Here is a 115,343-nt window from a genome sequence, read left to right on the forward strand (position 1 = left end):
TATTTTTCAATGAGCGTTTGACCTATTTTTATGTTAACATAAACAGTATGATTATAATAACGGTTTAGCAGAAGGAAGTGTAAATAAACTAAAGGTAATAAAGCGAATTATGTATGGCCGGTGCAACTTTGAAACCTTGCGGATCAAAACTCTCCGACTTGAGAAAATGCGCAGTATCAACTAACTCAGGAAAGAACCAAAAAGTTATTGACATATACATAAAATTAAAGCTTGGAAAAGCTGTAGATTATGCTGTAAATAATAAAGGATGATTTATGAATTATCTTCTGAATGGCAACTGTGCCATTTCAAATAACCTGGCTAAAAACAGTATAAGACCTTTCACTTTAGGGAGAAAAAACTGGCTCTTTAGTGTGAATCCCAGAGGTGCTGAAGCCAGTACAGCAGTCTATAGTATGATTGAAACGGCTAAAGCCAATGGATTGGAGCCATACAGCTATCTCAAGTTCCTGTTTAAAAATCTGCCCGGTGTCCAATTTGAAGCACATCCTGAATTCTTTGAAAAATACCTACACTGGAATCCATGGGTTCATTCTTCCTGTAAAAAAGACAGATAGCAAAAATAAGACCACTCTAAATGAATGATCGTTTATTTTTTATACCTACACTGCGTAATTTAACGCCTACTCTGAAAAGGCTGATTGGAGATATATAATAGTTCATATTTTATATTTTATAAATAATTACATTTTATGTTTTTAAAAAAAGCATATAAAATTGCGTTTATCAACATATCCAGGATTTATTTAAATTTTCTACCTCTTCTTCGCCTTCGTGACATTAGTTTTTTCCAGATTTCTCTAAACTGTTTACATATCTGTGCATCAATTTTTAGAAAATCGACTAAAATATTTTTATCAATAATATTTAATACATCCTCAATGTCTCCATTATTTCTTATGTTACTATCTATAAGTTCTAGATATCTATGGGTTAAATTATCGTTATAATTCTCCAAATTTGGTATTATAACTTTCCCTACCTCTCCCGGTAAAATCTCTAATACTCCCCCTCCATAACTCCTTCCACTTATTTCAGTAAAAGCAAATGTAATGCTATTATAATATGCCAATAATACCTTATCTTGATTTATTCCCTCATTAAATTTTATGCGATGCATAGTATCTGTACTAACAGCATTTATATTATTTAAAACAAATTTAGGAAAAGTATCATTACGTCTTAATATAAATGCATCTGGTATCCATACAGAAGGAACGATATACCATCTATCTCTTATTGAACATTTGTATCCTTTATTAATTTTTTCTTCTTCTCCCTTTTTAATATATTTTTTATGTAATTCTGGATAATCATCATATCGTATATCTGATGGAAAGTTAATCAAGAATGCTTTTTTATCTTCATTAACATTATACTGCCAATCTTCTTTCGTAAAATAAATTCCATGTGCATGAGAACTTCTTCCAATAAGCGGTAAAGTTACATTACTTAGATTATACTTATTTACAATATCCTTATTTACCGAAAAATAATTATTATTTCCAGTTGTAATTCCCACATTAACAATTGATATATCATTAAAAGTCGTAAATCTATTATCTCTTCTAATTTGTTCTATTAACTCTACTTCTATATCATTAGTAAAATATTTAGTCCATTTATCTTTTGAATGAACTATTGACTGATATCTTATACTATTTATATCAAAGCTTGATAAACACTTTAAATTTTTTAACTGTTTAATACCAATAACAGACTTATTATTTTTTTCTCCTTTTTCTCCTATAAAAATAATTACCTCTTGTTCTGCTTCTTTAAATATTAAATCTTCAAATGTAATTAATGTAATTTTAGATAAATTATTTGACAAAAACAACCTTAAATCTTCCGCATAAGCTACTTGTAAAATTTCAGCTGGTAAAACAAACGCAATTTTCCCATTTGCATTTAATAATTGAATACATGCAACTAAAAAGCATACCCAACTATTAATTAATTTATTAGATTTCATACCATGAGAAACCAATATTTTTGATTGAAGTTCTCTTTGTGACTCCGTAAGATATTGATATCTAATATAAGGTGGATTACCAACAATCAAATTAAATGGTTTTTCTTTTAATAAATTGTAATATTCAAACATAAAATCACTAGTCATAATATTAAATTTTTTATTATGACCTACTTTATTTTTTGCTTTTAGTACTTCTTCTTCAAAAAATTCTACAGCCTTTACTTTATCAATTATATTGAAATTTAAATTTTCAGAAATGCTTTCAAGGAAAACACCATCACCACAGCTTGGTTCTAGAATATTTTTAATATCAGTATCATTTTTAAAAATATTTATAATAAAATCTGCTAATATTTTAGGTGTATAATATCCCCCTCTTAATTTTTTAATAGAAGCATCTTGTTTCAATAACATTTAAATCCCTCAGTTTCTACATTTTTTACTACTTCTTATATACTATACACTATTGTTATTAAATCTTCAATCTGTTTAATGAGCTGTTTCTTTTCATTGAAAAGTGATGTTATTTGTGTCTTAGTTATTTTCATTCTTAATATTTTATTTATTTCATGTATTCTTTTCGTCTTCACAATAACATTATTATATATATCAATATGTTCTGATTTTTTAAAGTTTAGCTTTTTAATCGGCAACCCTTCTAATACAGAAGTTCCTCTAGAATAATAATCACCTTCAAAATCACTTCCTATAATTGATAACAACCATTCCGTTCTTGGATGTGTAAGATATGCTTGAATATATTCTAAACAATACGGACTATCATCTTTTGTAGAAATGGCACAATATCCTGCAGTGCCTCCAGATGCTATTACAAAATCATCTTTATCATATAAATACATTGGTTTTTTACTTAAAACTCCAACAATCAATTTTGGATTATTATTAAATGCTTTGAATGCCTGATCTCTCCCATATTGATACCAAGTATCACAAGTTGCATTAGGAACATCTCTTTTTCCACTAGAATCTATTTGTTTAGGTTTAAGAATGTCATATCTATCTTCTAAATAATGTAAAGTATGAGGAAATTTATTTTTCATAATATCTAATGGATATAATTTTCCATCTTTATCATAAGGAAATATAATCCACTTATTTGTATCAAAAATATCATAGGTTGATAAATTTCGCTCATTCCTATTTATAGGTTTAAAAAATTTTTTAAGAATTCCTTTTTCGATTTTATATACTTGTCCAAACTTTTCAATTTTAAAATAATCTTCACACTCTTCAATTATTTCTTTCTTAGAAAACCAATAAACTGGCGGCCTCTCTGCACTTGTTTGGATACCATTAAATAAATTAGCTACTGTTGCTAATTTATCAGAATTTGTATATAATTTATTAATTAATTTCATTTCATCTTCGTTAGGAACTAAAACCCAAGGCATATCAGTTAATATGCTACTGTCTAGTAACATTTTATCTTTAAATGATGGATTACCCCACCACTTTGAAATATTTTTAACTTCTTCATATGCAAATTGTGTTTGCTTTTTTTTCTGAATTAACAGTATTGAACTATATATAATTTTATTTTTAAACAGTTGTGCTGAACCAAAATCTATATATTCAACAACATATTTATTATCTGTTAGAAGTTTTCTTAACTTATATCCTGATTTAACTTTTGAAAACTTATTAGGAATAATATAGCATATGTATCCCCCATCCTGTATTTTCTGTAATGCTCTTTCTAAAAAAATAAAATACTTATCAAATTGTCTATATGAAGTTGTATATTTGTACTTGTATACTGCTATTTCTTTTTGTGGTAATAAATTATTCATATCTTCTACATTAACATATGGTGGATTACTAATAATCAAGCTAAATTTATTACCATAATTTATATTATCCCAGTCAAAAGGCAAAATTTCATCTTTTTCATATTGTGATAGCTTACTGATATCAATATTATGAAAATCAATTAAAGAATTTCCATGAAAGATGTTTAAACTTAGATCAGGTAGAACTGGTACTGAATCATATATTGATGGAGTTGTCTCATGCTCAAGTAGTTTTATAAGTAAATTAAATTTAGCAACTTCAACAGCATGTACATCAATATCAATACCATATAAACATGATAACAAAATTTGCTTTTTTTCTTCTAAAGGTAGCTTATATTCTCCATTCTCAACAGTAATTAAATATGCTATATCATTTGTCTTATACCATTCAACACAATATTTAATAATATAATCAAATATTTCTATAAGAAAAATACCAGAACCACATGCAACATCTACAATCTTTAAATTTAATATTTTATCAGGACTTTTACCTTTAATAAGCGGTTCTAAGCTTTTTTTAACCATATATCTAACAATCTCAATAGGTGTAGTTACTATAGCTCTATTAACATTCCGATTTTTAGTTCTTGCCTTATTTTCAAGTTTCATAAATCCTGATGAATCTACTACTAATCGATCTGCGAGAAATATTTCATAAACTTGGCCAAGTAAATTAGAACCAATTAACTTAAATTCATATGGGCTTTGTGGATAATATAATTCCTCGATAATCTCTTTAATTATCTTACTATTCAAATCAAAAATTATATATTTACTACGAAATAATCCTGAATTATATTTTTTATCTGCTTCTATAAATAATTTTTGCATTTCCTTTTGTAATACTATTTCATTATTTGTAACTTCTTTTAAAGTATGATATAAAGGTAAATTTTTATCTTCACATATTCTAAGAAATAAAATTTGATTAATAAATTCTTGAACTACATCGTTAATAATCTCTATTGGGAAATTTTTAATCCTCAAAAGATAGTTACCAAGTTCAATTCTCCATTTATTTATTTGTACAAGGAAAAATTTATCAACAGGCATTTTCAATCCTTTAGTTGCGTTACTCTCAAATCTTTTTTCTAATACTTTATCAAATTTTCCGCTATAAACAGTGTCCTTTGATAATATTTCAAATATTTCATCGAATTCATTTACATAATTTTTAAAATAATATTTTTTCAACATTGCTACATTACAATTATCACTTGCTTTAGGAGGTATAGTCGTATCATAAATAATTAAATATTCAAAGTTCGTTAAGATTGATATTTTAAGATTAGCTGACCACCCATATCTCCTTACCTGAAATGCCGGCTCAGGTAGCTTGCTAATATCTACACTTGGTTTTTTAGTTTCAACAAAAAAAACAGGTACTCCACTTAAAGTCATAGTATAGTCACTTCTACCAGCTTTCCCAATATTTTGTTCAAACATAACCTCTCTATATTGAGGTTTTAATCCAAAATTATTCTCTATATCCCATCCTAATAATTTAAAAAATGGATTAATTAATTCAGTTCTACATGTTTCTTCTTTAAATTCAATTTCTTTATTTTTATAATAATCTACTAGATTAGTGAATCTAATAATTAAATTATTTAATTTTTCCTTTGAATTCATATTTTCGCCTCTTATTTAATCTATAGTAACTTACTTTTTTAAATCTAAAAAATATAGCTTATAATTTATAGTATATAATAAAAATTGCAAACATTAATATTAAATATTCAAATGATAAAAAATATTTTTACACGAATTTGAATAACATCAGAATCATAGTTTTCAAAGGCTTTTATAACATCAAAACTTTCAGCTTTGAGATTCCTGTTTTTGCATGTAACTTCTCCATGATCTATTTTCATCTTTAACAATTGTGTATATACTGCATTGCTATAATGATATGGTAAATTAAAATAAAAATCATCATATGTTTTCCATTCTCTATAAATCTTATCTCCCCAAAATCAACTCGGACTTCTCCATAAGAGTGCCAATCCTTCATTCGCAATTTTCAATTTCTACCTTAACTTTGTTACAAATTTTGTAACAAAATTTGTACTGGCATTAAACTCATGGGGATATATTTCTTTTACCCGTCATATACTCTTTTGGCTGTGTGACTTTGTTTATATAGTAATTCCAGTAGTGATCTTTAAATCATTTTGTAATAATATATTTATATAGTAACAATTTACTTTTTCATGAATCTTTTTGACAATTTAATATTAAAATTGTATTTTTCAATATACCTTTTTTGCAAGTGTGCTTGCAATGGTCTTTCCTTTTCATGTAAAACTTTTTAAATTCTGCTTTGCTTGATTCCTAATTTACCAAAAATATAGTTGTTATAATTTATTGTTTAGTAGTGTTTTTCACATTTATAAATAAAATTTTTGCAATAATATTATTTCGCTTCCACTTCTTAAGCCTACTAATATCAAACTATCTCAAAAAAACGCTGCTATTTATAGTACGATTCATTATAAGTTATTTTAAAATTGTAAAAAAGTGAAAACTTGTGACTCTCTTATTGTAGATATTGATAAGAGAGATAAAATATAGTGGTTGAAATGCACTTTTAAATTAATTAGCTTCATTATCTAAATCAACCACATTTTCTTTCCCAAAGTATTTTATTGCATTTGCTAATATCTCATCCTTAGGATTTGGATAATACACAACTAGATTCTCCTTTGCTCTTGTACAGCAAACATAAAAAAGTTTTTTTGTTCTTTCTAAGATACCCGGAAATTTTTTTCGCTTTTCTTTTGTAAGTTTATTTACTATTTCTGGATTAAACAAATACTCAAAGTTATAATTTGACCATCCACCATTATCAAGAATAACTAATACATTATCAAATTCAGTTCCCTTAATTTTGTGTTGCGTTGATAAAGGTATGTATCCCTCTAAATAGTAGTATAATTTTTTAAATGTCTCATACTTAACCATCTTAACTCTCTCATACAAATAATCATTACGTTCTATAAAATATTCAACTTTATCATCCAACTTACACAAGTTTTGTTCATCAGCAAATTTAATAACTGATTCAATGGTATCACCTTCCATATCATTAAGGTTATTAATAATATTTTTAATTTTCATCTTATCAGCAATCGAACTTATTTTATATGATGTTGCTCTCAGAAAATCATTATATTGATTATTATTATATAAATGCAATAAATTTTGTATTTTAAACAAGTGTTGAATTAGCCTATCTCTTTTAGGTTCTCTTGCTCTTTCTTCCATGTAATTTTCTTTTTTATTATCTATTAAATTATCTTTATCAAAATATATTCTTTTTACCTTATTAAATGGCCAGTCCTTTACAATATCATATAAGCTCTTAAATATAGTATTCTCTAACTTTACATCTTTTTTAGAACGTCCCTTATTTTCTCCTATTTTATAAGTGAGATTAACTTGATTTACAATATTGTCAAAAGTATCTTGTTCATTAACATCTATATTTTTTTTCTTAATCTCTTTAATGATCTCACCCTTAAACTTAATAATTGGATCAGAATCATATATTTCCATTAATTCAGGGAATCCAGCTTTACCAGCAATTAAATTATATGTTAATCTTAACTCTTTTGTTTGTTTGGAATCGCTAAAGTTCCAACATTTACAATACTTTGAATTATACAACTTATCTAAATCAATATTTTCTGAATAAATAAATTTGATATCACCATTTTTAATTAACCCATCTTTCATATTGGGAGCATTAATGTCATTTGATGGTTCTTGAATGAGTTTATCAAAACGGATTTTATTTGATAGGTCAATAATGCTTTTAGGATTTCGCCTATTTTGTACTTTTCTTACTTCCTTAATTATTCCGCTGTTAATATATTTATTAACATCTCCAACACCACTATCATATATAGCTTGCATTAAATCTCCAAATAAACCAATTACATTCTTATTCCTACCTTTTTGTAAAAATTCCAACAATATCTCTATTACTAATGGAGAGGTATCCTGATATTCATCAACAAATATGTACTGATACTTGTCTTTTACTATATTACAAAGTCTAGAATATTTTTTGTACATATGATTTGCTAGTATCAACACCTCATCATGCGAAATCTCACCATTATTTATCCTCACATACTCCTTATATTGAATACCGTTTATAAAATCATTAGTATATTCCGTATCTCCATTTGGATTCCTAATTTTGGAAAATGGATCATTAATAAGTTCTAGTAGTGACTCTTTCATTTCTTTTTGAAACGAACTAATTGTATCCCATAGAAAATCATGAATTGTAGATACTGATAAATTATTGCTAGAGACTCTTTGTTCAATTTCTTTTACAGCTCCATTTGTGTATGTAATACATGCTACTTTTGAAGTTGGATTAAAGTTAATTACTTCTTTTATAATCTGTACAAGAGAATAAGTTTTTCCACTTCCTGCTCCCCCACTAAGCAAAAAATTTTTCTTTTCTTTTATGTAATCCAACACCTCTATTACTTCAGGTTCTAATTTCCTTTCAACCATATCAATCCATCCTTAATATACTTAGGTATCTGCCAATTTGAATAATTTGATTTATCATTGCTTGTACTATTGAGTAAAACATCCATAGCGAAAGACGGCTTACTTTGTATACACTTTTCTGCAAGCGTATAGCTATCATACATATATTTACCACTAGGACTTTCTTTTTTATTAAAATAATCAACTTCTTTGAGACTTATAAACTTATCCTTATTATCAATTATTAGTTTACGATTAATATGAAAAAAGGCATCTTCAAAACTTCTCGCATTATAAATAACTCCATCTTCATTAGCTTCAGGAACTTGATAAACAATCATTAGATATCCATCTGCTGAACTCTTCCACTCATCATTTTCTTTTAATAATACTTTATTTTTAGTCTCTAAATTTATAAAATAATCTATTTCTTTTGTACCAGACTTCAATAAATAATTTTCTATTTCTTTTCCATAATAATGCCTTAATGAACCATTACTTGTACGTGTGCTATCCTTTACTGGAACAGCTTGTCTAACCATTTTGTCACTGCCATCCTTATTTTTTTTAACTACACCCGAATCATCTTTATCTAGAATTAACTTACATGAATCAATATCAGTAATAATCAGCGACTTAATACCTATAAACGCTATAAATTTATCAAATATTTGTGAATAGTTTCCCACCTCTATTATTGATATATTTTGTGACAATAATGGTAAGCTAGCGTCAATATTATCTTCATCAATTTTTTTCATCATAGCTGGCACTAATATTCTTTCAGTATCCCCTTCAATAAAAATGACCTTATCAGCAAAAAATATCTCTGATCTATTTAATGTTAAATATTGCTTTAAAAACTTAAAATGAGCTTTACCTATTTCTTTCTCTTTACTATATTCTATTTCAAGTAATTTTAAATTTTTTGATTCTACACTGTTTAAGTTATTCTTCTTAAAATATTTAATATCATCAAACTCACATTCCGAAACAATATGCGAAGAATGTGTAGTTATTATTGTTTGTAATTTAAAGCTCTTATTACCATTACTCCCATCACTTCCCTCTCTTAATATATCCTTTATATTTTTAATAAAAATATATTGCATCTGAGGGTGTGCGTGCGCTTCAGGTTCTTCTATAAATAGCAAATTAACATCTGAAGGTTGTATCTCTTTATGATTATCTTTTCTAAACTCACTTAATAATGTTTCTATTTCAAAAATCATACTTATCAAATTTAAATATCCTAATCCATTATAACTTTCAGGAAGATAGTGTTTGTTATCATCATATACAACAGTAGTATTTCCTTTTAACAACTCACGGCTTTGCAAAGATGAAATGATTTTAATAATTGTTTCATCTTCCTTCATTCCACCAAACTTCTTAACTTTTTCAATTACATCTCTAAATAAGTCATTATATACAACAGATAGCTTTGAATCTGTTTCTATTATCGCATTTTGAAATTTATCTATTGCCTTACTCTGAGAATCATTGACCTCAGTTTTTTCATAATATTTCGAAGATAGCTCTGATAATGTATCATCATTATCAATATTAGTTATTGCTCTATGTGCTCCAATATATTTAAAATTTATTATCTTACTAATATCTACTTTCTTTTTATCTAAATCAATAAATTCATCTAATTTTACATCTTGAATAATAGTGTCGAACTTAACTGCCTTTCTATAAATTCTAAAGTATTCCTTATGATGTGACCTAATAAAATTTTCAAAACATCCTAATCTATCTGCCGATAATGCCTCATGTTTATCGATATATTCCCCAAACTTTTTCTTCATTTTATTAAAATTATCATCATCCAATAAATATTCGAAACTTAATACCACTTTTGTATTATCGGGATCTAAATCAAGCATCAGGTTACTGATATTGGAAAGATTATCTGTATCACCATATTCAATGAAGATTAATAATGAAATACCTTCTTGCTTACCCCATCCTCTACTCGCATCTTCTACACAACTGTATAATTCTTGTTTTAGCTCTACATTAAAATCATCATATGTAAAATTATTATTAGATGACTTATTTCCTATAAATTTATTTAATATAGCTAATAACGAAGTCTTACCACAATTATTCTTACCTATAACAATAGATAGATTATCTTCTAAATCTAATTTTAAGTTTTTTAATAATCTAAAATTTTTCACTTTTATTTTAGAAATCTTCATATTCTTCACCCTTTGTATATCATATTGCCTGTTGGAAAATATTTTTTATTTAATTTCTTAATTTAAATATTATTATATACTTATTTTACATATTAATCTATATTTTCCTATTAACAATCAATATTAACAACAAAGACAATTTTATTTTAATCAAACTATATTTATTAATTTAATAAACATACTCCAAAATAACAAGTAAGAAGTTATTACATAAAATTATCATTAGTGGTAAAGCTATTTTTAGCATACTATCTATTTTAATATTAAACACATAAATGAGAAGTTAGATCAAATTAAGCAATATGCCATATAAAGGACGTGAAAATGTGAGTAGAAAAATTAAATTTAGAGCCTGGCATAAAAACAATAAACATATGTGTGAAAATGTAAAAACGGACTTATTAGATAGAAACTATCTAGAATTTATGCAATACACTGAGTTAAATGATGTTAATGGAAATAATATATATGAAGGAGATATAGTATCTCAAAAATCGGTAATAAACAGTTGTCAAAATATAGACTTCACTGGTGAAGTTAAGTTTTACAATGGAAGTTGGCAAATAGATAGTGGGAATACTACCATTTACCTATTCAATGAAAATTGTGAAAATAAAGTTATTGGAAATAAATTTGAAGGCTTTAGAAAATAGTGTATAAATTAATTTGTACACTATCTTGTTGTTAATTTATAAATCCTATTGGATTTGACAAGAGGCTGTGAAAAAAAGTCTGTAAATTAAGAAAGATATGTAGCTTTCTATGATAAAATAAAAATCATAGGAGGCTTTTATTTATGGCGAGGAAAAAAGATATTTATAAGGTAAAACCCATGACTGAAGGTAAGAAAAATATTATTTCGGATTTTCTCAACGAGTACGATATCAAATCAGCAGAAGATGTTCAGGAAGCATTGAAAGACCTGCTTGGAGGTACTCTTCAGGAAATGCTAGAGGCAGAAATGGATAATCACCTGGGATACAAAAAATATGATCGTTGTGATGAAACAAACTGTAGAAACGGCATAAAGCCAAAGAAGATACGAAGTAAATACGGTGAAATGGACATAAATGTTCCCCAGGACCGACGGAGTACCTTTCAGCCACAGACAGTAAAAAAACGTCAAAAAGATATTTCAACTATTGAAGACAAAATAATTTCCATGTATGCCAAGGGTATGACAACAAGGCAGATATCTGAAATTATTGAGGATATTTATGGCTTTGAGGCAAGTGAAGGAATGATATCAAACATCACCAATCGTTTACTACCTGAAATTGAACAGTGGCAGCAGCGCCCGCTATCAACCATATATCCAATTGTTTTTATAGATGCCGTGCATTTTTCGGTTAGAGATAATGGTATAATACGAAAACTTGCCGCATATATCATTCTCGGTATCAATGATGAAGGAAAGAAGGAAGTTCTGTCTATCCAGATTGGCGAAAATGAAATCAGTAAATACTGGCTCAGTGTCCTAAACGAACTCAAGAACAGGGGTGTAAAAGACATACTTATTCTCCGTGCTGACGGGCTTTCTGGTATAAAGGAATCAATATCTACGGCATTTCCAAAAACAGAATACCAGAGGTGTATTGTACATCAGATACGTAATACATTGAAGTATGTGTCATATAAAGACAAAAAAGCCTTTGCCCCAGACTTAAAGACCATATATCAGGCTCCGTCAGAAGAAATAGGCCATAGGAATATGGAAGTAGTAGCTGAAAAATGGCAGGATAAATATCCGGGAACAATGAACAGCTGGTCAAAAAACTGGGATGCCATAAGCCCTATATTCAAGTTTTCAATGGATGTCAGGAAAGTTATCTATACTACAAATGCCATAGAAAGTCTTAATAGTACATATCGCAGGCTTAACAGCCAGCGAAGTGTATTTCCAAGTGATACAGCACTTCTTAAGTCCTTGTATCTTGCAACTTTTGAGGCCACTAAAAAATGGACATCAGTCCTTAGAAACTGGGGGAAGGTACATGGTAAGCTGTCCATAATGTATGAGGGAAGACTTCCTGAATAAAAATAGAACCATCGAAAAAAACGCCTGCAAATAGGTGTTCTTGACATACATGTTTTTACACTGCATATTAAAAAATAAGGCAGTATTTTATTTTACTGATATCTGCCTTTAATAATTATCATAGAAAGCTAATTTACAGAAAAAGCTTCACACTCTCGATGACCAATTATTGATTTACTTCTTAAGATACAAGTAAATATAATATACTCATATTTTACTTATATCTTAAAAAGTCGATTACTTATTTTTCAAATTTAAATTATTACTAAATGCTAAATATAATAATTTTTCATAATAATATAGTACTTGTTGGTATTTATTCAAATACAACAGACACACAAAAACCATGATGTTAATAATGTATCTGCTATTTTTATTTAACAATCATCCAATTTCTATCCTCTTCCAGAATCAAATCAAACTGTGAAATCTGCATAGTTTTCGTATGCTTGTCCAGATACTTTACTGATACCAGTACCTGCACTCTATCATCAGCTTTTCGATATACCGGATTGATAAGCTCTGAAAATACATAGTTCCTACTAATTGGCTTTAGCACGTCATTTTTTACATAGTAAGATATTTCTTTTTTACTTGCATTAGGGTAAAGTTTAAAGAATGTCTTTAAAAATTCATTGATTTCCTCTGTAGTAGCTTCATCTACTGTGCCATTACTTTCTAGTATCTTTGGTTCATAATCCGACTTTGCAGGGATCCCACAAATGGTAGGATTCTTTATGATTACCATGTTACCAGATTTATCCACGTAGACTGTCACTTCATAAGAGGAATTTACTATCTTTTTTGTAGTACCTTCTGTTATCAACTGATCAATAGAAAAAGTGACTTCATATTTATTGTTATCTATCTTTTTTACTTTCCAGATTTCCACGTCATCAACTGCTGAAGATGTTGGTATGTCCCTTCGAATGGTATCGGTATTTAAATCCTGCAATTCCTTAGTCAGGTAACCTTTGAGATTCTCTGTCCTCTTGTCTATAGAATCCTGATTGTTTTGCCATGAGTAATAGACCTTGGCGAAGTTTTTTACGAAATTTTCTATCTGATTGGTATCTACAACCTGTTTTTCAATAACCTTTGTTTCATGAACAGTTTTTATATCTATGGCAGTAAAGTTCTTATAAATCCCAAAAGCTACACTACCAACAAGTAGCACCCACAAAAAAATAACAAATTTCTTATGAGTGCCAACTTTCATAACACGTATCTTTTTGAGCTTAGGCTGTTTTTCTTTTTTCAATATTTTCATATCTCAAATTTTCCCTTCTATTTATTTTTGATTCTGCCTACACTTACTAGATGCTCACACCAGTATGAAGTAGTGAGGTCGGCATATCCTATAGGATTTCCTGCATTATACATACGATTGTTTCCAACATATATTCCTACATGTGTAATGTAAGTACCTGCATTATAGGTACCATGGAAAAACACCAGATCACCTGGTTTTGCTTGTGCTAAAGAAATGTGCTGGGTCATATCATACTGTTCCTGGGCTGTCCTGAGAAGTTTAATTCCGGCCTTCCCAAAACACCACTGAACAAGTCCACTGCAATCAAAGGAAGTATTAGGGTTGTCTCCACCAAATGTATACTTCCAGCCTTGATATTTAAGGGCTTCTGTCATAATTGTTTGAACTGTAGCATTATCAAAACGACCAACAGTTAGATATTGTGATACCAGAGGCACATAAAACATATTGCCATAGCCATACATCCAACCGCCGTTTTTCTTTACAGCAACAGGATTTGTATAAGTAATCTTTTTACCTCCTGATTTTTCTCTTGCAAAACTTTCTGCAAGTTCAAAGGTATATTTTTTGCCATGCCCGGCGACATAATCTATAAAACCTTCTCCATAGTTGTAGGATTGGAGGACAGTATTTATGTCACATCCTTTTTTCTTGGAATACTCAAGCAAGTTGGCAAAATATTTGCAGCCTTGCTTTATAGATTTTTCTACTGAAAAGGAATCTGCTGGCACTCCTGCGGATTCAATTGACTGCATTACATCTGTGCCTCGTCCGCCACTTTCCACCTGCATGATTGCAAGCAGATAACCTACATATTCTTCAATTCCATATTCTCTGGCATATTTCTCAACCATAGGCTTGTGTGCCAGCACTTCCTGTGATAGATTGGAACCTGCAAGATCAATATAACTATCATTTCCACTGTCTTCATCTGAAATAAATACGGCAACAAAAATAAGCAGAGAAAGTAGTACGGCAAAGACCGTACCAAGAACAATTAAATGCTTAAGCTTCATTTTCTCCGTCCTTTCTGCCCTTTGTCTGCTTGCTCTTTTACTTCTTGACGCAACTGTGTGGTATTTCTTAAAGTAGCAGGCGTTACAATTGGCTTTTGAGAAACAGACTCCGATTCTTTCTCTTTTTCATGGAAATAATCTTTACTAGAAACACGATTTTCTGTAAATTTTGGTGTACTGGCTAAAGGACGGTTAGGATTTTCAGTACTGTTTGTTGTCGTCCCATCAGTAAATGAATTTGTTCGATTCAAATTGGCCCTGTTTGTTTTGGGAATATCACTAGATGTTACAGGCCTAGTACGTACCTGACTCGGAGATGATGTTTTGCGTATATTTGGCTGCTCCGTCACAGGCTGCTTCATTGTACTTTGCTGACGTGCTTTGTCCATCTCCATCCGGCGTTTAGCAGTTGTCTCCCGGTGCCGATTTCTGTTTTCTGCGCGTTCCTGCCTTTTATCCTCTAGTGTTTTTGCTATACTATTTTTGAAGCCATCCACATTTTTTACTACCTTGTCTGATACTTGCTTTTTTCCATGATAGAGGGCATAACGGGCATTGATCGGCAAATCCTTTGCCTTATCTTTTATTTGAGCTGCTTTATCTGCAATGTGATCTTTCGTATCCATAACTGCCCCAATTTTCTCACCGACACTCTCTCCAAAACTTGGTTTATTTTCGAATGATACATCAGAACTGCTAGCTGGACGTTTATGACTAGGCTGTGCCCTTCGGGATTTTCCAGATTTCTTGGAAGCTGCTGCACCTGCCATGGCTCCAGCTGCCGCGCCAGTTGTTCCGGCAACAAGGATGCGTCCGATTTTGCTTTTGAGTCTTCGTGTTCCACGGTTTAACAGCTTGTAAGGTTTTTGAAAAATTCTATGTCCCATCTGCTTGGAATCATTTGCCTGCAAGTTGAACATACCCATCAGATCTCCAAGTTTCATATAGATTCCGGCAAATGTGACTATCTGCAAAAATGCAATCAGGAAAAACGGAAATCCTTCCGATAGGGTATAGAGCATTGTGGAGATGGAAAAGGCAGTAGTTACAATAAGTATAATACCTGCCCGTGTCATGATTACATTAAAGAGCTTCATTATGGCACGCTTTGCCATGTTATCAAAACCAGGTATCATGGACAGTAGAAAACTCATAGGCAAAAACATGGCATAGATTATGAAAAGTATCTGCGAAAATATCATAATACCCGTCAGCAAAAACACGAAAATAGAAATTCCTATATTGAAGATAAACAGGAAAAACACCATGCCAAGTCGCGTAATGGTCTTTGTAATGGTAAGATTCATGTTGTCCTTGTCCTCAATTTCCTCCTTTACAACTGTTTCCCTATCTTTGCCATTGTTCTTATCAGGATCAGCAGACAGCAGCTTTTCAACTCGCTTTTGTCCAATTTTATCCATGTCAGAATTGCCATACTGTAGTAAAAGCCATGGCTGTTGTACCTGTATGGAAAACAAGTTGTCTCGTATCATATCTACACTGTCTTTGCCCTTGCCTTCTGAATTTGGCATGACAATTTTTCCTCCAATTGACAGACTGGTATTGCTTACATCAGATGAAAAATCATTTATTTTGCTGATGTAGTCTGGAGCATAGGCGATAAAGGAAGCAGACAGTATAAAGACCACAACTAAATTAATAACTGCATGAACAGCTTTTGTAGTTTCTCTTTTGATAAGTCCTGTGTAGGCAACGTACATCCCAACTATCAGGATGAAGATAAGCAGAAATCCCACATAAAAGCCAGAACTTTGAAAGCCATTTGGCGAAATGCCTGCCAAAGTCTGCATGTTTTTTCCAATGGCATCTGAAGTCTTGGAGATAAAATCCAAAGAATAGGCTTCCTGTACCAGATATCCTGTGGCATTGGACAGGTAAAGTGAAATTGTCCATATAAAATTGGTGATGGCATATAGCCCATACATGACCTGTTTGCCTATTCCATCTGTCCAGTTCCACGGTAGCCAGTCCCAGGAATTATCCACATAGAAATCGAGCTGATAATTGCCAAGAGGATATTTGGAGTAAGTATTCTTGGAACTTACTGTATCATCTACAAGACCTGATGCATGTACTACAGTTCCAACAATGACTAAAAAAAGAAAGGATATTACAATGACCATCAAGATAGTTATAAAGATTTTTCGTATCTTTTTCATCTGTACTTTCTTCAAGCTCATTTAGGTCACCTCTTTCTTAACCGGTGGTCGGGTGTCAAAGGCATGGAGAAGTTCTTCAAATACCGGATGAATCTGAATGACACCTACACGGCCATAAAGATCTGAAATTAAACATTGACCATTTTCAAGGTCTCGCAATCGTTTCTGGTTATTCTCATCCTCCTTGTCTACTCCAAAAAACTCCAGTGTCTTCTTTATTTCATTGATATCCGTAGAGCGAAATGCAAATTTAAGTCCTATATTGTTTTTCATCTTTTCATCAAGCAGGTCGTCCGCATTCTGCGTTACAAAATAAACGCCTGCATTCATGGCACGGCCGGCTCTTACAAGCTTGTTGGAAAGTGTCTTTCCCTGTGACACCTGTAAAAAGCTCCATGCTTCGTCCAAGTCCACAATTTTAAATACACTGCGGTCAGAGTGAATGAAATCAAGAGCAAAGGTACTTATGACAATTAGAATAGCCACACTTAAAAGTTCTACAGTGGTATATTCCTTAAAATTTGTTTCTGCATCTGGTAGTACCAAGTCTGCCACTTGTATGATATTCAGCTGTTTGTCAAGGCTAATAGACTGAATAATGGTACCGTCTGAAAATAGCAGTTGACCAAGATTACTGTCCTTAATGCTGTCTATATGGTCGGCAATACTGTTGGCAACTGTTGTGTTTTCCTTGTGTAACTCATCAATGACACGCAAAAGCCCTTTATTTTCACTTTGTGTTACTCTGCGAATGGCTTTACGAAGAACCGGGAATTTCTCTCCATCACGACTTGAAATTCCAGTTAAAAAGGTAAGAATGTCAATTGCCAGGCTTTCTGCATCCTTTGTTTTTTTCATAATCACATAGGGGTCAAGCAATCCCTTATCACTTTCATCTCTTGTAAGATTTATAATATTAATTTCATGGGCAATTTCCGGCAGTGTTTCTTTCCACCTGCCGCGCTCTGACTTTGGATCAACTATTACTGCCTGCCCTCCATAGAGAACGGCATAATAAACCAGCAGATTGTTTGAAAATGATTTGCCACCACCAAGGGAGCCAAGAAAAGCTGCCGCAAGAGCATTGGTGACAGAGCCTTTTACACCCTGGGCTGCAAGGCTGGGCTTTAAGTACACATTTCGCCCTGTGTCAAGATTGTATCCAATGTATATTCCTTCTGTTTCTCCAAGCATCTGCGTGGCACCAAAGCCCAAACCAGCCAGAAAATCACTGGTAACATACTGAATATAGTCATTCATGTAACGCTTGCTGGCAGGTAGAAATTCACCATGCAGTCCCAGCATATCTCCAAAAGGGCGTACAAGCTTAATGCTTAAATCGTCATAGAAGTCCATAACTTCATTACAACGGCGTTTAAGTTCATCCAGACTTGAAGCTGATACCCGTATAACATAACTCAATTTATACATGGCTTCCTTTGTCTTATCAAGATTGGTTTCCAGCTCATTTACATTATCAATAGCATCTAAAACATCATTGCCTGTATCATTGTTGGACTCCCAGGCATGATTGTCCAAATCTTTTAGCTCTTTTTTCTTATTCCTAACAGTTGTCAATGCTTTCTTGTTGGTGACAATTTCCACATTCATAGATGTGTCTATGGGAAAGGTAAACTGCTGCTGCTGATAGTAGAAAATTTCCGAGGATGGAAAATCAAGCTCTCTTACAATGGAATTTATAGTGAAATAGGAAACATAGGTCGTCTGGTCTTCATGCTCAATTCTCAAGTATCTCTGCTTTTCCTCTACCAGGCAGCGAGTGGGTTTTATAATGTCATATCTTTTCACCAGAGTTTCCTGCTTTAATTTTTGTATAGGCAAATGGTATTCATATTCCTCATAAGGTGTACCCGTCTTCCCATAGAGATGTTCAATCAAATACCCAAAATCATTCTTATTTAACCTTCTAAATTTGAATCTGCGGGAAATTTTGCTTTGGAGCAACCGTTCCATTTTCATAAACCTATCAATTTCTTTATTGCTCATGCTTACAAAATCACCCATTAGCTTATGATTTACCTCATGTAGAAAATCAGAAAAGGTCATAGCTATGGACTCACCTATAGTTTTAATGTTCACTTCCTGCTCGTTTAAAAGAAGCTTGAAGCCAATAAAAAAGCGATAGTCAATCTGGTTTTCACCAATCATACTAACTAAATCCTCTGTCTGCTGGTCTATTTTTTTATAGGCAACTTCCTTTAATTTTCCGGTAACCTCTCTCTTGCTGTTTTCCTGTGTTACCCTGATGCTTGATTCTGTTGCAATCTGCAGGGCATGTATTTTACCGTCACGGCTCTGGGCTATAAGCTGGCGAAAACTGTCATGTACCTGATATTTTTCTTCAGGACTGAGAAATGAGTAATTATAAGGTATCATCTCATAATAAGCAAAACACTCTCCATCATGATTAAACACAAGGTTATTTTCTATATATTTAATGGGATATGTCATAAATTTCACTCCCAACTGTAGTAATAGCTTCATCTACAATTTCTTTTTTAAGTCTCACAGGCTTTCCTGCATAAGTGACTTTTGCTCTGACGATGTATGAAAACACGGATTTTAAAAATCCAAAGGGCTTTTTACCGTCGAAAGTCTTTTGTGACATGAGCCATGTGAGTGCAGCAGGGATTCCCACATATTTTAAAAGTGCACCGTGAATCATCGAAAGAGGCGGAACATTGGCAAACATAACCACCAGAAGTAGGGAGCAGACAAGCCATGCCATCTGCGTGAATGTAACCGGAAAAGGCAGCTGAAAATCATTGATGGCATATATAACTTTCTCCACATTCCAAATGCTTGTATAACTTTTGATTTTCTTCACATGTAACAATCCTTTCTCTTTTTAATTTTCAATAGGAAAGATGGCCAGTGCATAAATTGACAGGAGACAATTAGAGCGCTGGCACCTTTTCTGGAAACTTTTTAACTAACCTGCATATTCAAAAATCCCATGGGGAGTGACAAGGAAATTTCCTTCAATCTCCAGATCTCGCCCATAGGCTTTATAGTCAATATAGTTTTGTAAATCGGAGGGAATTTCACCAAGCCTTCCGGATTCTTCAAGTAGATAGTAGGCGACATCCTCCATGTCGTCACAGTCTGGATAACAGATGATATCATCCTTATGCTCCACCATCTCTTCAAAGCTGCCAAAGAAAGTTCTCTGGATTTCTCTCATTTCATCTTCAATTGGAGTTCCCTCTAATTCTTCCGCCATAGAACAAAGACGATTGATTTCATCAATGGATGTGTACTCGTCAATATCAAATGGCAGCTCATAATCATGTATGGCATATTCCTCATACTCACCATTTAAGCCAATGCGCTCCTTGACATCTTCCATATCTATAGGTGGAGTAAACCACGCACCCACTGATTCGCCATCGTTGTATTTACCAAGATTGGCAATATAGGCTTGCATTTCCATAGCTTCACCTCCCTATGCACCAACAACTCTGTTAAACAGATTCAAGAGTACATCCTTGACGCCAGAAGCATTGAAAACCAGACCTACGGCAATAAGTGCAATTATAAGAAAACCAATGAGCTTGGAAAACTCTCTCTTGAAACCAAGATAAAGCCCGATTACTACAATCGCCATGAGCACAAGAGACTGGGCATTGCTTAAAAACCAGTTGTATAGATTCTGTCCGAAATTCATTACACATTTCTCCTTCCATAATCTTTCATTACATAATTAAATAAAATTCTATTTATCAGCTGCAGTTAGTTACCATCTGTTCTGCATTATCTACCTGCTGTTGTAGTATTTTTTCATGCCTTTTCGTGAATTTGGCATTTTGTATAATGTCATAAATGACATTTGTGTTACGTATCTGATCGATTAAAAGTGCCACTTTTAATGTCGGGGCAACCTGTCTTTGCAGCCAGTTTAAAGTACGTGCAAAGGAATATGGCTCCGGTTTGGTGGTAAGTTTCAGCTTTTCACGGTCCTTGCCTATAAACCAGACCCAGCTTTCATTTATTTTCCATTCACTGCGCCTCTTATCTTCTATTCTGTCAACAAAACGCAAGTAACGATTTATTATGGAAAAGGCTGTACGCTCTGCATCCTTATATGACAGTAGGTCAATAATTGCGTGATAGGCTCTATCATTTTTGAGTCTGATTTCAAAACGGTTTTTGACCTCTGATTCTTCTATGGGAACGCCATTTTTCACGTACTGTTCATAGTCCTTTTCGTCGGGTAAGCGGACAGCGCCTTGCTATATTTCTATAGTAGGTTTCCAACCACTCCCCACAAAACCGTACGTACACCTCTCGATGTATACGGCTTCCACTTATTAATCTAGTCTTCCATAATGTAAATTCACATGGCATTTATGGCATAATATCATGGTTTTTCTTTTTCTAGCTATCATGGCTTTTTCCCATTTAGCTTTTCCTTTTAAATCTTTTAATTTCCGTATATGGTGTACTTCAACTTCACTATTTTCTTTACCACACCAATCACACTTATCAGCCAGTAACCTTTGGGTTAATTCTGTTTGTGAACGATAAACTAGCGTATTAGCTATATTGTCAACGTTAGCACTTGTATCTGGTCTTTTCTCACGCACGATACGTTCGTTATATACGGTTCTTACTTTTGTACCTTTTTTTGTTTCATACTTAACTTGAAACAAATTATTTACTTGATACTTTCGTAAAATTTTACGAACTGATGATTGATATTTAGAAGCATAGGTTTTATACATGCTGTACTTCATAAAATAAGCAAAGTGTTGTAAAACAGTTGCATTGTTTGCCAATTTATAATAGTTGTGCAAACCTCTAATTTCCGAGTTGTAAGTGCTTAAAATTTCCAAATCATTCAAGTTCATCAGATAAGGTCTGGGAGTAGGTTTCCAAGTTCCATTTTTATCAATTCTAAAAGCTCCTAAATCTTTCAATTTATTTACCCATGCACTTTGTGGAATGTAGAGTTTTACTTTACTTCCATGTACACGCTTTTTAACACCCATGCAATCTGTACTAATATTTTGATTTCTTGAAATGGTAATTTCATATCCAAGAAATTTTGCAAATTTAGAATGATGGGTGATAAGTGTTTTTTCCTCTGAAAGTTGGATTTTTAGCTTTTCATTAAGGAATTGTTCAATGTCTTTCTTGATAGTTAGTGCGTCAGCCTTTGAACCAATAACGCTAATAATAAAATCATCAGCGTATCTTGTATAAGATATTCTCTTAAAAGTTTCATCAAACGCTAGTTTTGATGGTAACTCATGCATTTTACTTTTAAATTCTTTAATCTCTTGCAGTAGTACATTTCGTTCACCATCGCTCATATCAAGATTCTTCAACTTTTGTTTCCTTTTAGAAGCTTTGCTTGCATATCTATGATATTCAGGATTCATTTTCCGTTTTTTACCTTTATTAAACTTTGTTCGGTATTCTTCCATATATGTGTCCAATTCACGAAGATAAATATTGGAAAGAAGAGGTGAGATGATTCCGCCTTGAGGAGTACCACTATATGTTTTGTGGTATTTCCAATCTTCCAAATATCCTGCTCTTAAAAATTTCCAAACTAAACGTATAAATCGCTCATCTTGAATTCTTTTGCGTAAAAGATTAATCATTATTTGATGATTAATGTTGTCAAAGAAAGAGCAGATATCTCCCTCAATAAACCATTTGGTACCAATAAAGTTTGTTTGTATTTGTGATAGAGCTGTATGACAACTCTTGTTTGGTCTAAACCCATGTGAATATTTAGAAAACTGACTTTCATAAATTGCTTCTAAAATCATTCGGATAACTTCTTGAACTAATTTATCTTTGAAACTTGGTATTCCCAATGGTCTTTTCTTACCATTCTTTTTCGGAATATATACTCGTCTAACAGGTGTTGGTTGATATTGTTCAGTTTTCATTAAATCAATCAACTGATGGATTTTTTTCATACTAAAGCCGTCAATGGTTTCATTATCAACACCTTTTGTTAAATTACCTGTTTTATGAGCAATTCTTCCATATGCCATAATATAGAACTGTTCGTTGAATAAATTTCTATATAATCTTTGAAATTGATATTCAGCTTTTGTTGATTGCTTGACTAGATTGTCTAATATCACTTCTGGATTTCTCATTGAGCATCACGCTCCTTCCTAAAATTCATTAAACTTAATAAGTTGATTCCCTTCGCCCTGTACTAGGCTTTCCCTAGCTCCGACTACTACGAAATCTCCGTTACCATATTAGATATTCAGTGCCATCTTTCTTGAGTTTCCTCTTGAAATTTATCACCATATTGGCATTGCACATAGCTATTTCTAGCATTCTAACTTAGGCAATCCCCATTTAGTACTTGGTAGACTAACTACATAAGATAGCGGATGTGACATTCGTCTGTTTATCTATTCCTATGAAAAGACTTGAATCTGGAAATACCATTAATACACGTATCTACGATGTGTGTATTACCCAAATTCACTTAACGTAAATAGTTATCGTTCCGTTAAGAGGTTCTATATCCTAGTCAGACTGTCATTCAGGCAGTTTAGCTTTCATCCTTATTCTTATTTTTCAACTCGCCATTCAGTCGTAAACTGATAACTGTTTAACTTATGACTTTTTCGACATGCTTCACTCCCTGTCTGGTTTCCCTTTCAGATAAGTCGAATGTTGATAGGGCGTTAAAGGTATTTATACCCTAGTGTATCGTTACTACACATTCTTAAACCAAGCCCTTATGGGCGCACATATATACAAAAGTAAATTTCACTTTTCAGTGAACCAATATAAAGTGTATTTCCCATGGCTTCCTTTTCCTCACGGTGTATAAGCTCACCACTTCGATAGCTCTTGAAACTGCGAAACACTGAAATACATTCTTCATTTCGGCATTTTTCAGTGAGCTTTGGAATATCAAGTATACCTGCCTTGTCATTTATAGCTAAGTCAAGCCTCTTGAATACTGCACCTTCACTGATTGCACACATAAAAAAATCATACCAACTTCTGTGCTGTGCCAGAAGAAATCCCTCAAATTGCCTGCAACCCTGTCCTTTAAGTTCTAAAAGTACGCCTTTCTTTTCATCAGTAGATACCATTACAAAAATATCTCCCAAAGCATAATGCTCCGCATAGGAATAAAATCCATAGTCCTCATGAAGCATATATTTCATTTTAAGAAGCAGTATATCTTCAATAACATGTTTTACATTTACAGTAGGAAACCTTATCCTCACATAATCAAACAGCATTTCAAGAGGTGAATCCGGGTTGAAGCGTTCCAGTGATTTTAAAATAGTCTCTTTAATGTCTTCCGATGGTGAAGCTCTCCCGTTTTCAATGTCGCTTAGATACTGTCTTGTGATTCCTGCTGTAACTGCCAGACGATTTTGCGAGATACCATAGTAAGTTCTCTTTTCCTTTAGTTTCTGTACCCATAAGCTGTTTTCACTCAATTACATCCCTCCAATAAAAAAAGGATGTCAACTGAAAGGGTTGTAGTTGACATCCTTAAAAAATCCCGGAAACCTTTATATAATAAGGTATTTGCAGGATTTTAAAACTGTTTTTTATTGTATTTGTGCCCCCCTGTTAGATACGGGGGGCTAATATATGGCGTGGCTATCGCCACACCAAAAGCAGGTTAGCCCGTCCCTGCGGCTTTCGCTTCGCACGCCGCCTGGCCGTTCTGCCTGCTTTTTATTGTTTTAAACCTTCTTAGCTAAAACCAAGATAGGCAACTATTACTTGTCCATTTTCTACGTTAATATTAAACTCAAATCTTATAGGATATTCTGCTTTTGTTTGTTCATAATCTAAATAAACGCTACACTCCATATCAGCGGTAAATTCAGAAAAAACACTTTGTAATATTCTAGCACCAGAAGTTTTACAATATTCCGCTGCCTGCTCTTCAAAATCCTTAATATATTCATCATAGCCTATAATTTCTTCAACATTTTTAATAGAATACACTTCTTTCATAAAATTCAGACCCTCCAAATGTTAATCTGTTTTCTCTGCTTTTACAACCAATTTACCTATTTCATTTAAAAAATCATGCCCTTTAGGTACAAGAGGAGTATAAAATTCAGATATAACACTAGTACCTGTATCTACATACCCCCTTCCTTTAATTTGCTTTAGGAAGAAGTCTTTATCAGTTTCACCAAACATCATTCCGTATCCCATTTCTGACATACGACCTAAAGCTACACGAAAATTAAACTGATCGCGAATCCCATCTCCAAGATATTTAGCATCTGGTCTTTGGCAGGCTAGAATCAAAAAATATCCTGACTGTCTCCCAAGCATAACAAGCTGTTTTAACTTATTAAGAACTGCGGTACTTTCCTTGCTCCCCAGCATTTCCATAAAAGCAACATATTCATCAAAAATGAGGAAGTTAGCAGGCAATCCTAAATAAGCATAATTTTCACCTGTTTTATACCCTTCCATTTGTTTCATATTCTCATTACGCTTCATCATTCCCTCATAAAAATTGTTAATGCACGCAATCATATCATCCTTTTTATAATAAACATTCGGTATAACAGCTTCCAAGTCTGCAAGGTCCGAATTTTTAGGATCAAGAACATAAAGTGTAGAATTAGTACGTAGCAGAGCTTCAATCAATGTCAAGATAAAATAACTTTTTCCTCCACCTGTACCACCTGCAATAAGCATATGAGGAAGCTTATCATATTCCCAGTAGATATTTTTCATTAATATTAACTTTCCATGTTCAGCCTGCACATCTTCAATAGAAATACGGTTTGCTATTGTATCATAAAGCAATGTGTATTCTACATAAGAATCCTTCAATTCTTTGTCAGTAAGTTCACAATACAAACCACTTTCAAGCTTCTTTTCAAGATGTAATAGCTGATCTTGATATTTACCCATAGTAATTTCTACTTGAATATGAATAAAGCCATTTTTTAGCTTATAGTACATCCTTGGAAAATGAGTGATTTTTTCTTTTGTTTTTCCAGAAGGTAGATCTTTAAAAAAACTGTTTGACTGTACCTGTTCTGCTTCATACCATTTATTTTCTAGTATCATTCTTGCAATCTTCTGCCTATAAAATAACTGCTTAATATAATCTATATAGTGATTATAATAAATAATAGCAGCAGCTAAACATACAGCTACTGCTATTACTATACTTATAATCATATATGGAATATCAAGGTGAACCTCACCCTGATTTAACAATGATATATTCTTCCAATCAATCCGCATAATTGTTCTACTATAGAGCAACAGAATGACCAGAAGAAAAATAGATAATAAATACGTAGCGGCAAATCTGAATACAATGTCTTTGTCCTTAGCATGAATCCGCTTACCACGATATATATAGTACTTCACAGCTTATATGTCCTTTCCTAATCTACTTTATTACTATTATTTTTGTTCCCCTGTGATTGATGATTTTGGCTAACAGTAGAAACCTGTTTCTTTAAAACAATATCATCCGCCTTGATATACCAATCTACATCTGCACCTTGAAAGGTGGCGTTAGCAACAGTATCTGCCACAGGTTTTATTATTTCAACTTCTGCGTTATAGTCAAACTCCTTTAAAGGTACACTAGCAGGAATACTAACTTGAATCATTCTACCTTGTTCCCTGGATTTTAAATCATAAGTACGTTCCTTGATTTCCTCTAATACTGTACCATCTTCATTTTGTAAATGTACCTCACGTCTTAAAGCAGAAAATTTTAAATTTCCAAATGTAGCTTCCTTATCAATAACAATTCCATTTGCTAATCTCATATATATTTACCTTCCTTTCCTTATGCTTCTACCATGTCGTCTGCATGGAGAATATAGTTTGTAAATCCGCGGTTTCCAATCTTATAACCTTCTGCGGTAATTCGTGGATTAATGAGCTTTACTCTTTTTTCAACTTCAAAATGCTTTTCGCCTGCTTCAACTGGAAGAATAACAACAATATCATCTGCCCTTTGAATATCAGAATATAAATTATAGTTGCGTGATAAAATCGTATTACGCCCATTTATTCTTCTTTGTTCAATATTCCCTTCACCAGCATATTCTAAGTTTCCAAATGTCGTTTCCATGTTTGGGATTACATATTTTAATTCCATATTTGTTACCTCTTTTCTTTTTAATTTAAAATAAACAATTTATTTCTGATTTTTTTCTATTCTGTTCCATAAAAAGACACCTAACTAATTGCATTTTATAAAGGGTAAGCTCTGTGCTATACACCTTTAACAAAATCCATTCATTTAGGTAAATATCAATCAGAATAAGAAAAATTTCATTAGTTCTTAATGGAGGTGAACGCTCCTTATTTTTTCTTTGTATCTGAATCACATCCATTCTAATTTTTTTCATAAAAAATAGGCATTCATTTCTGAACGCCTAAACTAAAAACAATCTAATAAAATTAATTAATAGATTTCTTTTTTCATATAATGAGAAAAATACAAAAGAGCTTATGCTAAAATTATATCAACTCAGCTTCTACAAATTTGTCTATTGGTTTACTATTTCAATAATGCTTTATTGTTTTCAGCAATGCTATTTAATAATTTAATGAACCTCCCGCTCGATGAAAAGTAACATTTATTCATTAATAATTAGGTTTAATATCCGAAATAGTTGCCTTTTAAATTTCAATCTTTTTAAATTGTTTAAGTATTTCTACTTGATTTTTTATCGAATATAACTCCATTTGATAGCCATATTTAGTTTTTTCGGCTATCCCGTAACATATTATAAGTGAGTTCTTTATTTCATCTACTAAATTAGTGTTTTTTTCAACATATTCATAACTTATAAATAAGTTAAAACTCTTAGAATTTTTGTACTCTGGATTTTTTCCCTTTGTCATAGGAATTACATAATTTGAACCTCTTTTATATGGTCTACTGGTGTTACCTCTTAGGATGCATATAACTTCATTACCATTACTTTGATCTATTATATCAATTATCTCATCTTGTGTCTTAATTATATCTTTTATACTAACTTGCTTTCCATCTTCGACTAATAATTTTAAATCTTCATATTCTGGTTTGATGTTAAATTTATTCTTAGAATCTAAGAGATTCTTAATTTGATAAATAAATTTTTGAGTTGTTTTTCCTCCAAATCTTTTGGCTCTCTTACCTCTTGAAACAGAAGGCGGAGTATTAGGGGTATCCAGTCTCATTGATCTTGGTAGTATAGTTGAAACAAGTACTTCCAAGTCTACATCTCCGCTAAAAGTATTCCTTTGTTTTTCAGCATTAGGAACACAGCACCCATCTTTATGATTAGTATTAGGCCAATTTTTAAAATGTGGATCATCATGTGATTTACCTCTTGAAAATTGCACTTGTGAATTGCAAAATATACACTTAAACTGCCTTCGATCTTCTTCATTATATGAATTATAATTTTCATCAATTTCAATAGCGCTCACAGGATCTTCAAAATTTCTATACCTTGCATGGCTCATTCTAGACACAGTTAACCATCTCCTTTTTAATGCATTCTCTATGATTCGTTTATTACTAATTTTTTGCACTTTTATGTGTATCAAAATTGTATCAGTTATTACCAGACTCCTTTAGCTTAAAAATCAGATGACACTGTCGCATTTCTTCGATCAACTCAAGAACAGCTTCTGCATCAACTTCTGCAATTTTAAATGAAATACCGATTATATGTAAATCTGTCTTACGCGAATCCAATTCTTTTTTATTCCTTATCCATAAATGAAAATTCTCTTTGTACTTATAGGTGCCTACATTTCCTTTTACATATGTAAAAATATCTTCATTATCCGATATCACAGAAGAAATTGCTGCCTCATCATTTAAGCAATCATAAGTTTTATTGAGATAAAACTCCATACCCATCCACTTATTACAAATTCCTGCTTTTAAAACCACTTCTTTCAATAAATTGAATGACTTTGCAAAATTTTGCGTTGATAGCTTTATTATAAGCCTATGATTTTGATTCGGGTAACCATTCGTTGGTTCCTTTTCTTCTCCCTCGATTTCAATTTGTATACCCCCAACAAGAACTTTCTTGTGATAAGCCGCATATTGAATATTTTGGGAATCAAGATATTCTTTTATATCCGAAAAATACTTATCAATATCGTATCTTATAATATTTTTATTGTTAGTTGAATCATAATATTGAGAACACCTTTCATATTTAATATATGAAAAAATATCACTTAGTTGTAAAGACAAAGAGGATTCTGTAACAGAACTAAAGACTGCCTTATAATCTGCCTCTGTAAATGCCTCACTAAACTTTAGATTAAACTTTCTGTTTATCACAGTAATGAAATTATTAAGACTATCCGCCAAATTAATGTCAAATCCCTGCAATAAATTGAGTGGTGCTTTAAGCTGACCAATGTTTACACCTATACCAACAGGTATAACTTCAATATTTTTAGAGTAAGCAAATCCGGCCTCAAAATATATCCATGCGGAATCAATCGAGGTAGGAGTAACAAACACAAACATTATTTGGGCATTATTAAGTCCCTCCTCAATCTTATGTACCCAATTGTGCCCAAACGGTATGCTTTGTCCATCACTAGACATAAAAATATCTAGGACATTAGCAGTTATTGCAGTAATTCTATTTTTTATCGGTAGAATGGTTGAACTATCTAGGCTCGAATGACTAAAGAAAATTGTAGGTTTATACATATAATCATCTTCTTTCAATATAATCTATTTATTTAATTTAATTGTCCAAATATTTTCTAATTGATTTTATCTATAAATCGACCTTTTTTCACATGATAAACACTAATACTCATTGTGCTATTCCATAAACCTTGTTGAACTTCCGGTTATTAGCCTAACAGGAAGCTTATTAATCTAGCTGTTTTATGACACCCTAAATTTTACTAACTTTGATAATAGAAGCATATATTCTTTTATATCTCAAGATCTTGTTTTATATCTTTAATTTCTTCAATCTGTTTTATTGAATCTGCCATTTTTGATAATAAAAATTTATCTAACAAATCATAACAAAATTCATTCCAACTTCCTGGTTCATTAATCGTTTCTCCGTTAAATCCAAAGCCTCTTCTATATTCAATTACGTTGTTTCCTGTAAACCATAATATATGTGTTTTAAGAATCTCAGCAAGTCCTGTTTCAATATCTTCTTCAGAAAGATTTTTATAATAAAAATACGAAAAATATTCCAAGTTACTCTTGATTGAAGTAAGTCTTACATTGTTATCTTCCTCACTTTTGTAATCTTCAACAATTCTGCTTAATACTTTTAATATTTGTTTGTCATCTAAAAAAGTAAATACTGCTTCATATGCACGATCAGCGCCATCAAAATCCCATGAGTATTTATATTTTCTTTGAAGCAATGTATCTAACAATGGCAATATATGATTATCAATATTTAGTTTTCCATCATACTTTTTAACTATTTCACTTATATAATCCCATCTAAAATTATTATCCATTTCATCCTTATTTCTTTGTTCATTGTAATCGTTTATTACATACATAACAGCTTCTTCGCAAGACATACTTTCTATTTTCTCGTTAAGTTCCAACAAATCTCTTTTAAATTTATTTTTATCTTCAAACCATCTATCAGGCAATCTATAATCATAGGTTCCTTTATCTGCAAGATACTCCTCTTCTTCAATTTCTTTTAATGAATTATCCAAATCCTTATATCCAAATTTCTTTCCTACTAACAATATACATGTTCTTAAATCATGTATATAAACCTTTTTTATATTATTTGAACTATCATATTTATTGCTATACTTATTAATTTTAAAAATAGCTGCACTCACTCTCCAAATGTTTTTAAGTTCGTCATTACTAATCTCTGCAACTTCAAGTAAAGATATTAGACCATCATAAACAGTATATAACCAATCTTTATCCCATTCTTCTTGTAAAGAAGCAAATCTCCATAGGTTTCCATACCCCATTTTTCCTGCACTAGATGCTATTGAAGCATTAATAAATACACCTGCTCTATTATCTCCAAGCTTTGATGCATTTTCAGAAACATTAAGTAATTCAACTCCAATATCCTCCCAGTGATTGTTGCTATAATTTGTTAATGTTTCAAACCATCTTAAAGGCATATATAAAGAGTATTCCTTTCTTCCTGTATATCCAATAGATTTTCGATTTAGCTTCTCTCTAACTTTCTCTATTCTAGATAACCATTTAACCAGTCCACCAAGAAAAATAAATTTTTCTCCTATATCATACATGTCAGATATTTCTGATTTCCAAATTTCTCCATTATCTCCAACCCAGTGTTCAAACAAATCATCTAATAACTTGATTTCATTTTTATCTTTTAAGTAATTCCAATAAACATCAATATTCTTGCTATAGTCTAGCTTAACTACTTGTTCTTTTATTACTTTATATAGAACACTATCAAAATAATTGCTAACCTCATTATTAATAAACATAAATACTCTAACTAATAGTTTTTCAATTTCAAAGCCACCCACTTCATGACGTCCGATTGGATTATCATCATTTACTAATACTCTAAAAATTGATTCAAACTCATTATGTTCACTATTATTTAGTTGTAGTCCATCTTTAAATTTTCTAATTAAATCTCCAAGATAGCTGCTGACTGTAACTAAATCCATTATAGCAATTTTCTCTCTTTTTGAACTTTTGCCTTCTCTATACGAATTCAAAACCTTATTAATAATGTAATCAAAATTCTTATGTAAGTACGCCAATATAAAGGAAATGATAACATAACCTTCAAACGAATCTTTAGTTAAATCGAAATACTCATCTTTAATATAATCGAATTCCTGTTCTTTTATATCCTTAATCCATTTATTAAATCTAACTGAATCTCCAGATAATATAACCCACAATAAACATCTTAAAATAAACATTTTTGAACCATTGTTTCTTGAATAAAAATTATCTAATAGTATTTTTGCATGCTCAATTTTGTTTTTATCAATTAAACTTAAAACAAAATCCTCCATATCCCTACTATAATGTATCCCCAAGCTACTCAATGTTCTCGCAAGGCTCTCTTCATCACAAAATAGTTCTCCTTCCTTAAGCCAGCCCCTATAAAATAATGCTTTTGCCTTTTTATAATAATCAGGAATATTATCATCAATTTTTTCTTTTTTAAAGTTAATACCTGTGTGTTGACATACTTCACCCCATTTTTCTAATATTGGTCCAATCGAATGTTCAAATATATATCTACCATCTTTTATTTCGATTTCATTGTTGCTACGAAGCAAATCAAAAATATTTTCAGGACTATATGTACTAAACCATCTATCCATTATGCTTTTGGCTCTGGGGATTTCATTTTCATTTATAAGCCAAAGTACTTCGTTCAAAACATCATTTAAATCATACTTAGTTAATAAGTCCTTACTTTTTACCTTACTTTCAGATTGCAATACAGAAGGTAACTTAATAGTACCTTGGTAATCTTTATCAAGCCATTGCATAGATTGTTTGAACTGATAGAATGTCGAAATAGCACAACTAAATGAATTTATTTTTCGTAAATCAGATACTTTTGTAAGTGATTTTATTGTTAATTCTAATTGATCTTCAATTTCAATAATTGGTCTTGATAAAGCTATTGCCTCCATAACATACTGCGCAGTAAATACATCAATAAATTTATCTTCTTTTTCTGCCAATTTTAACATTCTAAACACAATTTCATGTTTAGATAAAAAATCATCACTCCTACTAGTATAGAAATTAGCTATTTTATAAGCTATTTCTTTCATTTCTTTTGGACTTTTTCTCAAATATTTTTCTAAATATATTCTGAAATCATTATGTAAAATTCTAAAGCCATCCTGTTCTTCTATTAAGACAGGATATAACTTTCTTAATACACTCTTCCAAACTCTTTCTTGTATATTTGCATCATCATAAATACTTGCTAATAACTCCGAACTAAGTTTTCTATTTATTAATCCAATTGCACCTGCTAATAAATAATCTACAAAAAGGACTGACGGTATTAGTTCAAGGGCAGATTTCCATGTATATTCATAATAAGCCATTAACCCCGAGGACAAATTCTTTTCTCTCAACCTCAATCCTAGTTCTTCTATACTTTTACATTGTTTGGCCTCATATACCGCATATATAACAGGTAATGTGTTCCCTTCAGAAATATCCATTATTAACCTAATCACTGATTCAGTATATTCTTTACTTATTGAGGTGATTTCTTTTTTATAGAGCTCTATAACGTCTGATTTACCCAACCTTGGAATTTCAAGCTTAAGTAATTTATCATTTTCATAACTTAGCCAATCAGGATAAGATGGATATTCAAGTATAGGTTGTCCTACAATAAGAAAACACACTTTATCAGGTACGCCTTCTGGAGGTATTAATGTTTCTAAGAAGGTATTATGGCTTTCAGCTCTTGCAGCATGATCAATTCCATCTATGGCAATAACAGTTGTTCTATTTTCTTCATTTGCCAAAATCTCAGCTAATCTTAGTACTTCTTTTCTCAATGTATCATCAGAATCTATAAGCTCATTTGATATTGGAACTCTATATTTTGATAAGTTTCCTTTCAGTCTACTTCTAAGCTGGATTAGTAAATCACCCCATAGAGCTCTTGGACTACTAACACCTTTATCTGCTGGTAAATATTTATCTTCTGGAGTTATTGGTTTATACGAATAAAATCTCAGCGAAATCACAGAATCAATTTTATTAGTTAGATAGCTTACAATACTGGTTTTTCCACTACCTGGGTCACCAGATAAAAATATCACTGGCTGTTCTCTATTTCTAAGCTTACTCTCTAAATCATTAATAAATTGAATCCTACTTGGAAAGAATGGGCTTGGAACTTTTAAGTCATGTATACCTTGAAATGAATCAGAATGTAATGATAATGCTTGATATACATCTTCTTTGTTTATCTCTTCACTCGTTCTAAATGTTGTAGTCCAGTCCATTAAAGAATAGCACAATTTCTGGTATTGTCCTATAGCAATATCTTCACCAACACGAAAAGTATCTCTGATTTTATTAATAATCTCTTTTCTAACAATATCTAAATCACCTTCATTTGCTTTAATATCAAGACACTTAAGAAATTCCATTTTTTCATCTTCTGAGTCGAGTAAAGACAGCTCATTTATCCACTCATTCCAAGCAATTTCCCAAGTTTCTTCAACTGCTATATCTTTTAATGATCTGGCAACATTAATTTTATTTCTTATATATGGCCAAAAATCTTCGAGTGCAGGACGCTCGTATTTATTGTTTTTATCTACTACCTTCGTATACTTATTTTTCCCAAACTTTCTATTAGTAAACAAGATAACTTTACAATAGATTCCTTCGTCTTTCTTGATTTTTTTCCAATCCCTTGCAAATTGAGACAAATAGGAATTACTCTTATCTCCTTTTAAAATAAGATCAGTGAAAGTTAAAGAATCATTTTCTCTCGTATGCTTAATTTGCATACAATCTTTTCTTCCATCATTATAATTGATAACAACATCATCAAGCCCTTGTAGTTGAGATGCTTGCAGTATTACAGATTTGATATTAGTATCTTCGTTTAACATATCAACTACATATAGTAATCCTATAGACCATTCATACCAGTATGGATCAGCAATTCCTGCTGATAAATTACTTGGAATTGTCATACTTTTTACCTCCAATACTTCGATCATTTTTCATACTTTTAATAATTATTACTTATTTATGAAAGAACAAGTATATTACTGATGCCACTTTTCTCCATTTACCACCTATCATTTTTTAGCCCCAATAGTTTTATTAGTCTTATGAACTTCACATTATAGACATAATGATAAGCTGGTCTGATTTGCATCATTTCGAATTTTACTCATAATAACTGTGTTATACATTACGCCCTCCTATACCATTATTCTACAAATTGTAATATTTCCCTTTAAATTATTATACCTTTTAGCTAAAAATAATGAATAAGTGCATTTTTAATATTCTTTTAAAATAAAAAAATTTATTAACTCTAGTAAAATCCATAAAAATCCCTTGCTTTTTCTCATGAAATAGCAAGGGATTTTAGATGATATTTTTAATTTTTGTACTTCTTATCATGTATTGATATTTTTCACAATATCTCTTTTTTCTAACTCTATTCTTTTGTGTTCCCACACTCCATATCAATAACCACAGAAACGTTAATATATTTTTTTAACTGTTTATTGCGGATTTTATCACCCTCACTTGTAAAAACGAAATAGTTGACGAAGTGCCTAAAATTAAGGATTTCTACATAATTTTTCTTTGTAGCAACACAACAGTCTCCACATGCCCCGTCTGAGCAAACATATCCACAGGCTGCACCTTTGCAGCCATATATCCCAGCTGTCTCAAAATGGCCAGATCTCTGGCAAGGGTGGCAGGATCACAGGATACATAGACTATTGTTTTGGGAGCCATGCTGGCAATAGACTGCAAAAGAGATTTGTCACAGCCTTTTCTTGGAGGATCCACAACTACCACATCCGCCTTTACACCTCTTTTTATAAGCTGGGGTATGACCACCTCGGATTTTCCCGTTATAAATTCTACATTATTGACGCCGTTTTCCACTGCATTTATCCTGGCATTTTTCACAGCTTCCTCTATAATTTCCACACCATAAACTTTTTTTGCCTTTTGAGATAAAAACAGGGAGATGGTGCCGGTACCACAGTAGGCGTCAAATACAATCTCATTTCCGGTGAGCCCTGCATATTCCAGAGCTTTACTGTAAAGTATCTCTGTCTGAACAGGATTCACCTGGAAAAAGGACAGTGGGGATATATTGAATTTGAACCTTCCTATGTAATCACTTATGGTATCTTGTCCCCATAATGTTATGCATTTTTGTCCCAGTATTACATTGGTTTTCATGCTGTTTATATTTTGGACTATACTCTTTATACCTGGCATATTTTCAGTCAAAAGCTCTATAAGTTCATGCTTGCCAGGCAGATTTAATGTGGAAGTCACAATTACCACCATGATTTCAGCAGTGGCAAAAGCCTTTCTCACCATTATGTGCCTTATAATTCCCTGTCCGGTTTTTTCATCATAAACAGGTATATTGTATTTTTCAATCCATTTTCTGATAAACCTGACTGCTTTGTCTGCAGACTCATCTTGTATAAGGCAACTGTCCATATCTATTATGTCATGGCTCCTCTTGGCATAAAATCCAATATTCAATTTGGAATTAGACCTGTCAACCGGGAGCTGGACCTTGTTCCTGTATCTATAAGGATTTTCCATGCCTAGGGTGTCATATAATTTTAAAACACCTTCTGGAGGAGCGGTAATGAATTTTTTTTCACTGCTGCAGAACTTTCCTTGGCTGTTACCTAATTTCCCTTCACCATTGCAGGATTTGCTATGAGTGTTACAAAAATCACCTGAAGCTTCAACTATATTAAATTTTCCTATCCTCTCAAGACAGTCTTTTACTCTGTTTTTCTTAAAATCAAGTTGCGCCTTATAGGATAGATGCTGAAGCTGGCAGCCGCCGCATCTTTTGTATATGCTACAGGGAGGATTTACTCTATAAGAAGATGGCTCAATTATCTCCAGCAATTTTCCAAAGGCAAAATTTTTGTTTACCTTGACGGCTTTTATCCTGACCTTTTCTCCCTGTATGGCTCCAGGTACAAAAATAGTGAATCCGTTTATTTTTCCAACTCCCTCTCCCTGGTATCCCATTCCATCTATTTGCAATATATATTCTTTATTTTTTTCTATTTTTTCATCCATCATCTTCACCTACTAAAAAAATTGATTGTTTAAATACAGTATACATTATTCTGTCAAAAGGAATCTACGGCATTTAATCAAGTAGTTCTCAGGTGCAGTAAATATTACATTTCACATAAAGAATACCTTTCTTCTCCATACCTGAAAAGAACTACTTGGCCAGCATAGCATAGGCCAGCGCAGCATACCATTGTTTGCCATGCCTATATTTTAAAAAAACCGGAAGCACAGCAGTGGAATAAATCAAATACTTTGTACACATTAAAAAAATTGCACCCGTGAAGGTGCAAAAAAATATAGAATCAGTTGTCTTACTTTCCTATCATATAATTCTAGCCACATGCTTATTTATTATACATCAAACTTATGATTATTTCCAATTTTTTAAAGAAAAAGTTTTGTTACAAATTCCAGCCAATAATTTTATTTTTAAAATTCCTCCAATCATATACATTTTTTCTATACAACTTCCTCCAAGAGCTGCAATTTTCCAGTAATTTTCAGGTACAGATGAAGTTTTACCCATAAAAAATACTTTTAAAAATCCTTAGATGTTAGACCTCTGAGGCTGACTTATCAATTTTTTTGTTAAGATCCTTGTTTGCTTTTTTAATCAAAATACACAATAGTGATGTAACTACAAGAAAGAATGCCAGCACCACAAATCCCATATATCCTGACGATACATTTTTAATATACCCAACTAGATAAGGTCCAAGAAAACCTCCTAAATTGCCTAATGCATTTATGATTCCAATTGCCGCACCTGCTACCTCAGGCCTTAAAACCATAGTTGGCATTGCCCAATAAGGGCCATATGGTGCATAAACTCCTATAGCTGTAATAATTAAAAATATCATTTTCATAACTGGTGTATGGGCTAAATACTGTCCGCCTATCAATCCAAACGCACCTACAATAAGCGGAATAGCAATATGTGCTTCCCTTTCCTGAGTTCTATCGGAATGAACTGAATTTATAACCATTGCAATCCCTGCAAACAAGAATGGTATAGCACTTAATAATCCAACCAAACTAGGACTAATACCGTTAAAACCTTTAATAACATCCGGCACCCACATGGTATATCCGTAGAAACCCGATATCCAGAAAAAATAGGCAAGTATAAGAAGTATGACAATTTTATTTGTACAAGCTTTAAAATATCCTATGTTTTCAGGCTTGCCAACGTTTTCTGCTGCAATACTTTCCTTAACATATTTTTTTTCAGCTTCAGAAGCCCATTTTGCATGGTCTGGATTATCAGCTACTGTGAAATACCAAACAAATGACCAGATTAAAGGAGGCATACCTTCTATAACAAAAACTATACGCCATGACAGAAATGATAGCAGCCATCCTGTTAAAGGTGACATTATAACTGCAGAAATCGGAAGACACAATATCCAAAGTGCATTGGCACGGGCTCTTTCCTTTTGCGGAAACCAGGATGCAAGCAAAACCAAAGTTGCCGGCCACACTCCTCCTTCAAAAATTCCAAGTAAAACTCTTGCTATAAAAAATTGAGTTTTTGTCTGAACAAATGCAATACTTATTGCAGAAAATCCCCATAAGAACATAAGAATCAGCACAGTTTTTTTGGCACTCCATCTGGTAGCTAAAACTCCTCCAGGTATTTGGAGAACCATATAACCTACAAAGAAAATCCCTGATGCAAATCCTATATCCGCACTTGTAAAATGAAAGGAGCTGCCCATATAGGGAAGTACCATTGCAGTATTAATTCTATCCATATATGCCAACATATACATTATAAAAGCCACCGGTATTATCCTGCTCCAGCGCAGTTGATCAACCTTACCCATTATTAAAACACCTTCTTTTTATAAATTTAATTTTTTTACTTTACTTTTGAACAATTCTACTGCCTCTTCTGCCTTGTAGGAACTTCTAACAAGAGGGGAACTGGCCACATATAAAAATCCTTTTTTCATCCCTGCTTGCCTGTATCTTTCAAACTTTTCAGGAGCAACATATTTAGCAACCTCAATATGCTGCTTTGTGGGACGTAAATACTGTCCTATTGTAAAAATATCGCATTTGACATTTAAAGCATCATCCATGACCTTATAAATTTCTTCCTCAGTTTCACTTAAACCCACCATAATACCTGTTTTACTTAAAATATTTGGATTCTTGTCTTTCACATATTTAAGTACAGATAATGACCTCTTATAATCTGCCTCAGGACGAACAGTATTATATAGACGTTCTGCTGTTTCAATATTATGGTTGATTACATCAGGATTTGCTTTAATTACAATGTCCAGATTCCTTTTTGATCCTTTTAAGTCAGGTATTAGAACCTCTACTGTTGTATTGGGACACAAATACCTGATTTCCTGTATTGTTTCTGCGAAATGTTCGGCACCACAATCACTTAAATCATCTCTTGTTACACTTGTAACCACAACATGTTTTAAGCTAAGCTGTTTTACGGCTTCTGCAACATGTCTTGGCTCCTTGGGATCAATTTTCAATGGTTTACCATGGGCAACATTGCAAAACCTGCAATGTCTTGTACATTGATTTCCCATAATCATGAACGTGGCCGTATGTTTTTTATAACATTCTCCCATATTGGGGCAATTAGCTTCTCTACAGACAGTATTCAAGGAAAGTTTCTCCATGAGAAGATTAATTTCTTCCATGGACTTTTTATTGTAACTGACCTTCAGCCATTTTGGCTTCCCGTTTATATTTTTTATCATACATATTCTGCCTCCTTCATTAGCTGCCATCTTAAATACTGTGTATTGATGAAATAAATCCTGTTTCAAATATCTAACCAGCTTATAGTATATGAACCACCATAAAATTTTATTGAATTTTTTTTATTTCCACTCCCATATTTTTTTCATATATTTTCGCAATGGCACAATGATCCTCGTTGACTTTACCATATGATTCCATTTCATTCATATAATTTAAAATAATTTTTGAAAGAGGTATTTCCACTTCCAATTGTTCAGCCAATTTTACTGCATTTTTTAGATCCTTTTGATGTATTGCAATTCTGGCACTTGCATCAAAATTTCGGCTGATAATTTTAGGAATTTTTGAATCCAGCACTGCACTGCCTGCAAATCCATTTTTTATAGCATTAAAAAGAACTTCCGGATCAATCCCTGCTTTTACAGCAAATGCAAAGCTCTCCGCTACTGCTCCTATGTTGCATCCCACAATCATGTTATTAGCAAGCTTAGCAACACTGCCGCATCCTGCTGGTCCCATATAAGTGGCGGAACTGCCCATATAAAGCAGCAATGTTTTAACTTGTTCAAATATTTCATTATCTCCACCACACATAAGCACAAGGGTTCCATCAATAGCTCCCTTTTCTCCACCGCTGACAGGAGAATCCAGAAGTCTGACGCCATGATTTTTGGTCTTTTCATACATCTCTTTTATAACATTAGGAGCTGTTGAACTTAAATCCACCACTATGATTCCATTTCTTTCTGTATCAATAATTCCCTGTATATTTGATTTAACAAGTTCATTGGTAGGCAGTGAAATGAAAATAATATCACAGCAATTATATATTTCTTCCACCTTTTCTACAGGTATTCCACCATTATCCCTAAATATTTTTTTCTTTTCATCAACTATATCAAAGCCCATTATGGACTTGCCGCTTTTTTTAATCATATTAATAGACATGGGAAGGCCCATTATACCCAGTCCTATAAATCCAATTTTTTTCATATATCAAATATCCCCCTCTCACTTTTAAAAAAACTTTTTATCAATTTGGCATGTGTATTGCACGCTTTTCCACTACCATTGCAGCTTCCCTAATAGCTTCTGATACAGTGGGGTGTGCATGAATTGTAGCAATAATGTCTTCAGCTGTGGCCTCCAATTGAATGGCAAGCGCACATTCAGAAATTAAATCGGTAGCTCTGGGTCCTACAATATGAGCTCCCAATATTTCTCTATACTCCTTTCCAACAACAAGTTTTATCATTCCCTCCTCTCCTCCCATAATAAGGGATTTGCCATTTGCCGCCAATGGAAATCTAGCTGCAGCGTACTCTATTCCCTGTTCTTCAGCTTCTTTTTCTGTTAACCCTACAGAAGCAAATTCCGGATCTGTATATACGCATGAGGGACTTGTCTTAATATCAAAGACATTCTCATGGCCCAACGCATTTTCTGCTGCAACTTCACCGCCGGCAGATGCAGCATGGGCTGACATATTATGTCCTGTGCAGTCACCTACAGCATATATCCCCTTAACATTTGTTTTCATTCTATTATCAACTATAATTCCTTTTTTATCACTTATAATACCTGCCTTGTCCAGTTCTAAAACACTTATATTTGACTTTCTGCCTGCAGATATCAAAACCTTTTCACAAGTAACCACTTTTTTTTCACCCTGGTCTGTTTCAATTGTTACATCAGCTTGACTTCCATTGTCTTTAATAGACATAACCCTAGAACTTGTATAAATCTCTACACCTTTTTTTATTAATTTTGAGCTTATAATTTTTACCAGTTCCCCATCCATCATAGGTAATATTTGACTCTGCATTTCAATAATTCTTACTTTGGAGCCAAGTGCATTATATAAAGCCGCAATTTCAACTCCTATTACATCACCCCCCAGAACAACCATTGTTTCAGGAACTTCTTTAAGTTCAAGAGCCTCTGTACTTGTGATACATGATTTTGAGTCAATCCCTTTTATGTGAGGTATAACTGGAACAGCTCCCGCTGCAATAACAGCCTTATGGAATTCTAACACTTCAGTTTCTCCCTTTGTCATCTTAATTTTTATTGAATTGCTGCTCTCAAAAGATGCCGAACCTGAAATCACTTTTACACCATTTGATGCAAGCAGGCCTTTTACTCCGCCAACCAGCCGTTTTATAATTCTTTTTTTCCTTTTTTGTGTTTTTGTGAAATCCAGTTTTACATCTGCAATCACACCATAACCCCCACCATTTTTTGCATTCTCATAAATTTCTGCCGTGTGGAGCAGTGCTTTTGTGGGAATACAACCAATGTTTAAGCAGGTGCCTCCTAGATGATCTTTTTCTACTAATGTAACTTCCCCGCCAAGCTGTGATGCCCTTATGGCTGCAACATACCCACCAGGACCTCCTCCAATGACAACAACTTTTACTTTTTTACTACTCACAGTGCGTACCTCCTTGATCAGCTTTTTTTAAGCCTCTATTACAAAATAACATCCATAGGATTTTCAAGTAAATCTTTTACTGCAACCTTAAACCTGGCAGCTGTTGCTCCATCCATTAACCTGTGATCATAAGTCATTGAAATTCTCATTTTTTTCCTTACCACTACCTTATCCTCTTCAAGAGCCAGTTCATCCTGTATTTCACAAACTCCAAGAATAGCTGCATCCGGCTGGTTTATAATAGGTGTGAAGGTTTCCACGTGCAACATGCCAAGATTGGATATTGTAAAAGTAGAACCACTGCATTCATCCATATTAAGTTTGTTTTCACGAGCTCTTTCAGCTAAATCCTTTGCAGTTAAAGAAAGTGCTTCTATTCCCATTTTATCAGCATCTTTAATAACAGGAACAATCAACCCGTTATCAACTGAAACTGCCATACCTAAGTTTATATGATGGTGATATACAATTTCATCTCCATCAAGGCTCACCAGAATATGTCTATTTGCTGTCAATGCCTTTGCAACAGCTTTAAGTACAAAATCATTGATAGAAATTTTCTGCTCTCTGTTTTCATTGATCTTTTTTCTGAATTCCATTAAATCCGTAACATCCACCTTGACATTTTGGGTTACAGCGGGAATTTCATTATGGGATTTGAACATTCTTTCTGCAATGACTTTTCTCATGCCGCTGAGTTTTTCTCTTCTTTCCACTTCCTTTGGAATTATCTTTTCTTCTGAATCTATTACCCTGCTTTTAACTTTTTCCATATTATTTAAAATATCTCTCTGTATAATCCGTCCACTAATTCCAGAACCAATAATTTCTGAATAATCCACATTCATTTTTCTAGCTGTCTTTTTTGCCAGAGGAGATATTTTTATTCTTTTAGCTGGAATTGTTTCACCTGCTTGTTGTGTAGTTTGTTCCTTCTCTTCTTCAATAGAATCCAAATTTTCTTTTTTATTTTCTTTTACTAAGATCTCATCAATATTAATTTTTTCCCCTTTTGTGCCTATTACACCAAGTAAACCTTTCACAGGAACATCATCACCTTCATTGGCACAGGCAGCCAATAAGACACCATCTGCTTCACTTTCAATTTCACTTGTCAGTTTATCCGTTTCAATTTCCAAAAGGGGTTCTCCCTTTTTCACAGTATCCCCCACTTGCTTTAACCAATTGATTATTGTACCTTCAGTCATAGTTAAGCCTAGCTGGGGCATTCTAATTTCAGCAGCCATTTTACTTACCTCCTCTATACAATACAGCTTATTGTTTTCTTTACCGCTTCTACAATATCATTTTTATTTGGAAAAACTGCATCTTCCAATGGAGGACTGAAAGGAGAAACCGTATTTAATCCCGCAACGCGTCCTACCGGAGAATCCAATTCATCAAATAGCTCTTCCATGATCTGAGATGCAATTTCACCACCATATCCGCCTCTCTTACAATCTTCTTCCACCACTACTACATTATGTGTTTTACATACAGATTCCCTGATAGATTCCCAGTCTAAAGGAACAAGAGTTCTAAGATCAAGTACTTCTACATCTATATCCTCTTTTTCCAGTTCCCTGGCTGCCTCTAGTGCAAAGATCACCTGACGGGACCAGGTAATAATGGTTGCATCCCTGCCTTTTCTTTTTATATCTGCCTGACCTAACGGAATCACGTATTCACCTTCAGGGATTTCATCCTTTACCGCATATAAAAGCTTATGCTCTAAAAATACAACAGGATCATCATCGCGAATAGCAGCCTTAATAAGTCCCTTCCCATCTTTAGGAGTAGAAGGGCAAACTACCTTTAGACCTGGTATGTGAGTAAACAATGCTTCTAAACATTGGGAATGCTGCCCTGCATTTCTTCTCCCCGCTCCCATGGGAGCACGAATTACCATAGGAATTTTTAATTGACCACCAGTCATATATCTAAGCTTTGCAGCTTGATTCATCACAGGATCCAGGCATACTGAAATGAAGTCATTATACATAAGCTCTACTACAGGACGAATGCCTCTTATTGCAGCACCTACGGACATGCCCGTAAACCCGGATTCAGAAATTGGAGTTTCAATGACTCTTTTAGAACCAAATTCCTTTAAAAAACCTTGGGTAATACCAAAAGTGCTGCCCATGGTTCCCAAATCTTCCCCTATCATGATTACGTTTTCATCTCTTGTCATTTCCTCATGCATACCTTCTCTGATTGCATGACTCAAGCTAATCCTGCTCATCTAATAACACTCCTTTCATTATCAAAAGAATAATTGTCTTTTAAAACATCATTTACATCCGGATATGGAGAAACTTGTGCAAATTCATATGCTTTCTGGATTTCATCATCCATTTCCTTTTCCATCCTAAGAAGTTGTTCTTCCTCCACACCTTTTTCAAGCAGGTAAGTCTTAAATGCATTAATAGGATCTTTCTTTTTCCATTCCTCCGTTATTTCCTTTGGGCGATAATTAGCCGAATCACCTTCATAGTGACCTCGCATACGGAAGGTCATACATTCCACAATACAAGGTCCATTACCTTCACGTGTATATTGGACTGCTTTCTTTACGGCTTCATAAACCTCCAGCACGTGGTTCCCGTTGACTATTGTTCCTGGAATGTTATAAGCTTTGGCACGAACTGAAATGTTGTCCGTATTTGTAACTGTATTAATGTTGACAGAAACAGCATATTGATTATTTTCACACAAATAGATTACCGGAAGCTTCCATGCGGCTGCCATATTGATAGATTCATGAAAAGTTCCCTGATTAGATGCACCATCACCGAAGAATGCCAATGTAACTTCCTTTGTATTTCTTATTTTTGAAGCTAATGCTGAACCTGTAGCAATTGGGATACCTGCACCAACAATGCCGTTTGAACCGAGAATACCTAAATTAGTATCTACTATATGCATGGATCCACCTTTTCCATGACAATATCCTGTCTCTTTTCCAAAAATTTCTGCCATCATTCTATCAGTTTTTGCACCCTTAGCTATACAGTGCCCATGACCTCTATGAGTTGATGTAATAAAATCTGTCTTTTCCAACGCTTGGCAAGTACCTACAATAGCTGCTTCTTGTCCAACACAAAGATGGAGGTTGCCTGCTACTATGCCCTTTTTAAAGCACTCACTTGCCTTTTCCTCAAATTTTCTAATTCTTAACATTTTTTGGTACATATCGAAAAGCATTTCACTTGAATATTTCCAATTTTCTTCCAAATAAACCCACACCTTTCTTAAAATTCACATTTTCATTATTTTAATAACACACTCTACTATACGAGCAAATACAATGCCAAATATATTTTTACATAAAAAAATATATTTCAATACATCATCTCAATAACTTAAGACCATAGTTATCTGTATTAAAATATATTTAATCTTGCATATTTAAAATTGTGTGAAATACTTTACAATATATTTTACTTGTTCTAAACCCGGACACTATTTAAGAAATCCTTTACCTTTAATAATTTTTACATTGTTCATAATCCAAACAGTATTCATAATCCAAACATATTTGTTACAATTTATTCATTGCTATATTCAATTAAACCAATCTTGTGAATTTTTTCGTATAAGGTAGTACGTCCTATCCCCAGCATTTTTGATGCTTTTGTCATATTCCCATTTACGTGATTCAATGCATGTTTAATGGCAATTATTTCTGCCTGCTTTATTGTAATAACTCCATTATTATACAATGGCATATTAAAACTTTTATTGTTTTGGCCTTTCGTCATGGCATTAAAAATCCTATTTGGTAAATGTTCAGGTAAAATTTCTTTATCTTCAGCCATACAATAAGCATATTCTACTGCATTTTCAAGCTCACGTACATTCCCCGGCCATTCCCATTTATCAAGTATTTCACGGGCCTTATCAGAAATTACTTTATGAGTACCATTAATTAAATTATGCCGCCTTAACATATAGTCTATCAGCAAATCTATATCTCCTTCCCTTTCTCTTAAAGGAGGTGATACAATATTTATAACATTAATTCTGTAATATAAGTCCTCTCTAAAGCTTTTCTCCTTTATCATTTCATCCAGATTCTTATTTGTTGCAGCTATTATTCTAACATCAATGGCCATTTCTTTAAATCCACCAATTCTCACTAAGCTTTTCTGTTGTAAAACTCTTAGAAGTTTACTTTGCATATCAAGAGGCATATCTCCTATTTCATCAAAAAATAACGTCCCTCCATGAGCCATTTCAAACTTTCCAGGTCTTCCACCTTTAAGAGCTCCAGTAAAAGAACCTTTTTCATATCCAAATAACTCGCTTTCAATTAGATCCCGTGGTATTGCCGAACAATTTATAGCAATAAAAGGTCCATTTTTCCTAATTCCATGATTATGAATTGCCTGTGCAATAATTTCCTTTCCGGTACCACTTTCTCCCTGAATTAATACTGTGCTGTCATTTCTCCCTGCTATTTTTATCATCTTTTTTGTATTTTGTATTGAATTACATTTACCAATAATATTGGAAATAGTATATTTAGCCTGAGCACCTGTTAATTTATTTACCATAGATTTAACCTGGGTTATGCTGCGAAATACATCCAGGCAGCCTATCATATTTCCCCGTTCATCTTTCATGGGAATAGCAGTTTTAACAAAATGTATCATCCCATTTTTTCCTTCCAACCTGAATTCCCTATCAATATATCCTTTTCTGTTTTTTATCACCTCAAGTATTGTTGGCTCAAAGTCCACACTTTCTGTTATATGTTTTCCTATACAGGATTTATCAATGCCCAGTATCTGCATACCTGCCGGATTAACGGAAGTGATGATACCCTCCATATTAACTGTAAGCATACCATCTGATATGGTATCAAAAATTATACCATATAAATTGCTCTTTGTGTCCAGCTCCCTTTCAACATTCTGCATTTTTATATTATTTGTTATCATCTTACTTGATATAGCCAGGATAGTATCCAAATTACTGACTTTATTTTTCAATATACCTGTTCCGCCTAATATAGAGCAAATATTATTATTCTCATCATAAATTGGTACAGCAACACAAAATACATCATGATATTCTCTGCAATAATGTTCATATCCTGATATCGTTTCAACTTTACCAGTTTTAGCACACATGGAAATTGCTGTGGTGCCAATTTTCTCTTCTGAATAGCAAAATCCAGGTCTGTTGCTTATTTTTAAGGTATTACACAATAACTCATCATGGCTTTTTTGCACAACTAAAACACACAAATCCGTATCCAGCAGTGTAACTGTTAATTTATACTCCTCAAATTGCTCACATAATTCTTTCATAACAGGTTTTACAATTTGTATGATTTTTTTATTTTTATGAAGAGAGTTTTTCAATTGCCCGTCTCGAACCATATTTTTCTCCAAACATATTTTATTAGGATTAACTCCTGCCTCCCTTGAATGAATCCACGACTTAGCAATATTTTCAGATAAGCTGCCATCAATACTACCAGTATTCTGAAACATTTCCCATATGAATTTTTTGTTTTTGTCCATACAAATTCCCCTTCCTATTTTCTGCCTTTCAAATAATACTACGTACGAAAATTTAAAAATATCACAACATATCCAATTATATTATGAAAAGGTTTACAATAAATCTTATAATTTTATGTCTCTATTATACACCTTAGATACTTCTTCCTCCAATTACATTAATGAACTATATAATTAAAATGAAATAATAAATTTATAAAATATACTAAAAAGTATTGAACATTTATTTTAATATGGTATAATAAAAATTAATCAATAGAAATTATTAATTAATTTAGAATATTACTTAATCTGATATACGGGCACATTAATGAATAGGAGGTATTTGTTATGAAAGATAAAAAGGAATTAAAGTTAGAGGAAAGATCAAATGAGGATGTAATAAATAACAAGATAATATTTGCAACTGAAGAAGATGAAATAGTATTGAATTGTGAAGGACAGCCTTGTAATTTTACTTACAACAAGGATTTAAAAAATCAATAGAGTTTTTTATTTACTTTAATTTTACAGCAGCTGGTCAGCTGCTTTTTTTCTGCAATTCGCAAGCTGAATCAGTTTAGAAAAAATTCTTCAACAAAACAATTGATTTTAGAATATTCTCATGTGCAGATATATATTGCGGATTGCAAATTAAATGCATATGTAAATTCCCACCTCTTTCACTTAACTTAGAGGCGGGATTGAAAACTTCCTGATAATTACATTAAAAATATTACATTGCTGAAACCAATCATATACCTACCACTAAATGTAAGCCTATATAATCTTACATTACATTGGCTCTGCCGTTGTATACAATACCTCTTGTAACATCCATAGTTATAAAGGTACCTGTCTTCAATACTTCAGTTGCGCCTCCTGCGCTGCATATAATAGGTATTTCCCTGGTTATACACTCAATGGCAAGATGTGATGTCAAGCCGCCTTTTTCCGCTATAACTCCTGAAACCCTGTCTAATACATTCATATATCCTCTATCCAAATTTTTAACTACTAAAATGTCATCTCTTTCAACAATTTCATCTGCTTCTTTAGGGCCGTTTACTATCTTCACATTACCATATCCAGGCCTGATTCCTGATCCCCTGCCCTGAACCAATATATCTCCTACTATGTGCACCTTCATCATATTGGTGGTTCCTGAATAACTTACAGGTATACCTGCCGCTATAATTACCAGATCGCCTTTTTGTACATAACCGCTTTTTAAAGATATTTCAACAGAATTCTCTATTAATTCATCTGTGGATTCCACCTTCTTTGTGAGTATAGGATACACTCCCCAATTCAGTGCCAGACTCCTTGCGACTTTATTACTTGGAGTCACAGCTATAATGTGGCATTGAGGTCTGTACTTTGAAACCATTCTGGCTGTATGGCCGCTTTGAGTAGCAGTTATTATAGCCGATGCCTTTAATTCCGAAGCAGTAGTGCAAGTAGCAAGGCTTATGGCATTTGGAACATTTTGTATGTGAGTTTCTCTCTTTTTGCCCAGTAAAGTATCATAATCAATTTTTTCTTCTGCAGTTTGAGCTATTTTTGCCATGGTCTGTGCAGCTTCTACAGGATATTTTCCATTGGCGGATTCCCCGCTTAGCATTATGGCATCTGTTCCATCAAATATGGCATTGGCTATATCCGATGCTTCTGCTCTTGTAGGTCTTGGATTTCTTATCATGGAATCAAGCATCTGAGTGGCAGTTATAACCGGCTTCCCCACCCTATTGCATTTTTCTATTATGATCTTTTGAATTAGTGGAACCTGTTCTATGGGAATTTCCACTCCCATGTCTCCTCTGGCCACCATTATGCCATCGGAAAATTTTATTATTTCATCTATATTGTCAACACCTTCCTGGCTTTCAATTTTAGAAAATATCTGTACGTCTTGTCCTCCATTTGCCTCAAGTACTTTCCTTATGGTCAGCACATCCGAAGCTTTTCTTATAAAAGAGGCAGCTACCATATCTATTCCCATTTTACACCCAAATTTCAGATCCTCTTCATCCTTTTCCGTAATAGCCGGAAGAGCTATGGAAACCCCTGGAACATTTACCCCCTTGTGATTACTGATGGTTCCGCTGTTTTCAACTATACAATGTATTTTATTTCCTTCAACATTTTCAACCTTCAAGTCAATTAATCCATCATCAATCAGTATATGGTTGCCCTCTTTAACGTCTTCACTCAGTCCATCGTAAGTCACATAACACCTGTGGTTATCACCTAGGACATCTTCTTTACAATAAATAGTGAATTTATCATTTTCCTTTAATTCCACACTATCTTCCTTAAAATTTCCCGTTCTTATTTCAGGTCCCTTGGTGTCCAGCATGATTGCTATCGGCTTGCCATACTTCTTTCTCAATTTCTTTACAGTATTTATCCTCTCTTCATGTTCAGCATAATCCCCATGGGAAAAATTGTGTCTCGACACATTCATGCCAGCTTCAATAAGCTTTGATAAAACTTCCTCTGAACCACTTGCAGGCCCAATAGTAAAAATCATTTTAGTTTTTTGCATAGTATATAACTCCTCCTCAATACAAGATTTATTCTGAAGCACTGCTCAGGCTAATGCATTTGCTATTTTATATAATTTATTATCAAAATGTCTTGGTATGCTTAAAGCCTCATCTATATCCAAATCAATAATTTCCTTACCCTCAATTCCAACAAGTCTTGAGGTCTTTCCCTTTTCCAGCAGCTCCACAGCCCTGTATCCAAATCTTGAAGCCAATATTCTATCTAAACAGCTGGGACTTCCTCCCCTTTGAATATGCCCAAGTTTTGTTGCCCTGGCTTCTATTCCCGTAACCTTTTGTATTTTTTGTGCAAGAGCTTCAGCTCCTCCAATACCTTCTGCCAGAACTATTAAATTATGCAATTTGCCCTTGATTTTTTCTTCCATTACATTTTTACACAATTCATCCTGATCATATCCCATTTCAGGCAGAATTATATTTTCAGCTCCTCCTGCAAGTCCGGAATAAAGTGCTATATCTCCACAATTTCTTCCCATAACTTCCACCACACTTACCCTTTCATGGGAAGTGGATGTATCCCTTAATTTATTTATGGCATCTAAAACCGTATTCACTGCTGTATCAAATCCTATAGTAAAATCCGTGTATGATAAATCATTATCTATAGTACCTGGAATCCCAATGGTTGCTATAGACATTTTGGACAATTTCTGAGCTCCTCTAAAAGAACCATCTCCTCCAATTACCACCAGTCCGTCTATACCAAACTTCTTTAGCATCTGCACCGCTTTTTTTCTTCCCTCTTCCGTCTTGAATTCTTCACTGCGGGAAGTTTTTAATATGGTTCCCCCCCTTTGTATAATATCTGCCACACTTCTTCTATCCATAGGCATTATTTCACCATTTATCAATCCACTGTATCCTCTTTCTATTCCCATCACAGTAAAATTTTTATCTAAAGCCGTTCTCACTACTGCTCTTATGGCAGCATTCATGCCTGGGGCGTCTCCACCGCTTGTTAATACAGCTATTGTTTTCATATTAGTACCTCCCATGACCGCTGGGACTTTTGATGTCCCATTCAGACTAGAACCAACCTTTTACATAATTACAGTTCCAATTATATCATACAATTATGTTTTTTTCACCATATTCTGGTGTTAATTTATCAAGTAATTCTCAGATTCAGGTAAAGTTTGCCCATAAACAATACTCTCCTTGCTTTGAAAACCAGGAAAGAAAATTTTCTCTCTAATATTTTGCTTATATTACAACAAAAATATACTGGTTTTCAAATAATTTTTAAATTTTCTTCACCAAATCTTTTTTTCAACATAGAAACAAGCTCCGAATCAGGTTCTACCCAAAGCTCCCTGTCAAGTCTGAACTTTTTTCTCTCTTTCTTTGTACATAAATACACGGGCATATTGCCTTTAAAATTTGAAAATATAGTTTTAACATCAATCAAGACATTTTTTAAATCCGATTGATTCTCAATTAAGATATAAAGTTTACCTATATCCACCCTTACCAGAGGTTCTATAATTTCGCAGAGAAGTTTTGGCTGTTCTTCCTCCCTGACACTTACCCTGCCCTTTGCTATAATCATGGAATCATCATAAATCAGATTCTTAAATTTCTGAAATACCTTTGGAAATATTATTATTTCCATAATACCATAAAGATCTTCTAATTTCGCAAAAGCCATCATATCATTGTTTTTTGTTATTTTTTTGGATACTTCAGAAAGTATTCCTCCAATTATAACCTTATCGCCATCTCTTACCTTGGTTTCCTCCACGAAACCTTCTTCCAGAGTTTTCACGCTTACTATGTCGGATATCTTCGTATCCGTTTGAAGTTTTAAAGTCTTGGCATATTCGTCAAGGGGGTGTCCTGAAAGGTACAAACCTGTCATTTCCTTTTCCAATGCAAGCATATCTGTCTTTCTAAACTCTCCTATTTTGGGATACTGTATTTTTACACCATTATCTTCAATTTGCGAGAATAAGCTGACCTGACCTTTTATATTTTTCTTTCTAGAATTTATCACACTGTCAATTACCTTCTCATGCACTGCCACAAGCTGGGATCTATATACTTTGAAGCAGTCGAAGGCACCTGCCTTAATAAGGCTTTCCACAACTCTTTTATTTATTGAACTCACATCTATATTATTACAAAAATCAGCTAAATCCTTAAATTTCCCATGATGCAACCTTGACTTCACTATACTGTCTATTATATTTTCACCTACATTTTTTATAGCAGACAGTCCAAATCTGATGCTTCCATTTTCCACTGTAAATTTAGCACAGCTTTCATTTATGCTTGGAGGCAGTATTTCTATTCCCGCGCTTTTTGCAAACCTTATATAGTAGGCAACTTTTTCACTGTCACCTTTTACACTATTTAACATGGCTGCTGTAAATTCAACTGGATAATAATACATTAAATATGCAGTTTGAAATGCCACAACCGCATAAGCTGCTGCATGGGATTTATTAAATGCATAGGATGCAAAATCAATCATGGAATCAAATATTTTATTGGCAATGCTCTCAGATATGCCATTTCTTATACAACCGGGGACTTGAATCTCTCCATTGTCATCAACTATTCCATATACAAAATTATGTCTTTCCTCTTCCATGACATGATGTTTCTTCTTGGACATGGCACGCCTTACCAGATCGCTTCTTCCCATAGAATATCCTGCCAAATCCCTTACAATCTGCATTACCTGTTCCTGATACACCATACATCCATAAGTAACAGAAAGAATATGCTCCAGCTGGGGGGTTATGTATTCCACTTCATGGGGATTATTTTTATTTTTAATATACTTTGGTATTTCAGACATAGGCCCTGGTCTGTAAAGGCTTATTCCTGCTATTATATCCTCCAGTGAATCCGGTTTTAATTCCTTCATAAATGAAGTCATTCCAGGAGACTCCAGCTGAAATACCCCTGTTGTCTTTCCCTGGCCTATCATATTGTATATGGACTTATCATCATAATCTATATTATCTAAATCAATTTCTTCACCCTTATCCTGTTTCACCATGTCAACTGCATCTCTAAGCACAGTTAAGGTACGAAGTCCCAAAAAATCCATTTTTAAAAGTCCAAGTTCCTCCAAAGTATTCATGGTAAATTGAGTTACTATATTATCCTCGTTTCTTTGAAGGGGCACGTAATTCACAAGGGGCCTTGAAGCTATTACAACTCCTGCTGCATGAGTGGAAGTATGTCTTGGAAGTCCTTCCAGGGCTTTTGCCACATCTATAAGCTCCCTTGTTCTGGACTCACTGTCATAAGCTTCCTTAAATTCAGGATTCATTTCAAGTGCCTTATCTATAGTTATATTCAAAACCGTGGGAATCATTTTAGCTATTCTATCCACTTCTCCATAGGAATAATTCATGGCTCTTCCCACATCTCTTATAGCTGCCCTGGCCGCCATAGTTCCAAAGGTCACAATCTGGGAAACATTATTTTTCCCATATTTTTCTACAACATAATCTATAACCTCTCCACGTCTTTCATAGCAGAAGTCACTGTCAATATCAGGCATGGAAACCCTTTCCGGATTTAAAAATCTTTCAAAAATAAGGTTGTATTTTATAGGATCTATCTTGGTAATTCCAAGAGTGTAGGCAACTATGGAACCTGCACCGCTGCCCCTTCCAGGCCCCGTCATAATTTTATTTTCTCTTGCAAATCTTATAAAATCCCAAACTATGAGAAAATAATCCACATACCCCATGGTCTTTATTACGCCCAGTTCATATTCCAGTCTGCTTTTTAATTCATCATTTATATTTTTATACCTTTTTTCAAGACCTTTATAACACAAATCTTTCATATAATCATAGGGATCTATTCCCTCCGGAAGAGTAAATTTAGGAAGCTTTGATTTATGAAATTCATAGTCAAAATTACACTGCTCTGCTATTTTAACTGTATTTTCCAGTGCCTCCGGTACATTTGAAAACATCTTATACATTTCTGCCGGCGATTTTAAATAGAATTCATCTGAGGGATATTTCATCCTGTCCTCTTCATCTACAGTTTTTCCAGTTTGTATGCAGAGCAAAATATCATGAGCTGTATAATCTTCTTTTCTTATGTAGTGAACATCGTTGGTAGCCACCAGGGGAATATGAAACTCTTTAGACATAGATATGAGCTGCTCATTTATTTTAAGCTGCTGCTCTATCCCATGATACTGAAGTTCAAGATAAAAGCCATCTTTAAAAGTATCTTTATAAAAAAGTGCCGTATCCTTTGCAGTCTTTAGGTCATCCTTCAATATATTGGACTGTACTTCGCCGCTCATACAGGCACTTAGTGCTATTAGTCCGCTGCTGTGGGATTTTAGATAGTCATGATCCACTCTGGGTTTATAGTAAAACCCTTCTATAGAAGCAGTGGAAACTATCTTCATTAGGTTTTCATATCCTTCTTCGTTTTTTACAAGAAGCACAAGATGATAGTTTTCATTTTTGCCATTATTTTGTTTTACATGCATGGAACCTTGAGATACATATATTTCGCACCCTATTATAGGTTTGATTCCCTGGGCCTTAGCCTCTTTATAAAAATCCACACATCCATACATAACTCCATGATCCGTTATTGCCATGCTGTCCATTCCCAGCTCCTTGGCCCTTGCTATAAGTTCCGGAATCTTGGCTGAAGAATCCAAAAGAGAATATTCCGTATGTTGGTGCAAACTCACCCATTTACATTTTTCCTCCATAATCAAATTACCCCCTTGTTTGGAGGAGCATCAGGATAATTAGATTTAATCCAGACCTAATTATCCTACTCCCTGACCATTAACTGTTAAAATCTACAGATGCCGAAGAGCTGACCAATGGTTTTAAATTAGCCTGTACTTCATTTACATGCACTGGATGAACTTGATAAGCATCCATATCCTGGCGGGAATTAAAAGTGGCAATTAAAGCTACATCATAGGACCTTTCGGATTCCACTACATCCGTACCCACCTTTATTGTATTTAAAGTAGGTACATTACCCTCCACACGCATCAATATGTTCTTGACCTTTTCCATATTCTCCTGATTTCTTTCTTTTAATTTAAAAAAGACCACATGAATAAACATAATTTATCACCTCCTTATCATTCTTGCAGATAAAATGCATTTTCCCACTATATCCTTACTGACATCAAACATGTCAACTTCCACTTTACAATAATTTATGCCTTCATCTATTGTATTTACATATATATCAATTTCACTATCAACTTGCACAGGCTTCATAAAATATGTATTTATACTGTCAACCAGTATATTCGCATTGTTTTTTTGTCTCAGAATCACAATTGCCATAGTTGACAATAACATGTTCAGTGTGCTCCATGAAGCAGTGCCTATAGGATCCAGCATTTCAGGAGTTATTTTTCCAATAAAATGTGCCACATTATCCTCAATTTTGAATTCAAATTCTTTTAGTATGGAATCTTCAAGAGTCTCTCCTGCCTGAGGCTGCCTTGCCATATATTGAAGTGCCTTTATCACATCTCTTCTTGTTATAACACCTGCTAGTTTTTTGCCTTTTACTACGGGAAAAAGCTCTATCCCCTCCCAGCCCATTATGTGGGCTGCATAGGCCACTGTAGTTTTAGGCGTCACCGTAATGGGGTCCTTATGCATTATCTTGCCTATCTGCTCAATATCTGTCTGATGATTTGACAAATCCTTTAAGGACACAATTCCCACCACTCTTTTATCACTGTCTACTACAGGATATCTCTCATGCTTAACTTCCTGCATTATTTTTTTCCACTTTTCAACTGTATCTGTAATTTCCAGGTAACAAGAATTATCTTCCATTATATCTTCTACAAGAACTATATCCTTTTTTATCAAGTTTTCCGAAATAGCCCTGTTTATCATACTAGCTACAGTAAAAGTATCATAACTGGTGGATATTATAGGAAGACATTTTTCATTTGCCAGGTTTTTTATTTCATTGCTGCATTCGAAACCTCCGGTTATAAGAACACCTGCATCATTTAAGAGCGCAAGTTTTTGTGCTTCTTCCCTGTTCCCTATTATAACCAGGCAGTCCTTCCTTATATATCCCTTCATGGCTTCTATAGTCATTGCCCCTATTATAAAGCTGTGAAGTATTTTATGTATTCCATTTTTACCTCCCAGCAAACTTCCATCCACCACGTTTATCACTTCGCCATAAGTTAGGGCCTCTATATTTTTCTTTTCAACTTTCTCCACTCTAATGGTCCCGACCCTTGGAATGGTAGTAACTATCCCCAGAGTATCAGAATCTTTTATAGCTCTATATGCTGTTCCATCGCTGACACCTAATTCACTTGCCACACTTCTAACTGAAATCTTAGTGCCGACTTCCAGTGAAAGTATATATTTTATTATATCTTCATGCTTCGACATATACTCTGTTCCTACCTTTCTTTTCTAAATTCTCCTGCTATTTTTTCAATTCTTCTTAATCTATGATTTACTCCCGATTTACCTACCTTGGGATCCAGCATTTCACCCAATTCTTTTAAAGATTCATCTGGATAATTTAATCTTAATTCTGCAACCTCCCTTAAATTTTTAGGGAGTCTATTTAAACCTATTTTCTTTTGTATAAGTTTTATGCTTTCCACCTGTCTTACTGATGCGTTAACAGTTTTACTTAAATTTGCAGTTTCACAATTTACAAGCCTGTTCACATTATTTCTCATTTCTTTTACTATTCTTATATTTTCCAAATTTAAAAGTGCAGAGTAAGCTCCTATTATACTTAAAAGATCTACAATCTGTTCTCCTTCTTTAATATATACTATAAAACTGTTTTTTCTCTGTATCACCTTGGAATTCAAGCCATATTCATTTATAAGGTGACTTAAATCCCCTGCATATACCTCATTGTGAGTTACAAATTCCAGGTGGTAAGTTTTTTCCGGATTACTGATACTTCCCCCTCCCAAAAAAGCCCCTCTTATATATGCTCTTTTAAGTGAATCAGTTTCTACCATATTTTTCGGTATACTGTAATCTAAAGAAAATATATTTTCTTCCTCTTTTAAAATTCCCACTTCTTTGAGCAGTGATTTAACATTCTCGTCTTCTGTTATAATTATCTCATATACATTATTTTTTTTTAAGGAATTACTTTTTTTAACTAATATCTTTGTATGTATGTTAAATTTATTTTTTAATACTTTAAAAAGGAATCTAGTAATTGCCGCATTTTCTGTAATTATCTTAAAACTAAATTCCTTGATGCGGCCTAAAAGTAAAGTTCCACTTACTTTCATTATTGCGGATAATTCTGCTGCGGCTTCTTCTCTGCTCATATCCGTATACCTGCAAATCTCATTTTTTACCTTTAATGAAAACGACATATCTATTCTCCCATTTATCTCTTCATTTCCTTTAATCTCTCTGATAGATAGAAATATTCTATTATCTTCTTTCTATCATACAAGAGTTTTTTATCCATGATAGTTTCTATCAATATAGAAGCTAATTTTTCAGAATTATGTCTTATCAATCCATTTTTAATACTTATAAAGTCCCCTTCTATTGCCTTTACTCCAAGTGAAGAAATTAACTCTTCATTTATTTTAACCAGATGGGATTCTTCTTCTTTATATTTTCCTTCCAGTTCCCTGTCTATTTTACCTACATTTACGATTACATAATCCATTATGCCGCTGCCTATATGATCAAAAATAGTTCTTATATGATCTTCTACGGAAAAGCCATCCGTTTCACCAGGCTGAGTCATTATATTTGATACATAAAGCCTTATGGCACTGGTATTTCGTACAGCACCAGCTATATCCCTAACTAAAAGATTGGGAATTACACTGGTATAAAGACTGCCCGGCCCCAATATTACAGCATCTGCTTCCAGTATGGCATCCACTGCTTCCTTTAAGGCCCTGGCATCTTCAGGTTCTATAAATATCTTGTCTATAACACTATTCTGTGCAATAGCCTGTTTAGGAATATTAGATTCTCCTTCCACAATGGATCCATTTTTAAGTTTTGCTTTTAAAACCAAATTATCCAGAGTAACAGGCATCACCTTTCCCGTTACTGCAAGAACGGAGCTCATCTTATGAACAGCTTCCTCAAAATTTGCCGATATTCCATCCATAGCCGCTAAAAATAAATTTCCAAAGCTCTGGTTCTTCAATCTCCCATCCTTGAACCTGTACTGAAGTAAATCCTCCATAAGCGGTTCGGTATCTGCAAGGGAAAGTATACAGTTCCTTATATCCCCAGGTGGAAGCATTCCCAGATCCTCTCTCAAGTCACCGGAACCTCCTCCATCGTCTGCTACAGTCACTATGGCAGTTATGTTTGAAGTGTAATACTTAAGTCCTCGCAGCATGGTGGAAAGCCCTGTACCTCCGCCTATGGCCACAATCTTGGGCCCCTTTACCAAAAGACGCTTTTCATATATGAGATTTTCCAACTTTTTGGAGTCCAAAGACACACTTAAATATCCTTTATTTATTAAAGCTATTATAGAACGCATTCCCTGAGTTATAGAAATATATACTACAAAAATTCCCGATATAATTAAAAATATATAAAAGGATATATAATAAAAACTGTAAAATCTCCTATTTACAAATTCTATCACCCCAAATATTATAAATAACACTCCCATGGCTCCAAGCATGACCCATCTTTTAACCTTTATGCCAGGTCTAAGCCAATCTACAATCCTCATAGTTTTTTACCACCTTTATTATTTACATCTTCTTCAATGTCTCTGTGGTCTATATTGACTTTATGTCCATTGGCTTTTAACCTACTGTAAATAGCATTTGCAATAGTGACAGAACGATGCCTTCCTCCAGTACATCCTATGGATACAATAAGCTGTCTCTTACCTTCTTTTAAATAATTGGGAATTAGAAATTCCAGCATATCCTCCAGCTTATCTATAAATACCAATGTTTCTTTGAAATTCATTATATAATCTATTACAGGTTTATCTTTTCCCGAATACCTTTTTAATTCAGAAATATAGAAAGGATTTGGCAGAAACCTTACATCAAACACCAAATCTGAATCCACAGGTATACCGTATTTAAATCCAAAAGAAAGCACAGTTATCATCAATTGGGTCTCAATCTGACCTTCTTCTGAGTATATTTTTGTTATTTCTTCTCTCAGCTCCCTGGTTGCAAGCTTTGAAGTATCTATTATATTATCCGCCCTGTCTTTTATATCTCTAAGCCTGTTTCTTTCCATAAGTATTCCCTTTAAAATTCTGCCATCAGGAGCCAGTGGATGTTTTCTTCTGGACTCTTTAAATCTTTTAACAAGAACCTCGTCTGAAGCATCTAAAAATAATATCTCATATTTATATCCTTCTCTTTTTATATAATTTAAACTTTCAAATATATCATCGAAAAACTGCCCTCCCCTTATATCTATTACTAGAGCTATTTTATCTATTTTGCCATCTGTTTGATAACAGGCCTCTGCAAATTTAGGTATAAGGGTAGGGGGGAGATTATCTACGCAAAAGAATCCTAAATCTTCCAAGTTTCTCACTGCCTGAGTTTTTCCAGCTCCGGATAATCCCGTCACTATAACAAATCTCATAGCTGCATCCCTCCACCAACAAATATTTAGCATCTTTACTTTTTTTAATTATAGCACAATGAATTATAAGAATAAATATGGCTTAAAAAGGAGAATCAAGTGCAGTACGGGCACCAAAATTCTCCACTTGCTTACAGAAATTTTGTATTTTAGTCTTCTCCTATAATTCTAACTTCGGTATAAAGATTCACATCAAATTTTTCTTTTACTCTGCGCTGTACAATCCCTATCAAATTTAAAATATCCCTGGCAGTAGCATTACCTCTATTTATTATAAATCCTGAATGTTTTTGAGAGACCTGGGCGTCTCCCACATTCTCACCTTTTAACCCGCTGTCTTCTATTAATTTAGCAGCAAAATGACCCACCGGTCTTTTAAAAGTACTTCCTGCAGATGCATATTCCAGTGGTTGTTTCTCACTTCTTCTTCTATTTAAATCATCCATACGATTTTTTATTTTTTCATATTCTCCCTTTTTTAAATTGAAGTTCACTTCTAAAACGGTGTATCCATACATTAATATAGAACTCATCCTATATCCCAATTTCAATTCCTCTTTATTCAATATCTTCACTTCTCCGCAATCATCTATGATCTTCGCACTTTCTATTGCATTAGAGATTTCCCCATTATAGGCACCTGCATTCATGGTAACTGCTCCACCTACACTTCCGGGAATTCCGCAGGCAAACTCAAGCCCTGTTAAACTGTTGTTCAAAGCTTCTGTTGAGATTTTTTTTAAAGATGTACCACTTCCTGAGGTGATTTTATTTCCCTGAACTTCAATGTTATTTAACTTTATAAGTTTAATTATTATGCCTCTTATTCCGCCATCCCTCACAAGCAAGTTGGAACCATTCCCCATTATAAAAAAGGGTATACTATCTTCCTTGCATAAATTTATAACATCTATCACCTGTTGAAAGCTTTTGGGGGTAATCAGTATATCTGCAGGCCCCCCTACCTTAAAAGAAGTATGATTCTTCATAGGTTCATCTATTTTTATATCCTCTTCATTCAATATTTTCTCTAACTTTATAGCAAAATTTTTAAACTTATTCATTGTAAATATTCTCCTCGAAAATTAAAATTAAGTATTATATTTAGTATAATGTATGTATACTCCTTAATCAAGAACTACATGTTCGTGTATATTACATTTTACCCATTAAATTGAAATATATTAATTTTTACCATTTTTAAAATAAAGAATTATATTCTCTGCTGTATGTCTATCTATAGAAGGTGTAGCCACCAGTTCCTCCAAATTTGCACTTTTTATATTTTCTATACTTCCAAATTTTTTTAAAAGTGACTTCCTTCTAGCTGTTCCCACATTGGGTATGTCTTCAAGTACGGAATGAAGCACTCTCTTGTTTCTAAGGCTTCTGTGGTATGCTATGGCAAACCTGTGAACCTCATCCTGTATTCTGGCAATAAGCTTGATTACATTGGAACTGTGACCTATGAGAAGTTCTTCATTGTTGTATATAAGGCCCCTGGTTCTATGTCTATCATCCTTTACCATTCCACACACCGGTATATCTATATTAAACTCTTTCAATACTTCAAGAGCTACATTTATCTGCCCTTTTCCTCCATCCATGAGGATTAAATCAGGAAACACACAGAACTTTCCAGCACTTAACTCCAGATTTCTCTTCTTTATCTTCTCTATTTCCTCCAGTCCATGTTGAAACCTTCTTTTAAGTATTTCCCTCATGCTGTCATAATCATTTGCTCCCGTCACAGTGTTTATTTTAAATCTCCTATAGTCACTGTTTTTAGGCCTTCCATTTTCAAACACCACCATTGTACCTACTGAATCCACCCCTTGAATATTGGATATATCGTAGGCTTCTATTCTATGTGGAATGTCCTCCAGCTTAAGTACTTCTGAAAGCTCCTCAAGTGAAGTATCATATAGTTTTTTATCCTGAATAAATTTTAATTTGAAGTTTTGCAGCATAGTCCTGGCATTTTTTTGCACTAAATCCAAAGTTGCCTTTTTGTCGCCCTTCAGCGGTATTTTAATGTATACATTGGAACCTTTCTTCATGCTGAGCCAATCTTCCAGCAAACCAATATCATCCACCTCTGGGACATATATAGTCTTGCCTATATATGCCGCACCTCCGTAAAACTCCTTTATAAAATTTGCCATTATTTCACTTTGAGACAAATCCACTGTATTTTCTACAATAAAATGCTCTCTTCCAATTATTTTGCCGGATCTTAAGAAGAACACTTGCAGACAGCTGTCTTTTCCATCAGAGTATATGTTTATGAAATCTTCATTTTCAAACCCAACCGTAGTTATTTTCTGCTTTTCAATAACTTTTTCCACAGCAAGTATCTTGTCTCTCAGTTCTGCCGCTTTTTCAAATTCAAGATTTTCTGAAGCAGAATTCATATCGGCTTTCAAATTCCTTATTATATCCCTGTTTTTTCCGGATAAAAAATCTATGACTCCATCCACTATTCTTCTATACTTTTCTTTAGTTATATGTCCTTCACAGGGAGCCTCGCAAAGACCTATATAATAATTCAAGCAAGGTCTTGTTTTTTTCTCCCCTTCTTTTATGGAAAACCTGCAGGTTCTTATGGGAAATATCTTTTTTATAATCTCCATAGTCTCATACACAGAAGAAGGACTTATATAAGGTCCAAAATACTTCGATCCATCCTTCGCCACAGTTCTGGCATATATTATTCTTGGGAAATCTTCATTTACAGTTATCTTTAAAAAAGGATATCTTTTATCATCCTTCAGAAGTATATTATACCGTGGTCTATACTTTTTAATCAGATTACATTCTAAAATAAGGGCTTCCATCTCTGAATCCGTTACGATATACTCAAATTCAGAAATATGTTTAACCATGGCTTTTACTTTTTCAGAATGATTTTTTGAACTCTGAAAATACTGCCTGACTCTGTTTTTTAAAATCTTTGCCTTACCTACATATATGATTTCTCCCAAAGAATTTTTCATCAAATATACTCCAGGTCTATCTGGCAATACTTTTAACTGATATTGAAAATCAAACACCGAATTCACTCCTAAAACTATTTATAAAATATAACCGGAAGTCTATATATTGTAAACAAAAGTCCAAATATCATCAAAAGCTCCTCTATAGCAGAACCAACCTTTGAGTTGCTTCTATAGGTGAGAGGCAACTTGATTTTCTTGCTTCTAAAAGGGTAAAATAATGGTACTCCCTTATTTGTAACCATATCACATAACAAATGCATTCCATAGCCTATCATAAAATAATACACCAGATAGTGTATATTATACATATTACCCAGGTATCCCACAATAAAAGAGAAAATTATCATACCCGTCAAACTGTGAGTGAGACCGCTTCTATGAGAAGATACCGCTATTATCAAAAAGGATATTCCAATAGCTTTTATTATGGGGGAATGGGTATATAAATAATCATACCAGATAAGTGTTACCCCCACACAGCCATATAGAATAACTTTTGTAAGCTTATTTTTAAAAGGAAGCACATACTTGTTTATCATGCTTTTAGGATGATCTACATCCGGCAGTATGGATGCAAAGGCCACCAATAATAATCCCATATAATTAAATTTGCCCGGAAGCATGTTATAAATGGATAAATAAGTGACTATCCCCATACCTGCATGAGTTTTACCCTTCATATTTTCTCCTTCTCATCTGTCATAATATTAGACAATTTTCATCCTTTTGATTTCAATAACCCTTTTATTGACTATATTATAACATTAAATTCAGAAGGGCTTCACCTTTTACAACAAAATTTCCCGGGTAATTTACATTTTAATTATTTTCTAAGGGCCGTTCTCATAACTTCCGAAGCTATGGAAGCAGCTAATTTGCCTCCCTGTCCTCCATTTTCTACAATTACTGCCACAGCTATCTGTGGATCATCATAAGGTGCAAAACCTATAAACCAGGAATGAGGCGGCGAATTTTTGCCCAAGGACTCATTATCCGCCGTTCCTGTCTTTCCAGCTACCTGTATTCCACCCACAGAAGCATTAATCCCTGTTCCCGATTCTACAACAGATCTCATAAGATCCTTCATGGTATCTGCTGTACCTGTAGAAATCAACTGTCCTACTTGCTCTTGCTGTATACTTTTTACTTCTTCTCCCGTACTTGTAAGTACATCACTTACCAAATGAGGTTTCATCAAGATTCCATCGTTTGCTATAGTACTTGTAATCACTGCCATTTGAAGTGGACTTGCCAAGTCGCTGCTCTGTCCTATGGCACTTTGAGCTATACTTCCCTTTTCATAGGATTTAAGTGCTGGAAATTTACTTGGCTCTACAGGTATACCGTCTGTTGGAATTTCCTTGTTAAAAAACAACTTCTCTGCAGTTTGTTTCAATTTGTCATTACCAAGTTCAATCCCAAGTGAACCAAAATATACATTGCTGGAATGAGTATAGGCATCTTTGAAATTAATATTTCCAAGAACTTCTCCATCAAAATTGTGCAGTGAATACCCTCCTCCAAGAGGCAACTCACCAGTATCCTGAAAATATCTGTTTTGAACACCAGGTATATTTTCCAGAGCGCTTATAGCAGTTACAGTCTTAAAAGTGGAACCAGGAGGATATAGCCCTGCTGTAGCTCTATTTAAAAGAGGTTTGGTGGTATCTTCATTTAACTGCTTCCAGGTATTTTGCAGGTCATTTGGATCAAAGGAAGGTTTTGATACCATAGCTATTACTTCTCCCGTTTTAGGATTTAAAGCTACAACTGCCCCTCTGTTATCACCCAATAAATCATAAGCCTTCTGCTGGGTATCTAAATCCAAGGTAGTCTTCAAGCTATATCCCACTTTCTTCTGAACCTTGCCTTTATTTTCAATAAAGCTTTTTATACTGTCCTGAATATTTGAAGACATCAATTCCTCATCGTATTTTCTTTCAAGTCCTGTAATCCCATATTTAATATCAACATATCCCAGTACATGGGCGAACATCGCCCCTCCTGTGTATTCCCTCTTTTGAGTTTCTGCATTTATTGGTTCACTTTTAGTAAGCGCATTTCCATTTCTATCATATATGGTTCCCCTAAGCACTTCATTCCTTTTTATCCACAATCTCCTGTTGTAAGGACTGTTTACTATTTGAGGACCTGTTAAGATCTCAAAATAAGTCATGTAAGAAATAAGTGCTACAAAGCATATTAAAAAAACCAGCATTACTTTTTTTATATTATTCAATATATTATTCATGCTGCTACCTACCCTCTTCTGATATCTTCTGAATTATACCCAATGAAAAAAACGTTATTAACATGGAGCTTCCGCCCCTGCTCACAAGAGGCAGCGTTATACCCGTAAGTGGAATTGCATTCATCACACCACCAACTATAACCAGCACCTGTGATGCAATCATGGCACTATATCCCACGGCTAAAAGTCTTGAAAATTCATCATTGCCATATACTGCAGCTCTCATGCATCTATAAAACAATAAAAAATACAATATTATTATAGCAAACCCAATCAACATGCCAAGTTCTTCACAAAGCACTGCAAATATAAAATCTGTAGTATTTATGGGCACATATTCCGGATGACCCAGTCCCAGCCCCGTTCCCGTAAGCCCTCCAGATGCTATGGAAAACATGGACTGAACAATTTGATAACTTTGATCATTTGCATAGGGCCAGGGGTTCTTCCATATCATGACCCTGGTTCTCACATGAGCAAACAATTTATAACTTAGCACAGCTCCTGCTGAAGATAACAAAAAGCAGATTATTACATACTTGAACTTGGAAGTAGCTATATAAAGCATGGTTATAGCTATTCCAAAAAATATAAGGGCGGATCCCAAATCCTTTTGAATTACCATAAACACAAGAGATGCCATTACCACCAGTGCAGGCATTATGAGGTTTTTAAAATTTTTATAATCCTTTAGATCAGAAGCTAAGTATGCCACCAAAAACAGTTTTCCAAATTCCGATGGCTGAAATTGAAATCCAGCTAAATCAACCCAGTTTCTAGAACCATTTACTTCAGTTCCTGCAAAACTACCCATTCCCATAAATATCAGCGTAAACACCAGATATATGTATTTATATTTGCTAAATCTACTGGTATCAGGCATTAAAACTACAATGAGTATAAATCCTGTGACCCCTACTGCAAACCAAATTATCTGTTTGATTGCAACTGTCATGTTTATTCTGTACAGCATGACCATGCCTATAACTGCCAGTATACTTGAAAAGATAAATATATATTTATCTCCATCGGAGAAAAATTTTCTTATTACAAAATAAGAATATCCTATAAGTAAACAAGTTACCAGTGCCATTACCATGGCACCCTTATCAAAAGGTTGTTTTATTATTGCCAAATTGAAAAAACATATAAAACATAAAAGGTATGTATACCTCAATAATTTTTTTTCATCCTTACTAGTGTCCAATACTTTCACCACCCACCTATTTACAGCAATTTTATAAAAATCCATAAAATCACCAAATACCATAAGTTATTTTAATAAAATTATTCTATGACCTTAAAAGACGTATTTCCTATTCTGATTTCATCTCCAGAAGCCAGATAATGTTTTCCCCTAAGTTTTTTGCCGTTTAAAAGAGTACCATTGGTACTTTCCAGATCCTCCAATATACAATCTTTCCCGTTTTTTACATATATTCTCGCATGATGTCCTGATGCATAGGGATCTTCCAATATGAGCTGATTATCATTTTTCCTACCCACGGTTATTTCCCTTCTCACTGGAATTACAGCACCTTTTCTAAGATTTGAATTTTTGCCCGGATTGACCACTTCAAGTCCAAAAGATTTTCTGCTTACACCCCTAGGTCTTCTGCTTCCAACTTTTATATCCTTATACATTATTCTTAATGCCCAAAATATTATAATATAAACTATACCTATGATCACAATTTTAAAAATCATACTCAATTTACTCAGATCCATTTAAAAGTATCCTCCTTAACACATAGAAAGACTAGCATTATAAGTGTGCCTATGCTAGCCTTTATATAAATTATAACATTTCTTTTAAGTATTGTCCCGTATAAGAGCTCTTATTTTCAGCTATTTGCTCTGGAGTACCGGTACAAATAACAATACCACCTTTTTCCCCACCTTCAGGTCCAAGATCAATGATATAATCTGCACACTTTATAACATCTAAATTGTGTTCTATAACCACCACTGTATTACCTATATCCACAATTCTCTGGAGTATATTTATAAGCTTGCTTACATCATCTATATGAAGCCCTGTAGTAGGTTCGTCCAATATGTACAGTGTCTTTCCCGTACTTCTCCTAGACAATTCGTAAGCCAACTTAATTCTCTGGGCTTCACCTCCAGATAGTTGTGTGGAAGGCTGCCCTAATTTAATGTATCCGAGCCCCACATCTGTCAATGTCTGCAATTTATTTTTTATTCTAGGTATATTTTGAAAGAATTCCAAGGCTTCTTCTACAGTCATATTCAGTACATCGTCAATATTTTTATTCTTGTACTTTACTTGAAGGGTTTCCCTGTTATATCTTTTCCCCTTGCATACTTCACATGGAACATATACATCCGACAAAAACTGCATCTCTATTTTTATTATTCCGTCACCACCGCAGGCCTCGCATCTGCCGCCCCTCACATTAAAACTAAATCTTCCAGGTTTATATCCTCTCATCTTAGACTCAGCTGTATTTGAAAATACTTCTCTTATTATATCAAATACTCCTGTATAAGTGGCAGGATTTGATCTGGGAGTCCTTCCTATAGGGCTTTGATCTATATTTATAATTTTGTCTATATTCTCTATTCCCAAAATACTTTCATGAGCCCCTGGATTGTCCCTTGAATTGTTTAACTTCTTATGCAGGGCTTTATACAATATCTCATTTACCAAGGTGCTTTTTCCCGAACCAGATACGCCGGTAACACAATTAAATATTCCCAGTGGAAAATCCACATTTATATTTTTCAAATTATTTTGTCTGGCCCCTAATATTTTTATATATTTTCCATTGCCTTCTCTTCTGTACTTTGGGACCTCTATTTTTTTCCTGCCTGTCAAATACTGCCCCGTTATGGATCTCTTACAATTCATAATATCTGAAATGGGTCCTGCTGCAACTACCTCTCCACCGTGTTCTCCTGCCCCAGGTCCTATGTCTACTATGAAATCTGCCTGTTTCATGGTATCTTCATCATGTTCCACAACTATGAGGGTGTTTCCCAAATCCCTTAAATGCTTCAATGTGGCAATAAGCCTGTCATTGTCTCTCTGATGAAGCCCTATACTGGGTTCATCCAATATATAAAGCACACCTACCAGTCCGGAGCCTATTTGTGTTGCAAGTCTTATTCTCTGGGCTTCTCCTCCTGACAAAGTTCCAGCTGTTCTTGAAAGAGTCAAATAATCCAACCCTACATCTATTAAAAATTCAAGCCTGTTGTTTATTTCTTTAAGCACCTGATCGCTTATGATCTTATCCTTCTCCGACAGATTTATCTCCTTGAAAAATTTCAGCTCGTCTTTTATAGACATACTGCAGAATTCAAATATGTTCTTTCCTCCCACTGTAACAGACAGTGCACCTGGATTCAATCGAGCTCCCTTACAGGATGGGCATGGATTGTCACTCATGTAATTTTCTACTTCCCTTTTTATATAATCGGAATTTGTCTCCATGTATCTTCTCTTTAAATTATTCACTATACCTTCAAAGGAATGATTGAATTCCATTATTCTATTTTCCTTTTTATATTTAACTCTTATCTTCTCTCCCCGCAGTCCATACAAAAGTATATCTAAAACCTTAGGACTGAGTTTTTCTATAGGGGTATCCAATTTAAACCTGTATTTGCTGGAAAGGGCCTTTAATATGCTGAAAGTCCAGGAATCCTCTTTTAAGCTTCCTTCCCCCCAGGGCATGACGGCTCCGTCCAAAATACTCTTTTTTTTGTCGGGTATGACCAGATTACTGTCTATCTCCAGTAAAGTTCCAAGTCCGTCACAGGTATCACATTTTCCAAAAGGTGAGTTGAAAGAAAAGGTCCTGGGAGTAATTTCTTCTATACTTATACCACAATCAGGACATGCAAACTTTTCACTGAAAAGCATATCTTCCCCATCTACAATATTTATTATAACTACACCATCTGACAATTTAAGTGCAGTTTCTATGGAACCTGCCAATCTGCTCCTTATTTCCTCTTTGATTATAAGTCTGTCTACTACTACTTCAATGGTATGCTTTTTATTCTTCTCCAGTTTTACTTCTTCATCTTCCAGATCTACTGTAACTCCGTCAATTCTTGCCCTTACAAATCCATTTTTTACTATGCTTTCTAATACTTTTACATGCTCGCCTTTTCGTCCTTTTACTATGGGCGAAAGTACCTGTATCCTGGTTTTTTCAGACATACTCATAATTCTGTCTACCATCTGATCTACAGTTTGCTGAGTTATTTCCTTGCCGCACTTTGGACAATGAGGTACACCTATACGTGCATACAAAAGTCTCAGATAATCATATATTTCAGTAACCGTCCCAACTGTAGAACGTGGATTCCTGCTGGTTGTCTTTTGATCTATGGATATAGCAGGTGACAATCCTTCAATATATTCTACATCCGGTTTATCCATCTGACCTAAAAATTGCCTGGCATAGGCAGACAATGATTCCACATACCTTCTCTGCCCTTCTGCGTACAAAGTATCAAAGGCCAATGAAGATTTTCCCGATCCTGAAAGGCCGGTAAAAACTATTAATTTGTCCCTTGGTATAGTTAAGCTGATATTTTTCAAATTATGGACTTTGGCGCCTTTTATCACTATGCTATCTTTCATTGGTTTAACTCCTTAGGTATTTTAATTCTCTTTACATAGGTTTCTTATTTTTCTGTTTCTTCAACGTTGTTATTATATCTCTTAATTTTGCAGCTTCTTCAAATCTAAGTTCCTTAGCTGCTGATCTCATTTGCTTTTCATGGGCTTTTATAAGTTCCTCTATTTTTTCATTATCTGCTTTTACAGCCTCTTTCAAACTATTATATTCCTGTTTCTCTTCTAAAACCATAGTTGATTCTATAACTTCCCTGATATCCTTATGGATAGTTTGTGGTATAATACCATTTTTTTTATTATAGTCCATTTGTATTCTTCTTCTTCTTTTTGTTTCACCTATAGCCTTATCCATGGAATTTGTAATAGTATCCGCATACATTATAACCTTGCTTTCAGAATTTCTGGCTGCCCTTCCTATGGTCTGTATGAGAGATCTTTCCGATCTTAAAAATCCCTCTTTATCCGCATCCAAAATGGCAACCAACGCAACTTCCGGTATATCAAGTCCCTCTCTTAAAAGATTGATTCCCACTAAAACGTCAAATTCACCTTTTCTCAAATCTCTTATTATTTTCATTCTATCTATAGTAGTTATACCAGAATGAAGGTATCTTGCCCTTACATTCATATCCTTAAAATAATCCGTCAAATCCTCTGCCATTTTCTTCGTAAGAGTGGTGACAAGAGTTCTGTAACCACGGGCAGCAGTTTCCTGTATGCTGTTGTAAAGATCATCTATCTGACCTTTAATAGGTTTTACTATAATTTCCGGATCCAAAAGGCCAGTAGGTCTTAATATCTGCTGAACTACATTTTGGGAATGTTCTAATTCATAGTCTGAAGGAGTGGCACTTACAAACACAACCTGGTTTATTTTTTTTTCAAATTCCTGAAATTTAAGAGGCCTGTTGTCATAAGCAGATGGGAGCCTGAATCCATATTGCACCAGAGAATCTTTTCTGGATCTGTCTCCTGCATACATGGCCTTAACCTGTGGAAGTGTAACGTGACTTTCATCTATAAAAAGCAAAAAATCTTTTGGAAAATAATCTATGAGAGTCTGAGGAGGGCTGCCCTTTGCCCTTCCGTCCAATATTCTGGAATAATTTTCAATTCCACTGCAATATCCCACTTCACGCATCATTTCTATATCAAAATTAGTTCTCTGTTTTAATCTCTGGGCCTCAAGCAACTTATCCTGAGACGTAAGTTCCACAAGCCTGTCTTCAAGTTCTTCCTCTATTTTTTTTATAGCTATTTCAAGTCTTTCCTTAGAAGTGGCAAAATGGGATGCAGGAAATATAGAAACATGATTTCTAATTCCAATGGTTTTTCCCGTCAAAACATCAAATTCCCTTACCCTATCAATTTCATCTCCAAAAAACTCCACCCTTATTCCATGATCCGTAGATGAAGCCGGAAATATATCAACTATATCTCCCTTTACTCTAAAGGTTCCCCTTATAAAGTTTATATCATTCCTTTCATATTGTATCTCCACTAATTTTTTCAACACATCATCCCTGTTTTTTATCATGCCCGGTCTTAAGGACAATGTCAATTTCTTATACTCTTCTGGATTACCAAGTCCATAAATACAAGATACAGAAGCCACCACTATTACATCTCTTCTTTCAAGAAGGGCAGATGTGGCAGAATGCCTTAATTTATCAATCTCATCATTTATTGATGCATCCTTTTCTATATAGGTATCCGTCTGAGGTATATAAGCTTCCGGTTGATAATAATCATAATAAGAAACAAAATACTCTATGCTATTTTCAGGAAAAAATTCTCTAAATTCTGAACATAGCTGTGATGCCAGTGTTTTATTATGGGCAAGTACAAGGGCCGGCTTTTGTACTTTTTGTATTATATTTGCCATGGTAAAAGTCTTGCCTGAACCAGTTACCCCAAGTAATGTCTGAAATTTATCTTCTTTTAAAATACCTCTTGTTATGTTATCTATAGCTTCAGGCTGATCACCTGTAGGTTTAAACTTAGAATGTATTTTAAATGTTCCCATTTTTTTAATCATCCTTATCTTTATTTTTTATCTTGTCTAGTACGTCAGAAAATTTATTTTTATCCAATTTTACCACCATGCTGTTAGGTGGTATTTTTCTGGGTACGAATACTATTCCCAATTTTTTATCACTGTTCATTTTACTATAGCTAACCTGTTCAAAATTTCCAGCTGCCTTTTTTACTTTAAACCATATGAAACTTGAACATTCTCTAATAACTTCTGCTATTTTATCCTCATTTTGGATTTTCTCATTGTTTATTTCAACCAGTAAATCTCCGGTTTTAATTCCCATTTCATTAGCTGGAGAACTAGGTGCCACCGCAAGTACCATAATACCTTCACTGCTACTTACATATTTCGGCATTTTTTTCATTTCCAAATATCTCTGCAGCATTATAACTCCCTCATGAGCTATTGGCGCAAATATCACTACCAAAAATTTTAACCAGATGTTTAAAACTGCAAGCTGTGCCATACCCAGCAAAGCAATGCTGTATCCTATTGTAAGCCCACCTGATATAAACGACTTTTCTTTGGTATTCCTTGTAAAAGTTACGCTGTTATATCCCATTACTGCATAAAATGGTATTAAGGATACTATTGCACTTTTTAAAACATTATATGGTATGGAACTGTTTATCAACGGCCACCATCCAGGAACAGATACCTGCCATGAGCTGCCTATCATGGATTTATTGTGAATAATAAAAAATATGGCAACTGGAATCGTCCAATATCTTTGGAGGGCAAATCCTCCTATTATACTTCCATTTTTACTTGAAAAAACAGGAATTGCCCCTGTTTTTCCATCCAATATAATCAGAACTCCCTCTACAAAATGCAATATAGCCACCATACTCATAAGTGCCACTACATCTATTTTTAAAAAATCCAAACTGGGAATATTGAAAGTCTGCGCTGATATTGCCAATATAAGACTTAGGAATCCCAATATTGCTCCAGAATAAGAAAAGCATATAAATCTTAAGTTAAAAAACATAAAGACTATAGATGCTAAAAATATTAAATCCACAGCTGAATTCTCGTCAAAAACTATCCCTAGATAGGACATAATAACACTTGCCAGTATACCTCCAAAAATTCCTATTACAATTTGAGATATTGTAAGTTCAAAAGGAGAATTAATTCCTTCTCCAATTATCATTTTTTGCATTATAACTGTCTGTTTATTTTTCCTATATAATGTAAACACCAGAATAGCTAAAACTAACACCAGGTATGGCTCCGTTAGTGCAAAAGCTATAGATTTCAACGTGTACAATAATATCATTAAAACTAATTCCCCTCTCCATAAACTAAGTTAGACAGAATTTACCTGTCTAACTTAAAATCCCAAATATATTATAATTATATATTCATTAATCGTCAAAATTATTTATAATTCTATTTTATTTTACTTTTTGCTATATCCAAAGCTTTATTAAATTGCGGATCTTTGTTTCTATCGTAAGGGGAATTTTTGAGAGTTTCCGGATATACCACTTTTACATCAGGTTTTATTCCCTTTTTGTGTATATTCTCACCATTTGGAGTATAGTATTTGGATATGGTGACTTTAAGTGCAGTACCATCTCCCGTGTCCAGTACGGTCTGAACGACTCCCTTTCCATAAGTCTTTTCTCCAACTAAAGTCCCAAGTTTATAATCTCTCACTGCTCCTGAAAATATTTCTGAAGCACTAGCTGTATTTCCATTGGTAAGTATAGTCAAAGGTAGATTATTAAAATCCCCGCCTTTTGATTTATATTCCTTTTTATTATTATATTTATCTACGGTTGAAACTATTACCTTGTCTTTCGGTACAAAATTGGAAACCATGTCTACACATTGATCCAAAAGCCCACCTGGATTATCTCTTAAATCTACAATCAAAGACTTCATTCCCTGACCCTTCAATTTATCCAATTGGTTCTTAAAACTTTTAGCCGTGTTTTGGTCAAACATGGATACTTGAATATACCCTATGTTACCCTGAAGCATTTCACCAGTTACTGTAGAGATATCTATTTTCTGTCTATTGACCTTTACATCAAAACTGCCTTTATTCTTCCTATACAACGTGAGAGTAACCTCTGTATTTTCCTTGCCTTTCATAAGGGATACAGCTTTATCCACATCTTTTCCACTTACAGCAGTTCCATTCACCTTCTGAATTATATCATTTGCAATTATTCCGGCCTTTTTCGAAGGCGAGTTGTCAAATACACCCGCTATCACAATATTGTTATCTTTTGTTATAACTTGAACACCTATGCCGCTATAATTTCCCTCAGTTTGAACATTAAAATCATCATATTCTTTTTTATTCATAAATACAGTATATGGATCATTTAATGATGAAGTCATTCCTTTAATGGCTCCCTCCACCAGTGCATTGTCATTTATGGGGCCATCATAATATTTATATATCTGATTTCTAACCTCAAATAACTTTGAAAACTCTCCTATTGCATTGCCCTGAGTACTTTTTATAAAACTAGTAGTTCCAAACATTGTAAGAATATTTGTCACAAGTACAACAACTACAGTCCAGATTATCCACTTTTTCCTACTCTTCAAATTATCCACCTCGTTTTCTGAAACATTCACTACACTATATAGTATTTATGTAAATCTTAAATAATTATAACACTAAAAAAAATAAATTTGCAGAAATATTTATAAATACTTTAGCAATACAGTTATAAAGCTAAGGGTTGTTTCAAAATAAATTTTGAAACAACCCTTCAAGTGAACAGCTGCTATATTAATTTAAACATTTAAAAATTTTCTAATAGACATTACACTTCCTGCTGCACCTATGATTATACCCGCCAGGACAAACAGGCCCAAAATACTGGTAATTACATACTGAGGACTTATCAATTGCATCATTATAAATGCAGATGCAGCTTTGGCATAGACTATCCTGTAGAGATAATACAGTACCACATTGGAAATTATTGCCCCAATTACACCTATTATAATACCTTCTATAATAAAAGGCCATCTTATGAACCAATCCGTAGCTCCAATATATTTCATTATGCCTATTTCTTTTCTTCTCGAATAAACTGTTATCTTTATGGTATTTCCTATTAAAAACAGTGAAACTCCAATAAGCATTATAAATATAATACTTCCTGCCCACTTTATAGTTCTGGTTATAGTTATAATTTTGTCTACAATACCTCTTCCATCCTGAATGCTATATATTCCCTGCATTCCATTTATCTTGTTCACTACCGTGGAGATAATTTCCGGCTTATCAACCTTAACTATATATGAACCTGGAATTGGATTGTCCTTATCCAATCCCTCCACCAATGATTTATTCTGATCTCCCAGTTGATTTTTAAATTTATTCAGTGCTTGAGATTTTGTTTCATAATCCAGACTAACTACTCCATCTACACTCTTTATCTTATTTTCAATATTTCTTTTTTGAGGGGTAGTTATGTTATCCTGCAAATACACTTTTACTTCTACCTTGGATTGTATCTCCAATATTCCCTGCTTTATATTCAACATTGTAAGCATAGATATGCCAAATATAAAAAGTGTAGCCGCCACTGTTGCTGCTGCTGCTATACTTATAGTCTTATTTCTCCTTAAACTTCTAAATGCATCCTTTATAAAAAAACTCATGGTATTAATCCTCATAACCGTATGCACCCCTTTGCTCATCTCTTACTATAATACCTTTTTCTATTGCTATAACTCTTTTTCTCATAGAATTTACTATATTGCTTGCATGGGTTGCCATTAATACCGTTGTTCCAGCTTTATTTATATCATTTATAGTGTCCATTATATCCATTGAAGTATCCGGATCCAAATTTCCTGTAGGTTCATCTGCTATTAATATGGATGGATTATTTACTATGGCTCTTGCCAGGGAAATTCTCTGTTGTTCTCCTCCTGAAAGCTCGTGTGGAAAAGATTTATATTTATTAGCCAATCCAACCAATGACAATACAATAGGAACCTTTTTTCTTATTTCTCTTGAAGGAGACTCAATGACCCTCATAGCAAAAGCTACATTTTCATAAACATTGAGAGTGGGTATTAACCTGAAATCTTGAAAAACGACTCCTAATTTTCTTCGATATAAAGGTATTTGACTTCTCTTTAAATTCGTAATATCTACATTATTAACTATTATACTTCCAGTTGTAGGTTCAATTTCCTTTAAAATAGTCTTCACAAATGTAGTTTTTCCCGCACCGCTAGGCCCAACTAAAAACACAAACTCTCCTTTTTGAATATCTAAATTTATATTAGATAATGCAAATATGTTGCTATTGTAAACCTTGCTCACGTTTTTAAACTGTATCATCTAAACCTCTCCTTATATTTAACAAGTTTCTACGCTTGTACATTACAAAGACCATTATATCATAATAATGAAAAAAACCAAAAGTTAATTATATGAAATTATTATTAATAAAAGGGTGTTATACAACTTGCATATAACACCCTTACCATATCTACTTTAAGGTCAATCCCTTTTTAACAGCCTTCACTATATGGTCCCCAGTCAATCCATAAGCTTTTAAAAGTTCTTCCGGCTTTCCACTTTCTCCAAAAGTATCTTTGACACCTACTCTTATAACTGGTGTAGGCAGATTTTCGCTTAAAACCTCACATACGGCAGAGCCCAATCCACCAATAATACTATGCTCTTCTGCCGTTATAACCACACCAGCTTGTCTGGCAACTTTGACTATCGCCTCTTTATCTATGGGCTTTATTGTATGAATATTTAAAACTGATACTTTTATTCCCTCTTCTGCCAGGGTATTATAGGCTTCCAATGCTGCATCAACCATTATTCCAGTGGCGATGATAGCTGCATCTTTGCCTTCTCTCAGTCTTACAGCCTTTCCAATCTCAAACTTGTAATCTTCATTGTCGTTTATAACAGATACCTTTGATCTTCCAAGTCTAATATAACAAGGTCCCTTCATTTCAGCTGCGGCTTTAACTGCGGCTTCTGTTTCCACTGCATCACTAGGACAAATAACTGTCATATTAGGTATGCTTCTCATAAGTGATACATCTTCTATAGACTGATGGGAGGCTCCATCTTCTCCTACAGTAATTCCTGCATGAGTAGCGCATATTTTAACATTTAAATTTGGATAGCATATAGAATTTCTCACCTGTTCAAAAGCTCTTCCAGTTGCAAACATGGCAAAAGTGCTTACAAAAGGTATTTTATCACAGGTGGATATTCCAGCTGCTGCTGCCATCATATTGGCTTCCGCTATTCCCATATCCATAAATCTTTCCGGATATGCTTTTTTAAATCCGGCAGTTTTGGTAGATTTTGAAAGATCCGCATCAAAAACCACTATTTTCTCATTTTCAGCTCCCAATTCCACCAAGGTTTTTCCATAAGCTTCTCTAGTAGCTATTTTATTTGGCATTATTTTTCACCTCCTATATCCTTTAAAGCTTCTTCACATTGTTCCATATTAGGTGCCGAACCATGCCATCCCACTTGATTTTCCATAAAGGATACTCCTTTGCCCTTAATAGTCTTGCAGACTATTACAGTTGGTTTGTCTTTAGTTGATTTTGCTTCTTCAACAGCATCTATGAGCTGCTTGAAATCATGTCCATCAACCTCTATAACATGCCATTTAAATGCTTTGAATTTGTCTCCAATAGGATAAGCAGACATAACCTCTTCACAGGTACCATCTATCTGAAGTCCATTGGCATCTACAAAAGCCGTCAAATTATCCAGCTTATAATGAGCTGCAGCCATAGAGGCTTCCCAGACTTCACCTTCTTCAAGTTCTCCGTCTCCCAATAAAGTATAAACTCTATAATTCTTTTTATCAATCTTACCGCCTAGTGCCATTCCAACGGCTGCAGACACTCCCTGACCTAGAGATCCTGTAGACATGTCAACTCCAGGGACCTCATTCATATTAGGATGTCCTTGAAGCATTGAACCAAGCTTTCTAAGCGATTTTAATTCCTCTACATTAAAATATCCCCTTCTAGCAAGAGCACTGTACAGTACAGGAGCAGCATGCCCTTTTGACAATACAAATCTATCTCTATTTAAATCTCTAGCCTTTTCCGGATCAACATTCATTTCATAAAAATATAATGTAGTTAAAATTTCCACTGCCGACAGTGAACCGCCTGGATGACCTGAGCCAGCCTCGGTCAGCATCTTTATTATGTCTTTTCTTATAATTGACGCAACCTTCTTAAGCTCTTCTATGTTTTTTTTCACAACTTCAACCTCCTACTGATACTACTAATGAAAAACTATAATTTTATTTTAACACAAAATTTCTATTTTAACATATATGAAAGACGTAAAACTTTGCCCCTGTGTTTTTAAACACCGGGGCTTATAATCAACAATAAAAACCTGAACCCAGGTTCCATGTCCAAATTAAAATTATAGAAAATTATAAGCTATTGGGATTCAACTGAAAACTCATTGAAGCCCAACACTTACCAAAAGTGCATTATCTACTTTTTTCATATCATTATCTGTCATATGACCAATTTTTTCTTTTAATCTTCTTTTATCCAGAGTTCTTATCTGTTCCAGCAATACTACCGAATCTTTATTAAGACCATAGGCCTCTGAAGATATTTCTACATGAGTCGGAAGTTTTGCTTTATTTATCTGAGAGGTAATAGCTGCAACAATTACGGTTGGACTATATTTATTACCAACATCATTTTGTATGATAATAACAGGCCTTACCCCCCCTTGTTCGGACCCAACTACAGGGCTTAGATCAGCATAAAATATATCTCCTCTTTTCACTATTGTTGTCATCTGGCAAATCACTCTCCGAAAGCTTCGCTTCATATTCTTTAAATTCCTTCATGTCACTTGCAAAGCCCATTTCTGAAAATTCAAGATTAAGTTGTGCCATTTCCCTATATCCTTTTTCCATTTCTGATATTCTATTCAACCTTTTTTTCTCACTAATATATAATATGATAACTTCTCTAATAAATTCACTTCTTTTTTTGCAATCTTCCTTAAGTGCCTTGTTGAATTCATTATATAGTGTTTCTGAGAGGTTTATTACTAATCTTTTAGAATTTGACATATACAAATTAATACCTCCTATTACCCTAAGCAAAAGATATACACAATCCAATTATAGTACCAGATCTGCAATCATGTCAAAGAAATTATGTACAATTTCATCATTTTTCTACTTGTATTTTTTTACATAGGGCTTTTTATCTCTATAATTATTCTAATATAGCTTTTCAATATTCTCACTTAAGCATATTATAATTTATATGTAAAAATTTTCAGATATTAATTTAAATATTGTATGTATCAATTTATTTATAATATTTGTAAACCGCACCCATACATATTGCAAATGAATGCTTGCGTTGGAAAAATCAATATTAATCAGGCATTAACTAATCATAATAATTATGTAATACTATATTAAATATAGATATAATTTCATATATTCATGTTATTATATTGTACCAATTTTTAAATTTATATTCATAATTTTGTTATATATGAAAGTAATGTATACTTGATTTATTAAATAATACAACCCTGAGGCACATATTACATAATTATATAAATTATCACAAAGGCTGTGTACAAGAGTTATTATAATTCATATATGTAATTTTGATTTAACAATTCAGTAACATATGCTGCCGGTTTATGGAAATGCCGGCAGCCATTTTTATCACTTGATTAAGTAGTTTTTAACTTTTATTACCTTGCCGTTTTTTATATACACTCTTGGAATCCTCTTGCTCATCATGCAAAGCACCTCATAGCTTATAGTTCCAAGGATTTGTGCTACATCCTCTGCATTAAACCTGAGGCCATCTTTCTCCCCTATAAGCACAACTTCGTCTCCCTCATTGACTTCACCTGCATCAGTGACATCCACCATACATTGATCCATGCATATGTTTCCCACTACAGGAGCAAATTTTCCATTAATTATAACTTTGGCCTTTCCAAACAACATTCTGCTATATCCATCTGCATACCCTATAGGCAAAGTTGCAATTACACTTTTTCTTTCGGATTTAAACTTTCTTCCATATCCTACATATTGTCCAATTTCCATGGTTTTTACATGAACTACATTGGCTTTTAAGGTCATAAGAGGTTTTATGCTCAACTGGTTCTTGTCTACCTCATTGGAAGGATAATAACCATAAATTATTATTCCGGGTCTAACTGAGTCACAATAGGTATCCGGAAGTTCCATTATAGCGGCACTATTGGCTATATCTCTCATATTTATCTTTACATTTCTTTCTACCAGCTTGTTGTAAAGCAATTTATATTTTTCAAATTGTTCATGAGAATATGTTTTATCAAACTCATCTGCTGTGGAAAAATGTGAGAACAAGCTTTGTATTTCTATGTTTGGCAATTGACTTATTTTATAAATTTCATCCACACTATCATCATTTATCAAAAATCCTATTCTGCCCATTCCCGTATCCAGAGCAATGTGTATTTTTGCAATTTTTCCCTTATCTGCAGCTGTCTTAGATAACTGACAGGCATATTCGTATGAAGGAGCTATTGATTCTATACCATAATCCACTATGTCATCAATAAGGGTAGGGGGTAGTATACCAAGTACCATTATAGGTGCTTTAATCCCGTTTTGCCTGAGCTCTATTGCTTCATCCAAAACAGCTACTGCCAGTCTTTCCACTCCATTTTCAAGCAGAACCTGGGAAACTTCTACAGCTCCATGTCCATAAGCATCAGCTTTAACAACTCCTATTAATCTCTTGTTGCCTACTTTCAATTTTATCTGACCTATATTGTATGCAAGATTATCTAAATTGACTTCCTCCCATACCGGTCTATGATTTTTAAACATAAATATATCACCTCTATACATAATTGATTGAATAAAAATAAACAATTTTAACATGCTAAATCAATTATATACCTTTTTCATAAAAATTGTGAATATAATTTACTTCAAAGCTAGCTTACCTTAAACATATCCTCCTTCAATTCTGGATCTGCTTTGAAATCAGTATATTCCACATCTATTCTGTTTTTACCATTAGAATCACATATTTTCAGGTAAGTTGGTATATTATGTTTTAAATTCACGTATAATTCAGCCTTACTTATATTTTTATTATTACCTGGTATATCCAAATGCACAATTTGATACTGTTCATTATTTATTTTTTTAAAAGAGTTATCAATTTTTTCGTTGGTATAAAGAAGTGATATATACTCTTCTATAAAACAGAACTTAAACAAACTGTTGAAATTTTTGTCCATACTGTATTTCTCTCCATTATTAACATCTTTAATAAAAATCTTATTTCCCTTGTAGACAATTATTCTATCTTTGCCTAAATCAAATCTATCTCCATATCTGCTGTCATAATACTGTTTACCACTGTAATTTATCTGCTGCTTGTCATTTTCTATTCGAATATTGACATTGCAGCTATAACTATCCAAATCTTTTAAATAATATATTATTTTCTCCGTATCTTGAATATCTCTCCCTTGAAATAAAAAGATAATAAGTAAAACAAAAGATATGCCTATTAGTATTAACAGTTTTTTTCTCATGCCTGCCTCCTGATCTTCAGCTTTTTACTATTAATCTATTCCATTACATCCTTTGATATTACTTTTTTTTAGTTCTTATCCTATCTCATCAATTCTTTTATCGAAAAAGGAAGCTGTTCTAAAATATGACTGGCATTTACGCAGAACATATGACGGGATAATTTTTCTCCGGAGTATCCATGTATAAATGCAGCTATGTATGCCGCTTCAAAAATATAATATTTCTGAGCTGCAAAAGAAGCTATAATTCCAGTAAGACAATCTCCCATACCTCCCGAAGCCATGGATGCATTTCCAGTAGGGTTTACAGCTACTACATTTCCATCAGTAATAACAGTATTATAACCTTTTAAAAGTACAACCACCTCATTTTCAGCTGCAAAATCTCTGGCTACCTTTATTCTGTTTTTTCTTATATATTCAACATCAAAGCCTGTAATTCTAGACATTTCACCCAAATGAGGAGTTAAAACCACCTGGCACTTCTTATTCTTTAATATATGAAGATTTTCCCTTAACACATTGATTCCATCCGCATCTATTATCACATTTTTTTTAGATATATTTAGAACTTTGTCAATTAGATTCAAAGTGCTGTCATTTGCTCCCATGCCAGGCCCTATGGCAACAGCATCGCTTTTCTCTATAGCTTCTTCCAGTTTTAAATCATCTTCCAGAGCAATTGTCATACCCTCTATGAGTTTTGAGCTGAGTATAGGTTGTATATCTTTATAACAACCCAAAGTAACAAGACCTGCACCACTCCTTACAGCTCCTTCAGCACATATATACGCAGCTCCTGTAAATCCCCTGGAACCAGCTATAACAAGTACTCTGCCATAATCACCCTTGTAGCTTAATTTGTTTCTCACTTTCAGCTTCTGTTTTACAAAATCCACATCCATTATAAATTCAGGATCAATGAACTTTTTAACAGCCAATTCAGGAATTCCTATATTCTCCACTACTACCTCCCCGGTAAACACATCACTTCCATATCTCAGGAAACCACTCTTGTACAGTTGAAAAGTAACTGTTTTATCTGCCCTTATACAGTTTCCCATGATTTCCCCCGTACTTCCATTAAATCCTGACGGGACATCTATTGAAATAGTATAATTGCTATTTTCATTTATCAATGATATAACAGAATCCTGTATTCCCTGTATATTTCTAGAAAGACCTGTCCCAAATATGCCGTCAATAATAACTTGACTCTCCACTATGCTTTTTCTAAGCTGCACCATATCTTTTAGTGAGTTAACTCTATCCAAGCTTATATTCAAGTTCTTTAATATATTGTAATTTACTCTACATTCCTCGCTCATACCTTCTTCTTTTCCAACTAAAAACACATGAACTTTTTTGTTTAAATTATATAGATGTCTTGCTATGGCAAATCCGTCTCCTCCATTATTTCCCTTTGTACATATGACACAAAAATTATCGAGATTTTTTAAATCTATATTTTTAATCACCCTTAAAGCTGCATTTTCCATTAGAACAATGCTGGGTATTTTTAATTCGCCTATAGCATAGTTATCTATATCCCTACATATCTCTATGGATGCTATCCTCAATTTCATCAACCTCCATTATTGCATAAGCTATAGCATTATCTACACCATGTGATATACTCAGATGGATTTTATAATTTCCGCATTTATTAGCCATTAATTTAGCCTTTCCTCTCAATATCACACTGGGTTTACCTGAAGCCGCCCTATCTATTTCCACTTCCTTTAAATCAAACCCCCTGAATCCAGTACCCATTGCCTTTACCACCGCTTCTTTTGCTGCAAATCTTCCAGCTACAAATTCAGGCCTTAAATTTCTATTTTTAAGATATTCTATTTCATTTTTACTAAAAACCCTGTCTATAAAATTCACATGTTTACCAATGGCTTCTTTAATTCTTCTAATTTCAACTATATCCACTCCAATTCCAAATATCAAAATACATTACACCCCCAATTCAATTATATCAATATCTATTATATTTTATATTATATTCATTTGTTGATATAGTAAATAAGAAATTAAATCTATAATAAAAAAAGAGGATTTCTCCTCCTTTCTAATAGGCTATATAATTATTTGTCTGTTTATCAAAATCCAAAATATATTCATCTACATAATCCCCGATTACATCAACTAAATGTATAGGTGATACCTTGTTATCATACAGCAACTTCAGTAAATTATGTACCTTATACCTTTCCGGACTTATACTTCGAACACAATCTCTTTGTACATTTACTAATTTGCCCTCTGATATATCTTGTCTTTCCACTTCAATTCCATAGGATTGAACTTCTATAATCTCATTCTCGTATGTTATTGCCATCTTTTCCTTTAACAGCCTGTAAAAATATACGTATTTCATCTTTTCTACTATTTCACTAAAACTAAAATTCTCAACTATCATAAACATTTTCCCCCTGCTAATATTATTGACTTAAAAATATATTATCACAGGTCTTAAAAAAAATGTGTCAGTTCATGATTAGTTGAATTATAAATTATCCCTCATATATGACAATAAAAATCTTTCACTTACTTAACTAAAAGTATAAATATACTTTTATACTATTTATTAACAGTTTTTATTGAGCTTTTCTGTCGAAGGTACATATATATTGACTATTTATTTTTATAAATTTAGAATTATATGACTGCATTTGTATATACATAATAATCAAATCTTTCTAAAAGTGAACTATATCTCCAAAATTGCATTTTATATTCACATAATCTTCTATCTGCAAAATCTATGCTTTCCTATAATTTTTATAAGAGGCCTTGACCATATCCATGAACTTGTTGCTGTGGCAGGATTAAAATAATATACCGCTCCACCGGAAGGATCCCATCCATTTAACGCATCCCTGGCTGCATTCATGGAACTTTGCTGCATATCGGCATGTATCTGACCATCTACTATGGCAGTAAAAGCCCCGGGCTGATATATCACTCCAGGTACAGTAGCTGGAAATCGCGGATCCCTGGTTCTATTTAATATCACAGCCCCTACGGCTACCTGTCCTTCATAAGGCTCTCCTCTGGCCTCACCATTTATCAAACGAGCTATAAGTAATACATTCTGATTATTACTTTCACTATTGGATGCAGTATTCCCGCCGGAGGTATTTATTCCCAAAGCCGCCAATGTAGCATCTCCTGCCACACCGTCGGAATTTAATCCGTTCTTTGACTGAAAATATTTAACAGCAGTGTAAGTCTGATACCCATAAGCTCCATCTATGCTGCCATTATAGTATCCCCAGTCCTTGAGCTTTGTCTGTATTTGTGTCACTATATTTCCTTTGGATCCATAGGAATAGGCTACAGCTTTTACTGCATTGTTATAAGGAAGCAAAAATAGAGAAGTGGATATATATGTTAGTATTATGGCAAGCATTAGCACTATTTTTGTTTTAAAACTTATAATTTTTTTAGCCATACGACCATCTCTCCTTTAGTATTTATTAAACTTATATTTATCCTTACATGAACATAGTTTGTGCACAAATATAATAAAAAATACATAAAGAAAAGCTGTCAAAAATGACAGCCTCATAATTTTTATCCTACTTTTCTCAATCTCTTTTTCCAGTTTGGTATCAATATGTCTTCCACGATATCATTTATTACTACTATGCCGCACAATTTTTCTTCATCATCTACCACGGGCAGCGAAAGTAAATTATATTTTGAACAATCTTCTATAGCCTTGTTTATATTTTCATTATGATTTATACTCACTATATCATCCACCATAATCTCTTTTAATCTGGTTTCAGCACCGGATAATATCAGACTCTTTAAAGATACGGCACCTTGAAGCCTCCCTTTATCATCAACAATATATATATAATAAGATATCTCATCCTCTGGATTGATTTCCCTGAATAATTCAATAGTTTCATTAACTGTTATATTTATATTAAAGGAAATAAAATCTTTCTTCATTATACTTCCTACGGTTTCATCCTTGTAATCCATAAGAGTTTTTACCTCTTCAGCATCTCCCTTTGTCATGTTCAAAAGTATTTTTTGTGCTGTATCTTCATCAACCTCATCCAGAATATCCGCAATTTCATCCTTTGGCATATTAAACAATACTTCATCCCTTTTGGACTGACTTAAATTTTCCAGAATATTTGCCTGTATTTTTGGTTCTATTTCTTCTAAAGTATCTGCTGCCAAATCTTCATCTAAACTTTCAAATACTTTCTTTCTGTAATTTACATCCATATCCTCCAGTATATCTGCCAAATCTGCCGGATGAAGTTTTGATAACTTTTTATATGGCACAGAAAGTTTTAAATTATTATTCACCATTTCCAGGGATTCCACATTGTCCCAGATTATAAGACTATCTTCTGGCTTTTTATTGAGTATATTATAAAATTTTCTTATAATATGTTCCACACCAAGTCTTCTTCCTAAAGCTAAAATACCGGTATCAACAGCCACAACCCTGTATTCACCTGCCATTTTTGCAATTCTAAGATCATTGACTCTGACTAATTTCTTACCATTTATATCCACGATCTGTTTATCCAGGAGATGCTTTGACAAAAGATAAGAATAACTTTGAAGTATTATTCCCCTTATGCCCTCCCCTCTGATTATTATATTATTATTATCTTCATAAAAATTTATATTTTTACATTCACAATTGGATACTTCCATGCCATCTTTTATCTTATATCCTATAGTTCTAGGCATGCCATGATCAGTAGATACATATATATCTACAAGTTTTCCCACATATTCATCAAATTCATTATAAACCTTCTTATAAAGAACTTTGCTCAAGAAGAAACTAGTTAATTTTTTCATAAATATTCCTCCCTTGACCTACAGAGAAACATTTAAATCCAATTAAAAAGCTAATAAAATCAATTGATAATTATTACCCAAAAGTTCATTTAAATACTTCTCCGTATATGTCTATTAAATTTTGTACAAAGTTACACCGACCTCCATAAGGTCCGTTTTCCATTTAACCACACCACCTAAATTAAAAAATTTAAAAAAGAGCCCTCAAAGAGAGCTCTCCATATAAACTAAAACTTTTTAATCGTCCGAGTTTTAGCACTATATAGCTTTAGACTAAATTTTGTCCAGCTGCATTAGATAAAACCTTAATCCGGTAATATCTGTTGACCCATTGGCATCTCTCGATGTTTCCGGGCATCAGCATATGTCTATATAGGAGCCTCACCTAACATAACAAATATTAAATAACAGATATAAAATATTAACATTTACATTATAATTATATTACAAATTTGCCAAAATGCAATAAGTAAATACTAAATTTATCAATATTTATTTGCTATCTACTCATTAATGCATTTTTCCCTTATTTTGCTCATTCTAATTTGAAATATCATCTTTTCTTTCATTTATTTAAACTTAAGATAAATTTTTGGAATAAGTTTTTACTCCCTTATTTATTATATACTATACATTCATTTTAGTACACAAATCATTCTCTGTTCTTTCTTCTTTTTCTCTGTTCTTTAAACTGTGTTATACTATGAATAAAATTAAAATTAACAGAGAAAATCAGAATGGAGAATGTAAATTGCAATTAAATAAAAAATTTCTACCTATATGCAAAAAAGATATGAAGTTAAATAATATAGAGCAGTTGGATTTTGTACTTATAACTGGAGATGCCTACGTGGATCACCCTTCTTTCGGTACCGCCATAATATCCAGAATTTTAGAGAGGGAAGGCTTTACTGTTGGAATAATAGCTCAGCCAAATTGGAAAAGTGCAGATGACTTCAAAAAATTAGGCAAACCTAAACTGGCATTTCTCATTAACTCGGGAAATATGGACTCCATGGTGAATCATTATACTTCCTCAAGAAAAAGAAGACATGAAGATCTCTATTCTCCAGGCGGAAAACCAGGCTGCAGACCTGACAGAGCCCTAATAGTATACTGTAACAGAGCAAAGGAGGCCTATAAAGATGTTCCTATAATAATAGGCGGAATAGAGGCAAGTTTGAGAAGATTTGCCCATTATGACTACTGGAGCGATAAAATAAGGAAAAGCGTACTCTTGGATTCAAAATCCGACATACTGGTATACGGCATGGGTGAAAAATCCATAGTACAGATAGCAAACCTGTTAAAATACGGTATGGATGTCCATAAAATCATAGATGTGAGGGGTATTGTTTATCCTTCCAAAGATAAAAATCATTTAAGAGATTATATAGAAGTACCTTCATTCGAGGAAGTTTTAAAAGATAAAAACTCTTATGCTGAAAGCTACAAGCTGGAATATTGGGAACAGGATGCCATAAGTGGAAAAACATTAGTACAGAAACATGGAGATCACTATATAGTTCAAACTCCTCCCCAATACCCATTAACGGAAGAGGAAATGGATATTGTATATAATCTGCCTTATACAAGAACTTATCACCCTGTATATGAAAAGGAAGGTGGTATACCTGCAATAAATGAGATAAGTTTTTCCATTACCAGTCACAGGGGATGTTATGGCGGGTGTTCTTTTTGCGCATTGACTTTTCACCAGGGAAGAACTGTACAAAACAGAAGTGAAAAATCAATAATAAACGAAGCGGAACTTCTGACTACACTGGATAATTTTAAAGGATATATACACGATGTTGGAGGACCAACTGCAAACTTCAGACATAAAGCCTGCAAGATTCAGGAGAAAGTGGGAGTATGTAAAAATAGACAATGTTTATTTCCAAAACCCTGTAAAAACCTCATCATAGATCATAGTGAATACTTAAGCTTATTGAAAAAGATAAGAAAAATCCCTGGTATAAAAAAGGTATTTATACGTTCAGGAATACGATATGACTACCTGATAAATGATAAGAATATGGACTTTTTTACAGAACTATGCAAATATCACATAAGCGGTCAGCTGAAAGTGGCTCCTGAGCACATAAATGACAGAGTATTAGCACAGATGGGGAAGCCCCGAATGGAGGTATATAACAGATTTGTAAAAAAATTTTTTGAAATAAACAAGAAGCTGGGTAAAAAGCAGTATCTGGTACCTTACCTCATGTCCAGTCATCCTGGAAGTGATTTAAATGCGGCTATAGAACTGGCATTATATATAAAAGAAATGGGCTATACTCCGGAGCAGGTCCAGGATTTTTATCCTACACCAGGAAGCCTGTCTACAACTATGTATTATACAGGCATTAACCCTCTGACCGGAAAAAAAGTCTACGTTCCCAAAAAACAAAGGGAAAAAAACATGCAAAGGGCTCTTTTACAATTTACCCTTCCCCAAAACTACAATCTGGTAAAAGAAGCTCTAATTGCAGCTGGTCGTGAAGATTTAATAGGGAAAGGCCCTAATTGTCTGATTCCTAAAAATCCACCTAGAAGAAAACACTCCCGGTCAATGTCCTAATAAGTTTACAGCTACAATTAACAATCCGGAAGTGATTTCTTTTTAACTTTATTTAAAGCATAAATCAACACAGCAGTCCAACTCATATCGCCAAGTACAGTCTGCACTAAGATTCTCACTCCCAGGAGCCAGGATATATATTCCGCTGCAGTTATACATGCTGCCAATATCATCATGTATATTCCAAATTTATTTGGATTGTTTTTACCCATGAATCCCAATGCCAAAAATACTACAAGAGTATTAAATACTATGTATATCCAATATATATATGAGTCTTTGGGAAAATACATGGTATATCCCAATACAACCTGGTACTGCTGTACATTCTCCAGCACGACTCCGTAACCATGCATAATAAAGCCATAGTATCCGAATAGTATGGCAGATATTGCAAATATATAATAAAATTTTGTATTGTCTTTCCTCATGAAAATGTACATCACAGTGAGAGCCATTAGGGGAATTGCAATTAGGTTTAAGAAAAAAGGTATCTTAAGCATATACAAGTATTTAATATTATTGGATAAAAATAAAACAGAAATAGATATATATCTGAATATCATGGCTATTAAAATAAAAAAGGTCATGATCTTCACCTTCACCGGTAAAAATTTAATCCATATAAACCCTTCAATAATCATCATCAACATAACAGGTAATAGACAAATATAAATATAAAATACCATATACTCTCCTTCTTTTAACAGCACTATAATTTATATTTATTAATATTACCCAATTTATATTACTATTTTAAACAAAAATTATATATTCTGTTCAGCCTTTCAGTTCATATTTACTCCTAAAACCTCTATTCCACCTTTTATACATTCTATTAGGAGAGGAAAATCAGGTCCTCTTTCACCATCTATATCAGTTACTATATTTTCACTGCAATTCACTTCTATTTTATTTGACTTAAAATATATGAGACCTGCAGTGTTCTCCAGATGATCTCCCCTGAGCATTTTTATAAATAGTGTAATAGTATCCTTTATCATTCCCGCCTTTATTATTATGACATCTAAAAGCCCGTCATCTATTTTTGCTTTATAAGCAAGTTTCAAATTTCCAGCAGTCTGTCCGTTAAATACCATCATAAGATACATATCTCCATGGAAAAATGCAGTTTCAGATTTAACTTTTATCTTAAGCTTTCTCAGATTATGAAGCTGTTCCAAACCCTTAACATAATAAGCTAATTTTCCCATTGTATTTTTTAAATTTACATCTGTCTTTTGAGAAACATCTGTAAATAATCCCGTACTGGCCACATTTATAAAATACTTGTCATTTACTTTACCCAGATCCAGTTTTCTTGGTACACTATTTATTATCTGTTCACAAGCTTTTTCAACATTTTCAGGGATACCTATAAACTTTGCAAAATCATTGGCAGTGCCCGCAGGAAGAATAGCTATGGGTATATTTATATTTAATTTTCTCATATGGTTTACAGCAGTATCTATCGTTCCATCTCCTCCTGCCACCAATATATATTTATAAGTTTCATCTATTCCTTTAAAAGCCTCTTTCATATTAAACTCAAAACTAATTCTAAAAGGCACTATTTCATATCCATATTTTTGATGTACTTTGATCACCTTATCTATATCGGATATTATAGTATTTTCTCCGGAATATGGATTATAAATAAATTTTACTTTATTCATATTAAACTCTCCTATTATATAAACTTGACAAAATATGTATTATTAATCTATTCATACTAAACCAAAGATTCTAGATCTCTGCTTATGTCATCTGATATTATATCACCTGAAGCAATAAATCCACAAGATTACTTAGTAATTCTTGTGGATTTATTTATAAATTGTTAAATCCTAATTTTAAGATATACCCGGACGGGATATATTGCTTAAAGCATCCCCTGCTTGATCATTTGTCTTGGTATTGGTTGCCAGGTCACCCAAAGATACAATTCCAACAATAGATTCATTTTCTATTATAGGGATTCTTCTTATCTGTCTTTCACTCATTATTCTAGAAGCATCCCTCAAATCCATGTCAGGAGAACCTGTTACGGGATTTGAGGACATTATATCCCTTACTGTTTTGGAATTATAACTTTCACCCTTAACTCCTGACCTTATAGCTATATCTCTATCTGTTATAATTCCTATAATTTTATTTCCTTCACATACTGGAACAGCTCCTATATTATTTTGCTCCATAATCTCCGCTGCTCTTTCTATAGTGTCGTCAGCTCTCAAGCTAATTACAGATTTAGTCATTATATCCTTAACTTTCATTTATAAAACACCCCTTTAAATTTAGATTACACAATGTATTATGTCCTAAGTTAAGGATTATGTTGCTTATAAATTATTGGTATTTTTAGATTTCCTCTTATGTATATATATAGAACAAAAAGCTATAACACATAAAATCATTATGGGCAATATAAATTTAACAGAAAAAGGGTTTCCTAGATTTTTCCCCATTAATGAATAAGTCACCATTTCCGGTAAAGTTCCTATCAATGTACCCAGTATAAAATCACTGTACTTCATTTTTGTAAGCCCTGATGCATAACTTAAAGGATCATAGGGGAATACAAAAGACAATCTCATTATGGCCATAATTTTAAAGCCGTATTTCTCTATGTTTTTATCTAATGTTAAAGCCCTGCCCTTTAAAATTCTATCTACAAATGAACGTCCCAAAAACCTGGATAAAAAGAAAGCTATTGTAGCCGACCCGAAACATCCTATCATACTCAGTAAAATAGCTACATGAGAATTAAATATATTTCCCGCAATAATAGACATAAGCGATGCTGGAAATACAATAAGCAGTGGTCTTAAAGTATACATGATAATGAAGATAAGAGCCGAAAATTTTCCATAACTCTGTATGTAATTTCTAATATTATACATATTTATACCGCATAATTTATCTTTATAAATAAATACTAGTATTATAATAAACAAAATCAAAAGAGCAGATATTATATATTTACCAATATTTTTTTTATTTTTTTTCATAAACCTTCAACTATCCTTTTTATAAAAACTCTAGAGCTAAATTAAGCCTTGAGAACATATTTTTCAATAAAAAATTTATAAACTTTGCATAAAAAGCACTCTATTTACTTAACTATTTTCATAAAATGAGTTATAATTAGCTTATGTAATTATATACTTTTTACTCAATTTAGGCAATAAAATATTGTGTTATTTTAAGGAGTGATCTACTATGGCTAAAATAAAAATAGCTAAAAGTACTGTACCAAATGCATTCACGCTTGGCAACCTTAGTTTCGGTATAATGTCTCTAATGATGTCTTTTGAAGAAAATTATGTATGGGCCGGTTTATTTATACTGCTTGCATGTTTAGCTGATAGATATGATGGAAGAGTTGCTAGATTTCTAAATGTATCCAGCGATTTAGGAAAAGAATTGGATTCTCTTGCAGATTCAGTTTCCTTTGGAGTGGCACCTTCGGTTCTTGCATTTAATCTTTATAATTTTTCCAGTATGGGTTTACTAGGCTATATATTGGTATTGTTACTGCCAATATGTGGGGCATACAGACTGGCAAGATTTAACGTCACTGAATTTGACGGAGAATTCTTTGGAATTCCAATAACATTTGCAGGTATGTTCATGGCACTTTATTGTTTAATCACAATAAGACATCCTCTTCCTCAAGAAGCTACAATTTTACTTATTATAGTACTTTCCTACTTGATGGTATGCAAACATAGATTCAAGAAATTTTAATTTATAAAATTATGAAAGAGGAATAAGTATAGATAAACTTTTATACTTATTCCTCTTTTATATCGTTATCTATCTCATCCAGACTATTGAGGAATAATTCCTCATCTATTTCTGTTTCTATATATTCAAACTTCATCTTTTTCTTTACAATTTCAGTCCTCATTTTACAGTACTGAGCATATTCCACAGTGGACTTATCTATTGCATTTATGATCTTGTCAATTACATCACCCAGCTCGTCTGCCCTGTGCAGGGCATCTTTAACATCCTTTTTATGTGCCGCTGCAATGGAATTCAATTCTCCGGCTCCTCCTACCAGTAATCTATAACAGTTTGTCAATTTAGACAATAAATCTGTCAGGTTATTTATATCACAATAATAATCTTCAATTACCTTTCTATGGGACATATTTATCACCCTGACCAAAATTTATAGTATACTATATTATCTATATTAAAATTATATGAAATTATAACTTTACATAGTTTTTAGTCTTACCTTCATGGAAAACATCTCCTCAAATAAAAGAGACTTGTCATTTACCTTTAAAAATATCTTTCTAAAATTATTGCTTTTTATATAAATATTCAGGCAACTGTCCTCTAGACTTATATTTTCAACACAAGTGTTTAATTTATGGGTATGATCCAGTGCGTCGGATATTCTCAAAATAGCTATCAATTTCAACAGCTCTTTTTTTTCAACCATATCATACAGATCAATATCGCCATCCATCATTTTTCCATGACTTCCAGCAACTACAGAAAGAGATTGTTTTAACTTATATGGAACAATTTGAAAGTTTTTTTCTTGAAGTATTATATATTTAGTATGGCACTGATGCGATGACTTATTTATAAAACATCCTATATCATGTAAAATGGCACTACAACTTAAAAGATTTCTATGAGATCTCATTAGATGATGTTCTTCATTTAACACATCGTATATTCTTCCGGCAAAGCTCTTCACCTTGGCTTCATGACTTATAATATCCCTTACATTATACTTCTCTGCTATTTTAAAAATATCATTGATTTTCAAATAGTCATATATATTGAGCATAAAAAATCCTCTCACTTAATTTATACACTACAATATAATATGAGAAGATTTTTTTATATATGAAATTATTTTAATACTAACTCCCTGTTGAACATCCTATAAAAACAGTCTCTGCAATCATTCATAACACTTATTTCAAGTAAAGCTTCCTGTGTGGAAGCTATGGTTAAAATCACTTTTTCTTTTTCAACCTTAATATTTATGCTGCTCACATTACCATCATAAGCCCTGTCAAGTGATTCTGCCATATAAAGTATTAAAGATAATCTTTTAATTGTTCCAATATCCTGACAACTTATAATTCTGCCGAAGTAATCTGATTTTCTGATTTTATTTTCTTCAAAACCTGAGACTACAAAAGCGGCCATTATCTGTTCCCGATGAGTAAGTCCATATACCTTTAAACTCCTTACAATATAAAAAGAATATTTTTCATGACTTCCAAGGCCCAGTAAAGTACCGCAATCATTTAACATAACTGAGGACTTTAATATCTTATAATCTTCTTTTCTCATAGAGAACATTTCAGAAAAACTTGTGTACAATTCACTTGCAAAATTCCATACTAATTTCAAATGTTTTTTGTTCAGATTATAATTATTAACTATGTTATTTAAAGAAAAGTCAAGTATATTTTCAATAAGCGGAGGATACTTTCGTATCAGCTTTCCATACAGCAGTCCCTGTTTAAGTCCACTTTCGCTGATACAGAGCTTTTTGATATTACAATATTCTATTACTGAGGCTATACAGCATATTGCACCCAGAAATATATCAGCTCTATCCTTGGATATTCCTCTTACCTTTTTATGCAGAGAAATCTCCTTGTTTTTCAAAAAATTATAAATATCAATAGCATCTTCAGAGGGAACTATATAATTATGTGGATTATTAAAAGGATAATTGACTTTATTTCTATGTATTTTACCAATAGTCCTGTAACTTCCTCCAATACCTATAATGGGCATGCCATCTGCTTCTTTAAGCCAGTCTATCTTGTTAAAATTTGATACCAGAAAGTTCTCTAATTCTTTTATTTTTTTCTGGTTGTTTCCCTTAATGGATAAAAACTTATCGGTGAGAGTAATTGCACCCATGGGAATGCTTATACATTCCTCCATTTTTCTATCCTTAACCAATATGAGTTCAGTACTGCTTCCACCTATATCCATTAGAAGCGCAGATTTAATATCAATACTATTCACTACTGCCAGATAATCAAAATACGCCTCTTCAGCCCCTGAAAGCACTCTTATGTCTATTCCTATTTCCTCTTTCACCCTGTGTATAAATTCTTTTTGATTGGAGGCCTTTCGCACGGCTTCTGTGGCAACTGCCACTATTTCACTTACATTATTGGAATCACATAACCTTTTAAAACGGGATAATGCAGCAATTGCCAGCTTGATTTTTTCTTCACCTATGGCACCTTGCGCTGTCATGTCTCTCCCAAGCCTAGCTATGAATTTTAATTCATCTACAAATTGATAATTTCTGTCATTCATAACTTTTACAATCAACGCTCTCATAGAGTTAGATCCAATGTCTATAATGGCCAATTTTTTCATAAAATATCTCCTTACAAAATTATCTATTATCTCGACATATTTATATACTATATAAATTTCAGAAATATTTCAACAAATTTTTCAAAGTAATCTTAATTTTATGTTATTTATATGTTAATATACTGTTAAATCTGCAGTATTGACCCCATGCAATAAAGTATACTCTAATTGTTCATACTATATTTAAAACTTATATTGAGGTGATGCATATGAAAAACCCTAAATTTCCACAGACCACAGCAGCCATAGATGTAGGATCCAACTATTTGAGAATGAGTATTGCCAATATAAATAACAATGGCCATATAAATGTACTGGAAGATTTAATAAAACCTACCCACATAGGAAGAGATACCTTTTCAATCGGAAGAATATCTGTGGAGACTATACATCAAACCTGTGAAGATATCAAAGGATTCACACTGGTAATAAAGGATTATAAAATAAAAAACTACAAAGCCGTATGTACCAGCGGAATCAGGGAGGCTCAAAACAAGCAGTATATTTTAGAACAGATAAAACTTAGAACGGGAATAGATGTAGAGGATATAAATGTATCTCAGGAACGTTTTTATATAATGAAGGCATTAAAATACCATATATCTGAATCTGATTTTTTTAACGGCAAAACCACACTGGTAATAAATATAACAACAGGTTCAGTAGAAGCATCCATATTTGAGAATAATAAATTAAAATTTACAGAACATATTAAAATAGGATCCCTCAGATTAAAAGAAACACTAGGTGAACTGGAAAATAAGGCCTTGGATTTCTCCGATCTAATGGAAGAATATGTTGAAAGTAAACTATATTGGATAAAATACAATATTAAAAACTTAAAAATACAAAACCTCATTATCATAGGAGGTGAAATTCATACAATTATCAGTTTAATAAACAATAAAAGCAGCAACATTAAAGTAAAAAACTTAATATCGGGAAAAGATTTCAAGTTACTTTATAATGAAATCAAAAATATGACCGAAAACCAAATCAATCTTAAATATAATAGAGGTATTAAAAAAATAGAACTTCTACTTCCCACAATGCTTATATTCAACTGCTTTTTGAAAATTGCAGATACTCAAAATATATATAACCCGGATATAACCTTAAGGCTTGGCATACTGCATGATCTCACAGATAAAATTTTTGATCTTCCACGTAAATCCCAACTGACAGATGACATTTTAAGTTCTATAGATCATATTGTAAATAAATACAAAATTGACAAACCGCATTCTCACTATGTAGAAAAAATTGCTCTTTCAATATTTGATCAGACATTAAAGATTCATAAGTTGGGAGAGGAGGAAAGATTATATTTGCAAATATCCAGCAGACTCCATGATATAGGGCAATTTATAGACACAGTAACACCGGAAATTCAATCCTACAATATAATAATGAGCCAGGACATCATGGGGTTTTCTCACAGAGAGCTGAATATAATAGCCAGTATAGCTAAATACCACTGGAACATAATACCTCAGGAAGCTGATCCCAACTATTTTGCTTTAAACTCAAAGGATAAAATGATTACATCTATGCTTTCTGCTATTTTAAAAATATCAGAGGCCCTGGACATATCACATCTTCAAAAAATAACAGATATAAAGCTTACCAAAAACAACAATATGTTATTTTTCAATGTTACATCAAGAGAAGATATAAGCATAGAGGAATGGGCTTTTAACAACAAAATTAATTTTTTTGAAGAAGTTTTTGGTATAAGACCAATAATTTAGTGAGGTGCGATTAATGAGTAAATTCAACAAAAGCAAAAATTTTATAAATAGGGAATTAAGCTGGATAGAGTTTAATAAAAGAGTACTTGAAGAATGTAAGAATACAGATCACCCCATATTTGAACGTCTCAGGTTCCTTTCCATCACATCCTCAAATTTGGATGAATTTTTTATGGTAAGGGTGGGCTCTCTAATAGACCAGATGAAGGCAGGTTTTCATAAACCGGATCCTTCAGGATTGACTCCGGAAGAACAGCTAAGCAGCATATACACAAATGTTACAAAATTAGTTGCCAAACAGTGCAGCTATTATAATCGTTCTTTAAAAATAGCCCTGGGCAAAGAAGATATACGCTTTTTAAAGATGAATGATCTAAATGAAACTCAGCTTAAATTTGTGCAAAACTATTACCGTAAAAATGTATTTCCTGTTTTAACCCCTATGCTTTTGGACAGCAGCAGCGCCTTTCCCCTGCTTTTAAACAAAAGTCTGAATATAGGGCTTATATTAAAACAAAACAATGAAAAGTTTTTTGCTACTGTCCAGGTACCCTCCGTACTGCCAAGAATAATAAGAGTTCCAAGTGAAAGCGGCCTCCATATAATATTGCTGGAAGATATTATAAAATTGAATTTAAAAACTCTTTTTGGCACTAAAGATATATTATCCTATGGGTGTTATAGAATAACCAGAAATGCGGATTTAACTTTGGATGAAGAAGGTGCTGAAGATCTTCTTGAAGCTATAGAAGAATCTCTAAAGCAGCGTAAATGGGCAGCTGCTATAAGGCTGGAACTTGAAAAGGGAATAGATAAGGATATAGTCAGAACCCTCGAAAAGGAACTTGAAGTTTCCAAGAATCAAGAATATATTTTAAATGTACCTATAGATTTAACCTTCTTGAATAAACTAATATCAATAAAAGAATATAGCTACCTGTGTTATGACACCATAAAACCTCTAAATCCTCTGAGAGATGTTGAGGATGAAGATATGTTCTCAGTGATATCCAAAAAGGACATACTTTTAAGCCATCCTTATGAGTCATTTGATCCTGTTATAAATCTCGTAAGACAATCTGCTGAAGATCCCTCAGTACTTGCAATAAAACAGGTGCTCTATAGAGTAAGCGGAAATTCTCCTATTGTAAAATCCCTTATAAAGGCAGCGGAAAACGGCAAACAGGTAACAGTACTTGTAGAATTGAAGGCAAGATTTGATGAGGAAAACAACATATTGTGGGCAAAACAGCTTGAAAAATCAGGCTGTCATGTTATTTACGGCTTAGTGGGGCTTAAGACACACTGCAAACTGCTTTTGATTGTCAGGGAAGAAAAAGATGGAATAAAGAGATATGTTCATATGGGTACCGGCAATTATAATGATGTGACGGCCAAAATATACACTGACTTAGGCCTTTTCACTTCAAACCCCTATTTTGGTGAAGATGCATCTGTCATATTCAATATGCTTTCAGGCCGTTCCATTCCCAAGGAACTTAAAAAAACCTGCATAGCCCCTCTTAATTTGAGGGAAAGATTTTTGTACCTAATAGAACGGGAAGAAAATAATGCTTTAAACGAAAAGCCTGCCAGAATAATTGCCAAAATGAATTCATTGGTGGATAAACATATAATTGAAGCATTATATAAGGCATCCAGCACAGGAGTCAAAATCCATTTGATAGTAAGAGGAATATGCTGTCTGAGACCCGGCATAAAAGGTGTAAGTGAAAATATAACTGTGATAAGCATTGTAGGCAGATTTTTAGAGCACAGCAGAATATTTTATTTTTATAATGATGGAGAAGAGGACCTGTATTTGTCAAGTGCGGACTGGATGACCAGAAATTTGGATAGAAGGGTGGAACTCCTGTTTCCCATAGAAGAAATTGATATAAAGAACAAATTGAAAGAAATATTGGATATGCAGTTAAAAGACACAATTAAAGCCAGAGCTCTAAATAATAACGGTTCATATTCCAATATAGATAAACGTGGTAAAAAACAGTCTTTAGACAGTCAGAAGCTATTTTATGAATCAACTTTAGCTGCTGCTGAAAATTCTTCAAACAAAATAGAATCTCTCAAAAAAAAGTGGCGTGAGGAAGGCTTTGAGGTTAGGCAAACTGAATAGGCAAAAAAGTCATCATCCCGGGGTGCTGACTTTTTTGTAAGCACCTCGGGATGATGACTTATATAGCCATATTATTCTTATCTTTATATTGGCTTTTCCTTTCTTTTGGGGAGCTATTATAAGCATCATCAAGTTGTAGTTTAATATTTAAGATAATATCCGGTTGTTTTCTGCATTTCCATAAAAACCTGATAAAACCACTGGCCAATAATACAATAAAAATATAAACAAGTAAATTATTAGGATATGGTGGAATTGGATAAACACTACCTATAAACGGTATAAGCACACTAATACCTCCGATTACTGATATAATTATATTAGTTGGCCTTAACTTCTTTTTATGATACAAAAATATTGGAGCTGCTATATCAATTAATAGATAAGTGGTTAAAAACCCCAAAGAACTTATACTGCCAACTAATCCCCAAATTCCCGACAACCCAACTTTTGATAAAGTTAAAATTGTAGGTAATACAAATGTTATGATAGATACGACACCTATTGCCACATGAGGTGTTCTATTTTTTTTATGTGTATTTGATATATTCTCATTTAAAATACCGTTTTTAGACATTTCATATAATCCTCTAGCACCAGCATTTATACTGGCTAATACCACTGCAAGAGAACTGACAACGGCACCTATTGTCAATAATACCGCTAATGCAGATACTCCAAAATGAGTCGCCACTTCTGTCACAGGAGCCTGACTTGTGGTATATTTATCATTTAAAAACCTAAATGCCGATATATACACATAGGAATTAACAATATAATAAAGTCCTGCAATAAAAGCACTTAATGTCACCGCTTTAGGAATATTTTTTAAAGGGTTCTTTGCTTCATCTCCAAGCATAGTTGCACTTTCAAAACCTACCATACACATAAATGCCAGAATTGTACCCTGCATAACTCCTGAACCAGAAAATGCTTTTACATTTAATTGTGCTGTATCCACATTTGAACCTAGTTTAAAAACTACAATAAAAGCAAGTATAACCCCTATTATCAATGAAGCAATCTCAATATAAAGCATAACCTTAGATGATAGAGAAATATCCTTCCATGCTAAAAACCAAGCTGCAAATGAAACTATACCGATAATCAATACCGATGGAATATAAATACCAATTGGATTTATAATTACATTTAAATAGCTGGCAAATAAAGGTGCAACTGAAGCAGCACAAGCAATATATGCAATAACAAGTGCCCATGCACCAATTATACCGAATCTCGGTCCTATACCCCTTATAATATATCCATATAATGACCCTGTTCCTGAATATTCTCTTGCAAAGGAGTTGATATTTTTACCTATAAAAATCACTCCTACAACAGCAATAGCAAAAGATAGCCATGTTCCATTTCCAGCACTAGCTGCTACCATGGGAATTGCTACTAAAGGCCCACCTGACGGTCCAATAGTTGCGATAGATTGTGCAAATAAATCTTTAAATTCCAAGCATTTCAATTTTAGTCCTGAATTATTATCATATGCCATATTATCTTCCTCCATATTATAAATTATTTTTTATAAAAAATAGCTTTAAGCAAATTAAATGTTTTGCTTAAAGCCTCCGGTTTTCCAGTGAGCATTCTGAATCTATTTTATATGTGACTGCACAACCAATTATACAGATCTCTCATCACTTCATTTCTATTCACTTCCCTCAACATCTCATGCCTTCCATTTTTATATATTTTATATGTTATATCCTTGATTCCAAATTTTTTATATGTTTGGAATAATGTTTTTATGCTTTCTCCGTAGTTCCCAAAAGGATCATCATTTCCCGATATAGAAAGTATAGATAGATCTTCAGGTATTTTTTTAATAAATTCTTCTCTATGCAAATTTTTTAAAGCATCAATGAAATCTTCATAATATCCAACTTTATAATCTATCGCTGCATAAGGAGAGCTTAATGTATCTTCAAGCATGGTGAAATCACTGGTCAGCCAATCGTAATCTGTCTTTGCAGGTTGAAATTTATCATTATAGTGTCTAAAAAAATAATCTGCAGTTTTTACACTTTTACCCTTCCTTCCAACTTCAGCAACTTCTTCTTCCACTACTTCGATCAATTTTTCTATTTTTCTTCCATCAATTGGCCCGGTAGTTCCAGAATATATAATTCCATTTACTTTACTTCCATATTTATATGCATATATCTGAGCCAGCACAGAACCTAGACTATGCCCTAAAAGGAAATTTGGTAACCCTGGATTTTCAATTTTTATAATATCCGTTAATAATCTAATATCTTCTACCATCCACGATATTCCATCTTCACCCATATACCCTGCACTTTCTTCATAAGATGGTGCATTTATGTTCCCCGCTGTCCTTCCATGACCACGGGCTTCATTAATGTATACGGCAAAACCCAATTTAACCATATTCACACTGAATTCCCTATAATAATCAGCAGTTTCACCCATTCCATGTGCTACCTGTATAATTCCCTTTATTCTAGATTCATCACATGGCAACCATTTTTTAGTAAAAAGTTTTACATTCTGCTGATCTCTGTAAAAAAACGTTTCAGATTTATATTCTATACTGTTACACATAATATATATACCTCCAGAGAATGTATTTTTCTAATCTGCATATATCAGATTTTATCTAGAGCTTGTTCAAAATCTGCTATTATATCTTCAATATCCTCAATTCCTACAGATACTCTAATCAATTCAGGTGTTACACCTGCAGATCTCTGCTGCTCTTCATTAAGTGCAATATGTGTTGTACTTGCAGGATGAATCACATATGTTCTCACATCTCCCAGATTAACAACTATAGAAGCCACTTTTAAACTCTCCCCTACTTTTTTTGCCGCTTCAATACCTCCTTTTACGCCAAAAGTCAAAATTCCACTAGCACCTCCTCTTAAATATTTTTTAGCTCTACCATACTCTTTATCTGATTCCAGATAGGGATACCTTACCCACTCAACTTTAGGATGTCTTGAGAGGTATTTAGCCAAACTTAATGCATTTGAGCAGTGTCTTTCCATTCTTAAATGCAGAGTTTCCAATCCTAAAATCGTTAAGAATGCATTCAATGGTGCTTGTGCTGCACCAAATTCTTCAACTAGATTTACTCTTAGCTTACCAGAAAATGCTTTTTCTCTAAATTCATCTACAAATATTAAATCAGTTGGCCCTGTTGGAGTTGTATAATCCGGAAACTTTCCATTTGCCCAATTGAAATTACCACCATCAATGATTATTCCGCCTAAAGCTACTGCATGTCCATCTGAATATTTAGTTGTTGAATGTACTATAATGTTGGCACCATATTCAAATGGATTGATTAAATAGGGAGTAGCAATAGTATTATCTACAACAAATGGTATGTCCAGTTTTTTTGCCACTGATGAAAACTTATCAAAATCAAGAACATTAAGCCCTGGATTTCCTATTGTTTCTCCATATATAAGCTTAGTATTTTCTTTAGCAAGAGATAGTATTTCTTCCTCAGAGGCTTCCGGATCAACAAAAGATACTTTGATACCTAACTTGGGCAAAATTGCATTAAAAAGATTATAAGTTCCCCCATATAATTTGGAACTTGCAATAATGTTATCACCGGCACTAGCTATGTTTATTATGGAATAGACCACAGCAGACTGCCCTGAAGATGTTGCTACTGCTTCAATTCCGCCCTGCAATTCCACATATTTTTTTTCTAGATCAGTAACTGTAGGATTTCCTATCCTTGTATATAAATATCCCGGAGTTTTTGCTGCTGCAACATTTCCGACTTCATCAAATGTGTCATACCTATAAGACGTGCTCTGTACTATAGGAACTACTCTTGATTCTCCTGATTTAGGGAAATATCCAGATTGTACAGCTTTTGTTCCTATTCTAAATTCTTTACTCATAAAATCATCCTCCAATTTAAATATTATTTATAATTTTTTATACTTTTCAATAATTCTGCCACTTCAATTTCCAGCTCATAAACCAAATTTTATCTCTTTAATCTCAACTTCGGACAACCTTACATTAATACCCGGAAATACCCGGAATTATTTTCTCATTCCAAAAAATTTTTTAAAAAAAGACCATGCAGCATTCAATAAATGAACCTGCATAGTCTCTAGTATATCTGGTCAACTAAGTACATCATTTTAAAATTATATCTAAAATCACAAAAAACCTCCTATAGTAAACCTATAAGAAGCTCAATTCCATTTCTCATCTCTCAGGTTTAACCTGCTGGAATTAGCACCGTTAAATACAATATAATAAATCGTATTTAGGTTGCTGGACGTCATGGGGCCAGTCCCTCGGTCACTCTTGATAAGAATCCACTATTAAATTAAATACACAATTAAAATCTGACCTCTAGCTTTTCTAGCTAAACAGTCTTTGTATAACTTGTATATACTATACAAGCTTTTATCTTTTTTGTCAATAATAATTAAAATAAAATTAATTGACAAAGTCAACTAATTTTATATATACTTATATCATAAAGAAAGCTTAAAAACTTAAATGCTTTAATATATTTTTGTGCCTTGAGCATAGTGAAGGAAATGATAGATTTTATGGAAGAAAAAAATTGCCTTATAGTTTCTGAAGTGAGAAGTTTCAGCCGTTTTTATACAAAAATTTTAGGACTTTTAAATCAGGATATACTGGACAGCCCCTATTCATTGATAGAAGCTCGTATACTTTTTGAAATTGGTGAAATCCCGAACTGCACTTCTAATATTCTGGTTGGTAAATTAAATATGGATCCTGGATATATAAGCAGAATTTTAGGTCGCTTTAATTCCGACGGCCTGATTACCAAGGAGAAATCTTCTAAGGATGGACGATATACTTTTATTTCTCTTACATCAAGAGGTAAAGAAATTTTATTGAGTCTTTCTCAAAAATCAAATAATCAAATCATAGCATTAACAAACCCTTTAACACAAAGTGAAAGAGAAAAGTTGGTTGAATCAATGAAATATATTAAAAATTTGTTATCACCATCATCTATAGACAGATCTCTTAAAATCAGAACATATAAACTAAAAGATATTAATTATATAATTGAAAAACATAAAAAATTATATAAAGATGAATTTGGATTTTCCCATGAATTTGCAGATTATGTAGAAAAATATTTGATTCAATTTCATAAATCCCATGATGAAGATAAAGAAAACATATGGATTGCAGAAATAAATGGTAAACCATCAGGAGTCATAGCCATAGCCAAAGCTGATGATTCCACGGCTCAGCTAAGATGGTTTCTTATTGAACCTGAAGCACGATACAGAAGACTGGGGCATACTCTTTTACAAACAGCTCTTGATTTCAGCAGGAAAAAGAATTACAATCACATCTTTTTATGGACTGCTGATGTACTAAAAGCAGCACGACATCTCTATAAAAGTTATGGATTTAATTTAACTGAATCAAAAAATAATACTACCTGGACAGATCACCTGGTTAAAGAAGAACGCTGGGATTTATATTTTTAGCTTTACAACGTAAAATCCATTGAAAAAAATAATGAAATACAAAGAGATGACCTCTATACAATATAGGGAGTCATCTTTTCGTATTTACTCTTCTATTTTGATACATATATGCCAATGGCTTGTTCCTTGAACAGCTTATAAGCTTCCAAGGCTTCAGCCGCCTGCTCAGTGGAAAGGGAATCATATCGGGTCTGCCTGTCAAAGCTGAACCCTCCATCAACCTGATAACTTAAAAGCAGATCCATTAAGTTCTTGCCATTTTTAGTGAACTCACTTCCTGCAGGATCCACCCCATTGCTGCAAAGGGCTATTATTACCTGGGATAAACTCTGGCTGTTTGATACACCCATGGAAGAATATCCTCCATCACTGTCCTGCATAGAAGAAAGTTTTTCAATTCCATTATCTACAATCTGTTTCACATCTTGCCTGTTTCTGTAAGGTGCCAAGGCTGTAAGAGCCATAGCCGTCATATCCGTATCCGCTTTGTCACTAATACTCCATCCATTATCCGTTGTCTTGGAGGATATTATTTTATCTATTAATTTATCTTTGTTCAACAGTGCATTGTCCGGCACATCAAAATTCCCGGAATCCAGAGCTATAAGTCCAAATATGTATGCATTTACACCTTGGTTGTCCATATTTGTGTTATTGTATATTTTTTCTACTAAATTATATCCTCCGAAACTCGTAGGATCCTGTCCTATGGATGATAGAACAATTGTCATTCTTTCATAATCTGTAGGATCAAAAGAATCTATTCCCTTGGAATTCAAGGTATTTTTAAGAGAATCCAGATAACTTGAAGGTATTTCTTTTCCATGCCTGTATACCACAAGCGCCTGCCAATCATCTTCAATTTCATCTTTTAAAATTCTGTCTACAGTTGTATTAAGTGCATTTTCCACCTGAGATTTATAATTGTAATCCTGGGAAGCCAGGCTCAATTCGAAGGTATACTTGGCATCATCTTTTATATATCTGCTTCCTACAGAGTGAGCTTTACTCCCTATATTCAAAGTATAGGTTTCACCCTGCTTATATCCACCTTCTGGGGCATCTACCTCTATCTTGTTGTTGTCAAGCAATTTTATATTGGTGGATACCACATTGCCCTCACTATCCGTTACAGTTATAGCATTCTTTGTCTCATCATCAAAACCTACATACTGGTTGAATTTTATGGTCCAAGATTTATTTGGATCAGTTATGGATTTATCTGCTGAGGCAGCCTTTACAAAAGAAGGTTGAGCCAACAATGTTGAAGTTATTATTGTCCCCAAAACAGCATATTTTATCTTTGATCTTAACATTTTATCTTTTCCCTCCCATATACAGTTATTTTAATAAATACAACTTAGTTGCTGTATCCATTTTCAACATACTTCCAGATTACAGCATCGCCGCTGTTCAACACATATTGTCCGCTTCCAACACTTGCCTTGCTGAATTCAGACTGTCCTTTTTTCTTTACATAATAACACCAGCCGGATAGAGGGCCTTCCGCTTTTTCCTTCAACCCATTTATATCTGAAAAATAAACAGTAGACCCGGTTCCCTTAGTGGTATAATTTATTTTAGCTTCATCCAGAGCTTTTTGAGTTATATATCCCACAGTTTGTCCATCTATGCTGTCCAGATTTTTCTGCAAAACTACTGTATTTCCATGTACGGCATCAATAATTTCAATAGAAGATTGTTCTACTGGCTTCTGGGAACTTGTGCCGCTTGTGCCGGATGTCTGGGACGAGCCTGCCTGGCTGGAAACAGCCTGCCCTGCTTGACTATTTCCTTTTGAAGTCGTATTTGAACTATTTGAATTTGAATCAGATGCTGCAGCTGCTTTACTAGATACTGCTGAAGTACTGGAGCCCTCTTTAGCTGCAGATTGACTTTTATCGGATTTAGACACGTCCTTAGACTTTCCCTGAGTTTTTTCAGCACTCATCTGTTTATTTGTAGTAGTACTTGTATAGATTCTCTGGGCCTTGATTGCGAATACAAATACCACCACACAGACCACAACAGCAGATATAATCACTGCATACTTTTTCTTTTTATTTCTCATTAATTCCATCTCCCCCTTTAATACCTATATAACTTATAATCAATCTTCTCTTATAACGCTGAAGTACTGGTAAAAATCTTTTGTAAAATATAATGGAAAATACAAATGAACTGGTTCCGTGCAAAATATCAAAAATCAATCCAGAAGCATAGGTACCTATAATGGTAGCCAGCTTTATAGGTTTTACAAAAGCCAGTATGTACTGAAGATTCATAATCCAGTCAAACATGAACCCAAATAGAAAACATATAACTGAAAATTTAAAGGCTGAAATTTTTCTATCATTTTTTCCCAGAATCCCGGAAATAATCCCAACAAGACCCCATGAAAACATCTGCCAAGGGGTCCAGGGTCCCTGACCAAAAAATATATTGGATAAAAAAGCTGTAGTACTTCCCACTAAAAAACCCTCATAGGGTCCAAATACGAAACCGGAAATCGCCACCAGAAAAGTCACTGGCTTTACATTGGGAACTACTGCAAATATTATTCTGGAAACAGCTGCAAAAGCACTTAATGTAGCTATAATAGCAATTTCCTTGGTGCCCGAATGACTTTTTTCAAAATAAAAATAACTCATGAAAAGTATTGCAAACACTCCTACAGTACATATAAGTGAAATCCCTGTTTGAAAATTGCTTTTAACTGTAAGTACCATGAGCACTATAATTATAGCAGAAGTAACAGCAATAATTAATTTCTTCATATTGAACACCTTCCAAGGGCTTCTTCCAGTGTGAATATACTGCTGTCCTTATCTCTCAGCAGCTTATTCATAGAAGTGGTATAAAATATTCCGTCCCCCAGTACCTGCTTCTTACCGCCGTCTGCTACAATACTCCCATTGAACATGACCATGTATCTTTTGCAAAAATTACTGGCAAAATCCGTATCATGAGTTACAAGGATAATGGAAGTTCCTTTTTCATTGAGATTCTGAAGCAATTTCCCCAATTTATATTTAAGTCCGCTTTCAAGTCCTCTTGTAGGCTCATCTAAAAGAATGATATCCGGCTGAAGAACAAGTATGGATGCTATTGCAACCCTTTGACGCTGGCCACCACTTAAATCCCTTGGATTTTTCTCCTTTAACTCATATATTTCAAGTTCCTTTAAAATATTTTCTACAATTTTTTCATCATATATCTCGTAATTATCCATGGTAAATTTAACTTCTTCATAAACACTGTCTTTAGACAGATAATCATTGGGGTTTTGAGAAACATAACCTATGTGTCTGGCTATATGTCTTATATCCATTTTTGCAGTGTCCTCACCATAAAGCTTTATAATGCCTTCATATTCCTTAAGCCCCAGAACAGTTTTTAAAAGAGTGCTTTTACCTGCACCGTTGGCACCCATTATTGCCATAAATTCACCCTGTTCAACAGTAAAGTTTATATCTTTCAAAATCTGCTTTGAGCCATATTTGCAGTTTAATTTTTTTACAGAAAGTATTTCTCTTGAATCATCCTGACCCCTGGCCACAGCAGCTTCATCCTCTGCCTTTACAGTAAGAGAACTGTTGAATATTTTCACACGAGCATCTTTAAAATTACTGGGCATGATTTTAAAATTCATATTTTTAAAAAACTTAAGATAATCCGGCATAAACATAAACTGTCTCTTATTACAATTATAGTAAAAATCTCTCTTATCTTCAAATAATTCCAGAGCACCATCATCCATGGTGGCTATGGAATCCACAGTGTCAAACCACCTGTTCACCCTCTGTTCTATTACTATTATGGTTATACCAAGCTCTTCATTTATTTTTTTTGTTATATTCAGCATTTCCTCTGCAGATGAAGGGTCAAGTTGTGAAGTTGGTTCATCCAAAATTATGCAATCAGGCATATATACAAGTGCAGAAGCCACTGCCACCTTTTGCTTTTCCCCCCCTGACAGGGAAGTTATGTCCCTGTCAGCAAGATTAAGTATTCCTGAAAATTGAAGGGCTTCATAAACCCTTCTCTTTATTACCCTTTCATCTACTCCTATGTTCTCCAGGCCAAAAGCTATTTCCCTGTGAACTTTATTCATCATGAGCTGTTTTTCCGGATCCTGAAATACCATAGTTATTTTTTGAGCTCTTTCTTTATGGCTCATATCCTTCAAAGACCTGCCATCTATTTTTATCTCTCCACCTATAGTTCCGCCGTAAAAATTGGGGACTGTCCCCACTATTGCCCTTGCAAGAGTTGATTTCCCCGAGCCGGATCTCCCTGCTATAAGGAGAAAATCATTTTTCTCCAGCGATAGATTTATATTTTTCAAAGACCTTTCCTTTTCCATAGGATAAGTAAAATTCAAATTTTTAATCTCTATATATGCCATATTTCCTCTCCTCGCCATTCAATATTACAGTTAGTGAAATAGCCACTATAAGGGCAAAAATAACGGCTATACCAATATTTATGAAGTTCACAATGGTGACACCATTGTATATATCAAATTGTATCCATCCTTTAAACTGTGCTATTCCATAAAATACAATGAGAGTAATGTTTAAAATTATTACCTGCCAGTCCCTGCTTTTAAATTTCTGCCTTTCATAAACACTTCTGTTTCCGCTCAAGAATCCTCTTACATAAGCTGCTTCTCCTATGTTAAAGGAACCTTCCATAGAATCCTCCAGTAGTATTGACATCACTGGAATATAGCTTGCAGCTTTTTCCCTGGTTTTTTTCTTACCAAATACCACGCCTCTTATTTCATATATTTCCTTTAAATTTTTAAATCTATCCTTCATGCTGGGTATAAGCTTGAAACTTATCATGAGCATGAGAGTTGACTTTGGCATTATGGAGGAAAAATAGGAAACTGCCCTGTCGGAGTCAATCATCAGTTCCAGTATCAAAAAAAGATATATAACCGCCAGAAACTTAAAGCACATCACCAAAGCATATACAAACGCCTCCAGGGTAAATCTTTTATGGAACAGATAAAAAAGTGTTGTTCTCCCTGAACTCACAAAGAGCACATTTAACAGAATTATAAAAAAGGCAATTGGAACAAAATAGTAAAGTGCCGTTTTAAATTTATGTTTTTCACTGCAAAACACTATCATAAATATAATAAATACATACACAGATGCAAGTACTATTGGATTGTCATTAGAAAATATTATCATCATCATGGAAATAAAAACCAGAGAAGCTGTGAGCACGTGGTACTGTTTAAAATCAATGAAGTATCTGGAATTTTCCTGATTTTTATAAGTCATGGATTTTCACTTCCTTTAAGCTGTTTAAAGAATGGCTGTAATCTAGCAGCCATTCTTTAAGTATTCCCCAAAATATTATTTTATAGGTATTTCTATAGTACTAGAAAGTGGATTGTCATTATTATAATATAAAGCCATTGTCAATGTATCCAAATACATGCCATTATCACAAAGAGCTATTCGATAATAATCAATTAATCCCCTCATTGCTTTCATCCAATTTTATGAATTGTGTATCCTATTCAGGCAAATTATTACTTCCTTCTCCAGTACTGCTATCAGAATCATTTATAGTTTCATAAGTCCAATCATGGTAATCAAGTTTTATAAGGTCTCCAGTTTTAGGTTTCATGGACTGAACGCCTTCACTAGCAAATTCTTCATTTACATATATAAACCAACTGGTTCCATAAGACCAATCTGGTGCAGAATTATTTAAATAATTCTGTCCATTTATAGACATGGAATTTATATAGCCACTTTCCAAATCTATATTGTCCACCATAGTTTCCAAATAACCAAGTACAGTTTTATTTCCATCTATATTGAAAATTTGCTTTTTTAAAAGAGTTCCATTATTATCTTTGGTAATTTCTAAAGTGAAAGTTCCTGAATTTCCACTTCCGCTGCCTGTAGTAGGTGATGTCTCATCTCCTATGCCACCGCTGGTAGCTTCACCGTTAAAATAATGAATCAGATCATCCACGATTACAGCTGGTACTACTAACGTACCTCCCAATGCTGTAAGCATTGTTTTGTCGGACATGTTTGATTTCAAGAAATCCGCCGTCTTTGTACTCAGGGTATTATATACCAAAACCATGGGAGCAGATTTTGTTGACGCAAGAGCTGACCCGGAAAGGGCATCTGCAAACTCGTCTCCATTGGGGCCGTCTCCGCTGGCTATATACACATTGTCAAAATTAAGGTCGGCTTTGAAATTTTGAAGTACAGCCAAATTTGTATCAAATCTGGTGGTACCTCCAAGTCTTATGACATTTGGAAGAGATGATTCCAGACTGCTGGCTATAACTGCCGTACCGCCTACTATGTAAGTTTTTGCTATATCCCTGTTTTTCAAGTAATTTTTCACTATCTGGGGAAGTTCATTACTTTGAGACAGTAATATGGGCATTCCCTTTTTTGCAGCTATGGATGCTATTGAAAGACTGTCCGCATAACCGTTTCCGGATGTCACTACAATATTATCAACATCTCCCAGTTCTTCAGCTATTTTTACAGAAGTTTCATATCTGTCCGCTCCACCCAGTCTTTTCACATCATTGACACCAATGTTTTTCAACTGTGATTCCACATTGTCAGAAAGAGAACTTGTCCCTCCAATTACAAATACTTTGTCCACCTTAAGCCTTTTAAGCTCACTTACAGTTTCATCACTCAGTGAATCCTGCCTGGAAAGTATTATGGGTGCATTGTATTTTTTTGCAAGAGGTGCTGCACAAAGAGCATCTGCGTAACCATACCCCTGAGCTATAACTGCAGTAGATGCACCATATTTCCAGCCATCCTGGCTTATCTTCAAAGATGTTTCAATTCTGTCATTTCCTGAAAGTCTGTTTTGATTTGCAGTTGTACTCATACTATCAGTATTTTCTGAATCCGCGTATACATTTCCAATGGAACCGGATACAGCAATTCCAATTACAAACAAAAGCATAACAATTCTGCTTATAATTTTTTTCATATGTTGCATATCATAATACCTCCTTACAATAAATAAAGAGACCTCCAAGGGTCTCCATAATTTACATTTCAGCGTAGCTGTTCGCATATATTTTACCAACTAAAACACGCAATTTTAATAAAACATATAATATCCTCCCCTCCGAAAGAATTAACAAAAATGTCAGGCAGGCTTCCTGGCTATGATTCATCCTACTCCCTTATCTTCCCAGATACATTACCAGTGATATAAACAAGGTTTCATCCTCCATACAGTAGCGGTGGGGCTGCAGTGCTTCTTCAACTTTTCCTTTTGACTGTTAAAACAACAGCACCTAACATCAAATATTAAATTTTTACAAACAATTTATTACCTTATTGTTAAGTATATGATATAAATTTTATCCAGTCAATACATATTAGATAAGATTGCAGGACAAAATCATTAAGGTAAATCTACGTCCTAAGCTTTTATAATTATCTTTCCTCTCTGGAATATGGAATTCCAAGTGCCTGAGGCATTGCGGAACGCCTTGTTCTCGTTTCTCTTGTAGTAAAAATAAGGACTGCAAAAGTCAAAATATAGGGAAGCATCTGAAGTATGTATACAGGAACAGCAAAGCCGAAAGCCTGAAGGTGAAGCCCAAGAGAATTTATAATTCCAAAAATATATGCTCCCATCATGCCCCGGATTGGATTCCACATTGCAAATATTACAAGAGCTACTGCAATCCATCCCCTACCTGCCGTCATATTTTCACTCCAGGAAGGGGAATATGCAAGTGATATATATGCCCCTGCAGCTCCTGACAACATACCTCCTAAAATCACACATATATACCTTACCAGAAAAATATTTATGCCGGCTGCATCTGCAGCAGATGGATTTTCACCAACAGTTCTCACTATAAGTCCTGCTTTTGTTTTATACAATACAAACCAGATTACAAAAACCAGTATAAAACTTAGATATACCAGAGCATCATTTTTAAAGAAGATTTTTCCTATTACAGGTATCCCATTCAAAAATGGTATACTTATTCCCTTAAATGATACAGAGGGAAGCACCCCTATATAAGATTTTCCAAGATAGGCACTAAGTCCTGTACCAAATATAGTAAGGGCTACACCGCTTGCCACCTGATTTGCTTTCAATTTTACAGTAAGAATTCCATGGAAAAATGCCAAAATTGCACCAGCACTGCAGCCCGCCATAAAACCCATCCACTTATTTTCAGTATGAATACTGACTAAAAATCCCACTACGGCTCCTACAAGCATCATACCTTCCACTCCAAGATTCATAATTCCCGACTTTTCAGATAGAATTTCACCAAGACATGCATATAACAGAGGAGTACCTGCAACAATTCCCGCCGCAATCACTGAAATCATAAACGTACTGTTCATATGATCAATCTCCCTTCCTCACCAATTTATACTTAAGCAATATTTCACTGCCCAGTACAAAAAGCAGTATAGATCCCTGAAACATCAAGACTGTGCTCAACGAAAAACCCGATGTCTGCAGATTATATCCTCCTACAAAAAGTCCACCCATAAAAAGTGAAACGATCATTATGCAAAATGGATTCAGACTTGACAAAAGGGCGATTATAATCGCCGTATATCCATATCCAGGAGATATATCCTGCTGGAGCCTGTGAAGGGTGCCTGATATCTCTACCATACCAGCTATTCCGGCTATTCCTCCGCTTATAAACATGATAATCAATATGTTTTTTGCATAATTCATGCCTGCATAAATCGCTGTATCTTTATTACTCCCGCTCACTTTTATTTCATATCCCCATTTGGAATACTTGAGAATCAAAAACATCAGTATTGCAATTATAAATGCAATAAAAAGTCCTGCATTTATATCTGTATTTCCAAAAGAGGGTAAAGTTGCGTTTTGTGAAAAAGTTGCAGTTACAGGAAAATTTTTGCCTTCAGGATCTTTCCATGGTCCAAATACCAGATATTGAACCCACAAAATAGCTATATAATTTAAAAGCAGTGTGCTGATAGTTTCATTTATATTTAAAAATGCCTTTGGAACTGCCGCTATCAGAGCCCATATTCCCCCTGATATAAAACCGCATACAAGCATCAGCATCAAAAGTTCTCCCATAGGAAGCTCCGGGAACTTAAGCGCAACCCAGGAAGCCCCAAAAGCTCCCATAAAAAATTGACCTTCTCCCCCTATATTCCAGAGCTTCATGCGAAAAGCCAGTGAAACTCCAAGAGAAGTGAGCATCAGTGGAATGGATTTTGCCACAGTTTCAGAAATACCATATAAGGATCCAAATGCTCCTGAAAATATCTGATAGCATACATCTACCGGATCATTTCCAGTGATGGCAATTATAACAGATGAAAATACAATCCCACCGATTAAGGACACAACAGGAACGGTTATTTTTTTTACAATGGAACAAGAATTTGTTTTTTCTAACTTCCACCTTATAAAATCTGGTCTAGCCATTATAATCATCCCTTTCATTCCCATACATCATAAGTCCTATTGATTTAACATTAACTTGACAAGGTTTTACTATGCCCATTATGGATCCCTGGTGCAGTACAGCAATCCTGTCTGAAAGCTGTAATAAATCCTCAACTTCTTCACAAATAAGGAGAATTGCCTTGCCTTTATTTCTCTCGTCTATCAGAAGTTTTTTTATATATTGTGAAGACCCTATATCAAGACCTCTAAATGGATATGAAAGAACAATTATATTAGGATGTAACTCAATTTCCCTCGCCAGAAGAAGTTTTTGCATATTTCCTCCAGACATTATGCTGACTTTATCATTTATAGAAGATATCTTAATACCAAATTGTTTAATTACATTTGATACATTTTTACATATTTTGCCCCAGTTTATATAAAATCCAGGAGCATATCTATAACTTTCAAGTATCATATTTTCGCAGATGTTCATATTTCCAACAAGTCCTGTACTCATCCTGTCCTCAGGCACATAACCTATCCCACTTTCTATATGTTTTCTCCTGTTTTCATTTATACAGCTTGATCCATTTAAAATTATATCGCCTTTTTCAATGGGAACAAGTCCTGCAATAACTTCCGCCAGTTCCCTCTGACCATTATCATCGATTCCTGCAATACCAAATATCTCTCCCTCATGTATACTAAAAGATATATCCTTCAACTTTACAGATCCTTTTAGAGAATAACAGCATACATTTTTTAATTCTAAAACTTTTCTCTGTTTTATTTCAGCTCTTTTACTTAAAATATATATTTTACCTTTTCCCATCATCATTCCTGAAATTTTGTTTTCTTCCACATGTCTCGTATCAAATGTACCTACTGATTTGCCATTTCTCAATACTGTAATTCTATTTGTATTTTTTATAATTTCTTTCATCTTATGAGATATTATTATAATGGATTTTCCTTCTTTTACAAGCAAATGGAGCGTATTATAAAAGGACTCTATCTCATTTTCTGTAAGCACTGCAGTAGGTTCATCCATTATAAGTACTTTTGCTCCATGCATCAGCACTTTTGTAATTTCAACTTTTTGTCTTTCCCCTACTGTAAGCTGCCATACCTTTGCATTCGGATCTACCTTCAACCCATATTTTTCAGCGCTTTTTACAATCTGATTGTTTATAAGCTTCTTATTATAAATTTGTTTTAAATTTTTAAGGTCAATCATTATATTTTCGGAAACAGTGAATGCATCCACCAGTTCAAAATGCTGATGAACCATTCCTATACCGCAGGCTATGGAGTCTTTTGGTGAATTAAATTCCACAGCTTTTCCATTTATTTTTATCTTACCGCTGTCCGGCTTGTAAAGCCCTGATAGTATATTCATAAGAGTGCTCTTTCCTGCTCCGTTTTCCCCTAAAAGTGCATGAATCTCCCCTTCATTTAATGAAAAACAAATTTTGTCATTGGCAGGTACCTTAGAAAATTGTTTGGATATATTTATCATTTCAACTATTGGTGT

The 115,343-nt window shown here is 33.6% G+C and carries 89 protein-coding genes, 4 pseudogenes and 3 riboswitches (1 of these 96 running past the window's edge); of the genes and pseudogenes, 10 read left to right on the top strand and 83 right to left on the bottom strand.

The features are described from left to right. Window positions 1–46 precede the first annotated feature (46 nt). Both AB8U03_RS02775 and AB8U03_RS02780 read left to right on the top strand, forming a co-directional pair. Window positions 47–184, top strand: a pseudogene (locus tag AB8U03_RS02775) (ISL3 family transposase); the annotation flags it as partial. Window positions 185–221: 37 nt separating this feature from the next. Continuing rightward, window positions 222–578 (top strand): annotated as a pseudogene (locus AB8U03_RS02780) (IS66 family transposase); the annotation flags it as partial. Window positions 579–763: 185 nt separating this feature from the next. On the opposite strand, the gene AB8U03_RS02785 reads toward AB8U03_RS02780, so the two are convergent. The 5 genes from AB8U03_RS02785 to AB8U03_RS02805 form a co-directional block, all read right to left on the bottom strand. Next, entirely contained in the window at window positions 764–2,413 is a 1,650-nt protein-coding gene (locus AB8U03_RS02785) for an Eco57I restriction-modification methylase domain-containing protein (RefSeq protein ID WP_369703030.1), read from the bottom strand. Window positions 2,414–2,448: 35 nt separating this feature from the next. After that, a complete protein-coding gene (locus tag AB8U03_RS02790; protein ID WP_369703031.1) occupies window positions 2,449–5,448 on the bottom strand; it encodes an Eco57I restriction-modification methylase domain-containing protein in 3,000 nt (999 codons plus the stop codon). Window positions 5,449–5,555: 107 nt separating this feature from the next. After that, window positions 5,556–5,690 carry a hypothetical protein gene (locus AB8U03_RS02795; protein WP_369703032.1) on the bottom strand — a complete coding sequence of 45 codons (135 nt, stop codon included), beginning with the start codon at window positions 5,688–5,690 and terminating at the stop codon, window positions 5,556–5,558. 721 nt (window positions 5,691–6,411) lie between these two features. After that, window positions 6,412–8,349 (bottom strand): UvrD-helicase domain-containing protein, encoded by a 1,938-nt coding sequence (locus AB8U03_RS02800; RefSeq protein WP_369703033.1) that lies wholly within the window; start codon window positions 8,347–8,349, stop codon window positions 6,412–6,414. Further along, on the bottom strand, window positions 8,331–10,538 hold the full coding sequence (locus AB8U03_RS02805; RefSeq protein WP_369703034.1) for an ATP-dependent nuclease: 2,208 nt from the start codon (window positions 10,536–10,538) through the stop codon (window positions 8,331–8,333). The genes AB8U03_RS02800 and AB8U03_RS02805 overlap by 19 nt, the downstream gene beginning before the upstream one ends. Window positions 10,539–10,864: 326 nt before the next feature. Between AB8U03_RS02805 and AB8U03_RS02810 the strand changes: the two genes are divergently transcribed. Together AB8U03_RS02810 and AB8U03_RS02815 are read left to right on the top strand one after the other, a co-directional pair. After that, complete coding sequence (locus AB8U03_RS02810) at window positions 10,865–11,191, top strand: YopX family protein (RefSeq protein WP_369703035.1); 327 nt, start codon at window positions 10,865–10,867, stop codon at window positions 11,189–11,191. A gap of 143 nt (window positions 11,192–11,334) precedes the next feature. After that, window positions 11,335–12,576: an IS256 family transposase gene (locus tag AB8U03_RS02815; RefSeq protein WP_369703036.1), complete on the top strand. Its 1,242-nt coding sequence runs from the start codon at window positions 11,335–11,337 to the stop codon at window positions 12,574–12,576. Window positions 12,577–12,949: 373 nt separating this feature from the next. Here AB8U03_RS02815 and AB8U03_RS02820 read toward each other — a convergent pair whose 3' ends face one another. The 27 genes and pseudogenes from AB8U03_RS02820 to AB8U03_RS02950 all read right to left on the bottom strand — a co-directional run bounded on the left by AB8U03_RS02820 (window position 12,950) and on the right by AB8U03_RS02950 (window position 47,556). Beyond that, window positions 12,950–13,846 carry a conjugal transfer protein gene (locus AB8U03_RS02820; RefSeq protein ID WP_369703037.1) on the bottom strand — a complete coding sequence of 299 codons (897 nt, stop codon included), beginning with the start codon at window positions 13,844–13,846 and terminating at the stop codon, window positions 12,950–12,952. A 17-nt stretch (window positions 13,847–13,863) separates the two neighbouring features. Next, window positions 13,864–14,865, bottom strand: a complete 1,002-nt coding sequence (locus AB8U03_RS02825) for a bifunctional lytic transglycosylase/C40 family peptidase (RefSeq protein WP_369703038.1) — start codon at window positions 14,863–14,865, stop codon at window positions 13,864–13,866. Then, complete coding sequence (locus AB8U03_RS02830; protein ID WP_455423795.1) at window positions 14,862–17,066, bottom strand: CD3337/EF1877 family mobilome membrane protein; 2,205 nt, start codon at window positions 17,064–17,066, stop codon at window positions 14,862–14,864. Before AB8U03_RS02830 ends, AB8U03_RS02825 begins: the two co-directional genes overlap by 4 nt. Then, the gene (gene tcpF / locus AB8U03_RS02835; RefSeq protein WP_369703039.1) at window positions 17,067–19,517 is read right to left on the bottom strand and encodes a conjugal transfer ATPase TcpF; all 2,451 of its coding nucleotides are present in this window, start codon (window positions 19,515–19,517) and stop codon (window positions 17,067–17,069) included. Then, window positions 19,501–19,893 (bottom strand): conjugal transfer protein, encoded by a 393-nt coding sequence (locus AB8U03_RS02840; RefSeq protein WP_369703040.1) that lies wholly within the window; start codon window positions 19,891–19,893, stop codon window positions 19,501–19,503. The genes tcpF and AB8U03_RS02840 overlap by 17 nt, the downstream gene beginning before the upstream one ends. 105 nt (window positions 19,894–19,998) lie before the next feature. Beyond that, window positions 19,999–20,499, bottom strand: a complete 501-nt coding sequence (locus AB8U03_RS02845; RefSeq protein ID WP_369703041.1) for an antirestriction protein ArdA — start codon at window positions 20,497–20,499, stop codon at window positions 19,999–20,001. Between the two features lie 12 nt (window positions 20,500–20,511). After that, a complete protein-coding gene (locus tag AB8U03_RS02850) occupies window positions 20,512–20,733 on the bottom strand; it encodes a hypothetical protein (RefSeq protein WP_063600943.1) in 222 nt (73 codons plus the stop codon). Between the two features lie 55 nt (window positions 20,734–20,788). Next, window positions 20,789–21,262, bottom strand: a pseudogene (locus tag AB8U03_RS02855) (replication initiation factor domain-containing protein); the annotation flags it as partial. A gap of 114 nt (window positions 21,263–21,376) precedes the next feature. Then, window positions 21,377–23,185, bottom strand: a complete 1,809-nt coding sequence (locus AB8U03_RS02860; protein WP_369703042.1) for a reverse transcriptase domain-containing protein — start codon at window positions 23,183–23,185, stop codon at window positions 21,377–21,379. A gap of 612 nt (window positions 23,186–23,797) precedes the next feature. Further along, a pseudogene (locus AB8U03_RS02865) lies at window positions 23,798–24,505 on the bottom strand (replication initiation factor domain-containing protein); the annotation flags it as partial. 262 nt (window positions 24,506–24,767) lie between these two features. Further along, on the bottom strand, window positions 24,768–25,034 hold the full coding sequence (locus tag AB8U03_RS02870) for a hypothetical protein (RefSeq protein WP_369703043.1): 267 nt from the start codon (window positions 25,032–25,034) through the stop codon (window positions 24,768–24,770). 21 nt (window positions 25,035–25,055) lie between these two features. Continuing rightward, window positions 25,056–26,423, bottom strand: a complete 1,368-nt coding sequence (locus tag AB8U03_RS02875; RefSeq protein WP_369703044.1) for an FtsK/SpoIIIE domain-containing protein — start codon at window positions 26,421–26,423, stop codon at window positions 25,056–25,058. Between the two features lie 17 nt (window positions 26,424–26,440). Then, a complete protein-coding gene (locus AB8U03_RS02880; protein ID WP_369703045.1) occupies window positions 26,441–26,833 on the bottom strand; it encodes a YdcP family protein in 393 nt (130 codons plus the stop codon). Between the two features lie 20 nt (window positions 26,834–26,853). Further along, the gene (locus AB8U03_RS02885; protein ID WP_369703046.1) at window positions 26,854–27,168 is read right to left on the bottom strand and encodes a YdcP family protein; all 315 of its coding nucleotides are present in this window, start codon (window positions 27,166–27,168) and stop codon (window positions 26,854–26,856) included. A 527-nt stretch (window positions 27,169–27,695) separates the two neighbouring features. Further along, on the bottom strand, window positions 27,696–28,538 hold the full coding sequence (locus tag AB8U03_RS02890; RefSeq protein ID WP_369703047.1) for a hypothetical protein: 843 nt from the start codon (window positions 28,536–28,538) through the stop codon (window positions 27,696–27,698). Window positions 28,539–28,620: 82 nt separating this feature from the next. Then, window positions 28,621–29,766, bottom strand: coding sequence for a toll/interleukin-1 receptor domain-containing protein (locus AB8U03_RS02895; RefSeq protein WP_369703048.1), 1,146 nt, complete (start codon window positions 29,764–29,766; stop codon window positions 28,621–28,623). Between the two features lie 215 nt (window positions 29,767–29,981). Then, complete coding sequence (locus tag AB8U03_RS02900) at window positions 29,982–34,739, bottom strand: ATP-binding protein (RefSeq protein ID WP_369703049.1); 4,758 nt, start codon at window positions 34,737–34,739, stop codon at window positions 29,982–29,984. Window positions 34,740–35,352: 613 nt separating this feature from the next. Then, window positions 35,353–36,852, bottom strand: coding sequence for a 23S rRNA (uracil(1939)-C(5))-methyltransferase RlmD (gene rlmD / locus AB8U03_RS02905; RefSeq protein ID WP_369703305.1), 1,500 nt, complete (start codon window positions 36,850–36,852; stop codon window positions 35,353–35,355). A gap of 370 nt (window positions 36,853–37,222) precedes the next feature. Continuing rightward, entirely contained in the window at window positions 37,223–37,378 is a 156-nt protein-coding gene (locus tag AB8U03_RS02910) for a hypothetical protein (protein WP_369703050.1), read from the bottom strand. Between the two features lie 28 nt (window positions 37,379–37,406). Beyond that, the gene (locus tag AB8U03_RS02915; RefSeq protein ID WP_369703051.1) at window positions 37,407–38,678 is read right to left on the bottom strand and encodes an MFS transporter; all 1,272 of its coding nucleotides are present in this window, start codon (window positions 38,676–38,678) and stop codon (window positions 37,407–37,409) included. 18 nt (window positions 38,679–38,696) lie between these two features. After that, on the bottom strand, window positions 38,697–39,584 hold the full coding sequence (gene lipA, locus AB8U03_RS02920; RefSeq protein ID WP_369703052.1) for a lipoyl synthase: 888 nt from the start codon (window positions 39,582–39,584) through the stop codon (window positions 38,697–38,699). A gap of 109 nt (window positions 39,585–39,693) precedes the next feature. Then, complete coding sequence (locus AB8U03_RS02925; RefSeq protein ID WP_369703053.1) at window positions 39,694–40,581, bottom strand: NAD(P)-binding domain-containing protein; 888 nt, start codon at window positions 40,579–40,581, stop codon at window positions 39,694–39,696. 40 nt (window positions 40,582–40,621) lie between these two features. Continuing rightward, window positions 40,622–42,022 (bottom strand): dihydrolipoyl dehydrogenase, encoded by a 1,401-nt coding sequence (gene lpdA, locus AB8U03_RS02930; RefSeq protein ID WP_369703054.1) that lies wholly within the window; start codon window positions 42,020–42,022, stop codon window positions 40,622–40,624. A gap of 38 nt (window positions 42,023–42,060) precedes the next feature. After that, window positions 42,061–43,269: a dihydrolipoamide acetyltransferase family protein gene (locus AB8U03_RS02935; RefSeq protein WP_369703055.1), complete on the bottom strand. Its 1,209-nt coding sequence runs from the start codon at window positions 43,267–43,269 to the stop codon at window positions 42,061–42,063. Between the two features lie 14 nt (window positions 43,270–43,283). Continuing rightward, entirely contained in the window at window positions 43,284–44,267 is a 984-nt protein-coding gene (locus AB8U03_RS02940; RefSeq protein WP_369703056.1) for an alpha-ketoacid dehydrogenase subunit beta, read from the bottom strand. Next, window positions 44,264–45,229: a thiamine pyrophosphate-dependent dehydrogenase E1 component subunit alpha gene (locus AB8U03_RS02945; protein WP_369703306.1), complete on the bottom strand. Its 966-nt coding sequence runs from the start codon at window positions 45,227–45,229 to the stop codon at window positions 44,264–44,266. Before AB8U03_RS02945 ends, AB8U03_RS02940 begins: the two co-directional genes overlap by 4 nt. A gap of 344 nt (window positions 45,230–45,573) precedes the next feature. Next, on the bottom strand, window positions 45,574–47,556 hold the full coding sequence (locus AB8U03_RS02950; protein ID WP_369703057.1) for a sigma-54 interaction domain-containing protein: 1,983 nt from the start codon (window positions 47,554–47,556) through the stop codon (window positions 45,574–45,576). 330 nt (window positions 47,557–47,886) lie between these two features. Here AB8U03_RS02950 and AB8U03_RS02955 point away from each other — a divergent pair, with 330 nt between their 5' ends. Then, window positions 47,887–48,042, top strand: coding sequence for a hypothetical protein (locus AB8U03_RS02955; RefSeq protein WP_369703058.1), 156 nt, complete (start codon window positions 47,887–47,889; stop codon window positions 48,040–48,042). A 283-nt stretch (window positions 48,043–48,325) separates the two neighbouring features. On the opposite strand, the gene pyk is transcribed toward AB8U03_RS02955, so the two are convergent. From pyk to AB8U03_RS03110, 31 genes are all read right to left on the bottom strand, one after another. After that, window positions 48,326–50,083, bottom strand: a complete 1,758-nt coding sequence (pyk, locus tag AB8U03_RS02960) for a pyruvate kinase (protein ID WP_369703059.1) — start codon at window positions 50,081–50,083, stop codon at window positions 48,326–48,328. Between the two features lie 45 nt (window positions 50,084–50,128). Continuing rightward, window positions 50,129–51,085: a 6-phosphofructokinase gene (pfkA, locus tag AB8U03_RS02965; RefSeq protein WP_369703060.1), complete on the bottom strand. Its 957-nt coding sequence runs from the start codon at window positions 51,083–51,085 to the stop codon at window positions 50,129–50,131. A 251-nt stretch (window positions 51,086–51,336) separates the two neighbouring features. Beyond that, complete coding sequence (locus AB8U03_RS02970) at window positions 51,337–54,810, bottom strand: DNA polymerase III subunit alpha (protein ID WP_369703061.1); 3,474 nt, start codon at window positions 54,808–54,810, stop codon at window positions 51,337–51,339. 79 nt (window positions 54,811–54,889) lie between these two features. After that, complete coding sequence (locus AB8U03_RS02975) at window positions 54,890–55,180, bottom strand: Dabb family protein (protein WP_369703062.1); 291 nt, start codon at window positions 55,178–55,180, stop codon at window positions 54,890–54,892. A 6-nt stretch (window positions 55,181–55,186) separates the two neighbouring features. After that, a complete protein-coding gene (locus AB8U03_RS02980; protein WP_369703063.1) occupies window positions 55,187–56,491 on the bottom strand; it encodes a DRTGG domain-containing protein in 1,305 nt (434 codons plus the stop codon). 11 nt (window positions 56,492–56,502) lie between these two features. Continuing rightward, window positions 56,503–57,453, bottom strand: coding sequence for a DNA-binding protein WhiA (gene whiA, locus AB8U03_RS02985; protein ID WP_369703064.1), 951 nt, complete (start codon window positions 57,451–57,453; stop codon window positions 56,503–56,505). 14 nt (window positions 57,454–57,467) lie between these two features. Beyond that, the gene (locus tag AB8U03_RS02990) at window positions 57,468–58,796 is read right to left on the bottom strand and encodes a gluconeogenesis factor YvcK family protein (RefSeq protein ID WP_369703065.1); all 1,329 of its coding nucleotides are present in this window, start codon (window positions 58,794–58,796) and stop codon (window positions 57,468–57,470) included. Then, window positions 58,793–59,680: an RNase adapter RapZ gene (gene rapZ / locus AB8U03_RS02995; protein WP_369703066.1), complete on the bottom strand. Its 888-nt coding sequence runs from the start codon at window positions 59,678–59,680 to the stop codon at window positions 58,793–58,795. The genes AB8U03_RS02990 and rapZ overlap by 4 nt, the downstream gene beginning before the upstream one ends. Before the next feature lie 149 nt (window positions 59,681–59,829). Next, window positions 59,830–60,744: a UDP-N-acetylmuramate dehydrogenase gene (gene murB, locus AB8U03_RS03000; RefSeq protein WP_369703067.1), complete on the bottom strand. Its 915-nt coding sequence runs from the start codon at window positions 60,742–60,744 to the stop codon at window positions 59,830–59,832. A 120-nt stretch (window positions 60,745–60,864) separates the two neighbouring features. Continuing rightward, entirely contained in the window at window positions 60,865–62,733 is a 1,869-nt protein-coding gene (uvrC, locus tag AB8U03_RS03005) for an excinuclease ABC subunit UvrC (protein WP_369703068.1), read from the bottom strand. Window positions 62,734–62,750: 17 nt separating this feature from the next. Next, window positions 62,751–63,359 (bottom strand): metal-dependent hydrolase, encoded by a 609-nt coding sequence (locus tag AB8U03_RS03010; protein WP_369703069.1) that lies wholly within the window; start codon window positions 63,357–63,359, stop codon window positions 62,751–62,753. Window positions 63,360–63,502: 143 nt separating this feature from the next. Further along, on the bottom strand, window positions 63,503–64,930 hold the full coding sequence (locus AB8U03_RS03015) for a peptidoglycan D,D-transpeptidase FtsI family protein (protein WP_369703070.1): 1,428 nt from the start codon (window positions 64,928–64,930) through the stop codon (window positions 63,503–63,505). 4 nt (window positions 64,931–64,934) lie between these two features. Further along, complete coding sequence (locus tag AB8U03_RS03020) at window positions 64,935–66,137, bottom strand: FtsW/RodA/SpoVE family cell cycle protein (RefSeq protein ID WP_369703071.1); 1,203 nt, start codon at window positions 66,135–66,137, stop codon at window positions 64,935–64,937. A gap of 80 nt (window positions 66,138–66,217) precedes the next feature. Further along, complete coding sequence (locus AB8U03_RS03025) at window positions 66,218–66,658, bottom strand: FHA domain-containing protein (RefSeq protein WP_369703072.1); 441 nt, start codon at window positions 66,656–66,658, stop codon at window positions 66,218–66,220. Window positions 66,659–66,728: 70 nt separating this feature from the next. After that, window positions 66,729–69,551 carry an excinuclease ABC subunit UvrA gene (gene uvrA, locus AB8U03_RS03030; protein WP_369703073.1) on the bottom strand — a complete coding sequence of 941 codons (2,823 nt, stop codon included), beginning with the start codon at window positions 69,549–69,551 and terminating at the stop codon, window positions 66,729–66,731. A 31-nt stretch (window positions 69,552–69,582) separates the two neighbouring features. After that, window positions 69,583–71,574 carry an excinuclease ABC subunit UvrB gene (uvrB, locus tag AB8U03_RS03035; RefSeq protein WP_369703074.1) on the bottom strand — a complete coding sequence of 664 codons (1,992 nt, stop codon included), beginning with the start codon at window positions 71,572–71,574 and terminating at the stop codon, window positions 69,583–69,585. 4 nt (window positions 71,575–71,578) lie between these two features. Next, window positions 71,579–72,868 carry a PDZ domain-containing protein gene (locus AB8U03_RS03040; protein ID WP_369703075.1) on the bottom strand — a complete coding sequence of 430 codons (1,290 nt, stop codon included), beginning with the start codon at window positions 72,866–72,868 and terminating at the stop codon, window positions 71,579–71,581. A gap of 113 nt (window positions 72,869–72,981) precedes the next feature. Further along, window positions 72,982–74,157, bottom strand: a complete 1,176-nt coding sequence (locus tag AB8U03_RS03045; RefSeq protein ID WP_369703076.1) for a S41 family peptidase — start codon at window positions 74,155–74,157, stop codon at window positions 72,982–72,984. 192 nt (window positions 74,158–74,349) lie between these two features. After that, window positions 74,350–75,240, bottom strand: coding sequence for a permease-like cell division protein FtsX (ftsX, locus tag AB8U03_RS03050; RefSeq protein ID WP_369703077.1), 891 nt, complete (start codon window positions 75,238–75,240; stop codon window positions 74,350–74,352). Then, window positions 75,230–75,916, bottom strand: coding sequence for a cell division ATP-binding protein FtsE (gene ftsE, locus AB8U03_RS03055; protein WP_369703078.1), 687 nt, complete (start codon window positions 75,914–75,916; stop codon window positions 75,230–75,232). Before ftsE ends, ftsX begins: the two co-directional genes overlap by 11 nt. Window positions 75,917–76,067: 151 nt before the next feature. After that, window positions 76,068–77,009, bottom strand: a complete 942-nt coding sequence (locus AB8U03_RS03060) for a transketolase family protein (RefSeq protein WP_369703079.1) — start codon at window positions 77,007–77,009, stop codon at window positions 76,068–76,070. After that, window positions 77,009–77,833 (bottom strand): transketolase, encoded by an 825-nt coding sequence (locus tag AB8U03_RS03065; protein WP_369703080.1) that lies wholly within the window; start codon window positions 77,831–77,833, stop codon window positions 77,009–77,011. Before AB8U03_RS03065 ends, AB8U03_RS03060 begins: the two co-directional genes overlap by 1 nt. A 210-nt stretch (window positions 77,834–78,043) precedes the next feature. Then, window positions 78,044–78,394: a type II toxin-antitoxin system PemK/MazF family toxin gene (locus AB8U03_RS03070; protein ID WP_369703081.1), complete on the bottom strand. Its 351-nt coding sequence runs from the start codon at window positions 78,392–78,394 to the stop codon at window positions 78,044–78,046. Beyond that, window positions 78,354–78,674: a CopG family ribbon-helix-helix protein gene (locus AB8U03_RS03075; RefSeq protein WP_369703082.1), complete on the bottom strand. Its 321-nt coding sequence runs from the start codon at window positions 78,672–78,674 to the stop codon at window positions 78,354–78,356. The genes AB8U03_RS03070 and AB8U03_RS03075 overlap by 41 nt, the downstream gene beginning before the upstream one ends. A gap of 615 nt (window positions 78,675–79,289) precedes the next feature. Then, entirely contained in the window at window positions 79,290–80,456 is a 1,167-nt protein-coding gene (gene alr, locus AB8U03_RS03080; protein WP_369703083.1) for an alanine racemase, read from the bottom strand. 110 nt (window positions 80,457–80,566) lie between these two features. Beyond that, window positions 80,567–81,175 (bottom strand): germination lipoprotein GerS-related protein, encoded by a 609-nt coding sequence (locus AB8U03_RS03085; protein WP_369703084.1) that lies wholly within the window; start codon window positions 81,173–81,175, stop codon window positions 80,567–80,569. A gap of 80 nt (window positions 81,176–81,255) precedes the next feature. Next, on the bottom strand, window positions 81,256–82,755 hold the full coding sequence (locus AB8U03_RS03090; RefSeq protein WP_369703307.1) for an NAD(P)H-hydrate dehydratase: 1,500 nt from the start codon (window positions 82,753–82,755) through the stop codon (window positions 81,256–81,258). After that, window positions 82,727–83,131, bottom strand: coding sequence for a holo-ACP synthase (gene acpS, locus AB8U03_RS03095; RefSeq protein WP_369703085.1), 405 nt, complete (start codon window positions 83,129–83,131; stop codon window positions 82,727–82,729). The genes AB8U03_RS03090 and acpS overlap by 29 nt, the downstream gene beginning before the upstream one ends. 121 nt (window positions 83,132–83,252) lie before the next feature. Further along, window positions 83,253–83,603: a DUF6514 family protein gene (locus tag AB8U03_RS03100; protein ID WP_369703086.1), complete on the bottom strand. Its 351-nt coding sequence runs from the start codon at window positions 83,601–83,603 to the stop codon at window positions 83,253–83,255. A gap of 330 nt (window positions 83,604–83,933) precedes the next feature. Continuing rightward, entirely contained in the window at window positions 83,934–84,638 is a 705-nt protein-coding gene (gene sleB, locus AB8U03_RS03105) for a spore cortex-lytic enzyme (protein WP_369703087.1), read from the bottom strand. Between the two features lie 122 nt (window positions 84,639–84,760). Next, window positions 84,761–86,023, bottom strand: a complete 1,263-nt coding sequence (locus AB8U03_RS03110; RefSeq protein ID WP_369703088.1) for a magnesium transporter — start codon at window positions 86,021–86,023, stop codon at window positions 84,761–84,763. Window positions 86,024–86,252: 229 nt separating this feature from the next. Further along, window positions 86,253–86,423: riboswitch (M-box (ykoK) riboswitch) on the bottom strand. A 351-nt stretch (window positions 86,424–86,774) separates the two neighbouring features. Between AB8U03_RS03110 and AB8U03_RS03115 the strand changes: the two genes are divergently transcribed. Further along, window positions 86,775–88,607 (top strand): YgiQ family radical SAM protein, encoded by a 1,833-nt coding sequence (locus tag AB8U03_RS03115; protein WP_369703089.1) that lies wholly within the window; start codon window positions 86,775–86,777, stop codon window positions 88,605–88,607. A 17-nt stretch (window positions 88,608–88,624) separates the two neighbouring features. On the opposite strand, the gene AB8U03_RS03120 is transcribed toward AB8U03_RS03115, so the two are convergent. From AB8U03_RS03120 to AB8U03_RS03135, 4 genes are all read right to left on the bottom strand, one after another. Further along, a complete protein-coding gene (locus AB8U03_RS03120; RefSeq protein WP_369703090.1) occupies window positions 88,625–89,296 on the bottom strand; it encodes a hypothetical protein in 672 nt (223 codons plus the stop codon). A 99-nt stretch (window positions 89,297–89,395) separates the two neighbouring features. Next, entirely contained in the window at window positions 89,396–90,283 is an 888-nt protein-coding gene (locus AB8U03_RS03125) for a YegS/Rv2252/BmrU family lipid kinase (protein ID WP_369703091.1), read from the bottom strand. Window positions 90,284–90,460: 177 nt separating this feature from the next. Further along, the gene (locus AB8U03_RS03130) at window positions 90,461–90,883 is read right to left on the bottom strand and encodes a CBS domain-containing protein (protein WP_369703092.1); all 423 of its coding nucleotides are present in this window, start codon (window positions 90,881–90,883) and stop codon (window positions 90,461–90,463) included. Between the two features lie 66 nt (window positions 90,884–90,949). Then, window positions 90,950–91,618, bottom strand: coding sequence for a TVP38/TMEM64 family protein (locus AB8U03_RS03135; protein WP_369703093.1), 669 nt, complete (start codon window positions 91,616–91,618; stop codon window positions 90,950–90,952). Between the two features lie 211 nt (window positions 91,619–91,829). On the opposite strand from AB8U03_RS03135, the gene pssA reads away from it, so the two are divergent. Continuing rightward, window positions 91,830–92,357 (top strand): CDP-diacylglycerol--serine O-phosphatidyltransferase, encoded by a 528-nt coding sequence (gene pssA / locus AB8U03_RS03140; RefSeq protein WP_369703094.1) that lies wholly within the window; start codon window positions 91,830–91,832, stop codon window positions 92,355–92,357. 46 nt (window positions 92,358–92,403) lie between these two features. Here the strand turns inward: pssA and AB8U03_RS03145 are convergent, their stop codons facing one another. From AB8U03_RS03145 to ppx, 3 genes are all read right to left on the bottom strand, one after another. Further along, window positions 92,404–92,766, bottom strand: coding sequence for a hypothetical protein (locus AB8U03_RS03145; RefSeq protein ID WP_369703095.1), 363 nt, complete (start codon window positions 92,764–92,766; stop codon window positions 92,404–92,406). Between the two features lie 69 nt (window positions 92,767–92,835). Continuing rightward, window positions 92,836–93,423 (bottom strand): hypothetical protein, encoded by a 588-nt coding sequence (locus tag AB8U03_RS03150; RefSeq protein ID WP_369703096.1) that lies wholly within the window; start codon window positions 93,421–93,423, stop codon window positions 92,836–92,838. A 65-nt stretch (window positions 93,424–93,488) separates the two neighbouring features. Next, complete coding sequence (ppx, locus tag AB8U03_RS03155) at window positions 93,489–94,991, bottom strand: exopolyphosphatase (RefSeq protein WP_369703097.1); 1,503 nt, start codon at window positions 94,989–94,991, stop codon at window positions 93,489–93,491. Window positions 94,992–95,200: 209 nt separating this feature from the next. Between ppx and AB8U03_RS03160 the strand changes: the two genes are divergently transcribed. Together AB8U03_RS03160 and AB8U03_RS03165 are read left to right on the top strand one after the other, a co-directional pair. Next, complete coding sequence (locus AB8U03_RS03160; protein WP_369703098.1) at window positions 95,201–96,742, top strand: Ppx/GppA phosphatase family protein; 1,542 nt, start codon at window positions 95,201–95,203, stop codon at window positions 96,740–96,742. Window positions 96,743–96,755: 13 nt separating this feature from the next. Beyond that, window positions 96,756–98,879 carry an RNA degradosome polyphosphate kinase gene (locus AB8U03_RS03165; RefSeq protein WP_369703099.1) on the top strand — a complete coding sequence of 708 codons (2,124 nt, stop codon included), beginning with the start codon at window positions 96,756–96,758 and terminating at the stop codon, window positions 98,877–98,879. 58 nt (window positions 98,880–98,937) lie between these two features. Here the strand turns inward: AB8U03_RS03165 and AB8U03_RS03170 are convergent, their stop codons facing one another. From AB8U03_RS03170 to AB8U03_RS03180, 3 genes are all read right to left on the bottom strand, one after another. Next, window positions 98,938–100,386 (bottom strand): APC family permease, encoded by a 1,449-nt coding sequence (locus AB8U03_RS03170; RefSeq protein WP_369703100.1) that lies wholly within the window; start codon window positions 100,384–100,386, stop codon window positions 98,938–98,940. 107 nt (window positions 100,387–100,493) lie between these two features. Continuing rightward, window positions 100,494–101,459 (bottom strand): alpha/beta fold hydrolase, encoded by a 966-nt coding sequence (locus AB8U03_RS03175; protein WP_369703101.1) that lies wholly within the window; start codon window positions 101,457–101,459, stop codon window positions 100,494–100,496. Window positions 101,460–101,503: 44 nt separating this feature from the next. After that, on the bottom strand, window positions 101,504–102,778 hold the full coding sequence (locus AB8U03_RS03180; RefSeq protein WP_369703102.1) for an O-acetylhomoserine aminocarboxypropyltransferase/cysteine synthase family protein: 1,275 nt from the start codon (window positions 102,776–102,778) through the stop codon (window positions 101,504–101,506). A gap of 313 nt (window positions 102,779–103,091) precedes the next feature. Further along, window positions 103,092–103,206, bottom strand: a riboswitch (SAM riboswitch). A gap of 241 nt (window positions 103,207–103,447) precedes the next feature. Between AB8U03_RS03180 and AB8U03_RS03185 the strand changes: the two genes are divergently transcribed. Continuing rightward, window positions 103,448–104,374, top strand: coding sequence for a bifunctional helix-turn-helix transcriptional regulator/GNAT family N-acetyltransferase (locus AB8U03_RS03185; RefSeq protein WP_369703103.1), 927 nt, complete (start codon window positions 103,448–103,450; stop codon window positions 104,372–104,374). A 92-nt stretch (window positions 104,375–104,466) separates the two neighbouring features. On the opposite strand, the gene AB8U03_RS03190 is transcribed toward AB8U03_RS03185, so the two are convergent. The 10 genes from AB8U03_RS03190 to AB8U03_RS03235 all read right to left on the bottom strand — a co-directional run. After that, window positions 104,467–105,690: a prenyltransferase/squalene oxidase repeat-containing protein gene (locus tag AB8U03_RS03190; protein WP_369703104.1), complete on the bottom strand. Its 1,224-nt coding sequence runs from the start codon at window positions 105,688–105,690 to the stop codon at window positions 104,467–104,469. A 44-nt stretch (window positions 105,691–105,734) separates the two neighbouring features. Continuing rightward, window positions 105,735–106,445, bottom strand: coding sequence for a DUF4430 domain-containing protein (locus AB8U03_RS03195; protein WP_369703105.1), 711 nt, complete (start codon window positions 106,443–106,445; stop codon window positions 105,735–105,737). Next, window positions 106,435–107,151 (bottom strand): ECF transporter S component, encoded by a 717-nt coding sequence (locus tag AB8U03_RS03200; RefSeq protein ID WP_369703106.1) that lies wholly within the window; start codon window positions 107,149–107,151, stop codon window positions 106,435–106,437. Before AB8U03_RS03200 ends, AB8U03_RS03195 begins: the two co-directional genes overlap by 11 nt. After that, window positions 107,148–108,782 carry an ABC transporter ATP-binding protein gene (locus AB8U03_RS03205; RefSeq protein WP_369703107.1) on the bottom strand — a complete coding sequence of 545 codons (1,635 nt, stop codon included), beginning with the start codon at window positions 108,780–108,782 and terminating at the stop codon, window positions 107,148–107,150. Before AB8U03_RS03205 ends, AB8U03_RS03200 begins: the two co-directional genes overlap by 4 nt. Continuing rightward, window positions 108,763–109,671 carry an energy-coupling factor transporter transmembrane component T gene (locus AB8U03_RS03210; RefSeq protein ID WP_369703108.1) on the bottom strand — a complete coding sequence of 303 codons (909 nt, stop codon included), beginning with the start codon at window positions 109,669–109,671 and terminating at the stop codon, window positions 108,763–108,765. Before AB8U03_RS03210 ends, AB8U03_RS03205 begins: the two co-directional genes overlap by 20 nt. Before the next feature lie 75 nt (window positions 109,672–109,746). After that, window positions 109,747–109,878 (bottom strand): hypothetical protein, encoded by a 132-nt coding sequence (locus AB8U03_RS03215; RefSeq protein WP_369703109.1) that lies wholly within the window; start codon window positions 109,876–109,878, stop codon window positions 109,747–109,749. A gap of 31 nt (window positions 109,879–109,909) precedes the next feature. Next, window positions 109,910–111,385, bottom strand: a complete 1,476-nt coding sequence (locus AB8U03_RS03220; protein WP_369703110.1) for a cell wall-binding repeat-containing protein — start codon at window positions 111,383–111,385, stop codon at window positions 109,910–109,912. A 139-nt stretch (window positions 111,386–111,524) separates the two neighbouring features. Then, window positions 111,525–111,708: riboswitch (cobalamin riboswitch) on the bottom strand. Window positions 111,709–111,831: 123 nt separating this feature from the next. Next, on the bottom strand, window positions 111,832–112,764 hold the full coding sequence (locus tag AB8U03_RS03225; protein WP_369703111.1) for an ABC transporter permease: 933 nt from the start codon (window positions 112,762–112,764) through the stop codon (window positions 111,832–111,834). Between the two features lie 4 nt (window positions 112,765–112,768). Beyond that, window positions 112,769–113,842, bottom strand: coding sequence for an ABC transporter permease (locus tag AB8U03_RS03230; RefSeq protein ID WP_369703112.1), 1,074 nt, complete (start codon window positions 113,840–113,842; stop codon window positions 112,769–112,771). Then, a protein-coding gene (locus AB8U03_RS03235; protein ID WP_369703113.1) for an ABC transporter ATP-binding protein crosses the window boundary here: on the bottom strand, window positions 113,835–115,343 show its 3' portion. The gene runs 9 nt beyond the window's last position; only the last 1,509 of its 1,518 coding nucleotides appear in the window; its start codon lies beyond the right edge, outside the window — the gene reads right to left on this strand; it ends in the stop codon at window positions 113,835–113,837. The genes AB8U03_RS03230 and AB8U03_RS03235 overlap by 8 nt, the downstream gene beginning before the upstream one ends.

It is taken from the genome of Clostridium moutaii, assembly GCF_041205085.1.
GTDB lineage: Bacteria > Bacillota > Clostridia > Clostridiales > Clostridiaceae > Clostridium_B > Clostridium_B moutaii.

What these genes read in the sequence shown, in the direction of transcription:
- pyk (WP_369703059.1), bottom strand. Translation starts at nt 50,083, where the DNA reads ATGCAAAAAACTAAAATGATTTTTACTATTGGGCCTGCAAGTGGTTCA.
- AB8U03_RS03120 (WP_369703090.1), bottom strand. Translation starts at nt 89,296, where the DNA reads ATGGTATTTTATATTTATATTTGTCTATTACCTGTTATGTTGATGATG.
- AB8U03_RS02975 (WP_369703062.1), bottom strand. Translation starts at nt 55,180, where the DNA reads ATGTTTATTCATGTGGTCTTTTTTAAATTAAAAGAAAGAAATCAGGAG.
- AB8U03_RS02990 (WP_369703065.1), bottom strand. Translation starts at nt 58,796, where the DNA reads ATGAGGATTGTAGATTGGCTTAGACCTGGCATAAAGGTTAAAAGATGG.
- murB (WP_369703067.1), bottom strand. Translation starts at nt 60,744, where the DNA reads ATGAATAAGTTTAAAAATTTTGCTATAAAGTTAGAGAAAATATTGAAT.
- ftsX (WP_369703077.1), bottom strand. Translation starts at nt 75,240, where the DNA reads ATGAGGATTAATACCATGAGTTTTTTTATAAAGGATGCATTTAGAAGT.
- AB8U03_RS03195 (WP_369703105.1), bottom strand. Translation starts at nt 106,445, where the DNA reads ATGAGAAATAAAAAGAAAAAGTATGCAGTGATTATATCTGCTGTTGTG.
- lipA (WP_369703052.1), bottom strand. Translation starts at nt 39,584, where the DNA reads ATGATAAAAAATATAAACGGGAAGCCAAAATGGCTGAAGGTCAGTTAC.
- AB8U03_RS02910 (WP_369703050.1), bottom strand. Translation starts at nt 37,378, where the DNA reads ATGGGTAAAACTTCATCTGTACCTGAAAATTACTGGAAAATTGCAGCT.
- AB8U03_RS02800 (WP_369703033.1), bottom strand. Translation starts at nt 8,349, where the DNA reads ATGGTTGAAAGGAAATTAGAACCTGAAGTAATAGAGGTGTTGGATTAC.
- rlmD (WP_369703305.1), bottom strand. Translation starts at nt 36,852, where the DNA reads ATGGATGAAAAAATAGAAAAAAATAAAGAATATATATTGCAAATAGAT.
- AB8U03_RS03225 (WP_369703111.1), bottom strand. Translation starts at nt 112,764, where the DNA reads ATGAACAGTACGTTTATGATTTCAGTGATTGCGGCGGGAATTGTTGCA.
- AB8U03_RS03010 (WP_369703069.1), bottom strand. Translation starts at nt 63,359, where the DNA reads ATGAAGGGTAAAACTCATGCAGGTATGGGGATAGTCACTTATTTATCC.
- AB8U03_RS02815 (WP_369703036.1), top strand. Translation starts at nt 11,335, where the DNA reads ATGGCGAGGAAAAAAGATATTTATAAGGTAAAACCCATGACTGAAGGT.
- AB8U03_RS02785 (WP_369703030.1), bottom strand. Translation starts at nt 2,413, where the DNA reads ATGTTATTGAAACAAGATGCTTCTATTAAAAAATTAAGAGGGGGATAT.
- uvrB (WP_369703074.1), bottom strand. Translation starts at nt 71,574, where the DNA reads ATGGGAACATTTAAAATACATTCTAAGTTTAAACCTACAGGTGATCAG.
- AB8U03_RS03060 (WP_369703079.1), bottom strand. Translation starts at nt 77,009, where the DNA reads ATGCCAAATAAAATAGCTACTAGAGAAGCTTATGGAAAAACCTTGGTG.
- tcpF (WP_369703039.1), bottom strand. Translation starts at nt 19,517, where the DNA reads ATGACATATCCCATTAAATATATAGAAAATAACCTTGTGTTTAATCAT.
- ftsE (WP_369703078.1), bottom strand. Translation starts at nt 75,916, where the DNA reads ATGATACAGTTTAAAAACGTGAGCAAGGTTTACAATAGCAACATATTT.
- AB8U03_RS03040 (WP_369703075.1), bottom strand. Translation starts at nt 72,868, where the DNA reads ATGATATTATTGTACACGTTGAAATCTATAGCTTTTGCACTAACGGAG.
- AB8U03_RS03110 (WP_369703088.1), bottom strand. Translation starts at nt 86,023, where the DNA reads ATGAAAAAATTAACTAGTTTCTTCTTGAGCAAAGTTCTTTATAAGAAG.
- AB8U03_RS03070 (WP_369703081.1), bottom strand. Translation starts at nt 78,394, where the DNA reads ATGACAACAATAGTGAAAAGAGGAGATATATTTTATGCTGATCTAAGC.
- AB8U03_RS03015 (WP_369703070.1), bottom strand. Translation starts at nt 64,930, where the DNA reads ATGAATAATATATTGAATAATATAAAAAAAGTAATGCTGGTTTTTTTA.
- AB8U03_RS02885 (WP_369703046.1), bottom strand. Translation starts at nt 27,168, where the DNA reads ATGGAATTAAAATATGTAATCCCAAACATGGAAACGACATTTGGAAAC.
- AB8U03_RS02790 (WP_369703031.1), bottom strand. Translation starts at nt 5,448, where the DNA reads ATGAATTCAAAGGAAAAATTAAATAATTTAATTATTAGATTCACTAAT.
- ppx (WP_369703097.1), bottom strand. Translation starts at nt 94,991, where the DNA reads ATGAAAAAATTGGCCATTATAGACATTGGATCTAACTCTATGAGAGCG.
- alr (WP_369703083.1), bottom strand. Translation starts at nt 80,456, where the DNA reads ATGTTTAAAAATCATAGACCGGTATGGGAGGAAGTCAATTTAGATAAT.
- AB8U03_RS03160 (WP_369703098.1), top strand. Translation starts at nt 95,201, where the DNA reads ATGAAAAACCCTAAATTTCCACAGACCACAGCAGCCATAGATGTAGGA.
- AB8U03_RS03145 (WP_369703095.1), bottom strand. Translation starts at nt 92,766, where the DNA reads ATGTCCCATAGAAAGGTAATTGAAGATTATTATTGTGATATAAATAAC.
- AB8U03_RS02955 (WP_369703058.1), top strand. Translation starts at nt 47,887, where the DNA reads ATGAAAGATAAAAAGGAATTAAAGTTAGAGGAAAGATCAAATGAGGAT.
- sleB (WP_369703087.1), bottom strand. Translation starts at nt 84,638, where the DNA reads ATGGCTAAAAAAATTATAAGTTTTAAAACAAAAATAGTGCTAATGCTT.
- AB8U03_RS02845 (WP_369703041.1), bottom strand. Translation starts at nt 20,499, where the DNA reads ATGGAAATGCAAGCCTATATTGCCAATCTTGGTAAATACAACGATGGC.
- AB8U03_RS02950 (WP_369703057.1), bottom strand. Translation starts at nt 47,556, where the DNA reads ATGGACAAAAACAAAAAATTCATATGGGAAATGTTTCAGAATACTGGT.
- AB8U03_RS02900 (WP_369703049.1), bottom strand. Translation starts at nt 34,739, where the DNA reads ATGACAATTCCAAGTAATTTATCAGCAGGAATTGCTGATCCATACTGG.
- AB8U03_RS03210 (WP_369703108.1), bottom strand. Translation starts at nt 109,671, where the DNA reads ATGACTTATAAAAATCAGGAAAATTCCAGATACTTCATTGATTTTAAA.
- AB8U03_RS02820 (WP_369703037.1), bottom strand. Translation starts at nt 13,846, where the DNA reads ATGAAAATATTGAAAAAAGAAAAACAGCCTAAGCTCAAAAAGATACGT.
- AB8U03_RS02830 (WP_455423795.1), bottom strand. Translation starts at nt 17,066, where the DNA reads ATGAGCTTGAAGAAAGTACAGATGAAAAAGATACGAAAAATCTTTATA.
- AB8U03_RS03135 (WP_369703093.1), bottom strand. Translation starts at nt 91,618, where the DNA reads ATGAAAAAAAATAAAAAAAATATTGGTAAATATATAATATCTGCTCTT.
- AB8U03_RS03085 (WP_369703084.1), bottom strand. Translation starts at nt 81,175, where the DNA reads ATGAGAAAAAAACTGTTAATACTAATAGGCATATCTTTTGTTTTACTT.
- uvrA (WP_369703073.1), bottom strand. Translation starts at nt 69,551, where the DNA reads ATGAAAGATAGCATAGTGATAAAAGGCGCCAAAGTCCATAATTTGAAA.
- AB8U03_RS03100 (WP_369703086.1), bottom strand. Translation starts at nt 83,603, where the DNA reads ATGATAGTTGAGAATTTTAGTTTTAGTGAAATAGTAGAAAAGATGAAA.
- AB8U03_RS02970 (WP_369703061.1), bottom strand. Translation starts at nt 54,810, where the DNA reads ATGGAGGAAAAATGTAAATGGGTGAGTTTGCACCAACATACGGAATAT.
- AB8U03_RS02825 (WP_369703038.1), bottom strand. Translation starts at nt 14,865, where the DNA reads ATGAAGCTTAAGCATTTAATTGTTCTTGGTACGGTCTTTGCCGTACTA.
- pfkA (WP_369703060.1), bottom strand. Translation starts at nt 51,085, where the DNA reads ATGAAAACAATAGCTGTATTAACAAGCGGTGGAGACGCCCCAGGCATG.
- AB8U03_RS02850 (WP_063600943.1), bottom strand. Translation starts at nt 20,733, where the DNA reads ATGAATTTCGGACAGAATCTATACAACTGGTTTTTAAGCAATGCCCAG.
- AB8U03_RS03215 (WP_369703109.1), bottom strand. Translation starts at nt 109,878, where the DNA reads ATGAGGGGATTAATTGATTATTATCGAATAGCTCTTTGTGATAATGGC.
- AB8U03_RS02880 (WP_369703045.1), bottom strand. Translation starts at nt 26,833, where the DNA reads ATGAGATTAGCAAATGGAATTGTTATTGATAAGGAAGCTACATTTGGA.
- AB8U03_RS03025 (WP_369703072.1), bottom strand. Translation starts at nt 66,658, where the DNA reads ATGGATCTGAGTAAATTGAGTATGATTTTTAAAATTGTGATCATAGGT.
- AB8U03_RS03130 (WP_369703092.1), bottom strand. Translation starts at nt 90,883, where the DNA reads ATGAAAGTTAAGGATATAATGACTAAATCTGTAATTAGCTTGAGAGCT.
- AB8U03_RS02805 (WP_369703034.1), bottom strand. Translation starts at nt 10,538, where the DNA reads ATGAAGATTTCTAAAATAAAAGTGAAAAATTTTAGATTATTAAAAAAC.
- AB8U03_RS03185 (WP_369703103.1), top strand. Translation starts at nt 103,448, where the DNA reads ATGGAAGAAAAAAATTGCCTTATAGTTTCTGAAGTGAGAAGTTTCAGC.
- whiA (WP_369703064.1), bottom strand. Translation starts at nt 57,453, where the DNA reads ATGTCGTTTTCATTAAAGGTAAAAAATGAGATTTGCAGGTATACGGAT.
- AB8U03_RS03220 (WP_369703110.1), bottom strand. Translation starts at nt 111,385, where the DNA reads ATGCAACATATGAAAAAAATTATAAGCAGAATTGTTATGCTTTTGTTT.
- AB8U03_RS03230 (WP_369703112.1), bottom strand. Translation starts at nt 113,842, where the DNA reads ATGGCTAGACCAGATTTTATAAGGTGGAAGTTAGAAAAAACAAATTCT.
- AB8U03_RS02940 (WP_369703056.1), bottom strand. Translation starts at nt 44,267, where the DNA reads ATGAGCAGGATTAGCTTGAGTCATGCAATCAGAGAAGGTATGCATGAG.
- AB8U03_RS03200 (WP_369703106.1), bottom strand. Translation starts at nt 107,151, where the DNA reads ATGAAGAAATTAATTATTGCTGTTACTTCTGCTATAATTATAGTGCTC.
- AB8U03_RS02870 (WP_369703043.1), bottom strand. Translation starts at nt 25,034, where the DNA reads ATGAAAGAAGTGTATTCTATTAAAAATGTTGAAGAAATTATAGGCTAT.
- AB8U03_RS02860 (WP_369703042.1), bottom strand. Translation starts at nt 23,185, where the DNA reads ATGAGAAATCCAGAAGTGATATTAGACAATCTAGTCAAGCAATCAACA.
- pssA (WP_369703094.1), top strand. Translation starts at nt 91,830, where the DNA reads ATGGCTAAAATAAAAATAGCTAAAAGTACTGTACCAAATGCATTCACG.
- AB8U03_RS02980 (WP_369703063.1), bottom strand. Translation starts at nt 56,491, where the DNA reads ATGTCGAAGCATGAAGATATAATAAAATATATACTTTCACTGGAAGTC.
- AB8U03_RS02925 (WP_369703053.1), bottom strand. Translation starts at nt 40,581, where the DNA reads ATGAAAAAAATTGGATTTATAGGACTGGGTATAATGGGCCTTCCCATG.
- AB8U03_RS03205 (WP_369703107.1), bottom strand. Translation starts at nt 108,782, where the DNA reads ATGGCATATATAGAGATTAAAAATTTGAATTTTACTTATCCTATGGAA.
- rapZ (WP_369703066.1), bottom strand. Translation starts at nt 59,680, where the DNA reads ATGAGATTTGTTATAGTGACGGGATTATCCGGAGCTGGAAAAACTCAG.
- AB8U03_RS03180 (WP_369703102.1), bottom strand. Translation starts at nt 102,778, where the DNA reads ATGAGTAAAGAATTTAGAATAGGAACAAAAGCTGTACAATCTGGATAT.
- AB8U03_RS02915 (WP_369703051.1), bottom strand. Translation starts at nt 38,678, where the DNA reads ATGGGTAAGGTTGATCAACTGCGCTGGAGCAGGATAATACCGGTGGCT.
- AB8U03_RS03075 (WP_369703082.1), bottom strand. Translation starts at nt 78,674, where the DNA reads ATGTCAAATTCTAAAAGATTAGTAATAAACCTCTCAGAAACACTATAT.
- AB8U03_RS03190 (WP_369703104.1), bottom strand. Translation starts at nt 105,690, where the DNA reads ATGTTAAGATCAAAGATAAAATATGCTGTTTTGGGGACAATAATAACT.
- AB8U03_RS02945 (WP_369703306.1), bottom strand. Translation starts at nt 45,229, where the DNA reads ATGCTTTTCGATATGTACCAAAAAATGTTAAGAATTAGAAAATTTGAG.
- AB8U03_RS03125 (WP_369703091.1), bottom strand. Translation starts at nt 90,283, where the DNA reads ATGAATAAAGTAAAATTTATTTATAATCCATATTCCGGAGAAAATACT.
- AB8U03_RS03150 (WP_369703096.1), bottom strand. Translation starts at nt 93,423, where the DNA reads ATGCTCAATATATATGACTATTTGAAAATCAATGATATTTTTAAAATA.
- AB8U03_RS03170 (WP_369703100.1), bottom strand. Translation starts at nt 100,386, where the DNA reads ATGGCATATGATAATAATTCAGGACTAAAATTGAAATGCTTGGAATTT.
- AB8U03_RS03175 (WP_369703101.1), bottom strand. Translation starts at nt 101,459, where the DNA reads ATGTGTAACAGTATAGAATATAAATCTGAAACGTTTTTTTACAGAGAT.
- AB8U03_RS03165 (WP_369703099.1), top strand. Translation starts at nt 96,756, where the DNA reads ATGAGTAAATTCAACAAAAGCAAAAATTTTATAAATAGGGAATTAAGC.
- AB8U03_RS02795 (WP_369703032.1), bottom strand. Translation starts at nt 5,690, where the DNA reads ATGAAAATAGATCATGGAGAAGTTACATGCAAAAACAGGAATCTCAAA.
- AB8U03_RS02935 (WP_369703055.1), bottom strand. Translation starts at nt 43,269, where the DNA reads ATGGCTGCTGAAATTAGAATGCCCCAGCTAGGCTTAACTATGACTGAA.